The sequence below is a fragment of the Pseudarthrobacter sp. CCNWLW217 genome, assembly GCF_037203985.1.
In the GTDB taxonomy this organism is placed as follows: domain Bacteria; phylum Actinomycetota; class Actinomycetes; order Actinomycetales; family Micrococcaceae; genus Arthrobacter.
In genome coordinates, this window is record NZ_JBBCBT010000004.1 from 1 (window position 1) to 115,084 (window position 115,084).

A 115,084-nucleotide genomic window follows, 5' to 3' on the forward strand; every position below is an offset into this window, starting at 1 on the left:
GAACCCGGAAGCTAAGACCCACAGCGCCGATGGTACTGCACCCGGGAGGGTGTGGGAGAGTAGGTCACCGCCGGACACACATTAGGCTCAGGCCCCGACAAACACGTCGGGGCCTGACCCATTTAACACACACACCCACCCCAGCCGGAACCTGCACCGTTCGGGCCAGCCTCACCAGAAGATTCCCCACGGCGGCGGTCCTGGGGGTGATTGATGGGGCGCGGGTAAAGTTGCTGTCCATGGATAACCTCTTCAGCCATGCCGGCCCTGCCCCGGATCCTGCCGACGCTCCGGACGCTCTGGATCCCCTCATCCTTACTGTGACTGTCCCCTGCCACGTTGCCCAGGCCTTTGCCGGCTTTACCGACCACACGCACCTTTGGTGGCCTCTGGAATCCCATGGCGTCTATGGGGCTGGGTCGTACGTGGAATTCGAAGAGAACCTGATCCTGGAAACGGCTGACGACGGCAGGACATCTATATGGGGGACGATCGACGACTGGCAGCCACCGCTGTCTTTCCATGCAACCTGGCACCCCGGGACCACGGCATTGTGGTCCACGGAGCTGCGTGTTGCCTTCAGGGCCGTTCCTGAGGGCACCGAGGTACGCCTCGTCCACGACGGCTGGGAAGGCGCTGAGGATCCGGCACGTGCGCGCGCTGAGTACGCCGCAGGTTGGCCCGTAGTGCTTGAGCGCTATGTGCGCTTTATGGGCGGCACTCCGGATGAAGGTGCAGGCGAACTAGGATAGCGCCGAGGGCGGTACGGCCGTACTCGTGCGGATGATCAGCTCCGTGGGGTACTCACGGTCGGTTGCAGTGGGAGGAGCGGCCGAGCGGGCTTCGCGGCCATCACCGGGGATCCCGGCGTCGAGCGTCTCGAGCAGCAGCCGGGCTGCGAGGGCACCTTGGCCGCGGGCGTCCTGGTCGATGGTGGTTAGGCCAAAGACGTCCCCCAGTTCGTGGCCGTCCATGCCTATGACGGACAGGTCCTCTGGAACCCGCAGGCCGAAGTCCCGGGCAGCGAGGATAGTGCCTATGGCCATCTCGTCCGAGGCCGCGAAGACCGCCGTCGGCCGTTCCGTCCCCAGTCCCAGCAGCTTTCGTGCACTCGCGTAGGCGCCCTGGATGGTGAAGTCCGCTGAGATCTGCCATTCCGGCCGGACGGGCAAGCCAGCATCCTTCATGGCAGCCACAAATCCGGCCTGGCGGATTCCAGGCAGCTTGAACTCCTGATTCAAGGCGGGATCACCGGTCAGGTGGGCGATGCGTGTGTGGCCCAGCTGGATCAGATGGTTGGTCGCCAGGCGGGAGAGGCCGGAATCATTGATTCGAAGTGTAGAGGCTCCTGCCAGCGCTCCGCCGATGCCCACAATGGGGCGATGGACGGCCAGGAGCTGCTGGATCTCGTCGTCGGTGAGTACCAACGCTACGGCGATCACTGCGTCGAGCCGTTTCCGGAGCAAGAAGTCCTTCAGGACGCTCTGGCGCCGCGCCGGCTGGTCGCCCACGTTGTACAGCGTGAGGTCATAGCCGGCGTCCAGCAGAGTCTCGGAGACTCCCTCCAGCACGGATGAGAAGTACCAGCGGTGCACGGACGGCAGAACGAGGCCAACATTGTGGTTGCGTCCCGATGCCAGGCTCGACGCATGGTATGACGGGACAAAGCCAAGTTCCTCGGCAGCTGCCTTTGCTAGTTTGCGGCTCTTAGCCGAGACGTTCGCCTTCCCGCTCAGTGCCCGGGACACTGTGGCAATGGACAGGCCGGCGCGGTCGGCAACGTCTTTGATGCCTGCCATAGGTACTACTCCGTGTCGCCGTGCACCAACTGCAGCCAGACGGTTTCACCGGAGGCCAGGAAGTGGCCGGAGTCCGGATCGGCACTGCGGAGAAGGACGTTGCCTGCAGGCATTTCCAGCGGCTCGTGGTTAAGGTTCATAAGCACCAGCGTAGTGCCGTTGACATAAGCGAGGGACGAACCGGTGCACCACTCCTCAGCCCACGCCAGGGAACCACGGCCCAGGCCCAGTTCCCGCCGCAGCGCCAGGGTGCGGCGGTACAGGTTCAGGTGCGACGACGGCGATGCGGCCTGGACGTCCCGCGCTAGCTCGTTAAACGCGGCCGGCAGCGGGAGCCACGGCTGCTCCCCGGAGCCAAAGCCCAAGTGGAGTTCGGCAGCCTTCCAAGGAAGGGGAACCCTGCACCCATCGCGCCCCAGCCGTTCCCCGCCGGTCCTCGCGAACGTGGGGTCCTGCCGCATGCCTTCAGGGATGTCGATCCCGTCCGGCAATCCGAGCTCTTCACCCTGGTAGAGGTAAGCCGCGCCGGGAAGGCCAAGCATAAAGAGCGAAGCCGCGGCAGCACGCCTTCGGCCCAGGGCGGTGTCGGGCTGCGGGTCCGCGGGACCGATGCCGTCACCGTCGCGGGGGCCGAAGCCGTTGTAACCAAAGCGGCTGGCGTGCCGCACTACGTCGTGGTTGGAAAGCACCCAGGTGCTGGGGGCACCCACGGAGTCCAGGACTGTCAGCGAGTCCGTGATGACGCCCCGCAGCCGGTACACGTCCAAGCCAGCGTGCAGGTACGGGAAGTTGAAGGCCTGGTGCATTTCATCGGGCCGGACCCAATCCGCGAGGCGGTGGAGGTCAACGCTTGCTTCGGCGCAAAGAATCCTGTCCGGACCGTATTCGTCCAGGATCCGGCGCCACGCGCGGTAGATGTCATGGATGGCCGGCTGACCAAACATGGGAGCCTCGTGGCCGGGGAAGCCATCCGAGCTGCCGCCGTCGGCCCGCCCGCCCCATGCCGGAAGGCCTGGAGCTTTGACCAGCGCGTGCGCCACGTCCACGCGGAAGCCGGACACACCGCGGTCCAGCCAGAAGCGGAGAACCCGTTCAAACTCCTTATGGACGGCAGGGTTGTCCCAGTTGAAGTCAGGCTGTGATGAATCGAAGAGGTGCAGGTACCACTGCTCCGGGCGGCCATCGGGTCCGATGACGCGCGTCCACGCCGGTCCGCCGAAGTGGGACTGCCAGTTATTGGGAGGCTCTTGCCCTTCATGGCCGCTGCCGTCGCGGAAAATGAACATGTCGCGCTCGGGGCTTCCGGCCGGTGCGGCCAATGCGGCCTGGAAAGCCGCGTGCTGGTCCGAGCAGTGATTGGGGACCAGGTCAACGATGACCCGCAGGCCCAGGCGGTTGGCCTCGGACATCATGATGTCAAAATCGCCCAACGTGCCGAAGATCGGGTCCACGTCGCAGTAGTCGCTGACGTCATACCCGGCGTCCCGCTGGGGAGACCGGTAGAACGGGGACAGCCAGACAGCGTCCACATCAAGCTCAGCAAGTTGCGGCAGCTCCGCCGTGATACCGGCGATGTCGCCGATGCCGTCCCCGTTGAGGTCGCGGAAGGACCGGGGGTACACCTGGTAAATGACCGCTGAGCGCCACCAGCCCGGGGCTTTGTCGGCGTCGTGGATGAGGGTCAGCGGACCGGCCAGTGGTGCGGTGGCGGTGATCACGGAATCAACAGACATGCGGAAAAGCATATCCGGGCAACGCAACAAATGGAAACGCTTCCATCTATATGAACACAAGCCTGCTTACGGGTTTAGGGCTTGCACTCGACCTTGTCTGGAAGCGTTTGCAGATGGCTTGTTAGCATCATTGCTGGTCAGGTCGCCAGCAGGCCAGCCCTAGACTGGAGGAAAACAGCGACGACGAAACTGGAGGCTGCGTGGGCAGCATCGTAACGGAACTCGAAAGTGTCCTTGGGCCGGGTCAGGTCGATGCCGACGACGTCACACTCGCCCGGTACGCGGTGGATCAGGCTCCGGTGGTGGACTTCCACTTGCCACTGGCGGTGGTGTTCGCCGAGTCAGTCGAGGATGTCCAGGCGGCCGTGCGGTGTTGCGCCAGCAGGGGGATCGCGCTGGTGGCCCGCGGCGCGGGGACCGGGGTTTCCGGAGGCGCCCACGCCAGCAGGAATTCGGTCGTTTTGTCCCTGGAACGGATGGACCGCATCCTGGACCTTAACCCTGACGACGAGACCGCCGTCGTCGAACCCGGCGTCATTAACGCAGTCTTGAACGAAGCGGCTGCCGTCCACGGCCTGATGTACGCGCCTGATCCGGCGAGCTTCCGCACGTCCACGATCGGTGGCAACGTTGCCACCAACGCCGGTGGCCTGCGGTGCGCGAAGTATGGGGTCACGCGGGACTCTGTCCTGGCACTGGACGTGGTACTCGCAGACGGATCCCTGATCCACACCGGGCACCAAACGTTCAAAGGTGTTGCCGGGTACGACCTCACCGGACTCTTCGTGGGCTCCGAGGGGACGCTGGGCATCGTGGTTGGCATTACCGTCCGGCTGAAGTACCTGCCGCGGGATGTGCACACCATCGCGGCGTTCTATCCGGACTTCAGGATGGCCGCCGCCGGTGTCCTGGCCGTGGGCAGGGCCCGTGTCCAGCCGGCCATCATGGAACTGCTCGACGGCGGTACGCTGGCCCAGCTGGACAGCATCCACGGCTCGGACCTCAGCGCGCGCGGACGCTCCTTGCTGCTCATCCAGACCGATGGTTTCGGTGCTGCGGCGGAGGCAGAAGTTGTCCGCAGGGTGCTGGCGGACGGCGGAGCCTTGGTCACCACCGAATCCACTGCCGAGGCCGAGCAGTTGGTGGAGTTGCGCCGCAACAGCCGCGGTGTGGAGGTCGACGACGAATACCGGGTGGGGGAGGACGTTGCCGTTCCCCGCTCACGCCTGGTGGATTACGTGGCGGCGCTGGAGGGCATCGCTGCTGCCCACGAGGTCAGCCTCAAGGTGGTGGCACACGCCGGTGACGGCAACCTGCACCCGACGTTCTGGGTGGACCGCCTGGACAATGCGGTGGATGAGGGCGCCATGGAACGCCTGAACCTTGCCTTGGATGATTCCATCGACGCAGCACTGGAGATGGGTGGCACTATCACCGGCGAACACGGCATCGGACAATACAAGTTGCGCTGGCTGGGACTGGAGCAACCGGAACCGGTCCGGGAGCTGCAGCGCCGGATCAAAGAACTCTTTGACCCGGCAGGCATCCTGAATCCGGGCAAAGCCATCTAAGCCCGCTGCCCCCGGGTGGGGTATTAACACACCCGTGCTGCCACGCGAGGGAAGATGGTCAGTCGTCGACGTCCGGGTATTCGTCGATGCTTTCGTCGGCGCCGTACCTGGACTCCTCAGTTTCGACTTCGAGGATCTTCAGCATCTCGGTGTCCGGGTTCAGCATGATGGCTGCCTCATCCCGGCGGTGCCGAAGGATGGAGTCGATGTAGGACTGCACCGCTTCCGCCAGGGGAATGTGCCGTTCCTGCTTCTCTGACATATACCAGCGGTGCTCCAGCACTTCGTGGACCGCTTCGGCGGGCTCGAGCTTGCGGGAAAGGTCCCGCGGGATGGACCGGACGATTGGCTCGAAGACCTGGCTGACCCAGAGGTGGGCGCTGTATTCCTCGTCCATCTCCGGGTTGTTGTCCGCCCGGAACGAGTCCATGTCGTTGAGCAGTCGCCGTGCCTGGTTCTCCTGGGCATCCAATCCCGTCAGGCGCAGCAGCCGGCGCATATGGTGCCCGGCGTCCACCACCTTGGGCTGCAACTGGATCGTGGAACCGTTCTGGGTGGTTTTGATGGCATATTCTTCGACGTCGAAACCCAGCTCGTTGAGTCGGCGGATGCGGGCGCCCACCCGCCAGCGTTCGCCGAGTTCGAAGGATTCCTTTTCTGTCAGCTCGGTCCAGAGGCGCCGGTAGCTGTCCATAATGAGTTCGCTGGTGGCAACGGGATCCACCTTCTCCTCGATCAGGCCGCCGTCCAGGAGGTCCATCAGCTCACCTGCGATGTTGACCCGGGCGATTTCGAGGTCGTATTCTCGCTGCCCGGTGGACAGGTCCGGATACAGCTCGCCGGTCTCCGCGTCCACGAGGTAGGCCGCGAAGGCGCCGGCGTCACGGCGGAACAGGGTGTTGGAGAGCGAGACGTCGCCCCAGTAGAAGCCGATGAGGTGAAGACGGACCATCAGGAGGGCCTGGGCGTCAATGAGGCGGGTGAGGGTGTCCTTGCGCAGCATCTGGGAGAACAGCGCGCGGTACGGCATCGAGAACTTCAGGTGGCGGGTGACGAGCACCGGATTCAGGGGCCGGCCGTCCAGCGTGGTCCGGCCCGTGATCACGGCTACGGGTTCAACGCAGGGCACGTCCAGCCGTGCGAGTTTCCGCAGCATGTGGTACTCGTGGCGGGCCACATGTTCGGATGTTTCCTTGATGGCGATGACAGAGCCGCCCAGATGGGCGAAGCGCACGATGTGCCGGGAGATGCCGCGGGGGAGGGCGGCAAGGTTTTCGGCAGGCCAGTCCTCAAGGGCGATGTGCCACGGGAGGTCCAGGAGCTCCGGATCTGCGGCGGCCGCCGTGATGTTCAACGAGCTGGAGACCGCGGAGAGTTTGTCGTCATTGGCGCTAGCGGCCTCAAACCGCGGCAGTTTACCGATCTGCGCGTAGTCGGTGGGTTCGTCGTGCCACTGGGCGCTGTTTTCCTCGGTCATGGGGTCAATTCTTCCGTACATAGGGCGGCGGGCCTAAACATTGGACTTAACGCCGACGGCGGCCCGTCCAGAAAGGAGGGCCGCCGTCGGTTGGTTAGCGAGCTGGTGGATGGGCCCACCCCGGCGAGGTGCCGGTGGGGATTAATCGCCCAGGCGCAGGCCGGTCTTGGTGTCGAACAGGTGCACGTGGCCGGACTGCGGACGAACGTAGATGGCCTCGCCCTTCATCGGAGGACGGCGACCGTCGACGCGTGCCACGATGTCGTGGTCCTTGCCGTCGAGCGTGGTGTGGCCATAGACGTAAGCGTCGGCGCCGAGCTCTTCAACAACGTCAACCTCGACCTTGAGGCCTTCACCCTGCGGTGCGGTCTCGAGGTCTTCCGGGCGGGAGCCCAGCGTGACGGTGCTGCCGTGGGCTTCTTCGAGGACATCGCGCGGCACGGGGTAAACCGTTCCGCCGAACTGGACGCCGCCGTCGACGACGGGCAGTTCCAGCAGGTTCATGGCGGGGGAGCCGATGAAGCCGGCAACGAAGACGTTCTTGGGCTTGTCGTAAAGGTTGCGCGGGGTGTCAACCTGCATGAGCAGGCCGTCCTTCAGCACAGCTACGCGGTCACCCATGGTCATGGCCTCGACCTGGTCGTGGGTCACGTAGACGGTGGTGACGCCCAGGCGGCGGGTCAGGGACGCGATCTGCGTACGGGTCTGGACACGGAGCTTGGCGTCCAGGTTGGAAAGCGGCTCATCCATGAGGAAGACCTGCGGGTTACGCACAATGGCACGGCCCATGGCAACACGCTGGCGCTGACCGCCGGAGAGTGCCTTCGGCTTGCGGTCCAGGTACGGCTCGAGGTCAAGAAGCTTTGCTGCTTCGCGGACACGTTCGGCGCGCTCTTCCTTGCTGACGCCGGCAATCTTCAGCGCGAAGCCCATGTTGTCTGCAACCGTCATGTGCGGGTACAGCGCGTAGTTCTGGAAAACCATGGCGATGTCGCGGTCCTTCGGCGGAACGTCGGTGACATCGCGGTCGCCAATGAGGATACGGCCGGCGTTGACGTCCTCAAGGCCTGCGAGCATGCGCAGGGAGGTGGACTTACCGCAACCGGAGGGTCCAACGAGGACCAGGAATTCGCCATCGGCGATGTCGATGTTGAGCTTATCGACGGCGGGCTTTTCTGTGCCCGGGTACAGACGCGTAGCGTTATCAAAAGTAACTGTAGCCACAGTTATCAATCCCTTCACCGGCAGGTACGTGCCGGACGATCCGTTGTGAATGGTTCATGTTTGTTCAGTTGTTCACGGTTTTCAGCCGCGTACTCCCCGGCCGAGGCCGAGGAGTATCGAGTGACGCCGCACGGTTCTTGTGCGCCACATCACAAGCAAGAGTATGTCAGATCAAACCCGAATTGGACTAAATGTTACGGACGTCACACGTGAGGTTCGCTACTGGCCACGTCCACTGAAGTTCTCGGGTTCCTCTTCAGCCACCGCCAGGCTGCGCTCCTGCAACAGGGTTTCCAGCAGTTCCGCGACGTGCACGGGGGCTTCCACCCTGAACTGTGCCTGCGTGAAGTCCAGCCCGACTTTCACGCCAACGTCGCCTGATTCCAGCCGGGCCAAGGCGTCCTCGTCCGTGGTGTCATCTCCCGCGAACAGGACGGCAGTAGCCCCGGTGATCTGCCGCAGGAAGGTCACGCCCTCACCCTTGGAGGCATTAACGACGGAGGTTTCCAGCACCTGCTTCCCGGTCTTGAGGAACACGCCGTGGCGGTCCTGCAGTACGGCACGCGCGGCCGACACGGCGTCCTCCGCAACATCCGGGGTGGCCAGCCGGGTGTGGAGGACAACGCCGGCAGGTTTGTCCTCAAGGAGCGTGCCGGGAGCCTGTTCCACGATCTCCTCCAGGATGCCACGCACTTCCGCGAGCAGCGCGCGCTGGTCCTCGTCCAGGGTCAGCTCCGTGGAACCGGGGCCAAGCCAGGCTTCGGCGCCGTGGCTGCCGATCAGGAGGGTGTCCACCGGGGGAGAAGCCACCGCGCGCAGGCTGGCGAGGGCGCGCCCGGAGATGAGTGCCGTCGTCGTACGCGGCAGGGCGGCGAGCCCGGCAAACGCCGCGGCGGAGCGCGGAAGCGGGCGGGCGTCGCCGGCGTGGTCCACAATCGGCGAGATGGTGCCGTCAAAGTCCATGGCCACCAGCAAGTGTTCGGTCTGCGCGATGCGCCGGAGGGCGTCACGAAGTTCCGGGGAGAGCGTCAGTGGGCCCTTGGCGGGGCGGGCATCACGAGTCATCTCGGACCACCTTTTCGTTGAGCGCCTGGAGGAAGTCCGCTGACCAGTGGTCCACATCGTGTTCCAGGATCTGCTTGCGCATGGACCGCATCCGGCGGGCGGAGTCCTTGGGTGACATGTTAACGGCCCGCATGATGGTGTCCTTCAGGCCGTCGATGTCGTGCGGATTCATCAGGAGCGCCTGCTTCAGCTGGTCCGCCGCGCCGGCGAACTCGCTGAGGACCAGGGCGCCGTCGTTCTGCGTGCGGGCAGTCACGTATTCCTTGGCCACGAGGTTCATGCCGTCCCGCAGGGCAGTGACCAGCATGACGTCGGCTGCAAGGTAGAGCGCCACCATTTCCTCCACCGGGTAGCTGTGGTGCAGGTAGCGCACGGCTGTGTTCTGGATGGTGTCGTAGGTTCCGTTGATGTGGCCCACGGTGCCCTCGATCTCCTCGCGCAGGAGCCTGTACTGCTCCACCCGCTCCCGGCTGGGACTGGCAACCTGGATGAGGGTGGCGTCTCCGACGGTCAGCTTTCCTTCGTTCAGGAGCTCTTCGAAAGCCTTGAGCCGGTGGCGGATGCCCTTGGTGTAGTCCAGCCGGTCCACGCCCAGGAGGATGGTTTTGGGGTTGCCCAGGTCCTGGCGAATCTGGCGCGCGCGCTCGATGATCTCCGGTTTGTTGGCCAGTTCGGTGATCTGCGCAACGTCGATGGAGATGGGGAAGGCCTGGGCCCGGGCGATGTGCGTGATTTCGCCGTCGTGGCCCTTCACGTGCACCTGCTGCTGCTTGACGCTGGCGCCCAGGAACCGCCTCGCGGAGCGCATGAAGTTGCCGGCATCACTGGGGCGCTGGAATCCGACCAGGTCCGCACCCATGAGGCCGTCAATGATGGCCTGCCGCCACGGCAGCTGGGCGAAGATCTCCGGGGGCGGGAACGGGATGTGGTTGAAGAACCCGATCCGAAGGTCGGGCCGCGCTTCGCGCAGCATCCGGGGAACCAGCTGCAGCTGGTAGTCCTGGATCCACACGGTGGCGCCGTGGTCGGCATGGCGTACGACGGCGTCCGCGAACCTTCTGTTGACCCTGCGGTATGCGTCCCACCAGGTCCGGTGGAACTCCGGGGGTGCGATCACGTCGTGGTACAGGGGCCACAGGGTGGCGTTGGAGAAGCCTTCGTAATACAGCTCGACGTCGTCGGTGCTGAGCTGGACCGGGACGAGATCCATCCCGCCGTGGCTGAACGGTTTGACCGTTTCATCCGGGGCGCCATGCCAACCCACCCACGCGCCGTCGGTCTTTGTCATCATCGGGGCCAGTGCAGTTACGAGACCGCCGGGCGAGCGCCTCCAGCCGGAGCCGTCGTCGCCGCTCTCGCCGGCATTGCAACGGTCTACTGGCAGCCTGTTGGACACCACCATGAAATCGTATTTTGTGCTCTCGCCATGGACGTCTCCGGCGGGGCCGGAGTCAGTCGCGGCGATAGGTTGTTCCTGGACAGGTGTTTGCATTGCGGCCCCCTGGGGTTGCTTGTGCCTCTAAACCCACCCTAACGGGGCGGAATCTTCCGTGCTATTCGTCCGTTGGTCAAGGGGAGGAATAGTTGAAAGCGCAAGCTCTCAGGTTTCTCCCCTAAAATGATGGAGTTGCCACTGAGTGGTCCCCCCACGTCGATCGACCCAAGGAACACATGAGCCCCGCAAATGAAGTACGTAAGTCCAAGGCTGAGCGAACCGCGGAGGCGCGCGAGAAGGCGCGCCTGATCCGCGAGGCGCAGCTTAAGAAGGACAAGCGAAACAAGCTGCTGATCGGCTGGGGCATTGTGGTGGCAGTGGTCGCCATCCTGGCGGTAGTGGCACTCGTCGTAACCACCACCATGCGGCAAAACGCCCCGGTCGCCGACCAAGGACCGACGCCGGCCAATGGCAACGTACACGGCGGCATCACCTTGCTGGCCAACACCGAAGTGGCCAAGCTGGATGCGTCCACTGTGGATGCTGCATCTGTAGGGAATCCTCCGGAAACGGCTCCGGCGGAAGTGATCGCCCCCGGTGCCGAGGCTGAGGCCGGCAAGCCGGTGAAGGTTGTCCTCTATGTCGACTTCATCTGCCCCGTCTGCAAGAACTTCGAAGCCCAGTACAACGAGCAGCTCACTGCCCTGCGCAACGAAGGCAAAATTACGGTGGAATACCGCGCGCTCGGCTTCCTGGACAACCGGTCCACCACGAACTACTCCTCGCGGGCAGCCAACGCCGCTGCGTGCGTAGTCAACCAGTCTCCCGAGAAGTACGCGGAGTTTGTGGACGCCCTGTTCGCTAACCAGCCTGCCGAAGGCGGCGCTGGACTCTCCGATGACAAGCTCAAGTCCATGGCCTCTGATATGGGCGTCAACATCGACAGCTGCGTCAATGACAAGACCTACCGGCCGTACGTTAAGTTCACCACCAAGGAAGCTGCGGCCATCGGCGTTACCGGTACGCCCACGGTATTCGTAGACGGCAAGCAGTGGGGCAAGGGCGACAGCGCCCAGACCCAGTTCCCCGACTTCCTGCAGGCTGCCATCAACGCGAAGGCATAACCCACCCAGGGCTGTATGACGGAGGCCCGGCCCCGGATTGCTTCCGGGGCCGGGCTTTTCCATTGAGCCCTGTCCGGCTCCAGCGTTTTTACCAGCGGGCGGACTTGGGCTAACCTTATCTAGCGCCGTTCAGGCGCAGCCCGTGAGGGCATGCCTCCTTAGCTCAGTTGGCCAGAGCACCGCTCTTGTAAAGCGGGGGTCGTCGGTTCGAATCCGACAGGAGGCTCCACGAACCCCTCCGTTCCGGCGATTTTGCCCGGGATGGAGGGGTTTTTTGTGCGCGAAATTGGGCACCACACACTGGAGAGGGACTGGCGAGTCCCGACCAGGAACGAGTACGAGCCCCGTCCTTCCGGACGGGGCTCGTACTTTATTCACTCGGCTGGCACGCGAGCGCCCGACTTCCGCTAATTTAGCGGTGCGGGCGGTCGTTCGTCATTGAGCACGGCGAGCACGTTCTCTGCTGCGAGCATCGCCATGGCGGTGCGCGTCTCGACAGTGGCGGAGCCGAGGTGCGGCACGAGTACCACGTTCTCGAGTTCGAGCAATCCGGGGTGCACGCTGGGCTCCTTCTCAAAAACGTCGAGCCCCGCGCCCGCAATCTGCCCCTCGCGAAGCGCCGATGCGAGCGCCGCTTCGTCAACGATCGGTCCGCGCGCGGTGTTGACGAGGTACGCCGAGGCCTTCATCGCGGCGAGTTGTTCCGCGCCGATCAGATGGTGCGTGGCAGGCCCGTAGGGGCAGTGCAGCGAGACGACGTCGGAGATGGCCAGCAGCTCGTCGAGCTCGACTCGCCGGGCGTCCAGCTCGTTTGCAACCGCGGGGTCGATCTCACTGCGTGACTGGTAGACGATATCCATGCCGAAGGCCCTTGCCCGGCGTGCGGTCGCCTGGCCGATGCCGCCCATGCCGACGATGCCAAGGGTCTTGCCCTGCAGGCTGCTGCCGAGAAGGAAGAACATGCCCCACTTCCACTCCTGGCCGGAGCGGATGAGCCGTTCCCCCTCGCCGAGCCGGCGAGTCGCAGAGAGGATGAGGCCAAGTGCGATGTCGGCCGTGGCCTCCGTGAGCACGCCGGGTGTGTTGGTGGCGACGATGCCCCGTTCGGTGCAGGCCGGCACATCGATGTTGTCATAGCCGACGGCGACGTTCGCGACTACTTTGAGCTGCGGGCCGGCGGCGTCGAGCAGTTCGGCGTCGATGCGTTCGGTGAGCAGGCTTACCACGGCTTCGGCCCCGGCTACCCGGCGCAGCAGCTCCTCGCGGCCAATCGACTCCGGACCCGGCCAGGCATCGATTTCATGCTCGGCGCGGAGCTTCTCGAGTGCGGTTTCGGGTACCCGTCCCGTGACGACGACCCGGCTCATGCCGTCTCGATCCACTTGCGCAGGCGGCCGAGGCCATCGCGGATATCAGCGACGTCGATGCCCGAGTAGGCGAGCCGGATGTACTGCCGGTCCTCGCCTGGTTGGCGGCGGCCGAAGTGCTCGCGGGTGCAGAATGAGACGCCGGTTTCCTGCAGCGCTGCCGAGGCGAAATCGCCGACTGCCGTGTAACCCATGCGTTCCATGGCATCAGTGACGTCGGGGAAAAGGTAGAACGTCGACTGCGGCACGGCGACGTGCACGCCGGAGATGTCGTTCACGAGTTCGCATGCGGCATCCCGGCGCTCGCGCAGGATGTCGAGCATCTGCTGAACGGGTTCCTGGGTGCCACGGAGCGCTTCGATGCCTGCCCATTGCACGTAGTGCGTGGTGCACGACTCATCGTTGGTATTGAGTGTGCTGAGAATCCTGGCGATCTCGATCGGGGCGACGGCGCACCCCAGGCGGGACCCGGTCATGGCGAACTTCTTGCTGAACGTGTAGAGGATCACGGTGCGCTCCGCCATGCCGGGAAGCGATGCGATCGAGCTTGAGACACCCTCATAGCGCGTCTCGAAGTACGCCTCATCGGAGAGCACCCAGAGGTCGTGCTCCTGCGCGAGCTGTGCGATTGCCTCACGCTCAGCCGCCGTCGACTCGGCGGAGATGGGGTTCTGAAGGTCGTTGTAGATGATTGCGACAGTATTCGGGGTGATAGATGCCCGCACCTGGTCGAGGTCGATCGCGAAGCCCTGGCTCGTGGGCAAGTAGCGGTACGGTACGGCCGTGCCACCAAGGTACTCGATCTGGGACTCGTAGATCGGGAAGCCCGGGTTGGGATAGAGCACTTCCTGGCCGGGGTTCATCACAGCCTGCAGGAACTTGGTGATGACGGGCTTGCCGCCGGTCATCACGACGACGTTGTCGGGGGAGAATGTGATGCCTCGCCGGGCCCCGATATCGTCGGCGAGGGCCTCGCGCAGCTGCGGGATGCCGGGGCCGGGACAATAGCCCGTATAGCCGTCGGCGATAGCCCGATTCATCGCTTCGACGATGTGCGGGGCTGTCGGAATGTTGATATCGCCGAGATGGAAGGGGTACACGAGGTTCCCCTTCGCCTTCCAGGTTGCCGCGGCTTGGGCAACGCTGAAGGCGGTTTCGGTGCCCAGGCGTTCGAGCCGGTGCGCAAGTTGCTGCATACTGTTCCACTCCTCATCGAGTTGACGATCGATCCTCTGCGGATTCAAGTCATGACTAATATATCAGACCACGAGATGTGATATCCGGGATATATCCAAGGAACAGTCGAACAGCCCAAGGACGCCCCCGGGCTGAAACGGTTACTCCGAATCGATCAGCTCCAGAAGCTTCTTTGCGGCGTCCTTGATGTCGTCATGCCCGTATTGGGCGGCCCGGCTCTCCAGCGAGATCACGGCGCAGCGGTGCACCTTCTTGAAATCGCCGAACGGAAAGCTCAAACTGCCTTTGGTTTCGTCCGACTTTTCGTCGTCGCGTCCCAGGTGCCATTGGGCGAAGTCGTCAAAGCCATGCTTGTCGATAAAGGCGTTTTCGTCGTCGGCCGACGGCGCGTGCTCACTCCAGTCATCGCGGACATCGCGTTCCACCTTCCCGTCCCTGACGAGTTCACGGGCATGCGTCAGGGCTTTGCGGTTGAGTTTGACTGCCATGGTGGTGCCTCCTCGGTTCGCAAGGGAGAATGCTTGCATTTTCAGCGTAGGACTGACTAGCGCGGGCCGCCACAACCCAGACCGCTACACAAAGGCGTCAGGGCTTAACAGCCGCGAGACGGCTACGAAATGAGCCCACAACATTCAGCCCGTACGTTCGGTTCATGACTCCTCCGTTGCTTGCTTCCGCCAGTTCATGGCTCGCCGATGTGTTCCTCTGCGATTCGGTTGATCAAGCGGCAGATGCGATGGCTGACGCCACTCGCTGGGGCTGGCTCCCGGCACTTAGCGGCATCGCCGTTGCAAGCGACCACGCCAGGGCCGCGCACGCTGCTGAGGCTTCGAGATCCAACAAACGGTAGCAATATGTCTGGTTCGGCACACTATTCTCCAAGTCACGGCATAATGACCTAAACTGCTTCACTGAGGTGCCTGAAATGGCGCTGCGCAGCAACGAAAGTGAACCCGCTATGGCTACCGATTACGACGCTCCACGTAAGCAAGAAGAAGAGTCTCCCGCCGAGTCGCTGGAAGCCCTCCAGGCCTCCCGTTCAGGTGCCGCCCAGACCGCGGTTATCGACGTCGACGAGAACGACACCGCCGAAGGCATCGACCTTCCGGGAGCCGATCTCTCCAACGAAGAGCTGACCGTCATTGTTGTTCCCGAACAGTCTGATGAATTCACCTGCTCGTCCTGCTTCCTGGTCCGCCACCGATCCCAGGTCGCCCGCGAAAAGAACGGTATGAAGTACTGCCGGGACTGCGAAGGCTAGCTGCCCCACGCCCATGTGAAAGGCGCCGTCCACGCTTGTGGACGGCGCCTTTCTGCCCTCCGGCTCGGAACCTCGCAAAGCCGCGTGCCGGCGTCGTTATGATGCATAACGCTAGTGTCCAGAAACGGTGTTAATAGGGTTTCTTTTGCCCCCGCAGAGCCCCCATGATTACGCCCGCGTGACCGGAATCCGGCGCTTTTAACGGTTCCGTGCCGAAGCGGATACAACCCTTCTTAAGGGCTTTTGAGGCTCCTACGCTTGAGCTATCCAATCACTCGAAAGGTGGCCCACAATGAAAAAGATTCATACGTGGCTCGCAGTCATTTTGATGGCTGTCGGATTGGGTTTCCTGGCTCCGGGGCCCGCCTCGGCAACCACGTCCTATTGCGGACTTGTTTGGGGATCGCTGGAAAAGAGCAACCCAGCGATGAGTGCCGCATCAGTAACCAACGTGCGGACGGGGCAGCATTACTGCTTCGACCGGATGGTGGTTGATCTCAACGGCCCTGTGGCCGGCTACAACGTCCGCTACGTAGACTACGTGGCACAGGACGGCTCCGGACACCTGGTTCCCCTGCGGGGGCAGGCGTTCCTCAGCGTCACCGTGACCGCGCCGTCCTACGACGTCGAAACCGGCACCGCTACGTACAGCCCGGCCAACCAGGCCGAACTGACCAACGTGGCGGGCTACCAGACCTTCCGTCAGGTAGCTTGGGCAGGCAGCTTTGAAGGCTACACAACCATGGGCCTTGGCGTCCGCGCACGGCTCCCATTCCGGGTATTTACCCTGGACGGACCGGGCTCCGGATCACGGCTTGTGGTGGACGTAGCGCACTTCTGGTGACCATCGGTTCAATGGCGAACCGGCGTTGAGATAAGCACAGTAAACCCAAGAACGGCACCCTGTTCCGGAAATCCGGGCCAGGGTGCCGTTCTGTGCGCTCGCGGTCGGGCAACCGCGGAGGCCAGCCAGTGCGTGGCGCCTACTCGGGCACCACCAGTGCGGGGGTGTCGCGTCGGATGGTCTCACCGCGGAAGAACCCGGGGCGAAGGCGGGCCATGATCACCATGAACACTGCACCGAGCGCCAGGATCCCGATACCCAGGACAAACACCAGCCCCACGCCGAAGACCTCTGACCCGCTGCCGAATTCCGGAGCCCAACTGTCCACGGCCGTTTGCAGGAAGACCACAAACAAGCCGACGCCGCCCAGTACCGGGCACAGGAGCCGCAGTACGATGTTGCGGACGCTGCTGAAAACGCTGTTCCGGAAGTACCAGGCGCAAGCGATCGCGGTGAGGCCGTAGTAGAAGCAGATCATCAGGCCGAGCGCCAGGATGGTGTCGTTCAGGACGTTCTCGCTGATCACATGCATCACCGCGTAGAAGCCGGCAGACAGGACGCCGGCGGCAATGATGGCGGTGCGCGGCGTCGAGAAGCGTTTGCTCAGGCGACTGAGCGGCTTGGGAAGCGCGCCGTAGTGGGCCATGGCGAGCAGGCTGCGTGAAGGTGACATGAACGTGGACTGCAGCGACGCCGCGGAACTGGAGAGCACGGCGAGGGACATCAGGATGGCGAATGGCCCCATGATGGGGGAAGCCAGGGCGATAAAGATATTCTCCTGGTTATCGGGGTTGCTGAGCCCGTTGCCGGTATCGCCGATGCCGGCGAACATCATGGTGGAGATGCTGATCATCAGGTAGATGCCCAGGACGATGACGGCGGTGAGGGTCCCTGCCAGCCCTGCCGTCTTCTTGCCGTTGGTGGTTTCCTCGTTCACGGTCAGGCATACATCCCAGCCCCAGTACACAAAGATGGACAGCGAGATGCCGGCCGCGATTTGGCCGAACGTCTCGATCCTGGTGACGTCAAACCATTCCCAGCTAAACGGGATGGCTGTTTCAGAGGTGGACCAGTTAGCGAAGGCCATGGCCACGAACAACCCCAGGACCAGCAGTTGGAACCCCACCAGGCCGTACTGCACCAGCTTGGTGGTGTGCATGCCGCGGTAGCTGATCCACACCGCCAAGGCCACGAAGACGAAGCAGGTCAGCACGTTCAGCGGCTTGTTGGCGGCGAGGTCCGCCAGCTCGGCTGAGCCCGTCAGCTGTGACAGGAAGAGGTAGAAGAAGTCCACTGCCACGGCGGCCAGGTTGGACAGCACGATGATGTTTGCCGCCAGCAGTCCCCAGCCGCCCATCCAGCCAACCCACGGACCGAAGGCTTTAGTGACCCAAGTGAACGTGGTGCCGCTGTCCGGGGAGTCGGCGTTGAGCTCCCGGTAGGCCAGTGACACCAGGATCATGGGGATAAACCCGATGAGGAAGATCAAGGGCAGCTGGAGCCCGGCCTCGTTGATCGTCGGGCCCAGGGCACTGGTCAGCGTGTACGCCGGGGCGATGGTGGAGATGCCCAGGACCACAACGGCCAGCAGGCCCAGCTGGCCGCCCTTGAGGCCCTTGGCCGTAATGCCGTGTGCAGTGCCCGGCGCGTCAGCCCCAACGGGTTGGCCGGTAGGGGTGCTCTTGCGGATAGTTTGCGTCATTGTCCAGCGCTTTCTACGAGGCAGCAGGCTGCTGTTGGGTGATGCAATGAATGCCGCCGCCACGGGCGAAGAGCTCCCGGGCGTCGATGCCGACCACACGCCGGCCGGGGTAGGCCTCGGCCAGGATCTGCAGCGCCTTGTCATCGTTCGGGTCCGCGAACGTACACGCGATGACACCGCCGTTGACCACGACGTGGTTGATGTAGCTGTAATCCACAAAGCCCTCGTCATCCCACAGAGTTTCCGGGGCGGGGACTTCGATGATGTTCCATTCCCGTCCGGCCGCATCCCGGGTGGTGCGGAGGTGCTCGATGATGTCCCGGCTTACCTGGAAGTCCGGGTGGCGGGGGTCCCGCTGGGAATGTACCAGGAGCGTGCCGGGGGTGGGGATGGCTGCCACGATGTCCACATGGCCGCGGGTGCCGAACCTCTCCGAGTCCCGAGCCAGTCCGCGGGGAAGCCAGATGGCGTGGGTTGCACCGATGGTCCGGGCGAGCTCCGCCTCGACGTCCGCACGGCTGAGTCCCGGATTGCGGCCCGGATCGAGCTGCACTGTTTCGGTAACCAGCACGGTTCCCTCGCCGTCCACCTGGATGCCGCCGCCCTCATTGACCAGGGCGGAGAGAATGTGGCGGGCGCCTGTGCGGCCGGAGATTTCGCCGGCGACTAGTGCGTCCTTGTCCCAACGGGCCCAGTCCTGGGCGCCCCAACCATTAAAGACCCAGTCGACGGCGCCAAGGTGCCCGTCCTGGTCCAGCACAAAGGTGGGGCCGATGTCCCGCATCCACGCATCGTTGAGCGGGGCCGCGAGTACCTCGACGGCAGGGTGGAGATAGCGGGCGGCGATGCCGACGTCGTCGGGGTCCACCACCATGGTGACCGGTTCAAACTCGACGGCGGCATTGGCCACCGCCGCCCACGTCGACCGGGCAGTGTGGGCATCTTCCTCCGTGTCGCCCAGCGTGTACCCTCCGGTGGGGAAGGCCATCCAAAGCCGCTCCTGGGGAGCGGTCTCGGCGGGCATGCGCCAGTAACTCATGCGCTCACCCCTTCGACTACGGCTGCTTCGCCGCCGAGCGGCAGGTCACGCCGCACGGGGTCTGTGAGGCGGCCGTAGGTGTCGGGGCGGCGGGTGGCCAGGAAGGGGAAAAGGGTGAGCCAGTCGCGCCTCTGGTCCAGGTCGAGGTCTGCCACCAGAACGGCGGAGGCGTCCCGCGGGGCCTGGGCCAGAATCCGGCCATAGGGATCGGAGATGAACGAGGAGCCGTAGAAGTTCAGGGTCCCCTCGCTGCCCCAGCGGTTGGGGGCGATCATAAAGAGCCCGTTGGCGATGCCGTTGCCCACGATGACCTGCTGCCACAGCGGCTGGGTGTCGAAGTCGGGGTGGTCCGGTTCCGAGCCGATCGCGGTGGGATAGACCACGATTTCGGCGCCGCCGAGGGAGTACAGCCGGGCTACCTCGGGGAACCATTCGTCCCAGCAGGTGGGCATGCCCAACCGGGCGCCGCCCAGTTCTGCCGGCGCGTGGACCTCGTAGGCATCGGCCGCTGCGGGCCCTTGGCGGAAGAACTTGTCTTCGTAGTAGCCGGCGGTGACCGGGATGTGCAGCTTGTGCGTGCGGGCCAGCAGTTCACCTTCCGGGGAAACCAGGATGGCGGTGTTCAGGCCCAGCCCGTCATCGCTGCCGTCCGGGTTGTCTGCCTTCTGGTACAACGAGGCGTGGACGGAGACCCCGTGGCGGCGGGCTGAGTCCGCGGCGAAGCGGAAGGTGGGTCCGGTGAGCAGGTCTTCCGCGGTGTCGGAGGGCCGGGGCCGGTCCGCCGGTGGCTGTACGGCTCCGGGCCGGGGAACGTCGTTCTCCGGGCGGGTGTCCGCGGGGTAGCGGGAAAGGGTGAGTTCGGGCAGGAATACTACAGTGGCACCGAGCCTGGCGGCACGGCCGATGCCCTCGTCGAGTTCGGCCTGCAGGACGGCAGTGTCCGCATGCCAGCGGTGCTGCACGACGCCGACCCGGAGGGCAGGGCGTTCGGACGGCGCTGTCCGGGCCAAGGAGTCGGGCGAGTCGAGGCAGGAAATTTCAATCATGTGCTTACTTCCAGTGAGACGACCGTCACTAAATGAATGACGTTCATTTAGTATGGACGGCGTCCGGCTTTCGCGCAAGGGCTTATATGAATCCCGTTCTTTTATGTCGCCTCGTTCGGAATAGTAAGCTCACTGAGAAATTTTGCTCCGTAGGCTCATCACGGCTGATACGGTCAGGATCACTGGACCAATCGAGGAGGATTCATGAAAGCTTCACCGACCCTGACCAACAACCTCCAGGCCGTTCTCGCGGACCTGATCGAACTGCACATCCAGGGCAAGCAGGCCCACTGGAACATCGTTGGCACCAACTTCCGGGACCTCCACCTGCAGCTGGACGAAATCGTCGATGCCGCGCGCCAGTTCGCCGATGACATGGCCGAAAGGATGCGGGCCCTGCATGCCCTCCCGGACGGCCGCAGCGCCACAGTGGCCAAGAGCACCAGCCTGGCCACTTTCCCGGCGGGCCTCATCAACACCAAGGATGCCATTGAGCGGATCGTCGCCGCCCTTGAGGCCGCCGTTGGGACCATGCGCAAGGTCCACGACGAAGTGGATGAGGAAGACCCCACCACCGCAGACCTGCTGCATGAATTCATCGCCAAGCTGGAACAGTATGCGTGGATGGTGAATGCCGAGACCATGAAGGCCTCCGCCAGCGTCACCGCACCGGACGCAAAATAGCGAATAACGCGCAGTAAAGCGCCCGGCTCCGGAGCCATCTCCGGAGCCGGGCGCTTTCTTGTTGCGAATGACGCTGTGCCCTGCCGGCTTCCTGGAATGCGCTCGCCTAGTGCGCCTTGGGAACCCGGTGAAGCACGACGGCGGCAAGCACCGCAGCTCCTGCCAATAGGACCAGCGCGATCCCCGCGGTGATATGCACCCCGGAATCGAAAGCCGCACGCGCTGAGGCGCGGAGTGCTTCCGCGAGCGGTGCGGGCAACGTGCCCGCGAGCTCCATGGCACCGGCCAGGGTCTCGCCCGCCTGGTGAGCGCCGGATCCGGATGTGGCCGCTGCGAGACCGGCGGGTACCAGCAGGTTGTGCTGGTACGAAGCAGTCAGGATTGAGCCCAGGACGGCCGTTCCCAGCAGCGATCCCACTTCGTAGCCCGTCTCGGAAATGGCGGCTGCGGCGCCTGACTTCTCGGCGGGAACAGCGCCCAGGATGAGGTCGTTCGAGATGGTCTCGGCCGTTCCCACCCCCAGTGCCAGGATGAGGAGTGCTCCCAGCAGGAGGGCCGGGCCGGCGCTGTGGTTGCCGAAGGCCACGAGCCCGTGGCCGGTTGCGCTCAGGGCCAGCCCACCGGCCACGACAAAGCCCGGACGGACCTTCCGCACCAGGGGTACTGCCACCAGTCCGGCCACCACCGTTGCCACGAGGGCCGGGATCATGGCCACGCCGGAGGCGGACGGCGTCATGCCCTCCAGTAACTGCAGATGCTGGGCGAGGAACAGGATAAAGCCGTTGAAAGAAAACAGCGCCAGGACGTTTGCCGTGATGGCCGTACTGAAAACCCTGTTGCGGAACAGGGACATGTCCAGGAGGGGGCTCGCCAGCCGCAGTTGCCGGCGGACAAAGACGAATCCCATGGCAAGGCCAAACCCTATGACGAGCAGCGGAAGCGTCCCTATGCCTTCAGTGGCAAGTTCTTTGATGCCATAAACAACGGGCACCATCACCAACAGGGAAAGCAGGATGCTCGGCACGTCAACCCGCCCGGGGTGTGGGTCCTTGGACTCCGGGATGAAGGCGGGACCGAAGGCCAGGAGGGGCAGCATGATGGGTACGGCGACCAAAAGGATGGCGCCCCACCAGAACTGCTCCACCAGCCAGCCACCGAAGATCGGCCCCAGCGCGGCGCCGCCGGAAAAGCCGGCCGCCCAGATGGCCACGGCCAGCCGGCGCCGGTTGGGGTCCGGGAAGATATTGCGGATGAGGGACAGGGTGGACGGCATCAGCATGGCCCCGAAGAATCCCAACGCCGCCCTGCCGGCTATGAGCCACTCGGGGCTCGGGGCGAATGCTGTGGCCGCCGAGACTGCCGCGAAACCGACACTGCCGACCAGCAGCAGCCGCCGGCGTCCAATCCGGTCACCCAGGCTGCCCATGGCAACCAGCAGCCCGGCAAGCACGAGGGGATAGGCGTCCACAATCCACAGCAGCTGGACGCCTGAGGTCTCCAGGCTCCTCGCGATGGCAGGCAGCGCAAACGTCAGCGCCGTGTTGTCCACGGCGACCAGGAGTACCGGAAACATGAGCAGCCCCAGAGCGAGCCAGTCCCGCCACTGCCCGGAAGTGCCGGCGGGTATTGATGCGGTGGTGGGTGGCGTGCTGCGGGTGTTCTGGCGGGAGGTTGCGGACGTGGTCATGCAGATAACTGTACCGTCTGGACGGTATAGTTAAGAAATGAGGGACCCTTAGGATGCATGATTGGACCCATGGCCAGAAAACCCGTCGCGCGAGATGCCGTCCTCGACGCCTTTGAAGAACTCCTCATCGACGTCGGGGAGCGTGCTGCCACCCTCGATGCAGTTGCCAAAAAGGCCGGGGTGTCCAAGGGCGGCCTGCTGTATCACTTTCCGAACAAGGAAACGCTGATCACCGCAACCCTTGAGCGCCTGGACCGCCTGGCCGGTGAGGACCTTACGGCCATGGCGGCAGCGCCTGAGGGTGCCGCGGCGTACTTCATCCGGTCCTCACTCTGGTCGGACACCCCCATGGACCGTTCGTTTGTTGCCGCCACCCGCCTGGCCGAGGTAGCCCACGAGGAGGCCCGCCGTCGTTTCGCCGCCATCCAGCAGCAGTGGCTGGAGTTGATCGGGGCGGACGTTGGCAAGGCGATGGCCAAGGCCGTGCTGTACATGGGGGACGGGTTGTACTTCAACGCCATGTGGGAGAGCGGGCCGTCCGGCAATGCAGACGGCAGGCAGGGTGACGTTGCCGAACTCCTCGCAGCGGTAGAGCGGCTGAGGGGCTGAGTGGCGCCAGGCCGGTCCAAGGCGGTGATGCGGTCACCATTTGCCCGAAAGCCTGCGGCATAGGACAATTGGTGATGGCTGTCACCGGCCAAATCTCAATCCCAAATGAATAAGCCTTTGATCTGCGGCGGGAGAGTTCTGCTAGTAGGTACAAGCAGGCGCCGTAGGAGCAAATCCTCCCCAGGAATCTCTCAGGCCCATGTACCGCCGCGGCGAGGCAACTCTGGAAAGTAGCAGGCTGTCCGCCTGAGGTGTCCCGGTTCGTTCCGGAACACCCGGACCGGTCTGCTCACCGACGGTGCAAGTGTTGTTCCGCAGCAGCGGAACCGCACGGAAACTCTCAGGTCCAATACAGAGCGGGGAGGAACCCGAATCGATGTGGCGTACCCTCGCCGCCTGAATTATGGAGTTCCTTGTGACCGTCTATCCGGCCTCCGCCGCCCCAGCTACCGCTACTTCAGCCTCTGCGCCCTTTGTTGACAGGCACATCGGTGCCCGCCGTGAGGCTGACGTCGACGCCATGCTTAAGGCCGTCGGCTACGACACCGTCGATGCGCTGGTAGACACCGCGGTTCCGAAGGACATCCGCCAGGACTCCGCGCTGGAGCTCTCAGCAGCGTTGAGCGAGGTTGAGACGCTCGCCGAGCTGCGCAGGATCGCCGCCAAGAACAAGACCGCCGTGCAGATGATCGGCCAGGGCTACTACGACACCGTGACGCCTCCGGTGATCCGCCGCAATATCCTCGAGGGCCCGGCCTGGTACACCGCGTACACGCCCTACCAGCCGGAGATCTCCCAGGGCCGTCTTGAGGCGCTGCTGAACTTCCAGACCATGGTCCAGGACCTCGTGGGCCTTCCCATCGCCAACGCGTCCCTGCTGGATGAAGCCACCGCCGTGGCTGAAGCCGTGCTGATGATGCGCCGGGCCAACAAGAACAAGGACGCCCGCGATGGCAAGACCGTCCTGGACGCCGACTGCCTGCCGCAGACCATCGCCATCGTAAAGGGGCGTGCTGAGGCACTGGGCTTCGAGGTGGAGGTCGCTGACCTTTCCAAGGGCCTGCCCGACGGCGTCGTCAACGGTGTGGTGCTGCAGCAGCCAGGTGTTTCCGGCCGTGTCTTCGACCACTCCGCCGTGATCGCCGACGCCAAGTCCCGCGGTGCCCTGGTGACCGTGGCCGCGGACCTGCTGGCACTGACCCTCATCACGCCTCCCGGCGAGCAGGGTGCCGACATCGCCGTCGGCTCTGCCCAGCGCTTCGGCGTCCCGCTGTTCTACGGCGGCCCGCACGCCGCCTACATGGCAGTGCAGAAGGGCCTCGAGCGCTCCATGCCGGGCCGCCTCGTTGGGGTCTCCAAGGACAACGCCGGCGTGCCGGCCTACCGCCTGGCGCTGCAGACCCGTGAGCAGCACATCCGCCGCGAAAAGGCCACGTCCAACATCTGCACCGCGCAGGCACTGCTGGCCATCGTGGCCTCCATGTACGCCGTGTACCACGGTCCGGACGGCCTGAAGGCGATCGCGCAGGCCGCCCACCACCACGCGAAGACCCTCGCAGCGTCCCTGAAAGCCGCCGGCCTGGACGTGCTCCACACCAGCTTCTTCGACACTGTCACCGTTTCGGTACCGGGCAAGGCCGCCGCGATCGTCGCCGCCGCCGAAGCCAAGGGCATCAACCTGCGCAGCATCGATGCCAACACTGTTGGCTTCTCCACCGATGAAACCACGACGCCGGCAATCGTCGATGACGTACTGGCCGCCTTTGGTGCCGAGGCTGTTGACGCGGCCGCTGGCACCGACCCTGCGTTCGAGCTGGATGCCGCCGTCGAGCGTTCCTCCGACTACCTCCAGCACCCCGTGTTCAGCACCCACCGTTCCGAGACCCAGCTGCTGCGCTACATCCGCAAGCTTTCGGACCGGGACCTCGCGCTGGACCGCACCATGATCCCGCTGGGCTCCTGCACCATGAAGCTGAACGCCACCGCCGAGATGGAAGCGATCTCGTGGCCGGAATTCGCCTCCATCCACCCGTTCGCGCCCGACTCCCAGACCGAAGGCTGGCGGGAACTGATCGCGGACCTCGAGTCCCAGCTGACCGAGATCACCGGCTACGACCAAGTATCCATCCAGCCCAACGCCGGTTCCCAGGGCGAGCTCGCCGGCCTGCTGGCTATCCGCGGCTACCACCGCTCCCGCGGGGACGAACAGCGCAACATCTGCCTGATCCCAGCTTCGGCGCACGGCACCAACGCGGCCTCGGCCGTCCTGGCCGGCATGAAGGTGGTTGTGGTGGCCACCGCCGCCGACGGCACCATCGACCACACCGACCTCTACGCCAAGATCGAGGCCCACAAGGACGCACTGTCCTGCATCATGATCACCTACCCGTCGACGCACGGTGTCTACGACGCCGACGTCCGCGAAGTCTGCGACGCCATCCACGCCGCAGGCGGCCAGGTGTACATCGACGGTGCCAACCTGAACGCCCTGGTGGGCCTGGCCCAGCCCGGCAAATTCGGCGGCGACGTCTCGCACCTGAACCTCCACAAAACCTTCTGCATCCCGCACGGCGGCGGCGGACCCGGTGTGGGCCCGGTCGCCGCAAAAGCACACCTGGCACCGTTCATGCCGGGCAACGCTGCCACCTGGACCGAAGGCGACGACGTCCCGATCTCAGCCTCCCGCTTCGGCTCCGCAGGTGTCCTGCCGATTTCCTGGGCCTACGTGAAGCTCATGGGCGGTGCTGGCCTGACCGAGGCCACCAAGTCGGCACTGCTCGCGGCCAACTACATCGCGGCCCGCCTGAACGACTTCTTCCCGGTGCTGTACACGGGCGAAGGCGGACTGGTGGCGCATGAGTGCATCCTTGACCTGCGTGAGCTGACCGCCAAGACCGGCGTCACGGCCGAGGACGTGGCCAAGCGCCTGATCGACTACGGGTTCCACGCCCCCACCCTGGCATTCCCCGTGGCCGGGACACTCATGGTGGAGCCCACCGAGTCCGAGGACCTGCACGAGATCGACCGCTTCATCACGGCGATGATCGCCATCCGGGCCGAAATCGACCAGGTGGCCCACGGCGACTTCACCGTCAACGACAGCCCGCTGCGCAACTCCCCGCACACGGCTGCCGCCGTCATCAGCACCGACTGGGACCGTGCCTACCCGCGCGAACAGGCCGTGTTCCCGGTGGCCTCGCTCAAGCAGGACAAGTACTTCCCGCCCGTGGGCCGCATCGACGGAGCCGCCGGCGACCGGAACCTGATCTGCTCCTGCCCGCCGCTTTCCGAGTTTGAAAACTAAGGACTCCACGATGACTGAGAACTACACCGCGCTCTACGAAGAGCACAAGAAACTCGGCGCCTCCTTCACCGACTTCGGTGGCTGGCAGATGCCGCTCAAGTACAGCTCCGAACTGGCCGAGCACCACGCCGTCCGCAAGGTGGCAGGCATCTTCGACCTCTCCCACATGGGCGAAGTCTGGGTCACTGGCCCCGATGCCGCAGCGTTCCTGGACTACGCGCTGGTGGGCAAGATCTCCGCCATGGCCGTGGGTAAGGCCAAGTACTCGCTGATCTGCAACGAGGACGGCGGAATCATCGATGACCTCATCACGTACCGCCGTCCTGCCGCAGAAGACGGCACAGACCGCTTCCTGGTGGTCCCCAACGCCGGCAACGCCAAGACTGTGGCAGCTGCGCTGGCCGAGCGCGCTGCCGGCTTCGACGTTGTGGTGGACGATGTCTCCGACGAGACGTCCCTGATCGCCGTCCAGGGACCTAAAGCGGAGGAACTCCTGCTGCGTCTGGTCCCTGCCGCCCAGCACAGCCTGGTCACGGACCTCAAGTACTACGCCGCCGTCGAGGTCCCGATCCTGGTGGCAGGCGCCGGCCAGGAGCTGCTGCTGGCCCGCACCGGCTACACCGGCGAGGACGGCTTCGAGATCTTCGTGGCCAACGAGGACGCCGCCGCGCTCTGGCAGGCCATCGTCGCCATCGCGGACGAAGGGGAACTCGTGCCTGCAGGCCTCGCCTCCCGCGACTCGCTCCGCCTCGAAGCTGGCATGCCGCTCTATGGCAACGAACTCTCCCTGGAGGGCGACCCGTTCGCCGCCGGCCTGGGACCCGTGGTCGCGCTGTCCAAGGAAGGCGACTTCGTGGGTAAGGCGGCGCTCGCCGCCAAGAAAGAAGCCGGTGCCGGAGTTACCACCGGCCGGAGGCTGGTTGGCCTTAAGGGACTCGGGCGCCGGGCCGGCCGCGGACATTACCCAGTCCTCAAGGACGGCGCCGTGGTTGGCGAAGTCACCTCCGGCCAGCCCTCGCCCAGCCTGGGCTACCCGGTGGCCCTGGCCTACGTCGACGTCGCTTTCATGGAGCCCGGCACTGCCCTGGACATCGACCTCCGAGGCAAGACCGAGCCCTTCGAAGTCGTGGCACTGCCGTTCTACAAGCGCCAAAAGTAATCCCGCGCCACCCGACGCTCTCTCAGTTTTCAAATACCAAACTAAGGAAATAACACATGGCTAAAGTTGCCGCAGAACTGCAGTACTCCGACGAGCACGAGTGGGTTGCCCGCGAGAACGGGAACCTCGTGTCCATCGGCATCTCCGCCGTGGCCACGGACGCCCTTGGTGACATTGTGTACGTGGACCTGCCCGAGGTCGGCTCGACCGTGACCGCGGGAGAGACCTGCGGCGAGGTGGAATCCACCAAGTCCGTCTCCGACCTCTACTCCCCGGTGACGGGCGAGGTCACGGAAACCAACCCGGCCGTCGTCGAAGATCCCGCACTGATCAACAGCGACCCGTACGGCGCCGGCTGGCTGTTCAAGGTGGCCGCCGAGTCTGACGGCCCGCTGCTCTCCGCACAGGACTACGCGTCCAAGAACGGCGGCGAGCTGTGAGCCCGGCAACGTCAGAAACCGCGGAGTTTACGCAGGTCGTTTCCCCGTCACTGGACGCGGACCTGTCCGTCCTGGACCCGGAGATCGCGGCCAAGATCGACGACGAACTGGGCCGCCAGCGCGACGGCCTGGAAATGATCGCCTCGGAGAACCACACTGCCGTGGCAGTGATGCAGGCACAGGGCTCGGTCCTGACCAACAAGTACGCCGAAGGCTACCCCGGCAAGCGCTACTACGGCGGCTGCGAGCACGTCGATGTGATCGAGCAGTTGGCTATCGACAGGGTTAAGGCCCTCTTTGGCGCGGAGTTCGCCAACGTGCAGCCGCACTCCGGCGCACAGGCGAATGCCTCGGTGATGCACGCGCTGATCAAGCCGGGCGACACCATCATGGGCCTGAACCTTGCTCACGGTGGCCACCTGACCCACGGCATGAAGATCAACTTCTCCGGCCGCCTGTACAACGTGATCCCATACCAGGTCCGCGAGGAGGACCACCGGATCGACATGGCCGAGGTGGAGCGCCTGGCGCAGGAGCACAAGCCGCAGCTGATCGTCGCCGGCTGGTCCGCATACGCCCGGCAGCTGGACTTCGCAGAGTTCCGCCGGATCGCCGATTCCGTGGGCGCCTACCTGATGGTGGACATGGCGCACTTCGCAGGGCTCGTGGCCGCCGGGCTGCACCCCTCACCGGTGCCGCACGCCCACGTCACCACCTCCACCACGCACAAGACCCTCGCCGGTCCGCGCGGCGGCATCATCCTGACCAACGACGCCGCGATCGCCAAGAAGATCAACTCGGCTGTTTTCCCGGGCCAGCAGGGCGGGCCGCTGGAGCACGTCATCGCAGGAAAAGCCGTGGCCTTCAAGATCGCCGCGTCCGCCGAATTCAAGGAACGGCAGGAACGCGTCCTGGCCGGTGCCCGGATCCTGGCCGACCGCCTGGTCCAGCCAGACGTCACCGCCAAGGGCATCAACGTGATCTCCGGCGGCACCGACGTGCACCTGGTCCTGGTGGACCTGCGCAACTGCGAACTTGACGGCCACCAGGCCGAGGACCGGCTCGCGGAGATCGACATCACGGTCAACCGCAACGCCGTGCCGTTCGACCCCCGCCCGCCGATGGTCACCTCCGGGCTGCGCATCGGCACCCCGGCGCTGGCCACCCGCGGCTTTGGCGAAGCCGCCTTCCGTGAGGTCGCGGACATCATCGCCGAGGCTCTGAAGGCCGACGCCGGCTCGGACCTTACGGGCCTGCGTCACCGCGTAGAGGCCCTCGCGGCAGCCCACCCGCTCTACCCCGCGGTCGCCAACCTCGCCTGAGTGCCTCGTTGCGGCTGGGTCCGCGCCGGCGGACCGGACTTTTCACGCGTGCTGCTCCTTCGTCGCTTTGACGCACGCTTTCGAAAAGCCAGGCTCTTCCGACGCTCGCGGTCCCGTCGCCCTGGCGACATGCTCACCCAACCCCACCACTTACCTAGTTAGGAACTGACCATGGCTGTTGGTGTCTTTGATCTTTTTTCGATCGGGATTGGACCTTCCAGTTCACACACTGTGGGCCCCATGCGGGCTGCTGCTGTGTTCGCAGAGGAGCTTCAGGCCTCAGGGAAGCTGGGGGACGTCGCGAGCCTGCGGGTTGACCTGTACGGCTCCCTCGCCGCGACGGGCCACGGGCACGGGACGATGACGGCGATCCTTCTCGGCTTGGAAGGCTTCCATCCCGAGAAGATCCTGCCTGACGAGGTGGAGGAGCGGCTGGCTGCGATCGCTGAGACGGGGACGCTTCAGTTGGCCGGCGCTGGCGCTGGGAACGGTGTTCCCCTGCCCTACGGCGTGAAGGACATGGTCCTGCGCCCGCTGACCATCCTGCCGCGGCACACGAACGGCATGACCTTCACCGTTTCGGACTCTGACGGCGAAATCCTCCACAGCGCCACTTTTTTCTCAGTGGGCGGCGGCTTTATCGTCCGCGAGGGCGAGGAGGACGCCGCGCTGAAGGAACTGGACGAGTCCAGGAAGGAACTTCCGCTTCCGTTCCGGACAGCGGCCGAACTGCTGGGCCGCTGCCAGTCCAAGGGCCTGTCCATCGGTGAGGTCATGTTCGTCAACGAACGCGCCTCCCGGTCCGAGCAGGAGATCCGCGCAGGGCTCCTGCACATCTATTCGGTGATGGAAGGTTGCGTGGAAACCAGCCTCAAGCGCGAAGGGCTGCTGCCCGGCGGACTGAAGGTCCGCCGTCGGGCCCCCGACTGGCACGAACGTCTCCTGAAGGAAAGCCGGGACCACGATCCCGACTACCGGGACCCCAAGTACTGGCAGGAATGGGTAAACCTGATCGCCCTTGCCGTCAACGAGGAGAACGCCTCCGGCGGGCGGGTGGTCACCGCCCCGACCAATGGTGCCGCCGGCATCATCCCGGCTGTCCTGTACTACGCGCTGCACTTCGCCCCAGGGATGGAGAACGCCACGCAGGAAGACCGCGACGACGTCGTGGTGAAGTTCCTGCTCACGGCCGGCGCCATAGGGGTGCTGTACAAGGAACAGGCGTCCATTTCCGGCGCCGAGGTGGGGTGCCAGGGCGAGGTGGGGTCGGCGTCGTCCATGGCCGCCGCAGGCCTGGCCGAAGTGATGGGCGGGACACCGCAGCAGGTGGAGAACGCCGCGGAGATCGCCATGGAACACAACCTGGGCCTGACCTGCGACCCCATCGGAGGGCTCGTCCAGGTGCCGTGCATCGAACGCAACGCCATCGCTGCTGCCAAGGCCATCAACGCGGCGAAGATGGCGCTCTGGGGTGACGGCTCGCACCGCGTGTCCCTCGACGAAGTCATCGTGACCATGCGCGAAACCGGCAAGGACATGAGCTCCAAGTACAAGGAGACCGCGATGGGCGGCCTGGCCGTCAACGTTGTTGAATGCTAGTTATGCAGCGCCGCCCAGAGATTCAGGGATGACGCAAACACGATCCAGGTGATGTAAGGCAGCAGGAGTAGTCCTGCTGCCGTGCTGATGGGTCCGAACCGGAGCACCGTGAAAGCCACAGCAACGATCAAGGCAAGGATGATCGCGAACGCCAGCCACAGGGCAGTGGTGCCCAGCACAGGGTAGAGGCCAAAGAATACCGGGGTCCACAGCAGGTTGAGGATCAGTTGGATACCGTAGGTGACCAGCGCCGGCCTCGACTCCGGCAAACGGCGGCGCCACACCAGCCAGGCGGCCACGGCCATGGCCGTGTACAGCAACGTCCAGACCGGACCGAAAACCCCATTGGCCGGCGTCCACGGAGCTTTGTCGGCGGTGACGTACCAGCCGTTGACGTTGTTTACGGTGGCAAAGGCCCCCAGCCATGCCACCAGTGCCGAGGCTCCCAGGAAGATGGCGAGTGCCACAATCTGTGTGCCCGGTCCGTAGTTTCCTGCGGGGTTGCCGGAGCGGGGCGTGGACTCTTCAGGGTGCGGCTCCATGCGTCAACCCTTACGAAGCGTGGAGCCCGAGTCAAGGCGGCCACGGGCCCGCGGAAAAGCCCGTACCGGTTCAGGCTTTAGACTTGTGGCTACATGTCTGCCCGCAGCCACACGTACAGAACCGCGCACAAGACCAACAGACAGGACACGCCCCCTTGCGAGAATTCACCGCCCGCTTTGCCACAGGCGAGGAAATTGAGAACTGGGACAAGCACGTCACTGCGAACCCGAACGGCGGCAATATGCTGCAGTCTGCGGCCTACGCTTCGGTGAAGAACGGCAACGGTTGGGCTGTCCGCTTCCTGGTCCTGGAGAACAGCGGAACCGCCAGCTACAACCTGGTCCTGGAGAAGAAATTCCCGGTGCTGGGCCGTCTCTGGTACCTCATCAAAGGGCCCGACGTCCGGGCCGCGGAGGACCTCAAACCGGCCTTGGCCGCCTGTGCCGAATTTGTGAAAGCACGGAAGCTGAACGTTTTCGCCATCAAAGTGGAGCCGGACATCGTCGCCTCACCGGAAGCCCGGGCTGAGCTGGCTTCCGCCGGCCTGGTGAAGGCCCCCAACATCCAGTCGAACGACTCCACAGCCCTGCTGGACATCTCCGCGCCGGAAAACGAGGTGTTCCGGTCCATTTCCTCACGTGCCCGCAACGCCATCCGCCGGGCAGAGCGCGAGGGCTGTGAAGTGGTCCAGCGGGAGCAGGGCCCGGAGACCTACCGCGCCCTCTATGACCTGATGGCCAACACCGTCAAAGCCAAAGGGTCCATGCCCCTTCGCAGTTATGAGTACTACGCCCGGTTCTGGGACGAGTTCTGTGACCGTGGCCAAGGCAGCTTCTTCTTCGCCTACGAGGACGGGAAACCGAGCGTGGGCGCCTTTGTGATCAACTATGGGGCAAAGGCGACGTACAAAGACGGCGGGTCCACCCAGAACCGGAAGCAGTACGGTGATTCGCACCTGGTCCAGTGGGCCGCGATCCGCAGGATGAAGGAGCTCGGCTGCGCCGAGTACGACTTCTGCGGCACCCCGCCCGCGGACAGGATCAAGGACAAGTCCCACAACCTTTACGGCATGGGCATGTTCAAAACCAGCTTCAGCAAAACAGTCACGGATTTTGTGGGCTGCTACGACTTCGTCCTCGCACCCGTCCGGCACCGGCTCTGGGTCAAGGGTGCCGAGCGTGTTTTCCGGCGCCTCGAAACCATGTGTACCGGCAACCAGTTCTACTGAGCCGCCGCCACACTCCACCGTCCACAACATCTCAGCGCTGCCACCATTCGGCAGCACATCCACAGGTGAGGAACTTTCCCGTGAATTCAACCAAGGCCGCGACCGAGCTCGAGTTCGCTATCCTCAGCGACGCCGACTTCGAGGCCTTTTCAGTCAGCCACCCGCAGAACAACTTCATCCAGTCCGCCGACTTCGCCCGGTTCCAGCGCGCCCGCGGGCAGGCAGTGGAGCTGTTCGGAGTCCGTCGTGATGGCGAACTGGTGGCCGCCGGCAAACTGAACTACACCACCAACCGCTTCGGGTACACAGTGTGCGAGTGCGCCAAGGGGCCGCTGATGGACTACACGGACTCCGCCCTGGTGCGTGACGTCGTCGAACTCCTGAAAACCAGGGCAGCGGAACGCAAAGCCGCTGAGCTGCGGATCTCCCCGAACCTTCCCTTTATCGCACGCGATGAGGACGGGGCCGAACACCCAGAGATCACGGACAACCGCCCGCTGGTAGCAGAGCTTGCGCGGCTCGGATTTGCCCACCAGGGCTCGGACATGAACTTCGCCAACGTGAACTGGATGTTCATTAAGACCCTCGACGGCGTCACGGACGCCGAAGAGCTCATCATGGGCACCAGCTACCGCACGCGCAAAGCCATCCGGAAGGCCGAAAAGAACGGCGTCTTCCTGGAACAGGCCACCCTGGAAACCCTGGACGAGTTCTACGACGCCCTGAGCACGGCCGGCGACGAAAAGGGCTTCATCTACCGCGAACGCGAATACTACGAGCAGCTGCTGCGGACCACTTCGTCCGAGTTCACCAAGCTCATGATGGCCAAGATCGACATCCCCGCGTACCGCAAATCCATCACCGAACGCCTTGAAGCCGAGACCGCTGCGGCGGCCGAACTCCGCCGGGAGGTCGAAGAGACCGGCAGCAAGAAGAAGGCCAACCGCCTCAAGGTGGTGCAGGACCTCGTCGACAGCTATGAGCGCAGCCTCAAGGACATTGAGCGGTTCCCGGATTCCGTTGGCGTGGCAACGGTGGCGGCCATCCACTTCGTCTGCTTCGGCGACGAGCTGGTGTGCGTCATCGGCGGCACCAAACAGGACTATATCTACTTCAACGGGGCCACCTCCCTTTACTGGGGCATGATGCTCCATGCGCTGGAAAAAGGCTACAGCCGCTACAACTTCTACGGCACCTTCGGCATCCAGGGACAGGACGAGGAAGGCCACGGCGGCTACGCCTTCAAGAAGGGTTTCGGCGGTGAGGTGGTCCAGCTGCTGGGCGATTTCGTGATGCCGGTGCGGCCCGTGGTTTTCCAAGCCAACAGGATCGCCCGGGCCGCGGTGGCAGCTGCCCGCACGCTGTTGAGCAGGCTCCCGCTGAAACGCCAGGCTTCCGGCGAAGAACCAGCCCCCGCCGAAAACACCGCATAAAGACCACGATAAGCACCCCCGGAAGAGGACCAGCGTGACAGATCGACCCGGGGATCCCCGGAACAGGCCTCACACTGACGGCCTGCCGAAGACTGAGCCACTTTCCCCCTCCCAGGTCCGGCAGAACGCCGCGGCAAAGCGGATGCTGCGGCGCCTGGTCCAAGGGGAGAACCCACCGACGGCGCCGCTGAGTATCGTGGACAGGCTCGCAGGCAGCCCGTACGCCAACCCCATGATCCAAGTGGGAGGCGTGGACACTTCCGCCCGCAAGACCCTGGACTTTGCCCTGCACCTGGCCGAAACCATGTTCCGTTATGGCGCCGGCGCATTGGAAGTCGAGACGAGCATCATCGCCGTGACGGCAGCCCTGGGGCTGAAGAACATCGAAGTGGACATCACCAACCAGTCGGTCGGGATCAACTACGCGCCCAAGGACCAGACGCCCATAGCCCTGTTGCGCGTTGTGCGGTCCTGGACCAACAACTACGCCGGGCTGGCCAAGGTCCATCAGCTCGTTACGGACATCGTGGCCGGGGGAGTGGGCCGGGACGAGGCAATCCGCCGGCTCGATGAGGCCATCACCAGCCCCAAGCCCTTCCCACGTTGGATGGTGACCGTGGCCTTCGGCGTCTTCGCGGCAGCATTCGTTGGCGTACTGGGTGGCGGTCCCGTGTCCTCAGCCATCGCCTTTGTGGTCAACATCGGCGTGAGCCTGCTGTCGCGCCAGCTGGGCCGTTGGCGAGTACCTGACTTCTTCACTACCGCGACGTGTTCGTTTGTGGTGACTTTCATGGCACTGCTGCTGTGGCAGTTCAACCTCACCACCGCGCCGGCCATCGTGGTGGTGGGCGGTATCCTGCTCCTGCTGCCCACGGGCCGCCTGGTGTCCTCGGTGCAGGACGCGATTAACGGCTTCCCGGTGACGGCCGCCGGAAGGTTCCTGTCCACAGTCCTGATCTTCGGCGCCCTCGTGGCAGGCATTGCCGTCGCGTTGGTGGTCGGTTCCATGACGGGGATGCAGGAAATCGACGTCACGGAAACATTCAGCCCCGCCTACGACCTGTGGGTGCTGGTGGTCCTCACGGCCTTGGCTGTCATGGCCATCGGGGTCACCGAACAGACGGCGTGGAAGCTGCTCCTGCCCACCGCTGCCGTGGGCGTCGCCGGGTACCTGGTGCTTCTCGGCGCCAGCTCGCTGGGGATCAGCGACCGGTTCTCGCCGGCGTTGTCCGCCGTGGTGATCGGTCTGCTGGCCCGGGTGGTGGCATTGAAGATGGGTGCGCCCCAGCTGGTGGTCGCCGTGCCGGCGGCGCTGATCCTGCTGCCGGGCCTGACGATCTTCCGGTCCATGTATGTCCTGTCCATCGAGGAATCCGAGATCCTCCTGGGCGCAGGGGGGATGCTGAACGCCGGCGCCATCGTGCTCGGCGCTGCGGGCGGGATCGTCCTGGGCGACACCCTGGCCAGGCCGTTGACGCGGAGCCTGGCCAGCAACGAGCGCAGGCGCGCCCGCCGCCGCTAACGGGGCTAAATCTGCCCGATGGGCAGTTTCTTCTCGGCCTGGAAGTCATCTTCGACCCGGCCCGCGGCCCAGTAACCGGACAGCGAAACCTGCTTGCGGTCCAGGCCCTGCTGGACAAAGAACACCTCGCGCAGGCCCTTCATGTAGCCGCGCTCGCCATGGGCAAAGACGTCGACCTTGCCGACGGCGGGCCAGTCGGCGTTCGCGACTGCCGACACCAGCAGGTCGCCGGTGCCGGCCGGTGCGCCGTTGCGCCGGAGCCACGTGATCTTGACACCGGCAGGGGCTGTGACGGGCTGGATATCGGCGTCGGAGTCAACCTCGAGGAAAGCCACGCCCTGTGCCTCCGTTGGCAGGGCTTCCAAGGAGGCAGCGATGGCGGGCAGGGCGGCTTCATCGCCGGCGAAAAGGTACCAGTCGGCGTCGGGCGCCGGGTTGTAGGCGCCGCCGGGACCGGTAAAGGTCAGCGGGTCGCCGGGCCGGGCGGAGGCCGCCCACGGGCCGGCCAGTCCTTCGTCGCCGTGGATCACAAAGTCGATGGCCAACTCCTGTGCCACGGAGTCCACCCACCTGACGGTGTAGGTCCGGGTGAAGGGCCACTGCTCACGGGGCATGGTCTCGCGGATGGTCCACAGGTCCAGCGGCTGGGCGTAGTCAACGCCTGCCTGGGGGAACACGATCTTCACGTAGCGGTCTACAAAATCGTTGTTGACGTAGTCGGCGAAGCCGTCGCCGCCGGCAACGATCCTGACCATGTGCGGCGAAAGCTGCTCGCGGCGGACCACGGTGAGGTTGATTTGGGGACGCGACTTTTTGGTGGCGCTGGTGGCAGCGGGAACGGTGCTCATAAGGCAAGCCTAAGCTAAGGGAGTGGTGGGAGTTCCCAGGTTACGCCAGGGCTTCCTTGCTCGTTCAGCAGCGCATTGGCTTGGCTGAACGGCCGGGAACCGAAGAAACCGCGCGACGCCGACAATGGGCTCGGGTGCGCGCTGGACACTACCGCGGCGCCGGACAAAAGGGGCCGGACTGCCTCCGCGTCCTTGCCCCACAGCACAGCCACCAGCGGAAATGCGCTGCCGTCAGCCTTCCGTCGCCCGGCCACCGCGGTGACTGCCGCCGTCGTGATTTTCTCCCAGCCCTTTCCGCGGTGGGAACCCGCGGCTCCGGCACGCACGCTCATGACCCGGTTCAGGAGCAGCACGCCCTGGTCCGCCCAAGCGCTGAGGTCGCCGTGCACGCGCGCCGGTACTCCCACATCGGCCTCGAGCTCCTTGTAGATGTTTGCCAGGCTGCGCGGAATGGGTCGGGTCTGCGGGGCCACAGCGAAGGACAGGCCGACGGCGTGCCCCGGGGTTGGGTACGGGTCCTGCCCAAGGATCAGTACCTTGACGTCCGCCAGCGGCTGCCGGAACGCGCGGAGGACATTCGACGGCGACGGCAGCACCTGGTGCCCGGCCGCGACGTCGTCAGCGAGGAACCTCAGTACGGCACGCAGGTCATCTTCCACCCCGGCCAGGGCGGCGGCCCAGTCGGCGGCCATCAGTTCGTCCAGTGGCAATACAGCCATCTCGGCATAACCGACGGGCTCCGCCGCTTCCGGCTCCAGCTCGAACAGGGGTTCCGAATCAAACACGCCCCCATTCTCTCAGTACTCCCGTTCATCCACTGCCAGCCCGTTGCGGCGTAAATGACAACGCTGTTATTCGTCCGTAACATGGGGGTGAGACTTTTAACCTTATCCAGCGAAGGAGTATGCCGTGGCGGAACCAGCCCGGGAACACCTGGCAGAGCCTGGCGAGCGTGGCTCCCTGCTGGCTGACTTTTCGCTCCGGGACTCGCCGCTCGGCGAGCGGGAGCAACAGATGCTCGCCCTTGAGCGGCAGTGGTGGAAGTACGCCGGTGCCAAGGAACAGGCCATCAGGGAACTCTTCGACCTGTCAGCTACGCACTACTACCAACTGCTCAACGCGCTGATCGACTCCGAGGATGCGCTCGCGCACGATCCCATGCTCGTCAAGCGATTGCGTAGACTACGTACGTCGCGACAACGGGCACGCACCGCACGTCGCCTGGGTTCGGACGCGTAACTTCGCTCGTGCTGAGCCATCAGCAACAATCAACAAGGATGTCTCTCCACTATGACCAGATACGCTCGGGATGAATTCGACAAAGTTCCGGAGGCTGCCTCCCGCCAGGGTGTCCACCGTTCAGCTTCGGCACCGTCCAGGCCGCGGCTATGGCCCATGCTCGCCGTGGGCGTTGTGGCACTTGCGGTCGGCCTGGTCTCCTTCCTGATCCTGCCTCAGCTGGGATTCACCCAAGCCGGCAGCCAGGCGTCCACCAGCGTGGAGTCATCTGCCCCCTCTGAGGCTGCCTCTTCCTCTGCCAGCGCTGAACCTTCCGCAACTGCAGAGCCCACTGCCAGTGCCGAGCCCTCACCGAGTGGCGAACCTGAGCCGAGCCCCACACCCTCCGCCGCGGCCTCCCAGGCCGCCGTGAACAAGACCCAGGGCCTGGCGGTCTACAACGCCGCCGGAACAGCCGGCCTGGCTGGCAGGGTCAGCGCCACCGTCCAGGCGGACGGTTGGACCCTCGGCCAGGTAGGAAACTGGGGTGGCGCACCCCAGCAGACGTCGGTAATTTTTTATGCTGGTCCGGCACAAAGGGCCAACGCGGAGGCCCTCTCCGAACTCCTGAACATTCCAACGATGGTCGACAGCGCCGACTTCCAGGTTCCGCTGGTGGTTGTGCTGGGGCCGGGCTTCCAGTAAACGGGTTACACCTGAATAACTATTGAACACCGACGCGGCCCTGTGCCTCGGCTCGTCCGGGGACCATTGGCTAGAGTGATTTCAGGCTTCGGTCCGTAACGAGCGGCACACAGTGGCGTGGGCCTTACGGACGCTACTGAAAGAGTGGGCATCATGGCACTGGGAACCGTGAAGTGGTTCAACGCTGAAAAGGGCTACGGCTTTATTACGGTGGACGGCTCGGGTGACGACGTCTTTGTCCACTGGTCCGCCATTCAAGGCGAGGGATACCGCGCACTCGATGAGGGGCAGCGGGTGGAGCTTGAAGTCGGCGAAGGCGAGAAGGGCCCGCAGGCAGAAAGTGTCCGGCCGGCAGAGTGAAGTCCGTAAGTTTCCGATCTTCCTTGGTCCGTGTTTCCGCATCGGCGGCCCTCCTTCTTGGGCTGGCCGGGTGTGGGGCTGCTGCTGGAAATGCCCGGCTTGACTCCGTTGAAGCCTCCGGCGATGGAACGCTGCGCGTTGGCGTGATCCTGGACAGCACCGGAACGCGTGACTTCCTCAGTGGCTCGCAGCTTGCCGCGGCAAAACTGGCCGTGCAGGAAATCAACGCCACCGGCGGGCACAAGGGCAAGCCCATTGAACTGTTGCCCCGGGCCGCCGGCGACTCCGGCGCGCAAGCCAAGGAGCTGGCCGCGGCCAAGGCCGACGTCGTGATTGGACCCACTGATTCCAGCAACGCGGCTGCTGCCATTGACGTTCTCTCCGCCGCGAAGATTCCGCTCATTTCACCGGCCAATTCGGCGGCAGGGCTGAGTAAGTACAAAAGCGGCGGCTACTACTTCCGGACTGCACCGGCCGACGTCGCCCAGGCTTCGGTGCTTGTGAAGCTCGCCAAAGACGGGGGCGCGAAGAGCCTGGCGATCGTCCACCAGGACAGCAGCTACGGCAAGGATGTTTCCGCAGCGGTGGCCAGTGCGGCCAAGGACGCAGGCGTGGAAACCTCCAGCACGTCAGCATTCGAGCCCGGCGATGCCCAACGGGCCGCAGCTGCTGCCCGGAAAGCGGCCCCGGATGCAGTGGTGCTCATTGCGCGGGATGGCGCCCAGGGGGCCATCGCTGAGCTGAACAACGCTGGACTGTCCGGCAGTAAAGTCATCCTCAGCGACGGCGCTTTCGCCCAGTATAGTTCCGGGTTGGGGTCAAAAGCGCTCGACGGCGCGCGGGCAGTGGTGCCCGGCGTATTCCCCTCCGCGGACTTCCAAGCTCGCCTGCTGGCGGTCGATCCTGGGTTGAAGGACACCTCTTTCGCCGCTGAGACGTACGACGCCGTGACGCTGGCTGTCCTGGCGGCCGCGGCAGCCGATGACGACGCCGGCCGATCAATAGCCGCACACCTCATAGCTGTCTCCGGAGGCGCGGCCCCCGGCGCGGAGCCGGCGAAGGCCGCACCCTGCCAGTCCTATAAGGACTGCGTGTCAGCGCTGAAGACCGCAGGTGCCGCGAACTACGACGGCCAATCCGGTCCGATCGGCTTCGACGCCAACGGCGACATCACCTCTGCGAACTTCATGGTGTTCACGTACGGAGCTGACAACAGGGCAAAGCTCAGCGGTCGTGAATCCGCGGGTCGGGCCGCAGGCTGATCGCCGGGAGCGAAACGAGGCCCCGCAGGCACTGGTTTTCGGGACTATTCGCTTGCACTCTCACCTATGGAGTGCTAATTATTGACTTAGCACTCTTACGTACCGACTGCTAAAGCGACGCCCGGCTCAGGCCGGTTACGAAGCCCAGGCGCCGGTCGAGGAGCGAAAGAAATACTTACTGGAGTGAGATCGGGAACCTGAGGCGTACAGAGGCCGAGGGCGAAGGATCGTCCGTCGCGGGCACTTCGGTGGGTTCATTCTTAACGTCTGTCCCGAAAGGACTACTGCCGTTATGGCCAAGATCATTGCATTTGATGAAGAGGCACGCCGCGGCCTTGAGCGGGGCCTGAACATCCTCGCCGACGCCGTTAAGGTCACCCTCGGCCCGCGTGGACGCAACGTCGTCCTCGAAAAGAAGTGGGGCGCCCCCACGATCACCAACGATGGTGTTTCCATCGCCAAGGAGATCGAGCTGGACGATCCTTATGAGAAGATCGGCGCCGAGCTGGTCAAGGAAGTTGCCAAGAAGACTGATGACGTCGCTGGCGACGGCACCACCACGGCCACCGTGCTCGCCCAGGCACTGGTTAAGGAAGGCCTGCGCAACGTCGCGGCCGGCGCCGATCCGCTGTCCCTCAAGCGCGGCATCGAGAAGGCTGTAGAAGCCGTCACGGTGGAGCTGCTCGCTTCGGCCAAGGAAATCGAAACCAAGGAAGAGATCGCCGCCACGGCTTCCATCTCTGCCGGTGACGACGAAATTGGTGCCCTCATTGCCGAGGCCCTGGATAAGGTCGGCAAGGAAGGTGTTATCACCGTCGAGGAGTCCAACACCTTCGGCCTGGAGCTTGAACTCACCGAAGGCATGCGCTTCGACAAGGGTTACATCTCCGCGTACTTCGTCACCGACACCGATCGCCAGGAAACGGTCCTCGAGGACCCGTACATCCTGATCGTCAACTCCAAGATCTCCAACGTCAAGGAACTGGTTGCTGTCCTGGAAAAGGTCATGCAGTCCAACAAGCCGTTGCTGATCATTGCCGAGGACATCGAGGGCGAGGCCCTGGCCACCCTGATCGTCAACAAGATCCGTGGCACCTTCAAGTCCGTCGCCGTCAAGGCTCCGGGCTTCGGCGACCGCCGCAAGGCTCAGCTGGCCGACATCGCCGTTCTGACCGGCGGCCAGGTCATTGCCGAGGAAGTTGGCCTCAAGCTCGAGACCGCTGGCCTGGAACTCCTGGGACGCGCCCGCAAGGTTGTTGTCACCAAGGACGAAACCACCATCGTTGAAGGTGCCGGCGACGCCGACCAGATCGCTGGCCGCGTTTCCCAGATCCGCGCCGAGATCGAAAACTCCGATTCCGACTACGACCGCGAGAAGCTGCAGGAACGCCTGGCCAAGCTGGCCGGCGGCGTTGCAGTCATCAAGGCCGGTGCCGCAACCGAGGTTGAGCTCAAGGAACGCAAGCACCGCATTGAGGACGCTGTCCGCAATGCAAAGGCTGCCGTTGAAGAAGGCATCGTCGCCGGTGGTGGCGTTGCACTGATCCAGGCTGGCGCCAAGGCGTTCGCGAACCTGAACCTGACCGGTGACGAAGCAACGGGCGCCAACATCGTCCGCGTTGCCATCGACGCCCCGCTGAAGCAGATTGCCTTCAACGCCGGCCTTGAGCCGGGCGTTGTTGTGGACAAGGTCCGCGGCCTGCCCGCAGGCCATGGCCTGAACGCTGCAACCGGCGAATACGTCGACCTGCTTGCTGCCGGCATCAATGACCCCGTCAAGGTGACCCGCTCTGCCCTGCAGAACGCGGCCTCCATCGCCGGCCTGTTCCTCACCACTGAGGCTGTCGTGGCCGACAAGCCGGAGAAGAACGCTCCGGCCATGGGTGGCGGCGACGACATGGGCGGCATGGGCGGCTTCTAGTCTCCAAGCGCCCGGAATACGTTCCGCGCAAACAATGCGGCCCCCTCCGTTTGGAGGGGGCCGCATTTGTGCATCTTGGCAGGCTCTGCAGCCGCCGGGCTCCGCTACTTCCGTGCCGTTGCCAGCATTCCTTCGACTTCTTTCTTGAAGGCTTCGGCTGCTGCCTGCGGAGTCAGGCGGTCGTACAGGACCTCGTCGGTGTACCGCTTGATGACGTTCTGGACGCTGCCCGCGCCCACCGGCGGGACGGGTGGAGCGTCGGCGATGTCCGGCGCGATGTCCTTCAGGAAGGCCACAACGGTTGTGTCTGCGGGCTTGAGGGTGGACGTGATGCTCTCGACGATCTCAGAGTTGCTGGGGACGCCGCGGTCAGTCATGAGGATGGCACCGGCAGCCGGGCTGTTCGCCAGGTAATTAATGAAGGTTGCGGCCGCCTCAGGATGCTTGGAGCGAGAAGACGCAGACCAGAACATCGTGGGCTTGTAGTACATGCCGTTGTCTGCGGACTTACCGTCCAGGCTGGGGGCGCGGAGCATTTTGATGCTGCTGCCTGTAGTGGTTTCCAGCGAGCCGAGCTGGTTGGTCCACCACCACGCCATGCCGACCCGGTTGGTGCCGAACAGGCTCTCCTCCAAGCCTGCGCCGGAGTCCTCGGTGGCCACGGTGGCGGGCGGGCTTGCCTGCGAGTCACGCTGTTCCTTAAGCCGCTCCCAGAAGGAAGCAGCGGTGGCTGTGTCGAAATCCAGCTTTCCGTCCTGTGAGTAGAGGTTCTCGCCGTGCTGCCGAAGCCAGATGATGAGGTCTGCTTCGTTGCTGCCATAGGCCGCACCGTAGCTCTTCCCGTTACCCGCCGCGCTGAGCTTCGCGGCAGTGTCCATGAAGTCACTCCACGTCCACGTGGTGTCGTCGGGTAAAGGGACATTGGCTGCCTCGAAGACCTTGGTGTTGGCCATGATGACGTAAGCATTCTTGCCGGTGCTCAGGCCATACTGTGCGTCGTCGTATTGGCCGGAAGCTAGTGATTCCTTGTCCAGCTTGGAGGTGTCGACCCCGCTTTGCTTGGACAGGTCAAGCAGTGCTCCGCGGCCGCCGTACTCGGCGATGTACTTCTGGTCCATCTGGATGACATCCGGTGCATCGTTGGCGGCGGTCTTAGTGGCCAGTTTGTCCCAATAGCTGGCCCATTCGCCGGGCTCGGATTCGATCTGGATGTTGGGATGCTCAGCCTCGAACGCGTCGATGACCTTTTCGGTCTGGGCGTTGAGGTACTCGTTGCCCCACCAGGCGAAACGCAGGGTGACCTGGTCGTTGCTGCTGGATCCTGCGGGCGCGCCGCAGCCGGTGGCGAGCAGCGACACCGCGACGGCGACTGCGCCGAGCTGGAATCTCCTACGGCTGATGGCCTGAATCTTCATTGATGTGCCTTCCTCGAAGGGTGGGGTCCACCCCGCCTGTGTTCCCTTGCCGCGTCCATGACGGTGGGAGAGTCTCGAGTGAGAAAGCGTTTTCTCACTCAGGTTTCCGATTCTGCCCCGCATCGACTTCAGCGTCAAGAGTTTTCGGTAAGCGGTTTCCCGGCAGTCGCCGAATTCCATGTCGGCGTCGTCTGGCAGGATGGTTCCGTGACGATTACTGCAGCGGCCGACGGTTCGGCTCTAGGAAATCCAGGTCCGGCTGGCTGGGCATGGTACGTGAACGACGACTGCTGGCGTGCCGGAGGGTGGCCTCACGGCACCAATAACCAGGGCGAGCTGATGGCCGTGCTGGACCTGTTCCGTGCCACAGCCCACGTTCCCCACGAAGACCTGAGAGTTTTATGCGACAGCCAGTACGTGATCAACTCCATTACCAAATGGATGCCTGGATGGAAGCGCAAGGGGTGGCGGAAAGCGGACGGAAAGCCAGTCCTGAACGTTGAACTGTTCAAGGAATTGGACCGGGAACTTGCCGGGCGGAAGTACACGTTTGAATGGGTCAAGGGGCATGCGGGCCACGACCTCAATGAGGCCGCTGACGAACGGGCCAGGGCCGCGGCCACCGCATACCAGCAGGGCGTTGCTGCCCGCTCCGGTCCGGGATTCGCCGGCGCGCCGGGCCACGTGGGCGCCAAGACTCCTGCCGCGGCCGGTGCGGCGGCGGGTATAGGCGGATCTGTTGGTTCCAATAATGCTGCCTTGTCCAATCACCAGGAGCTGCTGAGCGAGCCAGATCTGTTCAGCGAGCTGGAGGAAGATCCGCTGGCCACCCCTGGCGCCCCCGGGAAGTCGCCGGAGGAAATCGTTGAGGCCCTCGAACGGGAGCTGCTGGGCCCCGACGTTCGGGGCGACATCGGCCGCACGGGTGTCCTGCTGCATCCCGACTTCATGGAGATTGGAAGCTCGGGGAGGGCGTGGACCCGCGAGGCGATGATGCTCGCGCTGGAGGAAGATCCCGGTGAGCGGACGGAGCTGGAAATACTGGGCGCGGACCGCATCGGAACCGGCGCGGTCCTGCTGACCTACCGCAGCTACGCGCGTTCAGGGACAACGCTCCGCAGCTCCTTGTGGGTCCTCGACAACGGCCGCTGGCGGCTCCGCTTCCATCAGGGAACGCCCGAAGCCTGAAAGCAGGCATCGCCGTGGCGGCGAGGCCTCTACGGGCACCGCGCGTTGCCTCCACGTCCGGCCGCCGTTCTCAGCTAAAACGCTGGGTGTTGCCCTGCTCGGCTTGGGCATAGGTGGCCGCGGCCGAGGCCAGTGCAAGGTTGATTGACGCAAGCGAGGCCTCCACCTTGCCCTGGGTCAGGGTCCACTCCGATATCAGCGCCTGGAAGTTGGTGGCGGCCGAGCCCCGCCAGGTGGACTGTAGCTCGTCCAGGCCGCGCTTCATGGCCTGGACGTCGGCGCTGATCCGGTCCACTGTCGCTTTGACGTTGGCGGACTTGAGCTGGAGGAGTTCGGTGTCAACGGAAATGATGCTCATGGCTGCTGCCTTTCAGATGGTGGACAGTCAGGCTGTCCGGTCCGGCGGCTCCGGACCACTGCCATGAGCCTATGGAGCCGGACGCAGCCAGGGCCACGGGCAGTTGCTATATGTGGATAACGCGGCCGTCGTTGGCGCTTCCGCCGTCGCCATGATCCTGCCCACCGGTGTCCTGGACTTCGCGAATCCGTCCCTGGCCGGGTTCGCCTTGTGGGTCCTGTCCTTCGTCCTCGTCCCGTGTGGGCAGGCTGACCACCAGGGTGGCGCCGCCGCCGTCCGTGGCCTGGACCCTGACGCTGCCGCCATGTGAGCCGACGATTGCCGCGACGATGGCCAACCCCAGACCGCTGCCGCCCGTGTCTCTGGTCCGCGACGTATCCGCGCGGTAGAAGCGCTCGAAGACCCTGGAGGCGTCGTCGTCGGAAATCCCGGGGCCGTGGTCCCTGACCTCGATCACGGAGGCCGGCTGGCCGCCGTCGGACATCCTGACGCCCACCGCCAGCTCGATCGGGCTGCCGTCCGGCGTGTAGCGCAGGGCGTTACCGACCAGGTTGCCTACCACCTGGCGCAGTTTTGCTTCGTCCCCGAGGACGGGGGCGGGCGCCGCATTGTCGCCGTCGAGCCCAACCAGTGAAATGGTGCGCGTACGGTCACTGGCCTGGGTGTCCACCACGGCGTCATGGGCGATCAGCTGGAGGTCAACCGGCTTCTGCTGGAGGGGCCGCTGTTCGTCCAGGCGGGCCAGGAGCAGGAGGTCTTCCACCATGGAACCCATCCGCTTGGCTTCACTTTCGATGCGGCCCATCGCGGTGGCGACGTCGGCATCCGTAGCGAGGGCGCCATGGCGGTACAGCTCCGAGAAGCCCCGGATGGTCACCAGCGGTGTGCGGAGTTCGTGCGAGGCATCGGCTGCAAAGCGGCGCATCCGGCCCTCGGAGGCTGTCCTGGCGGCAAACGCCGTTTCGATGTGCGCCAACATGGCGTTCAGCGAACTGGCCAGCCTGCCCACCTCCGTGCCGGGATTCTCGACTTCCACGCGCCGGGACAGGTCGCCGGCGGCGATGGCGGCAGCGGTCTTCTCAACCCGGGCCAGTGGACGGAAGGACCGCGACACGGTCCAGCTGGCAATCAGTGAGGCGAGCAGGAGCGTCAGCAGTCCCACGCCTGTCACCACCAGCGTGGCGTGCTTGAGGACGTCGTCCACGCTCTGCAGCGGCAGGCCGATGACAACCACGGCGCTGCGTCCGTTGTTCAGGACGGGCACGGCCACCACCCGCCAGTTCTGGCCGTCGGTGCCGCGGACCTGGTAGGGGCGGGTTCCCAGATCCTGCGCTTGATCCGCGGTGATGTTGCTGATGTCCGGGCGGTTCACGGCATCACCGCCGAACGGGTAGGGATCCTCGCCCGGGGTGTAGAGAATCAGGGAGTAGTCGGTGGGTACCGGATTGGGTGCCTGCAATTGTGTGAAGGACCGCTGTCTGTGGGCCAGTTCGACGGCGGCATTGAGTTTGTCATCCACCTGGCCTTGGAGGTAGCTATGGAGCAGCGTCAGGGTGCCCGCGCCGGTCACCGTCAGCGCAACGATCAGCAACGCCATGATGATGGCGACGAGCTGGGACCTCAGGGAGGCCGATTTCCACCGCTCCAGCAAGGTCAGCGCTTCTCTGCCGTCCGGAGCACGTAGCCCACCCCGCGCTTGGTCTGGATCAGGGCCGGCGCCTCCGGGTCAATGTCCACCTTGCGGCGGAGATAGGAGATATAGGACTCCACGATGGAGGCGTCCCCGTTGAAGTCGTACTCCCAGACATGGTCCAGGATCTGGGACTTTGAGAGCACCCGGTTGGGGTTCAACATGAGGTAGCGGAGGAGCTTGAACTCTGTGGGGGAGAGCTCGATGACGGTGCCGCCACGCCGGACTTCGTGGGCGTCGTCGTCGAGCTCCAGGTCATCAACGCGAATGACGGCGTCGTCGTCGAGCAGCGGCTGGGTACGGCGGAGGACGGCGCGGATCCGCGCCACCACCTCGTCCAGGCTGAAGGGTTTGGTGACGTAGTCGTCGCCGCCCACAGTGAGGCCGGTGACCTTGTCCTCGGTGTCATCCTTGGCAGTCAGGAACAGTACGGGAAAGTGCTTCCCGGAGGCACGGAGCCGGCGCGTGACCGTGAAGCCATCCATGTCCGGAAGCATCACGTCCAGGACGGCCAGGTCGGGGGAGTGGAGTTCAGCGGCGGCCAGGGCATCGCGCCCGTTGCCCGCGGAGACGACCTCGAAACCTGCGAACCGGAGGGAGGTGGACAGCAGTTCGCGGATGTTGGGTTCGTCATCAACAACAAGGAGCTTCGCCTCTGGGCCGTTCTTCTTCATACTCCCATGATGCTCCCAGAGTCTGGGAGTTTTCTGGATGGATGGTGGGTGTTCTTCGTGAAAGGCAAAACAGGGCCCCTGCCACCGCATGCAGGGACCCTGGTTTTGGTGCCGACAGGCACCCCGTAAGACCTATCCGGCCTGCTCTACATCCTTGGCATCCATGATCCGGTAGGCGTAGCCCTGCTCGGCCAAAAACCGCTGGCGCTTGGCCGCGAAATCCTGGTCCAGGGTGTCCCTTGCAACCAGCGAGTAGAAGCGGGCTGCCCGCCCGTCTTTCTTGGGACGCAACAGGCGGCCCAGCCGCTGCGCTTCCTCCTGGCGGGATCCGAAGGAGCCGGAAACCTGGATGGCTACGGAAGCCTCGGGCAGGTCGATGGAAAAGTTGGCCACTTTGGACACCACCAGTGTCTGCACGTCACCGGCTCGGAACGCGTCGAAGAGCTTCTGCCGTTCCTTGACGGACGTATCGCCCTTGATGACCGGAGCGTTGAGGCGCTCGCCGATTTCGTCCAGCTGGTCGATGTACTGCCCGATCACCAGCAGCGGCTCGCCCACATGCTTGGCTACGAGCTGTTCCACGATCTGCGTCTTGGTCTCGGATGTGGAGCACAGCCGATACTTGTCGGCGTCCTCTGCCATCGCGTAGGCGACGCGCTCGTCGCGGGGAAGGTCCACCCGGACTTCGACACAGTCGGCCGGGGCGATGTACCCCTGCGATTCGATGTCCTTCCAGGGCGCGTCGTACCGCTTGGGCCCGATCAGGCTGAAGACTTCGCCTTCGCGCCCGTCCTCCCTGACGAGGGTGGCGGTGAGGCCCAGCCGGCGTCGTGCCTGCAGGTCTGCCGTCATGCGGAAGATCGGGGCGGGAAGCAGGTGCACTTCGTCGTAGATGATCAGGCCCCAGTCGTTGCCGTCCACGAGCTCCAAATGCGGATACAGTCCGCCGCGTTTGGTGGTGAGGACCTGGTACGTGGCGATGGTGACAGGCCGGACTTCCTTGACCGCCCCGGAGTACTCACCTATTTCGTCCTCGGTCAGCGAAGTGCGTTTGAGCAACTCGTCCTTCCACTGCCGGGCAGCCACCGTGTTGGTCACCAGGATGAGGGTGGTTGTGGAACTGACGGCCATGGCCGCTGCCCCCACCAGAGTCTTACCCGCACCGCACGGAAGGACCACCACCCCGCTGCCCCCGGCCCAAAAGTTTTCCGTGGCCAGCCGTTGGTAGGGGCGCAGCTTCCAGCCGTCCTCATTTAAAGCGATCAGGTGCGGCGTGCCGTCCACATAGCCGGCGAGGTCCTCCGCCGGCCAGCCGATTTTCAGCAGCAGCTGCTTGAGCTGGCCCCGCTGCGAGGAATGGACCACGATGGTTTCGCCGTCGATCCGTGGCCCCAACAAGGGCTGGATTTTCTTGGCCCGGATGACCTCTTCCAGCACGGGGTAGTCGTCAGTGCGCATGACCAGGCCGTGCTGCGGATCCTTTTCCAGCCTCAGCCGCCCGTACCGGGACATGGTCTCTTCGACGTCGATCAGCAGCGAATGCGGCACCGGGAAGCGTGAGTACTTCAGCAGCGTGTCCAGGACCTTTTCCGCGTCCAGCCCCGCGGCCCGCGCGTTCCACAGGCCCAGCGGCGTCAGCCGGTAACTGTGCATGTGTTCCGGGGCGCGCTCGAGCTCGGCGAACGGGGCAATGGCGTGGCGGGCTTCGGTGGCCAGTTCATGGTCCACCTCAAGCAGTATGGTCTTATCGCTCTGGACAATCAGCGGTCCGTCGTTCACGCGGTGGCGTCCTTTACTGGCGCAGTTCCCCTGCGGCCTCGATATCAATGATCCGGTGGATGGAAACCACCCGTTCGGTCTCCCGCGCCGGATCGAAGACCCTGACCCGTCCACCACTTACCGATAAGGGAACAACCGTCTCCAGGCTCGCATTCCCCCCACCGTCCACGACATTCATGCTCACAGTCTGCTTGAGCCGGATGGCCCGCTGCAGGGTCTCCAGCCCAAGCTGGGTTGCGGTTTCCCCGGACCCGGACTGGGGTGGGGACACGGACGACGGCGGGACGCCGGCCCCCGGTCCTCCCACCGCTTCCTGGCCATCGTGGATGCCGGAGGGTGAGGTTTTGTGATGGCGCAGGACAGACAGCTGGGCATCCATCTCCGCTTCGGCCGGCGCGGTCCGCGGGGCGGTGTATACCGGACGGGTGCTCCCCGGTGCCTGCGTGGTGCGGCGCAGCCGGACCACCGACGGTTCGGATTCCTCCACTGACGGCGAGAGCCCCATGCTGCGCAGGACCTGTGCCGTTTCGCGTGGGGGCGCCTTGGATATGAGCACTGTGGGCGCGATTCTCACGAGGCCAAGGCCGGAGGCCTTTGATTCGGAGGCCAGCTCCAGCACGGCGGTCTCGTCGTCGCTCTGGACAAAGCTCGCGGCCATCCCCACTCGCAGCCGTCCGTGGCGCGAGGCCGTGTCCTCTACCAGGTATTCCAGGGGTTGCGGCACAGCGGTGGCGGAGTGCTCCCTCAGGAAGCCCAGCAGGCTCGCCGCATCCTGCCCTGCCTCCAAGGCGCGGCGCACGGACGCAGCAGAAAACCGGTAGATCGTTGCCGGACCCTGCCCTTCGGCGTCGGCCATCAACAGCAGTTTTTCGCTGAGCTCGGGACTGAGGTACCCCGGGGCAACGGCCGTGAGATCGGCCTGGAGCAGCACGTGGTTCAGGGCAGCGGGAAGGTGCTCACCGAGGATCCCCAGCGCTTCATCGGGCTTGTCCTCGGCGATCGCGCTTCCCAGCTGGCTGAGCGCCCCTGAACCGGTCAGGCCAAGCATGTCGGCCTCCGCCAGCACGCCGCGGATCAGCGAACTGAAGCGCCGCGCCATCCGGGGCTGTTCCCATTCAGCCCGCTGCAGCACAGCCGCCGCGTCCAGGACGGGGGCGTGGGCGTCGGGAGCTGTGGCCTCATTGGTGAGTTGGTTCAGGATTTCCAGGATCCTTTTCCGGACAACGGGAGCATCAGGCCGTTGCGCTTCGGCCGAGAGCGCGTTGATGGTGGCGCCGGCTGCGCCGCGATGGGCAACTGCCGGTGCGTTCGGCTGCCCACTGACGGGCTGGCCCACCAGAGACGGGACGCGTTCACTTGCCAGCCACGCATTAACCAGCCACAGCCATTGCTCCTGCCGCGGCAGGAGCAGCCATTCCAGTTCCGGAGGCTGCACCCAGGCAGAGGAATCCACATCAAGGCGGATCAGGCCGGATAGGGCACAGAGCTCCACCAGCAAGCCCGCACGATGCTGCTCAATCCGCAGCGTTTCCGCGACCCGCCTCATCTCCCGTACCCCCACGCCGCCGGTGCGCAATGTTGCCAGTGGCTGTTCCCTGACTGCGTAAAGAAGCTCGCCCACCAGCCGAAGCGTTTCCGCAATGGCACCCAGCGCGGCGTTCCGGCGGAGTGCAGCTGTCGTGTGGCCAAGTTCAGGAACGGGCGGCGAAAGGGTGAAGTCGTTGATAATCGCACCGCCCCGGAGGGACACGCCCACGCTGTGCGGGAGTTCCACGTGGGCTGCGTCCAAGGGGACCAGCAGGCCGCGGGCCAGCAGCCAGTCAACGGGCCCGACGTCGGCGGTTTCGTTGGTCACGGATGCTTTCCGTTGCGCTTGGGGGACAGCACCCATGGCCCAGTTTCCGAATCGGGCCAGTAACGCCGTGGTACGTTCCGGTGCATCCGCCAGGATCTGCTGCAGCGACTCCGGCGACGACGTCCAGTGCTGCAGGGCAAGCGCTGCTTCCATAGGCGTGGTGGCTTCCTGGACGGGCACGCCGCTGCGGTGCAACTCGGCAACCAGCTGTACCACGCGCTGGGCGAACGCCGGCTGCAGGCGGACCAGTTCCGTGTAGCTGCGGCCCAGCCCGGCCGGGTAGATGCCCACGACATCCCGAAGGGACCCCACCGGGAGGTAGAAGCGCTGGCGGTGTCCGGTAGGGGTTGTTCCGTGCGGGGGATCCGCCCGGTGCACGAGCGCGAGGTCCTGAAGGGAGGCCAGGATCCGGTCAACGGCGGCCACCGAAGCACCGGGAATGAACTTCCGCAGCCCGGCGGCGCACGCGCTGTGGGCCGTGTCCGTATTTGTGCAGAGATGGAGGGTCTCCAGGACCTGCATCTGTGGTTTGTTCAGGCGTTCCAGTGCCCGCTGGACACTTACCCTGGCGCTGGCACGCGCCGCGAGGGCGGAAAAGTCCGGAACGGCAGGCGAGATAAGGTCCGGCCGCGCGGCGAACAGTGCCCGCAACGACTCGTCGCTGCGTGCCTCCAGCTCTTTGCTCAACGCGCGGATAAGGGACATCAGTCCAACGTTACCGTCCGCCGGACTTTCCTGCCCGGCGCCGTCCCGCCACACTGTCCAGGATCAGGAAGAGCATCAGCAGGAAGGCCAGCGGCAGGCCGTAGAGGGCCGTTGAGGTGACCCACACGGGGGCTGCCGAGCCGGCAAAGGCCAGCGCCATCACCGCGCCCACTGCCATCAGTGAGAGCAAGGCGACCGCTGCCGCACAGATCATCAGGGGACGCCGGTAACGCGAGGGTGTCATGGACGTAACGCTAACAGTCCTTCGGCAGGCGATGGTGTGAAGGAGGGAAAGCAGGATTCGGGCGTGCGGCAGGATAACCTTGAAGTAACAGACCAACTCGGCCCGGGCAGTCATACCCTGAACCCGCATATCAATGCGGATGCGGTGACTGCCGGTCGTGTCTCAAGACGTCAGAACGAAGAAGGTTGATTACGTGCCTACCGGCAAGGTCAAGTGGTATGACAAGGAAAAGGGTTTCGGATTCCTCGCGGGCGAGGACGGCCAGGAAGTGTTCCTGCCCAAATCATCGCTGCCTGAGGGCATTACTGAGCTGAAGGCTGGAACCCGGGTGGAGTTCGGCGTTGCCGACGGCCGCAAGGGTGCCCAGGCCCTGGGCCTGCGCGTCCTGGATAAGACGCCGTCCATCGCCAAAGCCAAGCGGCCCAGCGCCAAGGACCTGGCACCATTGGTGCAGGATCTCGTCAGCGTGCTGGACAACCTCTCCGGCACCCTGTCCGCCGGCAAGTACCCGGAAGGCAACAAGGGTAAGGCCATCGCCGCAGCCCTGCGTAAGGTTGCCGACGAGCTGGACGTTTAGGCCTGCTGATGAACCCGGAAGCTGAACAGCCGGACCCCGCGGCAGCGGATCAGGCAGGCGCCGCCATCGAACCGTCAGCGGGAGCCGCGGCGAAGGCCGCCCCGGCCGCCACCGAAACCAAGCGCCGTGCGGGTGTCCCCGTCTGGCGTATCGGAAAACCGGACGCCTTCCTCGCCGCCGCAGTTGACGTAGCCCGGACCGCCGTTGAAGGCATCACTGCGGCCTCGACAATAGGCGCCCACCTCGGTGCCAAGAGTGAGGGCGACCGCCTGGTGACGCACCTCTTTGAGTCGCGCCTGCCCGGATACCAGGGGTGGCAGTGGTTTGCCGTCCTGACGCGTAACTCGCGGTCCAAGGTGGTCACGGTCAGTGAACTTGGACTGTTGCCCTCAGAGGACTCCATCCTTGCCCCCGAGTGGGTGCCTTGGGCAGAACGCGTGCGCCCCGAGGACGCCCAGGACGCCGAAGCCCTGGAGGTGGTTGGGGCACCGGACATCGAGGAAGGTCCGGACACCAACGTGCCTGGCCCGGAAGCGCTGGATGGCGAAGGGACTGTCGCGGAGGAAGCTGATGCTGAAGACGCCGAAGAGCCTGACGTCGATGAGCGTGACGCCGAAGAGCCCGACGCTGACGAGCGTGACGCCGAATAATCGGCGAGCAGACACGCGACTCACACTAAACGCAGACGGCGCCGTCCGGGACCAAAGTCCGGACGGCGCCGTCGAGCGTTAAGAGCCCAATATTGCCCCAGGCATCCTGACGCCTCATACCCATCGATTGCTCCGTAGGCGCCCTTTAGGGGCCCCAAAAGGGCGTTGCTGGAGCAATCGATGAGTGGGTGGCGGACTACTTGCGCAGTTCGCCCACCACAAAGTCGATGCAGGCCAGCAGCGCAGAGACATCTGCCGGTTCGATTGCCACGAATGTGGCGATCCTGAGCTGGTTGCGGCCCAGCTTGCGGTAGGGCTCCGTGTCTACAATGCCGTTGGCACGCAGCACCTTGGCAACGGCAGTGGCGTCAATGGAGTCGTCAAAGTCGATCGTCGCGATAACGTTTGAGCGCTCCTCTGCCTTGGCCACGAAAGGCGTGGCAAACTCGGAAGCCTCAGCCCAGCTGTAAATCCGGCCGGCAGAGTCCGCTGTACGGGCCGACGCGAAGTCCAGGCCGCCGTTGCTGTTCAGCCACTGCACCTGGGCATCCAGGGTCACCAGGGTGGAGAGCGACGGCGTGTTGTAGGTCTGGTTCAGGCGGGAGTTCTCGATCGCCGTCTGGAGGTCCAGGAAGTCGGGGATCCAGCGGTCGCTGGCCTTGATCCTGGCGGCACGCTCCAGCGCTGCCGGGGAAAAGAGGCCCAGCCACAGGCCGCCGTCGGACGCGAAGTTCTTCTGCGGTGCGAAGTAGTACACGTCTGCCTCGGCAACATCAACGTCCAGGCCACCTGCGGCGGACGTGGCGTCCACCAGGACGAGCGCGCCCTCATCCACACCGGAGACGCGCTTCACGGGCGCCGAAACACCGGTGGAGGTCTCGTTCTGCGGCCAGGCGTAGACGTCAACGCCGGCCTCGGCCTGGGCAACCGGCCGCGTACCGGGCTCGGACTTGATGATCGAGGAGGCGTCCAGGAACGGTGCCTTGTTGGTGGCTGAGGCAAACTTGGAGCCGAATTCGCCGAAGGACAGGTGCTGGGCCTTCTTCTCAACGAGGCCAAAGCTGGCAATATCCCAGAATGCTGTGGAACCGCCCACGCCCAGTACTACCTCGTACCCGTCAGGGGCACGGAAGAACTGGCTCAGGCCTTCGCGGACCGAACCGACAAGGTTCTTGACCGGAGCCTGGCGGTGGGACGTGCCCAGAATGGTCGTGGACGCCGCCGAGAGTGCTTCAATCTGTTCCGGCCTGACTTTGGAAGGTCCTGCGCCGAACCGTCCGTCCTTTGGCAGGAGGTCGGCAGGAATAGTGATGCTGTTTTCGCTCACAAGGGCTCCAATTCGGCGTGGACGTGACACATGTCCGGGACGGTGGGGTGGCCGGCAGTCGTCAGTGACCGCAACGAGGACCTCCTATATTCTGCCTGAACCGCTGATTCGGCGGGAACCGGCTGCGTCATAGTCCAGCCTTTGAGACAGGCTGGAGGGGCCGTAGGAATTATCCGGACAAATTCAAAATAGGCTAAGCTTTTCAACGGACTACGTCGCTGTCGGTACGCGATACGGTGGGACAACGCAAGGTAATGCGCTCGAGGAGCTGAGCTGGATGACGGATCTGATCGATACTACGGAGATGTATCTTCGGACCATTTTGGAGCTTGAGGAAGAGAACATCGTTGCTCTTCGCGCCCGCATTGCCGAACGGCTGCGGCACTCCGGACCCACGGTGTCCCAAACGATTGGCCGGATGGAACGCGACGGCCTGGTGGTGGTCTCCGGAGACCGTCATCTGGAACTGACGGAAACCGGGCGTAAACGGGCCACCGAGGTCATGCGCAAGCACCGGCTCGCGGAGCGCCTCCTGGCGGATGTTATCGGCCTGGACTGGGCGTACGTCCATGACGAAGCGTGCCGCTGGGAGCACGTGATGAGTGAGCGCGTCGAGCGGCGCATCTACGAAATGCTGAACCACCCCACTGAATCGCCCTATGGCAATCCCATCCCTGGCCTGGCGGCATTGGGAGGCCAGGCGTCGTCGCCCTTCACGGACGGTGTGATTAATCTCCTGGAAGCCATGAAGGGCTATGGCCCCGGATCCACCGTGGTTGTCAGCAGGCTGGCAGAACCCATCCAGGTGGACCCTGAGCTGCTGACCCAGCTGGACGAGGGCGGGATCCGGCCGGGCGCCCCGATTTCGCTGGAGCGCGTGGGAGACTACATTTCGGTCCGGGTCCCCGGGATCGAAGGGGCACTGGAGCTTCCCCCCGAAGTGGCGGCGCACGTATTCGTATCCGTCCGCTGACCTCTGACGGAGCGCCCGGGTTACCCCAATGAATAGGCTTTAAGCAAAGATAACGGAATTGTTACTGTCCGGCTTAATCGCCTATAGTTAACGCCAAGCGTCGATACAAAAGCGTTACCTGATCTGGAGCCGAGCTCTGCCAGCAGATCAGTAGTACGAGTCACCAACTGGCAGAGGCGGGGGAACCACAACCGGCAGTCGCAAGGCTGCCTTGGGGTGAAGTCCGTCAGCAGCAAGCCTCTTCCAGCGAAGGATCCTCACGGGATATCTCTGCGCCGAAGCTTGCTTACGGCGGACCGGGTCTATGAACTCTCTGACCCGAATCCGACAGCTAACTTCGCAGGCTTTCCAGAGAGGAACCGTTCTTGACCATGCAGAATTCCAGGGGCCGCCGCCGCGCAGCGGGCCCCGTAGCAGCGCCCCGCGTTGCTGCAGCTGTGGCCGCGGACAGGCCCCGGGATCCACAGCGCGATGCGCGCCGCCGCCGGGGACCCTTCCGGCAAATCACTGACTTCGCAGCGGCCAGTGGGGTGGGCCAAAAGGCCGGCATCGCCCTCGCGGCCACCGGCCTGGTGCTCACAGTCACCGTCCCTGCCACCAGTCCCGTCCTGGCCACGCCGGACGCCGGTCAGCAGACATCGGCTGTTTCCGCAGCTCCGCAGCCTGAAATCTCCGCCGAAGCAGCCGCAAAAATCGACTTCAGCCGCTCATCCGTAGTCACCATGGGTGATCCGGACGGCAAGCTCAAGCAACTCTTGAGCGCCCAGTCAGCGGGGTCCATCACCCGGGCCGCCTCCGCCGGCAGCCTCGGTGCTCCGCTGGCGAGCCTGGTTACGGCCTCCCCATTCGGCTATCGCGTGAGTCCTATCACTGGCGGCTCCGGTGACTTCCACCGCGGCCAGGACTACGTGGCACAGTGCGGCACGTCTGTCCTGGCGGCCGCCAGCGGCACTGTGACCTTTGCGGGATGGCACCAGTTTGGCGGAGGTAACCGCGTGGTCGTGGACCACGGCAACGGCCTTGAAACGACGTACAACCACCTGTCTTCCTTCAACGTCAAGGTTGGCCAAACGGTCAGCCGAGGCGAGGTAGTGGCGCTCAGCGGCACCACCGGCGCCTCCACAGGCTGCCACCTCCATTTCGAGGTCCAGGTCAATGGCGAAGTCGTTGACCCCACCGGCTGGCTCTAGCCCAACTGATGGAAAACTCTCACATTTGCGTGACATGCCGTGACCTGAATGTGACATTCGCTCTGAACTGCTGTACCGTCTAACTTGCGTCAACTTTTCCGAAGTTGACGTTCTTGAGTGGATTGCCTAGCTCTGCCACCGCTCAAGGTCCGTTCGCATGACATCGTCTGGCAGGGGCGGGGGAACCAATTTTGGCCTTTGAAGTTCGAAGGCCTTGGGGTTAAGTCGCAAAGCTTCCTGTGGAAGCGGCGTGGCCGGGTGAACTCCCATCCGAATCCGACAGCTCACCTCGTAGGCATTGGGAGAGGCTACCTTCGTGTCTTCACGCCATAATTCTGCGCGTCACCGCGCACAAACGGTTCGCACCAACCCGTTGGGCCCCGTGTCCAAGGCTGTCAGTGCAAATGCCGGGACCGTCGGTCGCCAAGCTGCTGTCATCGCAGCTGCATCAGGTCTGATCCTGAGCATGGGGCTTCCGGCCAACGCAGCGGACACCACCGCTGGCGTTTCCGCCTCCACCGAGTCCGGCTCGCAGACGGCGCTTGCCGTCACCGCTGCCCCCACCGCCACCGTCTCCTTCGAACGCCCCGTGGTCAAGACCACGCCGGCCCCGAAGGTCGAAACGGTCCGTGCACAGTCCACTGACACGGAACGGGCAGCAGGCGCAAAGGCCCCCGCAGCCAGCAAGCTGACGGACGCGGTATCTTCCGCGGCCGCCTCCGGCCTGGCCGCAATCGCCTACACCGGAATCGGCCACCCCTACGTCTGGGGCGGCACTTCGCCCAACGGCTGGGACTGCTCCGGCTTCACCCAGTGGGTGTACGCCCAGGCAGGCATCAGCATTCCCCGTGTAAACGCGTGGACGGCAATGACCCCCACGTCAACACCGTCTCCCGGTGACCTTGTTATGCAGAATGGCGGCGCACACGTAGGCATCTACGTTGGCAACGGCATGATGATCAGCGCCCTGAACCCGTCACAGGGAACGCTGCTGCACTCCGTGGCCTCCACGGGCGGCGGATCCTTCTACACCCTGAAGTAGAAGAACCGCGCCCGCTAGAACACTTTTCGCTAAATCCCCGTTCGGGGTGTGCCGGCGTACCCCCAAGATGCCGGCGCACCCAAAGCCCTTGGCCTGCCTGTGCGGTCCTGAGGAAAACGAAAGAGAGAAATAATGACTACACGTGCAATTGCTGCACGGCACCGCGCGGAGGTCACCACGACCAACTCGCTGGCTGTCATTGCCAAGGCCCTCGGCGACAACGCCGGTGGCATGGGTCGCCAGGCCGCGGTTATCGCTGCTGCCTCCGGCCTGGTCCTGACCAGTGGTATCGCCGCCAACGCTGCAGACACCAACGTTCAGCGCGAATCGGCTTCCGCTTCCAACGTTGAGGTTGAGGTTGCCGCTCCGGCGGTCATTTCGGCCGCTTCCACCATTGCCATCTCCTACGAGAAGCCCGCGGTGACCACCACGCCGGCTCCCGTGGTTGAAGCGCCGGAACCTGAGCCTGAGGTTGAGGCTCCCGCACCCGCCGCTCAGGCTGTTTCCACCGTCAAGGTAGCGGCTGCAGCTCCGAAGGCACCTGTGGCCGCCAGCAGCAAGGGCCAGGCCATCCTGTCCGCAGCCTACGCCCAGCTGGGCGTCAACCAGGACTGCACCATGCTGGTCACCAACTCCCTGGCCGCTGTGGGCATCAACTTCCACGACTGGCCTGCAGGTTACCTGTCCCTGGGCCAGACCGTAAGTGCCGCCGAGGCCCAGCCCGGCGACCTGATCTACTACGCCGATGGCGGTGCGGGCGTTGCCCACGTGGCTGTCTACGCCGGCAACGGCCAGGCCGTACACGGTGGCTACAACGGCAACCAGACCGTTGTTTTCAGCGCCAACGTTGGCTCCGGCCCGGTTTTCATCCGCGTCAGCTAATTTCCGTAGCAACGCTTGGCAAGGACCCCCGCCCTACGGCGGGGGTCCTTGCGCTTTAACGGCGCAGCCGGGCCCAGACCCGGTAAGAGGCGATCGACACGGGCGCACCCCGAAACCATGGATTAGTTGATCCCGGGTTTCTTTGTTTACTCTTGTGGTGTCGATCCATAGCCCGGACATGCCGAGGGCAGCCGGCCCTCGCGCCCCTGACGGGTGCGGCCGTGAAGAGGTACGTGCATGCGCACTCTCGTTCTGAATGCTGGATATGAACCGCTGGCGGTAATCACCTTCCGCCGGGCGCTGGTCCTTGTGCTCACGGGGAAGGCAAGCGTTGTAGCCGAAGGCGAGGACCCTGTAGTGGGGCCACAGGAGATTCTGGGCCGCCCGTCCGTGATCCTCCTGAACCGCTACATCCGCCCCCGGTACAACCAGACCACCGCCGTGAGCCGCCGTGGCGTGCTGCGCCGGGACGGACACCGGTGCGCCTACTGCGGAAAAGCAGCCCACACCATTGACCACGTCCAGCCCAAGTCCCGCGGCGGTGCAGATTCCTGGGAAAACCTCGTGGCCGCCTGCCTACGCTGCAACAACGTCAAAGGCGACCACACGCCGGGGGAGATGGGGTGGAAGCTCCGGTTCACCCCGGAACCACCGCATGGGACCATCTGGCAAATCAAGGAGCTGGAGAAACCCACACCGGCGTGGGATCCCTTCCTGTTGCCTGAACGGGCTGCCTGACCCGGCTGAAAGCACGGACAACACCCGCCCCGCTAGGCTGGAGTGGTGGCTCCTGATACATACGAATTTGACGCGGTAATCCTTGCGGGCGGCCGTTCGTCCCGTCTGGGTGGCGTCCCCAAGCAGTCATTGATTTACGACGGCGACACCCTCCTGCAGCGGTCCCTCGCAGCAGCCGGGGGTGCCCGGAGGGCCGTGGTGGTCGGCCCGGACCCGGGACGCCTGCCCGAGGGGGTCCTCAGGTGTCGGGAAGAACCGCCGTTTGCCGGTCCGGCGTCGGCCATTGCAGCAGGCTTGGCCGCGCTCGATGGAACCGCCGGGCCGCGTCCTCCCTTCACGCTCTTGCTGGCCTGCGACATGCCCAGGGTGGGCCAGGCCATTGATGCCCTTCGGCGGTCGCTTGGTCCTGGCGACGGCGCCATGGCCATTTCGCCGGATGGCCACCGCCAACCCCTGGTGGGCTTTTACAGCACTCCCGCACTCCACCGTTCAGTACAGGACCTTGACTCCCGCGGGGCCTTAATGAACGGTTCAGTATCCGCTCTCCTTGCTAGGCTGGACGTGCAGCTTGTCACCGTCCCGGCGGGCTCTACGGATGACGTAGACACCTGGGATGATGCCGCCGCGCTTGGAGTGGCCGGCCGGGAACCACGATGAGGTACCGGACCTGCATGGCCGCAGTTGAATGGGAGGCATACAGTGAAGAGCCAGGATGAGACGCTGGAAGAATGGTGCAGGGCGCTCCTTCAGGCCTACGAACTCGAAGACGTCCAGATAGACGTCAATGCCATCCTCTCGCTCGCCGGAGTGGCTGCACATTCGGTAGTGCGGCCCGCAGCGCCCCTGACCACCTTTATCGCAGGCTTCGCCGCCGGCCTGGCCTCAGGCTCGGGGAAGGCGCCGGACACCGCGTCAATGTCCGCTGCCATGGACGTGGCACGGTCCCTGGCCGTGGACTACGATTCTGAATCCGCCGGGACTCCGCGCGAATGACGGCTGCCCCCGGCGACAACGACGACGCACCCAGGCAGGACACTCACGACGAAAAAACCAGGCATCTGGCCCACACCTGGGAAGAGGCCCGACAGGCTGCGTTCGATTGCGCCGTGCCGATACCCCCGGGACGCGTTCCGTTGCAGCAGGCCCTTGGCCGGACGCTTGCCGAGGACATCACAGCCCTCCAGGAGATGCCGCACTACGCCTCGTCCGCCATGGATGGCTGGGCGGTCAACGGCAGCGGCCCCTGGATCCTGGCCGAGGCCGGGCAGCGGCTGGCGCCGCACCAGGCCAGCCCCATCGTCACAGGTGGCCTGATCCCGGCCGGTGCCAAAGCCGTGCTCCGCAGTGAAAGCGCAGTGCTGGGCACTGACGACGACGGTCTCCCGGTCCTGATGGTTGGCGGCGGCGCCCGCCCCGGCGAACCGAAAAACGGCCAGCACATCAGGAAAGCCGGGGAGGAAGCGGCTGTGGGTGACGTGCTTGTCAAGGCAGGAGTTACCCTCAATCCCGCCCACCTTGCCGTGGCGGCCCTTTCCGGCCATGACGACCTCCTGGTGCAAGGCAAGCCGGTGGTCAAACTCCTGCTGACCGGCTCCGAAGTGGTGACCCATGGACTGCCGGCGCCCGGGCAGGTCCGTGACACATTTGGTCCCCAGCTGGCTGCAGTCGTGGAAATGCTGAGGGGCATTCCCGCCGGGCAGGAAAAGATCGGCGACTCCTACGAAGACTGGCTCACTGCCTTGGAAGACGTCGCCGAGCCCGGCGGTGAGGTTCCCGCCGTCGTGCCTGCCGACGTCGTCATCACCACCGGCGGTACCGGCAGATCGGGAACTGACCACCTGCGCCAGGCCGTCGCCGAACTGGGTGGACGGCTGGTCATCGACGGGATCGCCATGCGGCCCGGCCATCCCGCTGTCCTCGCGGAGCTGCCCGACGGACGGTTTGTCCTCGGGCTGCCCGGAAACCCCCTGGCCGCCATGATGGCATTGTCCACCGTAGGCGCGCCGTTGCTCGCGGCACTTGGCCACGGGTCCATGCCGGAAATACAGGAAGTCCCCTCCGGAACCACCATCGAGCCTGATCCCGGCCGTACCCGGCTGATCCCGTTCCGGCTGCTGTACGGCATGGCGTCGCCGGCCCAGCACACCGGCCCCGGCATGATGCGGGGGTTGGCGTCCGCCCACGGTGTGATGGTGGTGCCGCCCCACGGGGTGCAGCTCGGTGAAGCAGTCCCGGCATTCGCGCTGCCGTGGGGGCCGCCGCTCGCCACCGGAGAAAAACCCGGAACCAGGGCCAAGACCCCTGCACGGGCTGCCCGGAAGGCCGGCTCCAAGCCCGCGGCGCCGGCAGGCCCGGTGGACTGGAGCGCGCTGCTGGGCTGACCGTGGCGCCGCTGGCTTAGTGCCCTTGCCCTTGCAATGATGGAGTCATGAACAGGCACCCTGGCCATCGACGGCAGCAACGGGACATACTGCATGGCTTCCGCCGGCAGGACGGGGCACAGCTATGGGCCGTGTGACGCAGCGCCGCAAGGTCCACCGGTACGTGCTGGACGGGTCCCCCCAGGCCCTCGAGTTCCCCATACGGCACAGGGAAGACACCCTGGCCGTGGAGGAACCCTTGGAGATCCGGTTGGGCTCCCTGTCCTTCTCGGTCACGATGCGCACTCCAGGCGACGACTTTGACCTCGTTGCCGGGTTCCTGGTGTCCGAGGGGATCATCTGGACTCCTGAGCAGCTGGTGTCGTTGCGGTTCTGTGCCGGGGAGGACGAAAACGGCGTGCAGACGTTCAATGTCGTGGAGGCACAGCTGCGTCCGGACGTGGACGTCCCGACGATCGGCCGTAACGTCTATACGTCCAGTTCGTGCGGCATCTGCGGCACCGATTCGATCGAAGCCGTGCGGAAGTCATCGCACTACAGCCCTGCCGAGGACCCGCTGTCGGTGCCCGCGGAAGTCCTCGCGTCGCTGCCGGACCGTCTCCGCGAGGCGCAGGCGGTGTTCGACGTCACCGGGGGAGTGCACGCCGCCGGGCTGTTCAGGGTAGAGGACGACGGCGGGGTGCAGCTTTTGTGCCTCCGCGAGGATGTTGGCCGGCACAACGCCGTGGATAAGGTGGTGGGCTGGGCGTTGCGGGAACGGATGCTTCCGCTGTCCGGACTGGTGCTCCAGGTCTCCGGGCGGGCGTCCTTCGAGCTCGTCCAGAAGGCGGCCCTGGCTGGCATCCCGGTGCTGGCCGCCGTGAGCGCGCCCTCCAGCCTGGCGGTAGAACTCGCCGAGGCGTCCGGAATGACCTTGGCGGGGTTCAGCCGGGGGACAAGCCTGAACGTCTACGCCGGGCAGCACAGGATCACCGTCCCTGTTCCGGCCGAGGATCCGGCGGAACTTCGAGGATAAGCAACTGGCACGCAGCCGGACCCGCGGAGGCTTGGTTATTAAGCTACGACGCAGTAGATTTTATCCATCGAATGGACACTTTGATCCAGTTTCAAGCGTTAAAGAGGGCTTACATTGCATGACGACCGCCGGATCACGGAAGTCCGCCTGGACCGTTTCGTGCGCGAACGGATCATCCCCGCTGTCTACACACGCACCGTCCCACTGAACCTCAGCACCTGGGACGTGCCGGACGAGCCTGTGACTGTGATGGAGGCGCTGCGGCACGACTTCGTGCCCCAGGAGCCGGGTGCCGCGTGGGGCAAACCTTGGGGGACGAAGTGGCTGAGGCTGCAGGGCGACGTCCCGCAATCCTGGGGAACCGATCCTGACACCACAGTTGAAATCGTGGTGGACCTTGGTTTCACCACCGAGGCGCCAGGCTTCCAGTGCGAGGGGATCGCATGGCGCCCGGATGGCACCATCATCAAGGCCATCTCGCCGCGGAACCAGTACATCCCGCTCAAACTTCTTGGCAGCGGCATGGCCGTGGACTTCTACGTTGAGGCTGCGGCCAACCCTGACGTCGCGCAGGGCTGGACCTTCGCGGCCACTCCTTACGGAGACAAGGCGACAGCAGGCACTGCGCCGCAGTACCGCCTTGGCCACATCGCCATCGCGGAACTCAACCAGACGGTGTGGGAGCTCCAGCAGGACATCTGGACCCTTTCAGGGCTGATGCATGAGCTGCCCATGGAGCAGCCGAGGCGCCACGAAATCCTCCGTGCGCTCGAGCGGATGATGGATGCCATGGACCCGGACAACATTGCCGGAACGGCCGCAGCCGGGCGCCAGGTGCTCGTAGAGGTGCTTTCCAGGCCGGCCTATGCCTCGGCGCACCAGCTGGTGGCCACCGGACACGCCCACATCGACTCCGCCTGGCTCTGGCCCGTGCGGGAAACCATCCGCAAATGTGCCCGGACATTCTCCAACGTCGTGGCGCTGATGGACGAGGACCCGGACTTTGTGTTCTCCTGCTCATCGGCCCAGCAGCTTGCCTGGATGAAAGAGTTCTACCCGGAGCTGTTTGGCCGCATCCGGGAGAAGGTCAAGGCCGGCCAGTTCGTGCCGGTGGGCGGAATGTGGGTGGAATCGGATACCAATATGCCCGGCGGCGAAGCCATGGCCCGGCAGTTCATCGAAGGCAAGAGCTTCTTCCTCAACGAGTTCGGGATTGAATGCCGTGAAGCCTGGCTGCCGGATTCCTTCGGCTACTCAGCGGCCCTGCCGCAGATCGTCAAATCGGCAGGCAGCCTCTGGTTCCTCACGCAAAAGATCTCCTGGAACCAGATCAACCGCATGCCGCACCACACGTTCAACTGGGAAGGGATCGACGGGACGCGGCTCTTTACGCACTTCCCGCCAGTGGACACCTACAACTCCGAGCTCAGCGCACGGGATTTGGCGCATGCCGAACGCAACTACCGCGACCACGGGCGCGGCACCACCTCCCTGGTTCCGTTCGGCTATGGCGACGGCGGCGGCGGACCTACGCGCGAAATGCTGGCCGCCGCCCACCGCACCGCTGACCTTGAAGGATCGCCCAAGGTCCGGGTGGGCTCCGCCGAAAGCTTCTTTGCCAAGGCCGAGGAGGAGTACAGCGCCCTTCCCGTGTGGGTGGGCGAAATGTACCTTGAACTCCACCGCGGCACGTACACCAGTCAGGCCCAGACCAAGCGCGGCAACCGCCGCAGCGAGCACCTGCTCCGCGAGGCCGAACTCTGGTGCGCTACCGCAACCGTCCGCACGGGCGGGTCATTCACCTACCCGGCAGCGGAACTCAAGCGGCTCTGGCGCCTCGTGCTGCTCCAGCAGTTCCACGACATCCTGCCCGGCAGCTCCATCGCCTGGGTCCACCAGGATGCCGAAAGGAACTATGCTGCCATCAGCGCCGGCCTCGAAGCCCTGATCGCGGAGGCAGCGGCCGCCTTGCTGGGCGAAGGCCCCCATGATTTCCTGCTCAACGCCGCCCCCCACGCCCGTGACGGCGTCCCCGCGCTGGGTGCCGCCGAACGGCTGGCAGCCGGACAACCAGCGACGGTATCGGAGCAGGACGGCGGGTACGTGCTGGACAACGGCGTCATCCGCGCAGTCCTGGATGCTGACGGCCTGATCGCGTCCCTCTCGGATTACGCCAGCGGACGGGAAGCCATAGCTCCCGGCCAGCGCGGCAACTTGCTGGAACTGCACCGGGACACCCCCAACGAGTGGGACGCGTGGGACATCGACGCGTTCTACCGGCGTAACGTCACGCGGCTGGACCAGGCCCAGGCTGTTCGGGTGGAGACCCACGGCCAGTCCGCCGTCGTCGTGGTGGAGCGTGTCGCCGGGTCCTCGCCGGTCACCCAGCGGATTGTTCTGGCACCAGGCAGCGATTCACTGGAAATCACTACGGCCGTCGATTGGCAGGAGAGCGAGAAGCTCCTCAAGCTCGGATTCGCACTGGATGTCCGGGCGGACCGATCGGCCTCCGAAACGCAGTTCGGCCACGTCTTCCGGCCCACGCATGTGAATACCTCGTGGGAAGCTGCCAAGTTCGAGATCTGCGCCCACCGATGGATCCATGTGGCCGAGCCGGGCTACGGCGTGGCGGTGTCCAACTCGTCCACCTATGGGCATGACGTCACCAGGAACATCAGGGAGGACGACGGCGGGACCACCACTACCGTTCGGCTATCACTCCTGCGGGCCCCCAAGTTTCCCGATCCCGCTGCTGACCGCGGACATCACGAACTGACGGTAACCATCCGCCCGGGTGCCGGTATCGCCGAGGCCGTGGAGGAAGGGTATCGAACTAACCTGGCACCGCGGATGGTGCGTGGCGCCAAACCGGCGGAACCGCTGTTCACCGTGGGCAACGCCGCGCTGGTTATCGAGGCCGTGAAGCTGGCCGAGGACGGCTCGGGGGATGTCATCGTCCGGCTTTACGAGTCCCTGGGCCAGCGTTCGGCCGGGCTGCTGACGGCGAATTTCCCGGCCGCCAAGGCGTACGCCACTGACCTGCTGGAACGGCCCGTCGAAGCGCCAGGCGTGGCACCGGCCGGGGATGGCGGCGTCACGCTGGCACTGCGCCCCTTCCAACTGGTCACGTTGAGGTTCGTCCGTTGACGCCACCAGCCGGCTTTACGCCCGCTCCTGGCTGAGGATCCGTCCCCCTGATTCCGCCTGCGGGAATATGCAAATGCATCTATTGCTTGGATAAGGCATGGAACTAGGAATCTTCACCTTCGGCGATATCCACCGCGATCCCGTCCGCGGCACTGTGGTCTCTCCTGAACGGAACACCCAGGATCTCCTGGAGAGGGCCCGCCTCGCCGACGAGGTAGGACTTCACTACTTTGGGGTCGGGGAGCACCACCGCGCCGACTACTCCGTCACGTCGCCGTCCACGGTGCTGGCGGCCGTTGCGGCGCAGACCCGGCAAATCAAAGTGGGAAGCGCAGTCACGGTCCTCAGTACCGAGGACCCGGTGCGGGTTTTTCAGCAGTTCGCCACGATCGACCTGATCAGCCAGGGCCGTGCGGAACTTACGGCGGGCCGCGGCAGCTTCATCGAGTCGTATCCACTGTTCGGGGCGCGCCTGGAGGACTATGACGCCCTCTACGAGGAGAAGTTGGAGTTGCTGCTCCGGCTCAATGCGCAGGAGCGGATTACCTGGAGCGGCAAGTTCCGCTCCGGCCTGCATGAGGCGCAGATCCTGCCGCGCCCCTTCCCGGCGGAGGACGGCCGCCGTGAGCTGGACATCTGGATCGCCACTGGTGGAACACCTCAGTCGACAGTGCGTGCCGCAGCACTGGGCAAGAACGTGATGTACGCCTTGTTGGGTGGATCGGTACGGAACTTCGAGCGCCATGCGGCGCTCTACCGGCAGACCGCCGTCGAGCACGGACATGGAGCCGCCGGACTCAAGGTGGGCGTCAGTGCCCCCGGGCTGGTGCTGCGGGACACACCAGCTGCAACAGGCAGGGCCAAGGAGGCCTTCCGGCCGTACTGGATGGACACCATGCGCCGGATCTCGGCAGAACGGGGATTTCCCACCCCCAGCGGAGTCACCTACAACATGGAGGCGGCGCCCGGCGGCGCATTGTTCGTAGGTAACCCGGAGCAGGTGGCCGAAAAAATCGTCAGGATGTACGGCCATCTGCAGCACGACCGGCAGATCTTCCAACTGGACCTGTCCTCAGTCCCGCAGGCAACCGTGCTCGAAGCGATCGAATTGCTGGGCACCGAGGTACTTCCACTGGTGCAGCGTGAGCTGGGGCGGGCTGCCGGGACCGGAGGGCAGGCCGTGAGCCACGCCACGCCTTAAATAGGCTGAGTGGGGGCGGTCCCCAACGGCCGCCACCACTCATCCCCCCAATGCGCGTGAAGACATCCGAGGCGCAACGTCTAAGAATTTATCCCCGTTCGTAAACGCCCTGCGCCTCGCCTTCACACATTCATGATTGTTTCACATTCTAATGATTTTGTGAATTTGTCGAGGTTACTTTTCAGTAAAAGTCCTCTGTTTTGCCGCGTTGCGACCATAACCGACCTTGGCCGCCCAGATGATCGCCAGTCCCACAACGAAGCACAGCACTGCCGTGTAGTTGATCATGAATTTGGCCGGCCCCCAGCTGGACGGCATAAGAGGGAAGAACAGCGTTAAGGCGATGGCCACTGCTCCGACGGCCAGCAGGAAGGCCGCGGTGCGGATGGGTAGCGGCAGCGAACCGCGGACTGCCCGCACCATGGCAGGCAACAGCACCAGGGACACGTACGTGGGGTACGCCCTGCCAGCCGCACCGTAGTATTCCACCAGCACGGCATCCGGACCGCCCTTGCGCGAGATTCCGGCCAACCCCGCGGACGAACCCTGTGAGTCGATCATGATGAACATACCAATAACGGCCAGCGACACCAGGGCCAGCGCCATCATTCCGACAGGGCCGGTCAACAGCCGGTAGCCATCGGTGGCGCCGAAACCCCGGGTGACACGGATGCCCACGCAGAGGATGGCGGCGAAGATGACAAAGCGCAGGATGAGGTTTGCCACATTGAATCCGCCCAGCGCCTGGTCTATGGCCACGTAGGGCGCCTCGATGCTGAGGATGATGGCCAGGGTCATGAGCGCAAAGATCCAGAACAGCGTCCGGTTTTCACCTCTCAGCATGCTTGGAACTCTGGCGATGGCAACCAGGGCGCAGATGGCCAGGGTGGACCACTGAAGGATCTCGATCATCCGAGGTTCTCCCAGATCTTGTCGGTTTGTTGTTGGTCGTGTTCCTGGCGCTTCAAGGTTTTGCCCAAGGCCTGCAGCCGGTCGCCGGCCAACGTGGTCAGTTCGCCGTCGGGCAGGCTGTCCAAGGCGGCCTGGCGGGCGTCCGCCGACCAGCCAGCTTCTGCCTCGGTGATCAGTCCCGTGGCCACCAGCCCGCCTGCCGCGCCCACGCTTGCGGCGACGGAAGTTGCGATGGCCAGCTCGGGGGAGAGCCGGTTCGCGCTCAGTTGGGCCGAGTAGTTTTGGGGTGCGACGCCGGTGGCGGCCGAGACGCGGTGCCTCAGCTCGCCGTCGTCGATTGCCTCAACCCAGTTCTTGACGGAGGTGGCATGCGGTGCCGGGCTCAGCGGGGGCGGCTCGGCCGAGGTCTGGCCGGCTGGATCCACCGCCGAGCGGGCCAGCACTGCGCGCAGGAGGTCAGGCGTGGAGATCTGGCTGACCAGTTCACACCTCGTGGGTGGGACTGTCGCAGCCAGGTCGCGGTAGGCATCGAAGCCGGCGAGGGCCGAGACCGGATTGACGCCATAGGCGCGGCTGATGCTCACCACGGTGGCCTCGGCGACCTTCCCGCGGACCAACTGCTGGGCCAAAGTGGTCCGTTTGATCCCGGAGATCCGGCAGACATCGGCCGTGCTGGCGTTGGGCGCAATGCCTTGCAGCCAGCGCTGGAACGCCTTGGCGGGGAGGGGCATGAAGTGCTCTCTTCAGAACGGACGGATGCCTCAATTTTAGCCTGCGGAACCCTTGGCGATTTTACGCGGAGTGTCGATTCGACTATGCTCGATGGTCGAGCCCGTTGGTCCGTACACCCCCCAAGTCCGGACCAGCGGGTTCTTTTATGCCCCCCTCACGAGCAGGGCGGTAGCACCCGGATTTCCTGCGGTTTCCCGCGGTTTTCTGGCGGAGTCCCGGGCGTCATTCCGCGCCAGCGCCCCAGCGGGGTCCCCGCCGTCCGGCAGCATCGAGAGGATCGACCCCATGACTGCAACCCTGGTTGCCAAAGACCTTTCCGGCGGCCACGACCACCGGACGCTCTTCTCCAAGCTTTCCCTGACCGTATCCCCGGGTGACGTTGTGGGGGTAGTGGGGGCCAACGGCGCCGGTAAGTCCACCCTGCTGCGGCTGCTGGCTGGAGTTGACCAGCCGCAGGGCGGTTCCGTCAGCCTGGCCCCTGCCGATGCCTTCGTGGGATGGCTGCCGCAGGAGCACGAACGCCTGGCGGGCGAAACGGTTGCAGCCTACATCGCACGCCGGACCGGGTGCGCCCAGGCGACGGCGGAGATGGAATCCACCGCTGAGGCCCTGGGTTCCGGTGCCCCCGGGGCCGACGACGCCTACTCCCTGGCCTTTGACCGCTGGATGGCCTCCGGGGCAGCCGATCTGGACGAGCGCATCCCTCCAGTGCTTGCAGACCTGGGGCTGGAGACCGGCACTGACGCTCCCATGACAGGCCTCTCCGGCGGCCAGGCCGCCCGTGTTGCCCTTGCCGCCCTGCTGCTCAGCCGCTTCGACATTGTGCTGTTGGACGAGCCCACCAACGACCTTGACCTCGCGGGCCTGGCCAAACTCGAGGCGTTTGTGCAAGGACTGCGGGGCGGTGTGGTGCTGGTGTCCCACGACCGCGAATTCCTGGCCCGCTGCGTCACCACCATTGTGGAACTGGACCTGGCCCAGAACTCGGTGGCGGTCTACGACGGCGGTTACGAGGCCTTCCTGGAGGAACGGGCCGTGGCCCGCCGCCACGCACGGGAACGCTTCGAGGAATTCGCCTCCACGAAGGCGGATCTCGTCTCGCGCGCCCGGACACAGCGTGAGTGGAGTTCCCAGGGCGTGCGGAACGCCATGAAGAAAAGCCCCGACAACGACAAGATCCGCCGGGCCGCGAGCACCGAGTCCTCCGAGAAGCAGGCCCAGAAGGTCCGGCAGATGGAGTCCCGCATCGCCCGGCTGGACGTGGTGGAGGAACCGCGGAAGGAATGGCAGTTGCAGTTCACCATCGGCCAGGCGCCCCGCTCCAGCGCTGTGGTGGCAACGCTGCGGGACGCAGTGGTCAAGCAGGGCGAATTCACGCTGGGCCCGCTCAACCTCCAGCTCAACGCAGGGGAGCGGATCGGCATCACCGGACCCAATGGAGCGGGCAAGTCGACGTTGCTGCGGCTGCTCCTGGGCGTCCAGGCACCCGACTCCGGCAACGCAGCCATGGGTGCCTCGGTGGCCATCGGAGAAATTGACCAGGCCCGCGGACTTTTGGCTGGCCACCTCACCCTGGCAGACGCCGTCGAGGCCGTCCTCACGAACCTGACGGCGGCGGAGGTCCGCACACTGCTGGCCAAATTCGGGCTGAAGGCGGACCATACGGCCCGCCCCGTGAATTCCCTCTCACCCGGGGAACGGACGAGGGCCGCACTGGCCCTGCTGCAGGCCCGCGGCGTCAACCTGCTGGTACTGGACGAGCCCACCAACCACCTTGACCTCCCGGCCATCGAACAGTTGGAGGAGGCCCTGGGAAGTTATGAGGGCGCTTTGTTGTTGGTAACCCATGACCGGAGGCTGCTCGAAAACGTTCAGCTCGACGTCCGGTGGAATGTGGAAGATGGAATGGTAACTGAATTGATGACCGGCGCGACGGGGCAGCAGCTATGAGCATGGATGGCGCCGCCTGGCACACCTTGTACAGCATCACCCGCGCAAAGAGCGGCTCCAAGCCCTTCTCCAAGGAAACCCTGAAACGGGTTCTGGGCTTTGCCCGCCCGCACCGCGGAAAGCTGATCGCCTTCGTGACGCTGTCGGTTGTGATGGCCTTCCTAGCAGTAGCCACGCCTGTCCTGGCTGGCCAGGTGGTTGACGCCATCGTGGCCCAGGCAGGCACGGACCAAGTCATCCGGCTGGCCGTGCTGATCGCAGTCGTGGCCGTGGCCGAAGCCGGCCTGGGGCTGGTCAGCCGCTGGCTGTCCTCCACCATCGGCGAAGGCGTGATCGTGGACCTGCGCACCAAGGTCTTTGACCACGTGCAGAAGATGCCAATTGCGTTCTTCACCCGCACCCGGACCGGCGCCCTGGTCAGCCGCCTCAATAACGACGTCATCGGCGCGCAGTCCGCCTTCGCCGGGACCCTGTCCGGGGTGGTCAGCAACGTCGTGGCGCTGGTCCTGACGCTGATCGTTATGCTCGGCACGTCCTGGCAGGTCACCGTGCTGGCCATGGTCCTGCTGCCGATCTTCCTGATCCCCGCACGCCGCATGGGTTCCCGCCTTGCTGACCTCCGCCGCGAAGCCGCCGAACATAACGCCGCCATGGGCACCCAGATGACAGAGCGCTTCTCCGCCCCTGGCGCCACGCTGGTTAAGCTGTTCGGCCGGCCGGACGAAGAATCACATGAGTTCGCGGTCCGGGCCGGCCGGGTCCGTGACATCGGCGTCCGCACGGCCATGCTGCAGTTCACCTTCGTCACGGCGCTGACCCTGGTTTCGGCCCTCGCCCTTGCCCTGGTCTACGGACTGGGTGGTGTGCTGGCCATATCCGGCCAGCTTGCTCCCGGCGACGTGGTGGTGCTCGCGCTGCTGCTGACGCGCCTGTACGCACCGCTGACTGCGCTGTCCAATGCCCGGGTGGAAATCATGAGTGCCCTGGTCAGCTTCGAGCGGGTCTTCGAAATCCTGGACCTGAAGCCACTGATCCAGCAGAAGCCCGATGCCGTCGAGGTACCGAAGGGACCCGTTTCCGTGGAATTCCACGACGTCCGTTTCGCCTACCCTTCGGCGGACAAGGTGTCACTGGCCTCCCTTGAAGAAGTGTCCACCCTTGACACGCGCGGCGGCGAAGAAGTGCTGCACGGCGTCAGCTTCCGGGTGGAACCAGGGCAGACCGTGGCCCTGGTGGGCTCCTCCGGTGCTGGAAAGTCCACCATTGCCCAGCTGCTTTCAAGGCTTTACGACGTCGACTCCGGCGCCGTGCGGCTCGGTGGCACCATTCCGGGGACAGGGCTGGACGTCCGCGACGTCACCTTCGATTCCCTGCGTGACACCCTGGGCATGGTGACCCAGGACGGGCACCTCTTCCACGAGAGCATCGCCTCCAACCTCCGGCTGGCCAAGCCGGACGCCACCGACGACGACATGTGGGAAGCCATCCGGCAGGCGCGCCTCGAGACGATGATCCGGTCCCTTCCCGACGGCCTGGACACCGTGGTGGGGGAGCGGGGATACCGTCTTTCCGGCGGTGAACGCCAGCGGCTCACCATCGCCCGGCTGCTCATTTCCCAGCCCAGGGTGGTCATCCTCGATGAGGCGACTGCCGCACTCGATTCCACCAACGAAGCTGCCGTACAGGCGGCCTTGAGTGCGGCGCTCGAGGGGCGCACCGCCGTCGTGATTGCCCACAGGCTCTCCACCATCCGCGCTGCCGACGTGATCCTGGTAGTCGAGGACGGCCAGATCGTGGAGCGCGGAACGCACACGGAGCTGCTGGCGGCCGAGGGCCGCTATGCGGAGCTGTACCGGACGCAGTTCGCGGAGGCCACTGCGGTGGCCGCGGAAGCCGTTCCGGAGTTCTAGCGGCGTTGCCCAACTAGGTAGCAGCAAGTGTCGTTTTGAGCCGTCAAAATGACACTTACTGCTACCTACTTGGGCCGGGGCGCAGTGTGGCCAGTTCAGGCAGGATGTGGTCCGTCAGGAGCGGCGCGAGGTCCGTGGGCAGCCGGGCACCCTGATCCAAGGCAGCAAGGTCTAGCCAGCGGATCTCGTCGATCTCGGCCGAGGGGTGCGCCGTCCACGTCCCCGGAGCGGTGAACACGGTTGCCTCAATGTCGGTGGAGGCCTCGTTGGCGGCGTCCGCGATCCACACGCCCATCAGCTGTAGCTGGTCCGGATCCACGATGATCCCCACTTCCTCCTGGAGCTCCCGGGATGCAGCGTGGGCGGCGGTTTCGCCCGGTTCGGGCTTGCCGCCGGGGTGCATGAACATGCTGGTGCCGCGTTTGCGGACGGTCAGGAGCCGCCCGGCGGCGTCGAAGACACAGACGGCGGACACAACGATGCGGGCTTTCACGGTTTCGAGCCTAGCCGGTTCAACGTGGACGATAGCAGCAGGTCCTTGCTGGGTCCGCGGACGTCCCAGGTGTAGCTGAACCGGTCCGGGCCCTCCAGCGCATACGCCACCCGGTAGGTGTCGGGATCGCACCAGTGGTTGTCCAGGTTCGCTTCCGGCGTGAAGCTCATCCGGTGGAAGGGCCGCCCGTCGGCGAAAAACACGTCCATCGCATCACGCTGTTCAGCGGGCTTGAGGAGGTACTCGCGGGAGGCCGGGCCCGTGAAGGTAGGCCAGCGCATGGTGCCGTCTTCGCGAAGGTGCAGGCCGCCGTCGTCCGTGGAGGAAAAAAGTACGACGCCGGAAAAGGTTCCGCGGGTGCCTGCCGTCCGGTCCAGCAGCTGCCGTTCAACGGCCCAGCGTTCAGCCTGCGACGGACCGAGCAGGTAGGCGCGGAGGTCAAAATCCGCCCCCCTCTGCCCGGGAGCCTGGGGTTCAGGAAGGTTCAAGTGCCCTCGATTGGAATCGAACCAACGACACCGGCTTTAGGAGAGCCGTGCTCTATCCACTGAGCTACGAGGGCGCGCATCCGCTGTACCGGCAGGGCCGGTCCGTCCGGACACGGATATAAGCATACAAGGTGGGAGGCCGTACTACGCTCTTGGCATGAGATCAGGCCCGACGTCCGCTCCAGCCGCCGTTTACATCCCGGACACGGCCTCCACCCGCCAGTACGTCGGTGCCTGGTCCGTCCTGAGCGTTCTGCAGTATTTTGCCGCGGAAACAGCGGTGATCGGGGCGTGGGCCGGACCGCAGCCCTATGACCGACGGACTGGCTACATCAGTGACCTGGGCGCGGTTCATTGCGGGATCTACGACGGCCGGGACGTGTGCTCGCCGCTGCATTGGCTCATGAACGCCTCGTTCGTCGTCCAGGGGCTGGGCATGCTCCTCGGGGCGCTGCTGCTGAGTTCCGGGCTGTTGTGCATCGCCGCCCGGGCGGGTGTGCGCGTCCATCCGGGGCGCAGGAAACCCTGGTTGGCGGCCCTCTGGATGCGGGCACTGACCGGGATCGCGGGAGCAGGCACAGTCATCGTGGGGCTGGTTCCCGAGGACGTGGGCTCAGCCTGGCATTTTGCCGGTGCAGTGATGTATTTCATCGCCGGGGCCGCGGCACTGCTTGTGCTGGGCATACTGTGGCTGAACCAGACACCGTTGGGATGGTTCATCCTGGCGTGCGGCGTGGTGTCCGCCGCCGCGCTGGTTACTGGTGGACTGACAAGGATGGACGTTCCCGAACCCGGCACGCTGGAGCGGCTGATGGGCTATCCCGTCACCGTGGGAATGGCGGCCGCCGGGCTGGTGGTCGCGCAACGGGTGCACAGGCACCGGCAGGAGCGCCGCCTTCACCCATCCGTTGCTCCGTAAACGCCGTTTAGGGAGCTCAAAAGGGCTGTTACGGAGCAGTCGATGGGGAGTTGGCTTTCTGCCGCGGCCGCTTGCCCAGGAACACTGCCGCCGCCCCGGCCAGCAGGCTGAGGACGAACAGCACCCACCCCGCGACGGTGAGGCTGGACGCCAAGGCGACCTGGCCGGCGTCGGGCGTTCCTGCGGCCAGCGCCGTGTCGATGGCGACGTTGCCCCACAACCGGACTACCACGAACAGCAGCGGGACTGCCCAGAGGGCCCACCGGAGGGCCCTCCTGGCCACGTTCGTGCCGATCAACAAGAGCCAGGTGAAACCAAAAATGAGCGGGAACAGGGTGCCCGCGGTCTTGTGCACGTAGTTGAGCTGGCCGCGGGCGTCGTCGTTCATGGCAGTATGCAGCTCGCCGACGTAAGCGGTGTCGAAGCCACCTACCAGTGAATCCGGCATAGCCAGCCCGCTGGCGAGCTGCCGCAGCTGGTCCAGGGTCAGCAGGTGGACGTACCAGAACAGGAACAGGCTGGCCACGACCCCGGCAATGACGATCAGGTTGCTGTTGTTCCGGGCTGTCTGCGGGGACCGGTCAGTGGTGGGATTGATCACCGGCGGGAGGTGGCGCTGCGGAACAGCCGCCTTGGAGCCGTGCTTCTTGATCCGCTGCGCAGGTGTCTTGGCCATGCCACCATTATCCCGCCCCATAAACTGGGTGCATGACCATAGGCCGGCATAGCGCTGTTGAACTTGACCCCTCACTGGACGACTACCAGCTGGCATCCGCGCTGGTCCGGGAGGCGGGGCAGTTGGCGCTGCTGATGCGTATGGCCGGCCTCCAGTCCCAGCAGAAAACCTCGGTTTCTGACGTGGTGACGGCCGCGGACCATGCGGCTGAGGCGTACGTCCTCGAACAGCTCCGCCGCTGCCGCCCCGAGGACGGCATCCTGGGTGAGGAAGGCGCCTCGGTGCGGGGAACCAGCGGGCGGACCTGGGTCATCGACCCCGTGGACGGCACGTACAACTTCCTGCACGGCTCCACCTACTGGTGCTCGGCCATCGCGCTTAAGGACTCATCGGACGTGCTGCTCGGAGCTATTTTCCAGCCGGAAGAGGACAAGCTCTGGCTGGGCGGCAGCACGCGGCAGGCGACCCTGAACGGCGAGAGCCTGGGGATCTTCCGCGACAATAACGGATCCCGCAACGGCACCCCGGTGGCGGAGCTCGGCGCGGCAACGTACATCCACCCCACGTGGCTGATGGATCCGCTGTGCGCTATGCCCTGGCACGCTGCCGCAACCTCCGCCGCGGCTCTGCGGATGCTCGGCTCCGGGTCCTGCGACCTGGGGCGGGTGGCCGACGGTCAGCTGGGGTGCTGGTTCCAGCACAGCTGCCCCGAGTGGGACTGGCTCCCCGGCAAGGCGATCGTCCGCGCCGCCGGCGGTGCCACGGACACGGTCCGGATCAACGGCCTGGAATGGTTCATGGCTGGAGGCACGACGGCGGTACGCGAGTTGCGTGCGGCCCTTGAGTCCGGCTCGGTGGCCTGAGCCCCGCTGCCCTGGGAGATGTTGGTGTCGCGCGGGCTTGCTCGCAGTAATCCACAGGCCGGAAGTGAGTGTCGGCCCCACCGCCTAGACTTGTAGGCACCATGGATATGTTGTTTGACCCGTACTCTGACGGACCGTTCAAGGCCGCCCCGGCGGCCGCTGCCCGCACCAAGTCGCGCCCTGAGGGCTTGGCGACGGCCGCCGAAATGGGAGGCGGCGGGGGAGGCCGGAGCGCGGAAACCCACCAAGCCGCGCACCACCGGCCGGACGCCGCGGAGCTCCTGCAGGGACTCAACCCCCAGCAGGAAGAAGCCGTCAAACACGCCGGCAGCGCCCTGCTGATTGTGGCGGGCGCAGGTTCGGGCAAAACCCGTGTCCTCAGTAACAGGATCGCCTACCTGATCGCCACCCGCCGGGCACACCATGGCGAGATCCTGGCCATCACGTTCACCAACAAGGCGGCCGCGGAAATGCGGGAGCGCATCGAGGCGTTGGTGGGCGGCCGGGCGAAGATTATGTGGATCTCCACTTTCCACTCCTCCTGCGTACGCATCCTGCGGCAAGAAGCGGCCAATATCGGCCTGAAGTCCAACTTCTCCATTTACGACTCAGCGGACTCGCTCCGGCTGGTCACGCAGGTGTCCAAGAGCCTTGACCTTGATCCCAAGAAGTTCGCGCCCAAGGTCATCCAGCACAAGATCTCGGCGCTCAAGAATGAGCTCATCGATGCCGATTCCTACGCTTTGTCCGCCAACCACAACGACCCCTTCGAGTCCGCCGTGGCGGACGTCTTCAAGGGCTACACCCAGCGGCTGCGCCAGGCCAACGCCATGGACTTTGACGACCTCATCGCGGAGACCGTCTACATGTTCCGGGCATTTCCCGCGCTCGCGGATTCCTACCGGCGGCGGTTCCGGCACGTCCTGGTGGACGAGTACCAGGACACCAACCACGCCCAGTACGCGCTGGTGCGCGAAATCGTAGGCGAAGGGCCCGGCGCGTCCGAGCTCACTGTGGTGGGCGACTCCGACCAATCGATCTACGCCTTCCGCGGCGCCGACATCCGCAACATCGTGGAGTTCGAAAACGACTACCCCGAGGCGCGCACCATCAAGCTGGAGCAAAACTACCGCTCCACCCAGAACATCCTCAGCGCCGCCAACTCCGTCATCTCGCGGAACCCCAACCGCCCCGAGAAGCGGCTGTGGACGGCCGAGGGCGAGGGCCACAAGATCATCGGCTATGTGGGCGAAAACGAGCACGACGAAGCCCAGTTCATTGCCAAGGAAATCGACCGGCTCCAGGACGAGGACAACCTGCGCCCCGGCGACGTCGCCATTTTCTACCGCACTAACGCCCAGTCCCGCTCCATCGAGGATGTCCTGGTGCGCGTCGGCTTGCCGTACAAGGTGGTGGGCGGCACGCGATTCTACGAGCGCAAGGAAATCAAGGACGCCCTCGCGTACCTCCGCGTCCTGGTTAACCCGGACGACGACGTCAACCTGCGGCGCGTTCTGAACGAACCCAAGCGCGGAATCGGCGACCGCGCCGAGGGCGCCGTGGCCGCGCTGGCACAGCGGGAGCGGATGTCCTTCATGGCTGCGGCCCGCCGTGCCGAGGAAGCCCCGGGCATGGCCACCCGTTCCGTCAACGCGGTGCTGGGCTTCGTGAAACTTCTCGACGACCTCGCCGAGGTAGCGGCAGGCTCAGGCGCCGCCGCGGCCCTCGAGGCGGTATTGGAGCAGACCGGTTACCTCGCAGGCCTGCGTTCGAGCACCGACCCGCAGGACGAGTCCCGCGTGGAAAACCTGGCGGAACTGGTCGCCGTCGTCCGCGAGTACGAGCAGGAGAATCCGGAGGGGACGCTGGGCGCCTTCCTGGAACAGGTCTCGCTGGTGGCTGATGCTGACCAGATCCCGGACGCGCCGGGTGCTGATATCGATGCCGCGGTGGCGGAAGCGAAGCGGCTGGGAGTGGTCACCCTGATGACCCTCCACACAGCCAAAGGACTCGAATTCCCGGTGGTGTTCCTGACCGGGATGGAGCACGGGCTGTTCCCTCACCAGCGGTCCGCCACGGATCCGAAGGAACTTGCCGAGGAGCGGCGGCTGGCCTATGTGGGCCTGACCCGCGCCCGCAAACGGCTATATGTCACCCGCTCCGAGGTCCGCAGCATGTGGGGCCAGAGCCAGTACAACCCCGCCAGCCAGTTCCTGGAGGAAATCCCGGCCGAGCTGATGGAGTGGAAGCGGGAAGGCACCAGCCGGCAGTCCAGCGGCGGCTGGGGCGGTGGATCCATCGGGTCCAACCGGTACAGCGGATCCTTCTGGGGTGCCGGCACGGCACGAGGGGCGGCGGCCGACTCTTCGGCCGGTTTCAACGCGGACGTTCCCGCGGCCATCGCGAAGAACCGCGTGCAGCCGCAGAAGGAAATTGTGGCAGTCAGCGTGGGGGACAAGGTCAACCACACGAGCTTCGGCAATGGGACGGTGCTGGCACTGGAAGGGGCCGGCGACAAGACCGTGGCAAAGGTCAAATTCGATGTGGGGGAGAAGCGGCTCCTCCTGCGGTACGCGCCGTTGACCAAGCTCGACGCCTAGGCTGCCTGCCCTTGTCCAAGGACTAGGTCTGTCATACAGTTCAGGAACGCGCGGGCAGCCACGGAACCGGGCTGGGGCGTCTCCATAACGGCAGATTCGGGGCACTACCGTGAAGATCCTGTTCGCAAGCCAGGCAATCGACGGCCACTTCAACCCGATGACAGGGGTGGCGATGCGGCTTAAGGACCGCGGCCACGAGGTTGCCTGGTACACGGGCCCCACTTTCGCTGACCGGCTCCAGAGCCTGGGAATCCGGCATTTCCCCTTCCAACGGGCCATCGAGCACCGGGCTGACAACCTGAACGAACTGTATCCGGAACGGGCTAAGCTCAAGGGCCCATTGGCGATCGGTTTCGACGGCGAAAAGATCTTTGCCAGCAACGTCAGCAATTTTTTCGAGGACATCCGGGAGTTGGAAGCGGACTTTCCCTTCGATGTTGCGGTGGTGGACAGTTCCATGTTCATTCATCGGCTGGTTTCCCACTTGATGGGCAAGCCCCTGGTGAATTTTGTAGCTATCCCGAACATGGAGAGCGACCCTTTGGTGCCGCCGCTGTTCTTTGGGTTCAAGCCGCCCCGCAATCCCGTGGAACGGGTGGTGCAGGCTGCTGCAGGCCTTCTTTCCGACAAGGTCATCCTGAGGCCTGCCAGTCAAAGCTACCGGAGGCAGCACGATGCCTACGGCCAAGTGGTACCCCGCCGCGGGCGGTTGACCGACGAGCCCTACCGGTGTTCTGAAGCCATCATCCAGACAGGCCCGGAGTCGTTCGATTTCCCGCGCAGGCACGTCAACCCGAAAGTCCATTACGTGGGAGCCCTCCTGCCCTATCGGCCCACAACTCCCGCCGGTCCGGAGGCCGGCGACGGCGAGGCATGGCCCGCCTATCCTGCCACTTTGGTGGTGACGCAAGGGACAGTGTACAACCTGGATCAGGACAAACTGATCATTCCCGCCCTCGAAGCCGTGAAGGACATGGACGCCCTGGTGATCGTTGCGACCGGCGGCCGTGGAACGGAGGCGCTCAAGGCCAAATACCCACAGCCCAACATCGTCGTCCGGGATTTTGTCGATTTCGCCCGCGTCTTCGAGTTCACCGATGTGTTCATCACTAACGGTGGCTTCGGAGGTGTGCAACTGAGCCTGTCGATGGGTGTTCCGTTGGTGGTTTCGGGCATCAACGAGGGAAAGAGCGACGTCAACGCCCGGGTGGAATATGCCGGTGTAGGCATAAACCTCCACTCGGACTCACCAAAGCCAGCCGCCATTGCCAAAGCCGTGGAGAATATCCTGGCCAATCCCAGCTGGAAAGAGCGCGCGCGGAAGATGCAGGAGCAGTTCGACCGGACGGATCCAGCTGAGGCTGCTGCCGCCGTCGTCGAGGGTGTGCGGAAGCCGACCGGCGGATAAGGTCACCGGACCGGCATAATGGAGCCCATGCGACGGACTGTCTTGGGGATCCTGGCCGCCTTCTTCCTGCTGGCCGGCACGGCGTGCACCATCACCACTGAGGACCCCGGCTACGTGGCTCCGCCGCCGCTGCCCGCACTGGAACAACTGGAACAGGCGGCCCTGGTGGATACTGCCCCGTTCAGGGCCGGCGAAGACATCCTGTCCTTCGTGACCGAGGACCGCGGCGTCGTTTGTTCGCTGACCTCGGCCCGGGGTGAACACGTCAACCTCCCCTATGAGCAGAACAACTTCAGTGACGGCGCGAACAACAAACTGCCAACCGTTCCCGTGGCGCACTGCGAGCTCGCGAAGTTTCCCACGCCGGCAGCCGATGACGTGAAGGACGATTGCGCCGGCACGGGCCTGGGGTATCTCGGCGGAACCGCGCTTCTGACCCCGGAATCTGCCACGTATGGCGGGTGCCGTTCCGGCGTCACACAGATGGAGGCAGCTTATGGGCCGAAGGGAAACAAAACCGGCCCGATCACCCAGCTGCCGGTGCTTGCCGAGGGGCAGAACCTGGAGCGGAACGGGCTGCGTTGTTCGGCCTACAACGGCGGCGTGGCGTGCGGAAACGTGTCCGCCGGCGTCGGGTTTTTTGTTACCAGGGACCGCTACGAACTTATTTCCGAGGCTTCAAAAACTGCCTCCCCGGCCCCGTCAGAGGCCGCAAAAACCCCGTAATCTAGGGCTTTTTCTACGTCCCATAGAATAGTGTCCTTACTCACATAAGCGGTAGTCTGGGACGGGCCGGTCCCCACAAAGGACTAGAGTTCCCCATGGAGCATCACGCCGCGTGGCTCGTTTCCAACAGGCCGCCGGTGCGTGCAATTCCGCAGCCCGGTCACCGTCTTCGACGGTGTCCGACTGTACAGAAACTACTTCGACGTAGAAGGACACTAAACCGTGGACCTGTTTGAATACCAGGCGCGCGATATGTTCGAGGCGCACGGTGTACCCGTGCTTGCTGGCATCGTGGCGTACACCCCAGAAGAAGCAAAGGCAGCTGCCGAGAAGATCGGCGGCGTAACTGTCGTTAAGGCCCAGGTTAAGGCCGGTGGCCGCGGTAAGGCCGGCGGCGTCAAGGTTGCCAAGACCGCCGATGAGGCACTTGAGCACTCCACAAACATCCTGGGCATGGACATCAAGGGCCACACCGTCAACAAGGTGATGATCGCCCAGGGTGCGGACATCGCCGAGGAATACTACTTCTCCGTCCTGCTCGACCGGGCAAACCGCAACTACCTGGCCATGTGCTCGGTTGAGGGCGGCATGGAGATCGAGCAGCTGGCCGTCGAACGTCCGGAAGCGCTGGCCAAGATCGCCATCGACCCCGCCATCGGCATCGACCAGGCCAAGGCTGACGAAATCGTTGCAGCTGCAGGCTTCGCTGAGGAACTGCGCGGCAAGGTCGCCGCCGTGATCCTCAAGCTCTGGGATGTCTTCAAGAAGGAAGACGCCACCCTCGTTGAGGTCAACCCGCTCGTCAAGACCGGCGCCGGCGACATCGTGGCACTGGACGGCAAGGTCTCGCTGGACGAGAACGCCGACTTCCGCCACGCCAAGCACGCCCTCCTTGAAGACAAGGACGCTGCCGATCCGCTCGAGGCCAAGGCCAAGGCGCAGGACCTGAACTACGTCAAGCTGGACGGCTCCGTAGGCATCATCGGTAACGGTGCGGGCCTGGTCATGTCCACCCTGGACGTGGTTGCCTACGCTGGCGAAAACCACGGCAACGTCAAGCCCGCCAACTTCCTGGACATCGGAGGTGGAGCTTCTGCCGAGGTCATGGCAGCCGGCCTTGACGTCATCCTCGGTGACGAGCAGGTCAAGTCCGTGTTCGTGAACGTCTTCGGTGGCATCACCGCGTGTGACGCCGTCGCCAAGGGCATCGTTGGTGCGCTGGCCGAGCTGGGCCACTCCGCGAACAAGCCGCTGGTAGTCCGCCTCGACGGCAACAACGTTGAGGAAGGCCGCCGCATCCTGGCCGAGGCCAACCACCCGCTGGTTACCCTGGCCGCCACCATGGACGAGGGCGCCGACAAGGCCGCCGAGCTCGCCAACGCAGCTAAGTAAAGGGACGCACCATGTCTATCTATCTGAACAAGGACTCCAAGGTCATCGTCCAGGGCATCACCGGCGGCGAAGGCACCAAGCACACCGCCCTGATGCTCAAGGCCGGCACCAACATTGTTGGTGGCGTTAACGCCCGTAAGGCCGGCACCACGGTCCTGCACGGCGAAACCGAAATCACCGTTTTCGGCACCGTCAAGGAAGCCATGGCCGAAACCGGCGCCGACGTCTCCATCGTCTTCGTGCCCCCGGCCTTCACCAAAAACGCCGTTGTTGAAGCCATCGAGGCAGGCATCGGCCTGGTCGTTGTCATTACCGAAGGCGTTCCGGTCCAGGATTCCGCCGAATTCTGGGCGCTGGCCCAGTCCAAGGTTGACGCAGACGGCAACCAGGTCACCCGCATCATCGGCCCGAACTGCCCCGGGATCATCACTCCGGGCGAGGCACTGGTGGGCATCACCCCGGCCAACATCACGGGCAAGGGTCCCATTGGCTTGGTTTCCAAGTCGGGCACCCTGACCTACCAGATGATGTACGAACTGCGCGACCTTGGCTTCTCCACCGCCATCGGCATCGGCGGCGACCCCGTCATCGGTACCACCCACATCGACGCCCTGGCCGCGTTCGAGGCCGACCCCGAGACCAAGGCGATCGTCATGATCGGCGAAATCGGTGGCGACGCTGAAGAGCGTGCGGCTGACTTCATCAAGGCCAACGTCACGAAGCCGGTAGTTGGCTACGTGGCCGGCTTCACTGCTCCCGAGGGCAAGACCATGGGCCACGCCGGCGCCATCGTCTCCGGTTCCGCCGGAACCGCCCAGGCCAAGAAGGAAGCCCTTGAGGCTGCAGGCGTCAAGGTTGGCAAGACGCCTTCCGAGACCGCCAAACTGCTTCGCGAAGTTTACGCGGCGCTCTAGGCTCCACAGCTCCACACAGCAGCGCGGGGTCACCCGCCGTCCCTCGGGACGGTGCGGTGACTCCGCGTTTCTTGCTTAACGCACGACGTCGGACGGTCACCTTCACGGGAAAGGTGACCGTCCGTCGTCGTACTTTGTGTTTTTGGATTTCAGACTTTAGCGCCGCTGAGCAGTTCATCCAGCCGCTCGTAGCCCTCCGTCATTCCACCCTCCATACCGGACTGCGCCATGCCGTCCCGTGCCTCCTGCGTGGGGTAGACCGAGTGGCCCTTCAGGCGGGTGCGTCCGTTGCCGAGGTCCTCGAAGGTCATGAACTCGAGGCTGACAATGTCCGGGTAGCCGCCGAATTCGAAGGTCTGGATGGCGAACTCGTTTTCACGGACAGTGTGAAAGATTCCCTTGAATTCGTAGGCGACGCCGTCCGGCCCCGTGTGTACGTAGCTGTAGCCGCCGCCGGTGCGGAAATCGTAGTGGTTGATTTCCATCTTGAGTCCCCGCGGACCGAGCCACTGGACGATCAGGTCCGGGTCCTTGTGGGCGCGGAACACGTCCGCGACCGGGAAGTCGAACTCCCGCTCGTAGTCGATAAAGGGGAGTCCCTCGGGGATGCTGAGTTTCAGTTCGTTGCTCATGATGGGTCCTTTGCCTGTGTGCCGCTCGCGGCGGCGCTGGATTGGTGCAGCACGGCATCGAGGCTGCGGAACTGCCCCTCGCGGACCAACCGGTACTGGTCAATCCATGCGGTGAGCGCCTCCAGCCGTGCGGGGTTCAGGTGGACGGGCCGGCGTTGCGCGTCGCGGGTCCTGGTGACCAGCTGTGCCTGCTCGAGTACCTGGATGTGCTTCGAGACCGCCTGCTTGGTGATCGCGAATGGTTCCGCCAATTCGTTTACCGTGGCCGGGCCCCGGCTGAGCCGGGCGATGATGAGGCGGCGCACGGGGTCGGCCAGGGCCATAAAAGCCGAGTCCAGTGAGGCGTCGTCGGTGGACTTCATCGTGCTGCGGGGCCTTCCTGAATCAAAATCAACCAAATCGTTGATCAACTAATTGGTTGATTACAAATCTATGCCTGATGTGGCCGCCGGTCAAGGAGTTTTTGTCCAGCTAATGCCGCGCGTGAGGTTTACCGGGGGTTAGCTGGATAAAAACGCGATGTGGCAGCGCGGCTAGACCGGGGCGTGGAGGCCGGGGAGGGCGTCCACCAGGGCGGCCAATTCGGGAACCTCATGGGCCTCGGCCAGGGCGCGTTCCAGGGTGGCATCATGTACCGGCCGGGCCTCCTCCAGCAGCTTGATCCCACCGGCCGTGAGCTCGGTGTAGATTCCGCGGCGGTCGTCTGCGCAGAGGATCCGGGTCAGGAGGCCCCTTTCCTCGAGCCGATTTACCAGGCGGGTGGTGGCGCTGGCGCTGAGGGCGGTGGCGCGGGCCAGTTGCTGCATTCGCATGTGCCAGCCGTCCTGCCGGCTGAGCGCGTCCAGCACGGTGTACTCCACTACTGATAGCTGTGATTCGGCCTGGAGCGAGCGTTCCAGCTCACCTTCGATCATCCCGTGAAGCGCCGCCAGGGTGCGCCAACCCTGCGCCCGGACCTCCATGGCGTCGTCCTTGATGCCCATTTCTTTATCCTCTTCCGATGCTGTCCAGCGGCCCAATGGCATGCGTGCGGACACGACCAATAATAGTTGCTTGCGCGCTGTATTTGCGTGTGCAACAATAAATAACGCGTCTGCAACTACTAGCTTACGCGTCCTATCTCATTCCGTACAGTTTTTGAAGGAGCATCCCATGCCCATTGGCCTGATAGCCCTCGCCCTTGGCGGGTTCGGCATCGGACTCACCGAGTTCGTCATCATGGGCCTGCTGCCCGAGGTTGCCGCCGATTTCCAGGTCAGCGAGGCCACGGCAGGCTGGCTGATCTCCGGCTACGCCCTCGCCGTCGTTGTTGGCGCCCTGCTGCTCACCGCGGCCGTCACCCGGTTCGAACGCAAGCCCGTCCTGGCGGTGCTGCTGGTGCTGTTCATCGCCGGCAACCTCATCTCCGCGATCGCGCCCGGCTACGGGATGATGATGATCGGACGCATCATCGCCGCCCTGGCCCACGGCGCCTTCTTCGGCATCGGTGCCGTGGTGGCCGCGGACATGGTGGCTCCCACCAAAAAGGCCGGGGCCATCGCCATCATGTTCACCGGGCTCACCGCCGCCAATGTCCTGGGCGTGCCCTTCGGCACCATGCTGGGGCAGGCGGCAGGCTGGCGCTCCACCTTCTGGGCCATCACCGTCATTGGCGTCATCGCCCTGGCGGGAATCCTCACCCTGGTTCCCAAAACCGGTCACGGAGACACCACTCCGGGAACCCTCCGCAGCGAACTGCGTGCCTTCCGGTCCGGCCAGGTGTGGCTCTCCATCCTGGTTACGATCCTCGGCTACGGCGGCATGTTCGGCGCCTTCACATATATTGCCTTCACGCTCACCGAGGTCTCCGGCTTCGCGGCGACCACTGTGCCGTGGCTGCTGATCGTCTTCGGCGTGGGGCTCTTCATCGGCAACACCCTGGGCGGCAAGGCGGCGGACCGGAACGTGGACCGCACCCTCATGGTGGTACTCGCCGTCCTGGTGGTTGTCCTCGTTGGGTTTGCCCTGGCCGCCGGCAATCAGGTCCTTACGGTCGCCTCGATAATCCTGATGGGCGGCTTCGGATTCGCCACCGTCCCAGGCCTGCAGATGCGCGTCATGAAATATGCCAGCAGCGCCCCCACCCTGGCCTCGGGCGCCAACATCGGTGCCTTCAACGTAGGCAACGCCCTCGGAGCCTGGCTCGGCGGCGTGACCATCACCGCCGGGCTCGGCTACACCTCGCCCATCTGGGCCGGCGCCGCCATCACCCTCCTCGGACTCGGCGTGATGATCATCGCCGCCGCCCGGGCCAAGCGGACTGCCGCGCAGCAGGTACCCACCGGCGGCCCTGTTGCCGCCGAGCCTGTCACCGTCCTTTCCTAGGCCGTTCTTTCTTATTCCACCCAACAGGAGAACCCCAAAACCTGGATGTCTTCGGCTTCGAGCTGACCGCCGACGAGTTATCAGTCATCGATGGCCTCGAAAAGGACGGCCGCACCGGCCCGCACCCCGCGGAGTTCAATGGCTAAGCATCTCCGGGACCCTGATTCCGGCCGCGTGTCTGCGGAACCGCACAACTGCATAAGTACGACGACGGACGGTCACCATCGCTGCGACGGTGACCGTCCGTCGTCGTACTGGTTTCCTGTCTGTCCTCGGGGAGTGGGTGGCGGCGCTGGGTCCACCGGCGTTGCCGGGACTCTTGCTTGCCGAGGATAAAGTTTGTTAGTATGTCAGGACAAACTTGAGGAGAAAAAATGCCACTCGTTCGCATCGACGTCAACCAGGGACGCAGTGCCGAAGACCTGCGCCGTCTTAGCCAGGGGATCCATGACGCGATCCTCGCGGAATACAAGATCCCGGAGCGGGACTACTTCCATATCCTGACCGAGCACCCTGCCGGGCAGATTTTTGCCCAGGACGCGGGCCTCGGATTTGAGCGCACGAGCGAAGTGGTGATGATCCAGATCTTCACGCAGGGCGGACGCTCGCAGGAGGCAAAACAGCGACTCTTTGCAGCTGTAGCGGAAAAGCTTGCTGACGCAGGCATTGCCGGCGAGGACGTCTTTATTGGATATGTGGAGAACACTGCGGGCGACTGGTCTTTCGGTTTCGGGCGGGCTCAATATGTCACGGGCGAGCTGGCTGTTCCCCGGAAGTAGCCCCTCCCTGGCATCGTCCGGCGTCGTCTGGCGAGCCTCGCTTCATGGTCATAAACCCTGTTGTAAGTATGTCAGTACAAACCTTTGACAGGACATGTTTTCTAGGGCAAAGTAGTGGTTGTGGCCCCGCTCACGGGGGTCGGAACCGGAGCTCTAGCTGCTCAGAGGTACAGAGTTCAAACGAGAAAGGTCCGCGATTACCGTGACCCACGAACTGCTCACGATCGGGCGCATCAGCGTTGATATCTACCCGAACGACATTGGTGTGGACCTCGAGGACGTGACGTCCTTCGGGAAGTACCTCGGCGGATCGCCGTCGAACGTTGCCGTAGCAGCTGCCCGGCACGGCCGCCGGACCGGTGTGATCACCCGCACCGGTGATGACGCGTTCGGGACGTACCTGCACCGGGAACTGAAGAAGTTCAATGTGGATGATTCCTTTGTTACGCCGGTGAAGGAGTGGGCCACCGCCGTGACGTTCTGTGCGATCAAACCGCCGGAGGACTTCCCGCTCTACTTCTACGGCCGGTTCCCCACCGCCCCTGATCTTCAGATCAAGGCCGAAGAGCTGGACCTGGCCGCCATCCGGAACGCCGGGATCTTCTGGTCCACTGTCACCGGCCTGTGCCAGGAACCCAGCCGCGAAGCACACATCAAGGCGCACGAGGCCCGCCCGAAGGCCGGCTTGGAACAGGGCCAGTTCACTGTCCTGGACCTGGACTACCGGCCCATGTTCTGGGCATCGGAAGAGGAAGCCCGGGCCCAGGTCGCGAAGATCCTGCCGCATGTCACGGTGGCGATCGGCAATGACAAGGAATGCGCCGTCGCGGTAGGCGAGGGGACCCCTGATGAGCAGGCGGACCGGCTGCTGGCTGCGGGTGTGGAGATCGCCGTTGTCAAGCTCGGACCTGAAGGGGTCATGGCCAAGACCCGCACCGAACGGGTCGTCTCGGCCCCGGTCCCGGTGGAGACTGTCAACGGCCTCGGTGCCGGAGACTCCTTCGGCGGAGCGTTCTGCCACGGGCTGCTGTCCGGATGGCCGCTGGCGCAGGTCCTGGACTACGCGAATGCCGCCGGTGCGATTGTTGCCTCCCGTTTGTCCTGTGCCGATGCGATGCCGACGCCGGACGAGGTCACCTCGCTGCTGGCGGAACGCGGCCGCCTTGTCCCTGGACAGTTCGCTACTGAAGGAGCAGCGCTGTGACACTCACGCCCCTTGCCTCGAACAATGCCGTGGACGATGATCCCCGCCGCTATGCGCACCTGAGCACCATCCGGCTCGAGGATCCGGACGCCATTGCCCGGGCAGCCGGGGCGCGGCGCCGGCACCCTGGCCTGAAGTACGGCCGGCAGAATTTCATCGTTGCCGCCGACCACCCCGCCCGCGGTGCACTCGCCGTCGGGAATGATCCGGTGGCCATGGCCGACCGCCGCCAGTTGCTGGACCGGCTGCAGATTGCGCTGGCCAATCCGGACGTGGACGGCGTGCTCGCCTCGCCGGACATCATGGACGACCTGCTCCTGCTGGGGGCGTTGGAAGGAAAGCTGGTCTTCGGGTCCATGAACCGCGGCGGCCTCGCCGGCCTGGTCAACGAGTTCGATGACCGCTTCACCGGCCACACGGCCGCTGCACTGGAGGCGCTGGGGGCCGACGGCGGCAAGATGCTGACCCGTATCTGCCTCGGCGACCCGGACACTGTGTCCATGCTGGAAGCGACCGCGAAGGCCATTGACTCCCTCGCTGAGCGGAAGCTGATCGCCATGGTGGAACCGTTCCTGTCCGTCCGCGAACACGGCAAGGTCCGCAACGACCTGTCCACCAACGCCGTTATCAAGTCGATCGCGATTGCCGAGGGCCTGGGTTCAACAAGTGCGTACACGTGGATGAAGCTGCCCGTCGTGGCGGAGATGGAGCGTGTCATGGCTGCGACCACCATGCCCACGGTTTTGTTGGGCGGGGATCCGGACGGTACGCAGGACGAAGTCTTCGCCAGTTGGGAAGCCGCCCTGGCGCTTCCCGGCGTGCAGGGCCTCACTGTCGGGCGGACGTTGTTGTATCCGGCCGACGGCGATGTTGCCGGCGCCGTGGCCACCGCAGCTTCCCTCCTTAACCACACCGCATCAGCAGAAGTATCGGAGTAACTTCCCATGGGGACGAGAACAGCATCAGGGACCCGTCGAATGACCGTGGCCCAGGCCGTCGTCGAGTATCTTTCCAAGCAGTACACCGTCGATTCCGTCGGCGGAGTGGACTTCCGGGAACGCCTGATTCCGGGCACGTTCGGGATCTTCGGGCACGGCAACGTCGCCGGTGTCGGACAGGCTTTGAAGCAATACCAGCAGCTTGACCCGCGGATCATGCCCTACTACCAGGGGCGGAATGAGCAGGCGCAGGCGCACCAGGCTGTCGGGTACGCCCGGCACACCCGTCGGCGCCAGACGTTCGCGATCAGCACTTCGATCGGGCCGGGTTCCTCGAACCTGCTCACCGGTGCGGCCTTGGCGACGACGAACCGGCTCCCGGTACTGCTGCTGCCGTCGGATACGTTCGCCACCCGCGCCGCGGACCCGGTCCTGCAGCAGCTCGAACAGCCGTATGCCTACGACATCACAGTCAACGACGCGTTCAGGCCGTTGTCTAAATTCTTTGACCGGGTTTCCCGGCCGGAGCAGCTGTTCTCGGCGTTCCACCATGGCCTGCGGGTCCTGACGGATCCGGCGGAGACCGGTGCTGTGACGATTTCGCTGCCGCAGGATGTCCAGGCCGAGGCTTTTGATGTGCCGGAGGAGTTCCTGGCCGAGCGGGAGTGGCGGATCCGCCGCCCCGACGCCGACGACGACGACATCGCCCGAGCCGCCGAGGCCATCCGTGCCGCGAAGCGGCCGCTGATCATCGCCGGCGGTGGCGTCCTCTACGCCTACGCCAACGACGAACTCGCCAGATTCGCGGAGCTGACCGGCATCCCGGTGGGGAACACGCAGGCCGGTGTGGGCGTCCTGCCCTGGGACCACGCCCAGTCCCTTGGCGCGATTGGTTCGACGGGTACGACGGCGGCGAACGCCATTGCTGCCGAAGCGGACCTGATCATCGGGATCGGCACCCGCTACGAGGACTTCACCACCGCGTCCCGCACGGCGTTCCAGAACCCGGACGTGCGCTTCATCAACATCAACGTCGCCGCGATTGATGCGTACAAGCACGGCAGTACGCTGCCGATTGTGGCCGACGCGCGCAAGGCCCTGGTCAAGCTCAATGCAGCCCTGGGCGGGTACCGCGTCGGTGCGGACCTCGAAGCGGCCATCGCGGCGCAGAAGCAGCGCTGGGACGCCACCGTGGACGAGGCGTTCGATACCCGGTTCACGCCGCTGCCGGCGCAGAACGAGATCATCGGCGCCACGTCCCGGGCCATGGACGCGCCCGATGTCGTCATCTGCGCCGCCGGTTCCCTTCCAGGTGATCTGCACAAGATGTGGCGCGTCCGTGACCCGTTCGGCTACCACGTCGAATACGCGTACTCCTGCATGGGCTACGAAATCCCCGGTGGCCTGGGCGTCAAGCGCGCGGCCCTGGCCGAAGCCGCCCGCGGCGGAACCCAGCGCGACGTCGTGGTGATGGTGGGGGACGGCTCCTACCTGATGATGCACACCGAACTGGTCACCGCCGTCGCTGAACGGATCAAACTTATCGTGGTCCTGATCCAGAACCACGGCTACGCCTCCATCGGCTCCCTCTCCGAAATGCTGGGTTCGCAGCGGTTCGGCACCCAATACCGGGCCCTGAACGAAGACCAGCACAGCTTCGACGAGGGCGAAACCCTCCCCGTGGACCTGGCCCTTAACGCCGAGTCCCTCGGCGTTAAGGTCATCCGGATCGAACCGGGCGAGAAAGTCATCGCCGAACTCGAACAAGCCATCCGCGACGCCAAAGCCGCACCTGAACGTGGCGGGCCCATCCTGATCCACGTCGAATCCGACCCGCTGCTGGACGCACCGTCCTCCGAGTCCTGGTGGGACGTTCCGGTCTCTCAGGTCTCCGAGCTCGAGTCCACAAAGCAGGCCTTCCAGACCTACAACGACCACAAGTCCCGCCAGCGCAAACTGCTCGGCTAGAACCCCTGAACTTCATCCCCTTTCGACTACTCAAGGAAGAGTCCCATGACTGTCACCACTGAGACCACCACCATCAACCACTTCATCAACGGTTCCGAGACTGCCGGCGAGGGCGACCGCACGCAGCCGGTTTTTAACCCGGCCACGGGCGCTGTGTCCGCGGAGCTGCGGCTGGCCAGCCGGGCGGACCTGGACGCCACCGTCGCCGCAGCCCGGAAGGCCGCGGACTCCTGGGGTGATATTTCGTTGGCGAAGCGGACCGCGGTGCTGTTCAAGTTCCGTGAACTGGTCGCGGCGCACGTGGATGAGTTGGCTGAGCTGATTACGGCAGAGCACGGGAAGGTCCTTTCGGATGCGAAGGGTGAGATCGGCCGCGGCCTGGAAGTCATTGAATACGCTTGCGGGATCCCGACCCTGGTTAAGGGCGATTACTCGGACCAGGTTTCCACGGGCATCGATGTGTTCTCTTTCCGTGAGCCGCTCGGTGTGGTCGCGGGGATCACGCCGTTCAACTTCCCGGTGATGGTGCCGTTGTGGATGGCGCCGATGGCGATCGCTACGGGTAACGCGTTCATCCTCAAGCCCTCCGAGCGTGACCCGTCTGCCTCGATGCTGCTGGCCAGGTTGTGGAAGGACGCCGGGCTGCCTGACGGGGTGTTCCAGGTCCTGCACGGCGGCAAGGAGACCGTGGACGGGCTCCTGACGCACCCGGACGTGGACGGGATCTCCTTCGTCGGATCCACCCCGATCGCCCAATACGTCCATGAGACCGCCACCAGGCATGGCAAGCGCGTCCAGGCCCTGGGCGGGGCGAAGAACCACGCGATCGTACTGCCCGACGCCGACCTGGACAACGCCGCGGACCACCTCGCGGCCGCCGCGTTCGGCTCCGCGGGGGAGCGGTGCATGGCGATTTCCGTGGCCGTCGCGGTCGGGGACGCAGCGGACCTGCTCGTCAAGAAGGTCGAAGAGCGCGCCTTGGCCGTGAAGGTGGATAACGGCACCGCGCCGGGCGCGGAAATGGGCCCGGTCATCACCCCGGCCTCCAAGGAGAGGATTGTCCGGATCGTCACCGAGGCAGAAGCCGCGGGAGCTGCGATGGTGGTGGATGGCCGCGACCTCGTGGTCCCCGGACATGAGGACGGCTTCTGGGTCGGCCCCACGGTCATCGACCACGTCAAGACCGGGATGAGCGCGTACACCGAGGAAATCTTCGGACCCGTCCTCGTGGTGGTCCGCGTGGACACCCTGGAGGAGGGGATCAGGCTGATCAACGCCAACCCGTACGGGAACGGCACCGCGATCTTCACCTCCTCCGGCGCGGCCGCCCGCAAGTTCCAGCGCTCCGTGACCGTGGGCATGATCGGTATTAACGTGCCCCTGCCCGTGCCGGTGGCCTATCACTCCTTCGGCGGCTGGAAAGCCTCCCTGTTCGGCGACAAGCACATCTACGGCCCTGAAGGCGTCTCCTTCTACACCCGCGGCAAAGTCATCACCTCCCGCTGGCCCGAACCCACCCACGCCTCCGGCGCCTCCTACAACTTCCCCTCCAACTGACCACGATCGATTGCTCCCTAACCGCCGTTTTGAACGTCCAAAAGGGCACCCACGGAGCAACCGATGAGAAGGATTGAGAAATGACTGAGAACAAGCTGATCATCGGCACAGCGCCGGACTCCTGGGGCGTCTGGTTCGCGGATGACCCCAAGCAGACCCCCTGGGAGCGGTTCCTCGACGAAGTGGCCGAATCCGGCTATAAGTGGATCGAACTCGGCCCCTACGGCTACCTCCCGAACGACCCCGCCCGGCTCGCCGAAGAGCTCAAGCAGCGTGACCTGAAAGTCACCGCGGGAACTGTTTTCACGGCGTTCCACCGCGGACTGGACCAGTGGGAGACCGCCTGGGAGCCGGCCCGAAAGGTCGCAGAACTCACCGCAGCCATGGGCGGCGAACACATGGTGGTCATCCCCGCGATGTGGCGCGATGACGTCACCGGCGAGGCCGTGGAAAGCGGCCAACTCACCGAAAAGGCCTGGAGTGACCTGTTCGCCGGCCACAACCGCCTGGGCAAGACCCTGCTCGAAGACTTTGGCCTGAAGCAGCAGTTCCACTCGCACGCAGACTCACACGTGGGCGCCCAGGAAGACATCGAACACCTCCTCGCTGCCACGGATCCGAAGTACCTGAATCTGTGCCTGGACACCGGCCACGCCGAATACTGCGGAGCTTCCAGCCTTGAGCTCATCAAGAACTACCCGGACCGGATCGGCTACCTACACCTGAAGCAGATCAACCCGGACGTCTTGAAAAAGGTCAACGAGGAAAACATGACCTGGGCCGCGGCCAACCTGGCCGGCGTCATGACCGAGCCACCGAACGGGCTGCCGGACCTGCGTGCAGTCGTCGAAGCCGTCGAGGCACTGAACCGCCCCATCTTCGGAATTGTGGAGCAGGACATGTACCCGGTAGCGTTCGACGTCCCCATGCCGATCGCTAAGCGCACCCGCAACTACCTGCTGTCCTGCGGTTCCCGTACCGCCGTCAACTGACGTCGCCCAGGCACACCAAACGTAAGGAAGAACCATGACTGAAACCCTTCGCGTCGCCGTCATCGGCGCCGGCCGCATGGGCGCGGACCACATCCAGCGCCTCAACAGCCGCATTCACGGCGCTGAAGTAGCCGCCGTCGTCGACGTTGACCTGTCCCGTGCCCAGGCAGCCATCGAAGGCATTCCCGGCGCCGTCGCCTTGGCCGATGCCAACGAGGCGCTGAACAACGGCGACGTTAACGCCGTCCTCATTGCCACGCCGGGTTTCCTGCACGAGGACATCCTGCTCAAGGCGATCGCCAAAGACATCCCCATCCTCTGCGAAAAGCCGCTGACTCCGGGCGCCGAGTCCTCCTGGAAGATTGTCCAGGCCGAAGTGAAGCTGGGCCGCAAGCGCATTCAGGTGGGCTTCATGCGCAGGTTCGACGCCGAATACGCCGCCTTGGGCGGCATCATCCGCAGTGGTGAACTTGGCGAGCTGCTGATGCTCCACCACCAGCACCGCAACCCCACCACCCCGCCCGGTTTCACCAACGAGATGCTGATCAACGACTCCGTGGTGCACGAATTCGACGCCATCCGCTTCTTTACCGGCGAGGAAATCACTTCCGTGCAGGTCCGCCTGGGCAAGGCAACAAAGAATGCGCCCGCCGGCCAGCACGACCCCCAACACGTCCTGATTGAAACCGAATCAGGCGTCCTCGCCGACGTCGAAATCTACGTCGACGCCAAGTTTGGCTACGAAGTGGCCACACAGGCCTCCTTCGAGGACGGCATCGTCAACATCGGCGGCGACGGCGGCCCGTACATCCGCACCTCGGGCCGTTGGGGCGGCAAGATCACCCCCGGATTCGAGGACCGCTTTGGTGCCGCGTACGACGTCGAAGTCCAGGCCTGGGCAGACGCCGCCCGCCGGGGCGAGATCGGTGGCCCCACCGCCTGGGACGGCTACGCCACCGCGGCGTGCTGCGAGGCCGGCGTCGAGGCCCAGAAATCCGGCGAAAAGGTAGAGGTCCGGCTCAACACCAAGCCTGACCTCTACAGCTAGCCCCCTCCCGACTGAACCACAACGGAGTGTCCCACGTGAAAATTGCCCTCGACCCCACCCCGTACCATCACAGCCACAGCCTGCTGGAATTTCCGCGTGTGGCAGCTGATCTCGGTTACAAGTACCTGCAACTGACGCCGCATGCAGACATGATCCCTTTCTACAACCACCCCAAGGCCGACGACGAGCTCGTGGCTCAGATGAACAAGGCCTGCAAGGACGCCGGCGTCGAAATCGCCTCAGTGCTTCCCGTGCTGCGTTGGTCCGGCCCCGATGAGGATGCCCGCGAAGCAGCCGTTCGCTACTGGAAACGCGCTATCCGCATCGCCGTGGACCTCGGCGTCAGCACTATGAACACCGAATTCAGCGGCCGCCCGGAAAAAGCCGAGGAATCCGAACGCGCCTTCTACCGGTCCATGGAGGAACTGCTGCCGATCATCGAACGCGAGGGACTGGATGTGCTGATCGACCCGCACCCGGACGACTTCGTCGAAGACGGCTTGGCCGCCATCCGCGTCATCCGCGGTGTCAATTCGCCCAACATCGGCATGGTCTACGTGGCCTCACACACATTCCACATGGGCAACAAACCCCTTGACATCATGCGCGCAGCGGGGGACAAGCTGCGCTTGGTCCACGTCTCGGACACGATGGACCACCACGCCTCCCACGGCCTGCGGTACATCACCAACCCACCCGGAAACGCCGTGCGCGTGCACCAGCACCTGAAGATCGGCGACGGCGACGTCAACTGGGACGAGTTCTTCGGCGGGCTCAAGGAAATCGGCTTCCTGGCCAAGGACAACACCGTGATGGTGTCCAGCGTCTTCGCCGAGGATGAAAACGCCGACGACGTGTCCCGCTACCAACTGGAGACCATGCGCAACTACGTCGCGAAGGCCAACTAATGGCGGGGACGGAACTAGACAAAGGAACCATGACAAAATCCGCGACAGTCCAGGCCGCTGCCACCGACGCCGCCCGGGCCGTCGGTGCGACCAACCCGAACCCGAAGAAGTTCATGCGGAAGGTAGCGTTGTTCTCCACCTTCGGCGGGTTGCTGTTCGGCTACGACACCGGCGTCATCAACGGCGCCCTTCCGTTTATGCAGAGGGACCTGGGGCTGACCCCGCTTACGGAAGGGCTTGTCACCTCCACCCTCCTGTTCGGTGCGGCCTTCGGCGCCATCAGCGCGGGACGGCTCTCGGACCGCTTCGGCCGTCGAAAGACCATCATGGGGCTGGCCTTGATCTTCGTGGTGGCCACCATCGCCTGCACCCTCTCACCCAGCACTGAACTGCTCATTGCGGCGCGGACCCTGCTGGGCCTGGCCGTGGGCGGTGCCTCCGTGATTGTCCCGGTGTACCTCGCCGAGATGTCGCCGGCAGCCCAACGCGGCCGCATCGTCACGCAAAACGAACTGATGATCGTTACCGGCCAGTTCCTGGCCTTCACGTTCAACGCCGTCCTCGGCAACGCCTTCCCCGAAGAAACGCATGTGTGGCGCTGGATGCTGGTTATCGCCACGCTCCCGGCCGTGGTCCTGTGGTTTGGGATGCTGGTCCTGCCGGAGAGCCCTCGCTGGCTGGCGTCCGCCGGCCGTTTTGGGGCCGTCCTTGACGTGCTGCGGTCCACCCGGGCCGCCGGCGACGTTTCGGCGGAGTTCGACGAGGTCCGGCAAGCGGCCAGGGAGGACTACAAGGCCAACCTCGGGACCTTCAGGGACCTCACCGTGCCCTGGATCCGCAGGATCTTCGTGGTGGGCCTGGGAATGGCCATCATCAACCAGATCAGCGGCGTCAACGCCATTATGTACTACGGGACGTCCATCCTGTCCTCGTCCGGATTCGGCGATCAGGGCGCCTTGATCGCCAACGTCCTGAACGGCGTGACGTCCGTTGTGGCCGTGATCATCGGCATGTACCTGATGACGCGCGTACCCCGCAAACCCATGCTGATCGTGGGGCTGTGCGGCACCGCTTCTTCCCTGACGGCCATTGCGCTCGTCTCCATGCTGCTGCCGGAGAGCACGTTACGCGGCTATCTTGTGCTGCTGTTTATGGTGACGTTCCTGGCTTCCATGCAGGGCTGCATCGGTACCGTCACATGGTTGACCATGTCCGAGATCTTCCCCATGCACGTGCGCGGCATCGCGATGGGCATGTGCGTCTTTGTGCTGTGGATGATCAACTTCCTGATCGGGTTCTCGTTTCCGCAGATGGTCTCGTGGATCGGTGTTTCAGCGACGTTCTTCATCTTCGTGGCACTGCAGCTGTCCGCCATTGTCTGGGTCAAGCGCGTCGTTCCGGAGACAAAGGATAAATCGCTGGAGGAGCTGGAGCACCTGTTCAAGCAACGCTCGGGCGTGCCCGCCTAGGGCGCCGAAAATGAGGCAGCAACAAACGCCCGACGCCGGCCGGCGTCGGGCGTTTGTTCCTGCACCTCGCGGTGCGGGCCGGCGGGTGCGTTGTGGGTGCTAGAGCGCGATCACCACTTTCTCCTGCGCGCTGCGGCGGGCCGCGTCCAGGACCTCCAATGTCTGAATCCCCTCCGATGCGGGAACGGGTTCCGGCCCGTCGCCGCGGACCGCGCGGGCGAACTCGGCATAGAAGCCGGCGTAATTTCCCTGCGCAGAGGCAATGACCCTGCGGGCCTCCCTTGTGGCCAGGGTTCCCCAATTTTTGGCCGCATCGATGCCCCAAGTTGCGGGCTCGTTCGCAGGCCTGCGCCCGGCAAACACGGCGTCCGCCTGGACGTCGGCACCTGAGGCCACGTAACTGCCCTTGCTGCCATATGCCCGCAACTCCCGGGTGGCGGAATGGTTCAGTTTGCTGGCGGACACTGTGGAGACGACACCGGATGCATGCGTCAAGGTGACAACAAAGCCGCAGTCAGTCCGCTCCCCGAAGCGGTCCGTCCAGTCCAGTGTTGCGTGCACGTGGGTCGCCGGTCCCAGGAGCCACAGCATCTGGTCAACCAAATGGCTGCCGAGATCCCGAAGGAGGCCGCCGCTGGCCCCAAGTTCAAGGCTGTCCGCGTTGTCCTGGTCCATGGTCGAATGGACCCGCCACAACTCACCAAGTTCCCCGGCTGCCAAGACGTTCGCCAGCGTGAGGATGTCCGCGTCGCGGCGCCGGTTGTGGTAGACGTTCAGGACAACACCTGCATGGTCCGCGGCCACGGCCAGTTCCCGCGCAGCGTCCGCATTGGCGGCGAAGGGCTTGTCTGCCACAACGTGCACACCCGCTTTGATGGCTTCCAGGACAAGCTCCTGGCGGGTGTGTGGTGGCGTGGTGATGGTCACCGCATCCACGCCGGCGTCCAGCAGCTCGGCGAGGCTCGCGTAGACCGGCAGTCCGGGGAAGTCTGCTTCGACCTGGGCTCTTTTCGTGCCTGAACGCGCTACGACGCCAACGAGTTCCACTCCAGCGGCGGCTTCAATGAACGGTGCATGGAAGTATCTGCCGCCTGCTCCGTAGCCGACTATGCCAATGCGCATCTGCAGTGGTCCTATTCTCCGAAGGCTGTTCGGGGGTACTAGGGGTGTTCCGGGCGTGCCCCGATGCCGAGTTCGCCGGAAGCGCGCCAGCTCGCCGGAAATCTCCGGCGAGCTGGCGGTGTTCCGGCGACCTCGTGGGTGCCAGGAGGCTAGGCCGTCAGGTTCAGCGATGCGGAGAGCGCCGCGTCAGCGTCCCGCAGGACCTTGGCCGCGACCTCGAGGCCCTCGATCCGGCCCAAGGACACATCCTCATGCTCGATGTTGACCAGCATGTCCGGGTCCACCTCGTGCAACGCCCGCAGGAATTCGGTCCAGAAGGCGGTGTCGTGCCCGCGGCCCAGAGCCACGAAGTCCCAGGCCGAGTTCTTGGGCCACTCGTTTGCCCACTCGTCGCCGCCGAGGTTGGTGCGGTTTTCGTCCGGGGCAAGCCTGCGGAAGCTGTTGTCCAGGACGCCGTATAGCGCGGCGTTTTCAGTGTTGACCCTGACATCCTTCGCGGCTGCCTGGAAGATCAGGGGGCCGAGTTCGCGGACAACGGCCACAGGGTCCATCTGCTGCCAGAAGAGGTGGGAAGCATCGAGTTCGACGCCGACATGCGTGGCGCCGGTGAGCTCGATGAGTTTACGGACATCGGCGGTGTTGAAGACGATGTTCTGCGGGTGCAGCTCGAGGGCGACTTTGACGCCATGGTCGGCGGCGAGGCGATCGGTTTCCTTCCAGAACCGGGCAGCTACGTCCCACTGGTAGTCCAGCACGTCCAGTGCCGCTGAATTCCAGGCGTTGACCACCCAGTTGACCGTGGTGGCGCCGGGTTCTCCGCCGGGCAGGCCGGACATGGTCACTACCCGGTTCTGGCCGAGGCGGTGCGCCAGCCTGATGGAGCGGCGGATGTCCTCGGCATGCTTCTCGCCGATCTCACGTTTCGGGTGCAACGGATTGCCGTTGCAGTTCAGTCCGGCGATGGAGACACCGGTGCCTTCGAAAATCGCGAGGTAGTCGTCCCGGGCGGCGTCGCTTTCGAGGATCTGGTCCATGGTGGGTACATGGACGGCGGGCAGGAAACCGCCGGTGTTGATCTCGATGCCGGTAAGGCCAAGGTCTGCGATGACCTTCAGAGCCTCGGGAAGCGGCCGGTCGTGCAGGATCGCGTTGTACACGCCGAGCTTCATAGCGTGATCTTCTTTCCGTTGTTGAGGGCGGATTCGGTTACTGCGCCGAGCAGTTCCATGTTGCGCACACCTTCGTCGAAGCTGGCGCAGCGGGGCAGGGATTCCTCCTCATTGATGCCGGCAACTTCCTCGAGGAATGCCCGGGCCTGGTAGCCGAAGGCGTCGTTCTGGCCGAAACCGACCTCGGGAGCATCCATGGCGAGGCCGCCGGCGATGTAGGGGTGGCCCGGGCCGAGGATGACTTGGCGGTAGCCGTTCTGAGTGCCTGAGCCGTCGTTGAGGAACAGCTGGATCTCAGCGGGGCGGCGCTGGTCGAACTTTGCGGCACCGTTTTCGCAGAACACCTCGAACTGCAGGCTGTTCGCGTGCCCGGCTGCGACGCGGGAGACTTCAAAGCTGCCGGCGCCGTTGTCAAACTCCGCGTTGAACGCTGCGTAGTCGTCATTCTCGACGGCTTCGAAGGTATCGCTGACGGCAACATGGTCGTGGCCCATCACGGCAGCGAGCGGCAGCGGGCGCTTCCCTATGACGGTGCTCAATTGCCCGCCCGTGACGGACTTGATGTCGCCGCACAGGAATTCCGAGATGTACGTCAGGTGGCTTCCTACGTCGGCGAGGGCACCGGAGCCGGGGCCGCCCTTGTAGCGCCAGCTCATGGGGGCGGCTGGGCTGAAGCCGTAGTCGGTCCAGTAGCGGCCGCTGAAGTGCAGGACGTTGCCGAGGACACCGTTGCGGATGAGGTCCCGAATGTAGGCGATGCCGGGGGTGCGGCGGAACGTGAAACCGATCCGGGCAATGCTGCCGGCGTTCCGGGCCGCATCTGCCATGGCGCGGGCATCTGCCAAGGAGTCGCTCAGCGGCTTCTCGCACAGGACATGCTTGCCCGCGGCCAGCAGGCCTTCGACAACCTCGCGGTGGAGGGAGTTGGCGATGACGACGCTGACAACGTCGATGTCGTCGGCTTCGGCGATTGCCTGCCAGGACGTGTCGTTGCGCTCGTAGCCGAAGCGGCGGGCGGCCAAAGAACCGAACTCGTCGTTGACGTCGCCGATTGAGACCAGCCGCACCGGCGGCAGCACCGGGCTGTATAGGGCAGAGGCTGTGCGGTACGCGGCAGCGTGGGCCTTGCCGGCCATGCCTGCACCGATGACGGCGACGCCTAGGCTTTCAGCCATTGATTTCTCCTTCGAAATTCAGCCGCGGCGGGACACTCTACGGCATTTTGTAGCGCTACAATTTGTAAGCTGGATTCGAGCGTAACTATGTTCATATGTCCTGTCAATCCTTCGGTGGATATCCTCGAAGCCAGAGAAGAGAGGCACTTCCGATGACATTGAATCGCCCCAAGACGCGACGCCCCACGATCTACGACGTAGCAAGGCAGGCCGGCGTCTCGCCGTCTTTGGTTTCGCTGGTGCTGCAGAATCCCGTGCGCGTGAGCGAGAAGCGGCGCGAAGCCGTCCAGGCGGCCATATCGGACCTTGGGTACCGCCCCAGCCGGGCCGCGACGACACTTGCCAGCAGCCGGACCAAAAGCATTGGACTGGTCATTGACGATTACCGGAACCTCTGGTTCGTCGACCTGCTCCGGGGTATGGAATCCGCGCTCACCGAGCATGGCTATCAGGTCATGCTGGCCGACTCCCGGCCGGGGGAGAATCGCATCAAGGAAGCCGTTGACGGGCTGCTTGCCATGCACGTTGACGGGCTGGTGATCGCTGCGGAGCCCAGCCCGTCCATGCTGGGCGGGGTGGGGGTGCCCACGGTGGTGGCCGGCTGGCGCGACGGCGTGCCGGCCGGCGCCGATCTCATAACCAATGACGACGACGGCGGCGGCGCGATGGCGGCGGATCACCTTCTGGGGCTCGGTCATAGGCGGATCGGCCACCTCACCGGGTCGGGCGGCGCCGCTGCCCATCGGCGGGAAGGCTTCCGCGCGCGGCTGCAGGAGTCCGGCGCTGAACAATGGATCGTGGGGGATTCGGGTGGCACGTCCGAGGAGGACGGCTACGCCTCGGCGTGTTGGCTGCTGGACAACCATCCGGACACCACCGCCATCTTTGCCGCCAACGACACGATGGCACTGGGGGCCTTCGGCGCGATCAAGGCGCGCGGCCTGGCTGTCCCGGCCGACATCTCCGTGATCGGCTACGACAACTCAACCTTGGCAAAGTCGCGATATCTGGATCTGACGTCGGTGGACAACCGTAGCGACCTCGTGGGAGTGGATGTGGCGAACGCGCTGCTGGCGCGCATTCGGGAGCCCGCCATTGGCCCGCAACGCAGGCTGATCGAGCCCGCCCTGGTGGTTCGGGGCACTACGGCGCGGCGTGTGCACCAGGCGTAGGAGGACGTCTCACGTTAAAACATCCTAATGTCAGGACAAACTATTGACATTGGTGAGCCGGGTCACCATGATCGAGGTAGACAGTGCTCCGAGGGCTGCAGAGTGGCGGCCCGGAGCCTGAGAGATCAAAGGAGATTTAGGTGGCTAATTTTTCTTGGCGCAAGGCTGCACTGGTGGCGGCAGTAGTACCGATGATGGCGTTGAGCGCATGTTCGAGCACTGGCGGGCGGACCCCAGAAGCTGCGAACGGCGGTGGTGGCGGCCAGGTTGCCACGACGGAGCGGATGAAGATCGCTTTGATCGCCCATGCTCCCGCGGGCGACACATTCTGGGACACGGTCCGCAAGGGTGCCGAGGAGGCAGCCGCGAAGGACAACGTTGAACTGCTTTACACCTCCGATCCGGAGGCCGGACGGCAGGCACAGCTGATCGAGCAGGCCATTGACCAGAAGGTGGACGGCATTGCGGTTACCCTGGCCACGCCCGACGCCTTAAAGGAGGCGCTGAAGAAAGCCACTGATGCAGGCATTCCGATTGTCAGCTTCAACGCCGGCGAATCGGCCTCCGCGCAGTTGGGAGCGTTCACCCACTTCGGCTCCAACGAGCAGCTTGCCGGCCAGGCAGTGGGCACAAGGCTTGCAGAGGGTGGCTACAAGCACCCGGTATGTGTCATTCAGGCGCAGGGCCACGTGGGCCTCGAAGCCCGGTGCGCCGGCGTGAAGGCCAAAGTGCCCGGCACGGAAATCCTTTACGTCAACGGAGCGGACATGACGTCCGTTGAATCGACGGCAACCGCGAAGCTGCAGGCATCCAAGGATGCTGATGTCATCATCGGCCTGGGTGCTCCCATTACCCTGACGCTCCTGAAGTCTGTGGCTACGGCCGGAAGCTCGGCCAAGGTTGCCAGCTTCGACCTGAACAAGGAACTGGCCCAAAAAGTTTCCGACGGCAGCGTGCTGTTCACGGTGGACCAGCAGCCATGGCTGCAGGGCTACGGTGCAGTAGACGCGCTGTGGCAGAACAAGCGGGGCGGGTTCAAGCTCGGCGGCGGACAGTCGGTCCTGACCGGCCCGGCCATCGTCGACCAGTCCAACGCCGCTGATGTCCTGAAGTTCGCCGAACAGGGTATCCGCTAACAGCCCGCTGGCCGGGCCGGTGAACGCCGGCCCGGCAGCAAGGAGAGTTCTCATGACCATTACCCAGACAAAAACAACCACAAAGTCGGCAGTGTCCGACGAACGTGTGGCCACGCGCAGTGCGTTCCAGAAGCTGTTGGGCCGGCCTGAAGTCGGTGCCCTCGTGGGCGCGATCGTCCTCTTTATCTTTTTCGCGTTGGTGTCCTCTACCTTTACGCAGCCCAATGCGCTGGCGACCATTCTTTATGGCAGTTCCACGATCGGGATCATGGCGGTGGGGGTGTCGCTGCTGATGATCGGCGGGGAGTTTGACCTTTCCACCGGCGTGGCGGTGATCTCCTCGGCGCTGACGGCGTCGATGTTCAGCTGGTACTTCAGCACCAACGTGTGGGTCGGTGTTGGCTTGGCCCTGGTGGTCTCGGTGGGCATCGGTTACATCAACGGCTGGATCCTGATGAAGACCAAACTGCCCAGCTTCATCGTGACCCTTGCGACGTTCCTGATGCTGACGGGCCTGAACCTGGGCCTCACCCGTTTGATCGGCGGGTCCGTGTCCTCACCCTCGATCTCCACGATGGATGGTTTCGCCTCTGCCCGGGCCGTGTTCGCGTCCTCCGTGACCATCGCCGGGGTTGATGTGAAGATCACGGTGTTCATCTGGATCGCGTTGGTCGCGGTCGCTACGTGGGTGCTGATGCGGACCCGCGTGGGGAACTGGATCTTCGCCGTTGGCGGGGATGAGAACGCGGCCCGCGCCGTGGGTGTCCCGGTCAAGGCGACCAAGATCGGTTTGTTCATGGGCGTGGGGTTCTGCGGCTGGGTGCTGGGAATGCACAACCTATTCGCGTTCGATACCGTGCAGTCCGGTGAGGGCGTGGGCAACGAATTCCTCTACATCATCGCCGCGGTGATCGGCGGGTGCCTGCTGACTGGCGGCTACGGCTCGGCTGTGGGCGGGGCGATCGGCGCGTTCATCTTTGGCATGGCCAACAAGGGCATCGTTTATGCCCAGTGGAATCCGGACTGGTTCAAGTTCTTCCTTGGCCTGATGCTGCTGCTGGCCACCATCGTCAACCTCATCGTCAAACGCCGCGCGGAACTCAAGTAAAGGGGCCGGGAATGAATGCCAACCAGATTGACCAGCAAACCCTGCTCCAGAATGAACGGGACCCGCTCACGCACACCCCGGTGCACCTGCTCTCCCTGGACGGGGTGGGCAAGCACTACGGCAACATCATCGCCTTGTCCGATGTGACGATGGCCGTGGACAACGGCCGCGTCACCTGTGTCCTGGGTGACAACGGCGCGGGCAAGTCCACCCTGATCAAGATCATCGCCGGCCTGCACCAGCACGACGCCGGGGTCCTGAACATCATGGGCGAGGAACGCAAATTCAGTTCCCCCAGGGACGCCTTGGACGCCGGCATCGCCACCGTCTACCAGGACCTCGCGGTGGTGCCGCTGATGCCGATCTGGCGGAACTTCTTCCTCGGCTCGGAACTGACCTCGGGCTGGGGGCCGTTCAAGAGCATGGACGTCGAGAAGATGAAAGCGATCACGCTCAAGGAACTCGCCGAAATGGGCATCGACCTGCGCGACGTCGAGCAGCCCATCGGCCAGCTCTCCGGCGGTGAACGCCAGTGCGTCGCGATTGCCCGCGCCGTGTACTTCGGTGCCAAGGTCCTGATCCTGGACGAACCGACGGCGGCCCTGGGCGTGAAGCAGTCCGGCGTGGTCCTGCGCTACATCCTGCAGGCCCGCGACCGCGGACTCGGGGTCATCTTCATCACCCACAACCCGCACCACGCCTTCCCCGTCGGGGACCGGTTCCTGCTGCTCAAGCGTGGCAAATCGATCGGCTACTACGACAAAAAAGACATCACCCTCGACGAACTCACTGCCCAGATGGCCGGAGGCGCCGAACTCGCCGAACTCGCCCACGAACTCGAACAACTCGGCGGGCACGGAGACGTCGTCAAGGAGGTACAGGCAGAAGTCGCCGAAGTCACGGACACAGCCAAGGCCGGCGCCCCAAAGCACGCCTAGCGGCAGCACCCGGCGGGGTGCTCCGGATATCCCTCCGGAGGACCCCGCCATGCCTGTGCGCACCGGCCCGGGACCACGCACACACGAACACACACGAAGGGAACACCATGCCGATCCGGGTAGGCGTCATCGGCGCCGGAATCATGGGCGCGGACCACATCAGGAACCTCTCTACCACCATCGGGGGTGCCGAAGTCACCTTTGTGGCAGATCTCGACGCCGACCGAGCCGCCGCGGCAGCGCCGCCGTCCGCACGCATCACCACTGACCCTGCCGAGCTGATCAACTCCAGCGACGTGGACGCCGTCGTGGTTGCCTCGCACGATGCCACGCACGCCGGATTGGTCCTGCAGTGCTTCGAAGCGATGACGCCGGTCCTGTGCGAAAAGCCGCTGGCCCCTACTGTCCTGGAAAGCCTGGAGGTGGTGGCCGCCGATGCCGACATGGTTGCTGCAACGGGAGCGTCCCTGCTCTCGCTGGGCTTCATGCGGCGCTTCGACCCGGGCTACGTCGCACTGCGGCAGGCCGTGCAGGACCGGGTGCAGGGCGAGCCCCTGATGGTCCATTGCATCAGCCGTAATGCCTCTGCGGCTCCCGGTGCAACCTCAGAATCGGCCATCACCAATTCAGCCATCCACGAGCTGGACATCATCCCCTGGCTGCTGGACTCTCCCATCACGGAAGTGTCGTGGCAGGCCGGAAAAAGTACTCGAAACGCCGGGGCCGGACTGCGGGATCCCGCGTTCATGACGCTCCGCACCGCTGATGGGACCCTCACCACCCTGGAGCTGTACCTGAATGCGCAGTACGGCTACGCCACCCGCTGCGAGGTCGTTTCCGAGCGTGGCACCACTGCCCTGCAGAATTCGGCGCTGCTGGGCTTTGAGCAGCAGGGAACCAGGCAGGCGCAGATCCCAGCGGACTGGCGCCCCAGGTTCGCCGACGCGTACCGGCTGCAGCTGCAGGCCTGGATTTCCGCGCTCGCCGCAGGAGAGAAGCCCACCCTCGCCGGCGCGCAGGACGGACTCAACGCCTCTGTTGTTGCCCAAGCCATGATCCAGTCGCTGCAAAGCGACGGCGCATCTACGAAAGTGAGCTATGCATGAGCGCTGCAACCCTCCCGCAGTCCCGGGTGCCCGGATCCCGGGATGCCCCCGTACTGCGGTGGGGCATCATGGGCCCGGGCTGGATTGCCGAACGCTTCACCGAATCCATCCAGACGAACACCGGGCAGGTGATCGCGGCCGTCGGATCCCGTTCGCTGAGCCGCGCCAAGGCCTTCGCGGAAACGTACGACGTGGCTGCGGCATACGGCAGCTATGAGGAACTGGCCGCCGCCCCGGACATCGACATCGTTTACGTCTGCACACCGCACACGGGCCACCACGCGGCCGCTGCGCTGGCTATCGACGCCGGCAAGCACGTCCTGATCGAAAAGCCGATCGGGCTCAACGCAGACCAGGCGCGGGACATCGCCGCCCGGGCAGAGGCGGCCGGAGTATTCGCCGCCGAGGCGATGTGGACCTTCTTCCTGCCGAAGTTCGATGTGATCAGGCAGATTCTCGACGCCGGGACGCTGGGTACCATCACCACGGTCGTCGCGGAGTACGGCGAGCACTTCGACCGCACGCACCGCATCTTCAGTCCGGAACTGGCCGGCGGCCCGCTGCTTGACCTGGGCACCTACCCGCTGGCGCTTGTCACGGAGGTGCTTGGCAGCCCACAGCGGCTGCTCGCCGTCGGGCAACCCCACGAATCAGGGGTTATTGCCCAGCTGTCTGCCGTCATGGAGTTCGACGGCGGCGCCCAAGCCGTGGTGAACACACACGTGCACAATTTCACGCCCACGGCCGCCATTGTGGTCGGCTCCGAGGCCACCCTGACCATCGAGGGGCAGTTCAACATGCCCGGCGGCTTCGAGGTCCGTTTCCCTGACGGAACACGCTTGCGCCACGACGAACCCTCCGGCGGCCACTTCGAAGGCCTGCACTATGAGGCGGCGGCGGTGGCGCGCTCCATTGCCGCAGGCAGCACGCAATCCGGCCAGCGGACCCTCGCAGCCTCTATCCGCACCCTGGAAGTGGCCGACGAGATCCGCCGGCAGCTTGGCGTGGTGTTCCCCGGCGAAGCTGGCATTGCGGCGTCGCCGTGATCCCCGGCGAGACCACTCACTCCGGAAACACCCTCCGGCACTGATCCACCCCCACGTTATGACCAGCGAAAGGACCAGCCCATGGCTTATCTCACCCACAACCCCGCTCCAGTCCAGGCACCCGTACGGATCGGACTCATCGGTTCCGGCTGGATGGGGGCATTCCATGCCGAAAGCATCGCCCGCCGCGTCCCCGGCGCGGTCCTGGCGGCCATTGCGGACCCTAATCTGGAATCCGCGCAGACCCTCGCCCGCGCGCTGGGCACCACACAGGTGACGGCCAACGCTGCAGACATCCTGGCGGACCCGGAGATCCATGCTGTGGTGATCGCCAGTCCCGCACGCTTCCACTCGTCACTGATCGCCCAGGCCGCTGCCGCCGGAAAGCACGTCTTCTGCGAGAAACCGGCCGGTCAGGGGCTCGATGAGCTCGACGCCGCCCTCGCAGCCGTGGAAGAAGCCGGCGTGCACTTCCAGGTGGGCTTCAACCGGCGGTACGCGGATGACTTTCGGGCCGCCAAGAAGGATCTGGTCGCCGGCATCGCCGGAACACCGCAGCTCCTGCGCTCACTTACCCGCGATCCAGGGAACGGAAGCATCCCCAACGCTGCCAGGGTCCCGGCCTGGACCATCTTCCTGGAAACACTCATCCACGACTTCGACACCCTCAACTGGTTCAACGAAGGTGCCGAGCCCGTGGAGGTCTACGCCGTGGCGGACGCGCTCGTAGAGCCTGACCTGCGCGACGCGGGTTTCCTGGACACAGCAGTGGTGACCATCCGCTACAGCAACGGTGCGGTGGCCGTCGCCGAGGCAAACTTCAGCGCGCTGTATGGGTACGACATCCGCGGCGAGGTCTTCGGCTCCAAGGGCATGGTCCAGGCCGGCCGCGTCACGGAAACAGCGGCCCGGCGCTACACGGCGGAGGGACTCTCCGCGGACACCCCGAGGCTCAATGTTGAGCTTTTCCGCCAGGCCTACACGGACGAACTCGCCGACTTCGCCGATGCGGTGCGTGCCCGGCTCGACGGCATGCCGCCCTCGTCGTCCGGCTCTACGGTCACCCCGGGTGGCGCAGATGCCCGCCGTGCGCTGGCCATGGCACTGGCGTGCATCGAATCGGTCAAGAGCGGCGCCCCGGTCTCGGTCGACCAGACGGCGGCCGTCTGATGCGCCTTGCAGTCTGCGCTGAGATGGTCTTTACGGACCTTCCGTTTGTGGAACGCGTCCGCCGGATCCACGAGTCCGGCTTCGATGTGGAGCTGTGGGATTCGCGGACCAAGGACATCAGCGCGCTCAAGGCCACCGGTGCCGTGTTTTCCTCCATGACGGGGTACACCTCCGGCAGCGTGGTGGACCCCGACACTGCCGATGATGTGGTGCGGACGGCGGAATCGCTGATCCCCACCGCCCTGGAACTCGGCGTCAGCCGCATGGTGGTGCACCCGGCAGAACTCATCGACGGCCACGCGGCCCGCCCTGCATACCGTTCCACCGGCCGGATGTGGAGCACCGGTGCCCGGACCCTGGAACGCCTCGGCAAGCTGGGCGAAAAACACGGCGTGACGTTCTGCCTCGAGAACCTCAACACCATCCTTGACCACCCCGGCATCCCGCTGGCACGCGCCAAGGACACGCTGGCACTCGTTGAGGCCGCCGGGCACCCCCACGCCAAGCTGATGCTGGACCTTTACCACGCGCAACTCGGGGAGGGGAACCTCATTGAGCTGGTGCGGACGGCCCTGCCCTTCATCGGCGAGATCCAGGTGGCCGACGTCCCGGGGCGCTGCGAACCCGGGACAGGGGAAATCAACTACGCGGCCGTCGCCAGGGCGCTCGCCGAGGTCGGTTATGACGGCACGGTGGGCATGGAAGCCTGGGCGCAGAGCGACAGCGACGCGGCCCTGGACGCGTTCCGGGCTGCCTTCAACGTTTATTCGGAGGAAAAACTATGAAAGACGTCGTTCTGGGCCTTGTGGGAGTGGGCCGGATCGGTGTGATGCACGCGAACAACATCGCCGCACTGAACGGGGTGCTCAATCCGGAGGGCATCAACGTCCGGCTGCGGCTGACCGACGTCGCCGCAGAGCACGCCAGGAACGTCGCGGGCGGTCTGGGCGCGGAGTTCTTCCCGTCAGTGGAAGCGCTGCTTGCCTCCGGGCTGGACGGCCTGGTGGTGGCCACTGGGACGGGTACCCACCCCGAGCTGATCAAGGCGGGGGTAGACGCCGGAATCCCGGTCTTCTGCGAAAAGCCGGTGGCCATGAACGTGGCGGATGCGCTCCCGGTACTGGACTACATCAGGGACCGGCACGGCGTGGTCCAGATCGGCCACCAGCGCCGCTTCGATGCCGGCTATCTTGAGGCCCGGCGCGCCTACCAGGCCGGCGAGCTGGGCTGGATCCACTCGCTGCGGGCAGTCACGTGCGACATGGCGCCGCCACCGGTGGAATTCCTGGCCAGCTCCGGCGGCCTGTTCCGGGACTGCTCGGTCCACGATTTTGATATCCTCCGGTGGCTGACGGGCCGCGAAATCGTTGAGGTATATGCGAAGGGCTCCAACAACGGGGACCCGGCCATCGGCGCCGTGGGGGATGTGGACACCGCGCTCGCGCTGTTGACGTTCGACGACGGGACTGTGGGTACAGTCTCCGCCACCCGCTACAACGGGGCGGGCCATGATGTCCGCCTGGAAATCCAAGGGTCCCTGCGGTCGCTGATGGTGGGGCTGGATGACAAAACCGCGTTGGCCTCGGCGGAACCCGGCATTGGATTTCCTGCAGGTGAGCCGCACCGGACCTTTGCCGAGAGGTTCGATGCGGCCTACCGCGACGAAATGGCGGCCTTTGTGGAACTCACCCTGGGCCGGCGGGACAACCCCTGCACACCGGAGGACGCGGTGGCGGCGTCCCGGGTGGCGGACGCTGCCCAGGAGTCCCTCGCCACTGGCGTTGCGGTGAAGGTGGCTATCAGCGTAGCCAGGTGAGCGTGCAGCTGCGATGCAAAATGCCCCTCCGGAATCCGTTCCGGAGGGGCATTTTGTTGATCCCTAAGCTGTGAAAGGCAGCCGTGGATCGATGTCCACGCCGTCCCAGCTCTGGCGCACCCAGCCATGATGCGGGTCGTCACTGATGAGCCATTCACGGACGGGGCCGGGGCCGGCCATCACGTTCAGGTAGTACAGGTCGTAGCCGGGGGCCGCCATCGCGGGGCCGTGCCAGCCGTAGGGCACCAGCACAACGTCGCCCGTGCGGACCTCCGCCGAGACATCGATGGGCCGCTCGTCCGAGGCATAAACCCGCTGATAACCGATGGCATCAGCGTCGGCAGGTGCCGCGGAACCGGCGGCCACCTGCGTTTCGAAGTAGTAGATCTCCTCGAGGTTCGTCTCGCCGTCCTTTTCCTCATCGTGTTTGTGGGGCGGGTAGGAAGACCAGTTTCCGGCCGGGGTGAGCACCTCGCACACTATAAACCGGTCGGCCTCAAGGGCTGCCGGCGTGCCGAAGTTGTGAACCTGGCGGGAGCAGTTGCCCGCTCCGCGCAGCTCGACGGGTGTCTCCGCCCCGGTGACCAGGCGGGTGGGATAGGAGGCTTTGGCCGGGGCCGTTGCAACGGCGAACCTGCCGCCGTTGTCGGAGCTGACGGTGACGGCGCGGCCAGTTCCCGAATACAGGACATCGCTGGGGCCATGGAACACGGAAGCGCGCCCCTGCAGCACATAGTCTTCACCGTCGACGGTGACCGTGAAGGAACCGTTGAGCGGAACCACTATCCGCTCCTCTCCCGCAGCCGGGAGTTTGAGGGCGGCGCCGGCCGCGAGGGTCGCGACTTTCAGCCCTGTGTGGGCCCAGCCCTCCACTGCCAGGGGTGAATCAGAAGTTCCGAGCGAGACGTCCCAACCGCCGTCTGCGGCGCTGCCAAGAGGGTAGACCCAGTTAGTCATAGATAAGTATTCCTTGCGCTATCGCTGTACGAGTGTCATTTCAAAGCTGTACGAATCCGCCCGGTACACGTGGTGTCCGGTCTCCACATTGCGGCCTGTATCGTCCACGGCGGTCCGCTCCATGGTGACCAGGGCCGAGCCTGGAGCCGCGTCGAGCTGCGTGGCCTGGTACTCGTTGGCCACCACGGCGCCGATCCGCTGCGTGGCGAGCCGGAAATTCACTCCGCCGTTCCGCAGGACGGAGTACAGGCCCTGGCTGGCCAGGAGTTCCTCGGTCAGGGGGGTGATGTCGTCGCGGACCCAGTTTTCCATCAGGGCCAGCGGTTTCCCGGCCACTTTCCGCAACCGGGTGAAGTGGTACACCGTGGCGCCTGGGGGGAGATGGAGCGCCTCGCGCGTAGCGTCGTCGGCCTCGTCATGGCTGAAGGTCAGTACGTCGGTGGTGGGTTTGGCGCCGTTGTTGCTTAGATCGTCAAAGAGGCTGGAGAGTTCCAGTGGCCTCCGTACCTGGCTGGAAACCACTTGGGTACCTACGCCGCGCTTACGCACCAGCAGGCCGGAGCGCACCAGCTCATCCATGGCTTTGCGCATGGTTGGCCGGGAGAGGTTGAGCTGCGCTGCAAGGTCGATCTCGTTGTCCAGCCGGCTGCCGGGCGGAAGCAGGCCCGTATGAATGGCGGCCTCGATGCCCTGCACCACTTGGTGGTAGAGGGGCACCGGCGAAGAGCGGTCGATGCTGAGGTTTAGTTGATTCGCCATTGAGATGCATCCTTCGCGCCGCTAGGGTTGCTGCGAAGCAACTCCCCTTTGTCCTGCCTATGTCCGCTTGATAGGACATACTGCCTTTATTGTTGATAATAACAGGGCGTTGGCAGGCGGCAAAGAAGCCGTCCCGGCCCGCCGTGGAGGCCTGACTAGGCTGGGGAGATGAACAACCGATACCGGGCACAGCCGGGGTCTCGAACCAGGCCGCCGGCATGAACCCCTCCGGCAGCGTGCACCCCAGCCCGCGGACCCTCGAAGTCGAGAGTCTTGCCAGCTTCGACCAGCTGGTGGCGGCCGGAGCTGTGGCCATGCACGGCTGGCACGCCCAGTCTTTGGACCTGCGCGGCCGGAGGGCAGCGCTGGAGACCCTTGATGTGGAAGGCGCTATCTTCCTTGGGTGCACGTTTGACGAGGGTGTTGAGGACGGCCTGCGGCGCCGTGGCGCGCTGATTTTCCCCAAGCTTGTTGGTGTGCCCTTCGACCCCTACCGGGCGAGGCTCTACACCCCCCAGGAGCTTTATGCCGGGCTGGACCACGCCCCCTATGAAGGACTGCCCGACGCCCTCGTCTACCAGTGGAGCATCCGGCCCGGGCAGCGGCACCGCCTGGACGCCACCCTGGCTTCGGCCCTGCACGACCACGCCATCGGTGACGCCCTGGACGAGATGATTCGCTCCGATGCCGTAGCCGGGCTGACCGTGGTGGGCGTGATGGGAGGCCATAATGTCCAGCGAGGTACTCCGGAGTTCGCGCAGGCTGCCTCGTTGGGCCGGCTGTTGGCTGGAAGCGGGAAGCTGGTAGCCACCGGAGGCGGTCCAGGGGCCATGGAGGCCGCCAACCTGGGCGCCTACCTCAGCGGGATCCCCGTAGATGAGTTCGAGGCGGCCCTGGTGTCATTGGGGGCCGTCCCTGGCTTCCGTCCCTCGGTGTCAGCGTGGGTGCGCGCGGCGGCCGCCGTCGTCGCACGTTTTCCGGCGGGAACGCCGTCGCTGGGTATCCCCACCTGGTTCTACGGGCATGAGCCGCCGAACTACTTTGCCACGCACATTGCCAAATACTTCGCCAACGCCGTACGTGAGGCGATCCTGCTCGAAGTCTGCAACGGCGGCATTATCTTCCTGCCGGGAGCAGCCGGAACTGTCCAGGAAATGTTCCAGGACGCGTGCGAGAACTATTACAGCGCCCGTGAGGCCGTGACGCCGATGGTCCTGGTGGGCAGCCGTTACTGGCAGCACGAATACCCTGCCTGGCCGATGCTCCAGAGGCTGGCAGCCGGGCGGGCCATGGCGGACCAGATCTTCCTGGTCGACACCGTTGACGAGGCGCTCGCCGTGATCGGCGGGTAGCTTCGGCGCCAGGTCCGGGGACGGCGGAGATTGCCGGGTCTAGAGATCCTTACGGCACAGGGCGCCGGCCAGTTTGTACAGGCCGTTGAGATCGCCCGCGGCAAGGCCTTCCGGGGTGCCGATTTCCGGAAACATCAGCTGCCGGTGGTCATCCACGTGTTCGAGTCCCATCACATGGCTGAGCTCGTGCAGGATGACGGCCGTGGCGTATAGCGCCCCGTCGGCCTGTTCCAGCTCTTCGGCAATCTGCGGGGCGTCCAGCTCCAGGCTGCCAGTGACGAAGGTCTTGGGACCGTTCTCGTAGCTGAAGTGGGTGCTTCCCCCGGTGCCGATCACTTTACCCTTGAGCTGGGGAGCCACCCCGGGAGTGGTCCAGGAGACCAGCAGCGGCGCCCAGCGGTCACCGTACGAATCCGGCTGGTACGGAGCGCGCTTGGCAGAAGGCTCTTCGGTGGTGGCGCCGTCGTAAATGAACCGGATCCCGGTGGCCCGCGACATGGTGTCGATTGCTTCAGGGATAAGGGCCTGCGCGCCGGCCGGAACCAGGTCCGCGTTCACCACGTAGTGCAGCGGCCGGCACGGCGAATATCCCACCGGTGTGCCGTCGTCGTTGGTGGCCAGGAATTGGTAGGAACTGCTCGCGTACGGGGGCGGCTCGGGCCTTCCCAGCGGCGCGTCCTCCTCCTCAAGCCCGGGCGGGGGAGCCTCGGGCCGACCCTCGGCAGCGGGCCGGACGCCACCCGATTCGCCCGGCTGAACGGCTCCGGGCCCGAGCCGAACATCCAGTAGTTCACCAACGCGTGGACCGCCGTAAAAGACTCCGCCGACCACCAGTGCCGTGGTGCCGGCGGTAATACCCAGCAGGGCGTTCCGCATGGAACGCCCCGCAGAACGCCTCCCGCTGCTGTGCGGGCGGTCCGGTGGAACGCTGTCCATCAACCCACCACGGTGCCGAAGGCCAAGCCAAGCACATACGTGACGGCCGCGGCGCCCAGGCCGATGGCCAGCTGCCGCAGCCCGCGAGTCAGCGGCGACGTGCCTGAGAGCAGGCCAACGACGCCGCCAGTCATCAGCAGTGCCACACCCACCAGGACTCCGGCCACCACCAGCGCGGCCACGCCTGTCATGCCGAACAGGAAGGGAAGGATGGGCACGATGGCACCGGAGGCAAAGAAGCAGAAGCTGGATAGCGATGCGCCCCAGGCGGTGCCTACGGCTTCGTGCTGGTCTTCGGTTTCGGGGAGTTCGGGCTGGAGGGACAGGCTGGGATCGCAGTCGCAGGAGAGCAGCCCCATGCGTTCGGCCACGCGGTGTTCGGCTGCTTCGTGGGACATGCCGCGTGCCAGGTACACGAGCAGCAGCTCGTTATGTTCGATGTCCAGCTTGGGGGCCGCCGCCAGGGTGACCTGGGTGGGCCGTGTGGCCGCGAGGAGTTCACGCTGCGAGCGGACGGAGACGAATTCGCCGGCGCCCATCGACAGTGCGCCGGCCAAGAGCCCGGCAATACCACTCAGGAGTACTACGCTGCTTGCCACACCGGACGCTGCCATGCCCATAACCAGGGATAGATTGCTGACCAGGCCGTCGTTGGCTCCGAACACTGCGGCGCGGAATGTTCCGGCGAGCCGGTTGCGGCCCCGTGTTGCCAGCCCGCGCACTACTTCCTCATGGATCTGTTCGTCGGCGGCCATGGCGGGCGTGGCGGACGGGTCCTTGGCGTACGGGGAGCGACCTTCGGCGCGCTGGGCCAGCGCGAGGACAAAGACCGAGCCGAAGTGGCGGGCCAGGAAGCCCAGCAGCTGGCTGCGCAGCGACGCCTGGCGGGACTTCCCGGCGTGATCGCCCAGGAGCCGGAGCCAGTGGGCCTCGTGCCGTCCTTCGGCTTCAGCAAGGGCGAGAAGGATGTCTCGCTCCTCGCCCAGCCGGTTCTGCGCGAGGTCCCGGTAGACAGCGGCCTCGGCGCGTTCATCGGCCAGGTATTGGCGCCAGCGCCGGATGTCCGCAGGAGTGGGCTCGGCATTTGTCGGCTGGCCTGCCGGGTGGCGATCAGGCAGAGCAGAATCCGAGGGAACAGAATCGGAGGGCGCGGGAATGGCTTGGGCAGAATCCGACGGAACAGAATCGGAGGGCGCGGGAACGGGCTGGGCAGAATCCCGGGCGGCGCGGTGTTGGCCGGGACTGGCGTGCTGAGACACAGAAGCTCCTGAGCTTGATGGGGCATGGTTCGGCCCCATTGCAAGGCCCAGCTTACCGCGGAATTTCGCGGATTTTCGGCTGGCAAACCTCACTCCGGAGTTTCGGGTACCCTCAAAATCCCTGGCTCCGGATGGCTTTTGCACTTCTGTCTGCGGACCCTTGACCGGGGCCACCGGCGGTGCTGTGATGAAAGTGTGGCGCCCGCCAGCGCCCAGCCGAAAGAGCACGTCAGTGGCGAACAAACGGAGGTTGCACAATGAA

The 115,084-nt window shown here is 64.8% G+C and carries 104 protein-coding genes, 2 tRNA genes, 1 rRNA gene and 3 riboswitches (1 of these 110 cut by a window edge); of the genes, 67 read left to right on the forward strand and 40 right to left on the reverse strand.

All coding sequences use genetic code 11. From position 1 onward, the window contains the following. Positions 1-76 (forward strand): 5S ribosomal RNA (rrf, locus tag V9L18_RS22030); the annotation flags it as partial. Positions 77-239: 163 nt separating this feature from the next. After that, entirely contained in the window at positions 240-752 is a 513-nt protein-coding gene (locus tag V9L18_RS06110) for an SRPBCC domain-containing protein (RefSeq protein WP_337346294.1), read from the forward strand. Here the strand turns inward: V9L18_RS06110 and V9L18_RS06115 are convergent. Both V9L18_RS06115 and V9L18_RS06120 read right to left on the reverse strand, forming a co-directional pair. Continuing rightward, positions 744-1,799 (reverse strand): LacI family DNA-binding transcriptional regulator, encoded by a 1,056-nt coding sequence (locus tag V9L18_RS06115; RefSeq protein ID WP_337346295.1) that lies wholly within the window; start codon positions 1,797-1,799, stop codon positions 744-746. The genes V9L18_RS06110 and V9L18_RS06115 overlap by 9 nt on opposite strands. Positions 1,800-1,804: 5 nt before the next feature. Beyond that, positions 1,805-3,532 (reverse strand): glycoside hydrolase family 13 protein, encoded by a 1,728-nt coding sequence (locus V9L18_RS06120; RefSeq protein ID WP_337346296.1) that lies wholly within the window; start codon positions 3,530-3,532, stop codon positions 1,805-1,807. 200 nt (positions 3,533-3,732) lie between these two features. Between V9L18_RS06120 and V9L18_RS06125 the strand changes: the two genes are divergently transcribed. Next, positions 3,733-5,103: an FAD-binding oxidoreductase gene (locus V9L18_RS06125; RefSeq protein ID WP_337346297.1), complete on the forward strand. Its 1,371-nt coding sequence runs from the start codon at positions 3,733-3,735 to the stop codon at positions 5,101-5,103. 58 nt (positions 5,104-5,161) lie between these two features. Here V9L18_RS06125 and V9L18_RS06130 read toward each other — a convergent pair whose 3' ends face one another. The 4 genes from V9L18_RS06130 to otsA form a co-directional block, all read right to left on the reverse strand. Further along, a complete protein-coding gene (locus V9L18_RS06130) occupies positions 5,162-6,580 on the reverse strand; it encodes a DUF4032 domain-containing protein (protein WP_337346298.1) in 1,419 nt (472 codons plus the stop codon). Positions 6,581-6,721: 141 nt separating this feature from the next. Continuing rightward, on the reverse strand, positions 6,722-7,804 hold the full coding sequence (locus V9L18_RS06135; RefSeq protein WP_337346299.1) for an ABC transporter ATP-binding protein: 1,083 nt from the start codon (positions 7,802-7,804) through the stop codon (positions 6,722-6,724). A gap of 219 nt (positions 7,805-8,023) precedes the next feature. Continuing rightward, entirely contained in the window at positions 8,024-8,869 is an 846-nt protein-coding gene (gene otsB, locus V9L18_RS06140; RefSeq protein ID WP_337346300.1) for a trehalose-phosphatase, read from the reverse strand. Beyond that, positions 8,859-10,361, reverse strand: a complete 1,503-nt coding sequence (gene otsA / locus V9L18_RS06145; RefSeq protein WP_337346301.1) for an alpha,alpha-trehalose-phosphate synthase (UDP-forming) — start codon at positions 10,359-10,361, stop codon at positions 8,859-8,861. The genes otsB and otsA overlap by 11 nt, the downstream gene beginning before the upstream one ends. 179 nt (positions 10,362-10,540) lie before the next feature. On the opposite strand from otsA, the gene V9L18_RS06150 reads away from it, so the two are divergent. Next, on the forward strand, positions 10,541-11,428 hold the full coding sequence (locus V9L18_RS06150; protein ID WP_337346302.1) for a DsbA family protein: 888 nt from the start codon (positions 10,541-10,543) through the stop codon (positions 11,426-11,428). A gap of 152 nt (positions 11,429-11,580) precedes the next feature. Continuing rightward, positions 11,581-11,657: transfer RNA gene (locus V9L18_RS06155), tRNA-Thr, on the forward strand. A gap of 178 nt (positions 11,658-11,835) precedes the next feature. On the opposite strand, the gene V9L18_RS06160 is transcribed toward V9L18_RS06155, so the two are convergent. From V9L18_RS06160 to V9L18_RS06170, 3 genes are all read right to left on the reverse strand, one after another. Continuing rightward, complete coding sequence (locus tag V9L18_RS06160) at positions 11,836-12,795, reverse strand: 2-hydroxyacid dehydrogenase (RefSeq protein WP_337346303.1); 960 nt, start codon at positions 12,793-12,795, stop codon at positions 11,836-11,838. Next, positions 12,792-13,991, reverse strand: a complete 1,200-nt coding sequence (locus V9L18_RS06165; protein WP_337346304.1) for a pyridoxal phosphate-dependent aminotransferase — start codon at positions 13,989-13,991, stop codon at positions 12,792-12,794. The genes V9L18_RS06160 and V9L18_RS06165 overlap by 4 nt, the downstream gene beginning before the upstream one ends. Positions 13,992-14,132: 141 nt before the next feature. Beyond that, positions 14,133-14,480 (reverse strand): hypothetical protein, encoded by a 348-nt coding sequence (locus V9L18_RS06170; RefSeq protein ID WP_337346305.1) that lies wholly within the window; start codon positions 14,478-14,480, stop codon positions 14,133-14,135. Between the two features lie 164 nt (positions 14,481-14,644). On the opposite strand from V9L18_RS06170, the gene V9L18_RS06175 reads away from it, so the two are divergent. The 3 genes from V9L18_RS06175 (at position 14,645) to V9L18_RS06185 (ending at position 16,097) form a co-directional block, all read left to right on the forward strand. Then, positions 14,645-14,842, forward strand: coding sequence for a hypothetical protein (locus tag V9L18_RS06175; protein ID WP_337346306.1), 198 nt, complete (start codon positions 14,645-14,647; stop codon positions 14,840-14,842). A 108-nt stretch (positions 14,843-14,950) separates the two neighbouring features. Continuing rightward, the gene (locus tag V9L18_RS06180; RefSeq protein ID WP_337346533.1) at positions 14,951-15,253 is read left to right on the forward strand and encodes a DUF4193 domain-containing protein; all 303 of its coding nucleotides are present in this window, start codon (positions 14,951-14,953) and stop codon (positions 15,251-15,253) included. 292 nt (positions 15,254-15,545) lie between these two features. Beyond that, positions 15,546-16,097, forward strand: coding sequence for an AMIN-like domain-containing (lipo)protein (locus tag V9L18_RS06185; protein ID WP_337346307.1), 552 nt, complete (start codon positions 15,546-15,548; stop codon positions 16,095-16,097). A gap of 139 nt (positions 16,098-16,236) precedes the next feature. Here the strand turns inward: V9L18_RS06185 and V9L18_RS06190 are convergent, their stop codons facing one another. The 3 genes from V9L18_RS06190 to V9L18_RS06200 are packed head-to-tail and all read right to left on the reverse strand — an operon-like array spanning position 16,237 to position 19,884. Continuing rightward, positions 16,237-17,799, reverse strand: a complete 1,563-nt coding sequence (locus V9L18_RS06190; protein WP_337346308.1) for an APC family permease — start codon at positions 17,797-17,799, stop codon at positions 16,237-16,239. A 13-nt stretch (positions 17,800-17,812) separates the two neighbouring features. Then, positions 17,813-18,838 (reverse strand): agmatine deiminase family protein, encoded by a 1,026-nt coding sequence (locus V9L18_RS06195; RefSeq protein WP_337346309.1) that lies wholly within the window; start codon positions 18,836-18,838, stop codon positions 17,813-17,815. Continuing rightward, complete coding sequence (locus V9L18_RS06200) at positions 18,835-19,884, reverse strand: nitrilase-related carbon-nitrogen hydrolase (protein WP_337346310.1); 1,050 nt, start codon at positions 19,882-19,884, stop codon at positions 18,835-18,837. Before V9L18_RS06200 ends, V9L18_RS06195 begins: the two co-directional genes overlap by 4 nt. A 204-nt stretch (positions 19,885-20,088) precedes the next feature. On the opposite strand from V9L18_RS06200, the gene V9L18_RS06205 reads away from it, so the two are divergent. Next, entirely contained in the window at positions 20,089-20,568 is a 480-nt protein-coding gene (locus tag V9L18_RS06205; RefSeq protein WP_337346311.1) for a Dps family protein, read from the forward strand. A gap of 106 nt (positions 20,569-20,674) precedes the next feature. Here the strand turns inward: V9L18_RS06205 and V9L18_RS06210 are convergent, their stop codons facing one another. Then, positions 20,675-22,255, reverse strand: a complete 1,581-nt coding sequence (locus tag V9L18_RS06210) for an MFS transporter (RefSeq protein WP_337346312.1) — start codon at positions 22,253-22,255, stop codon at positions 20,675-20,677. A gap of 69 nt (positions 22,256-22,324) precedes the next feature. Between V9L18_RS06210 and V9L18_RS06215 the strand changes: the two genes are divergently transcribed. The 6 genes from V9L18_RS06215 (at position 22,325) to V9L18_RS06240 (ending at position 30,688) form a co-directional block, all read left to right on the forward strand. Next, positions 22,325-22,864 (forward strand): TetR/AcrR family transcriptional regulator, encoded by a 540-nt coding sequence (locus V9L18_RS06215; protein WP_337346313.1) that lies wholly within the window; start codon positions 22,325-22,327, stop codon positions 22,862-22,864. Between the two features lie 118 nt (positions 22,865-22,982). Next, a riboswitch (glycine riboswitch) is annotated at positions 22,983-23,081 on the forward strand. 186 nt (positions 23,082-23,267) lie between these two features. After that, positions 23,268-26,168, forward strand: a complete 2,901-nt coding sequence (gene gcvP, locus V9L18_RS06220) for an aminomethyl-transferring glycine dehydrogenase (RefSeq protein WP_337346314.1) — start codon at positions 23,268-23,270, stop codon at positions 26,166-26,168. A 10-nt stretch (positions 26,169-26,178) separates the two neighbouring features. After that, positions 26,179-27,327, forward strand: a complete 1,149-nt coding sequence (gene gcvT / locus V9L18_RS06225; RefSeq protein WP_337346315.1) for a glycine cleavage system aminomethyltransferase GcvT — start codon at positions 26,179-26,181, stop codon at positions 27,325-27,327. Between the two features lie 56 nt (positions 27,328-27,383). Continuing rightward, a complete protein-coding gene (gene gcvH, locus V9L18_RS06230) occupies positions 27,384-27,767 on the forward strand; it encodes a glycine cleavage system protein GcvH (protein WP_337346316.1) in 384 nt (127 codons plus the stop codon). Continuing rightward, positions 27,764-29,089 carry a serine hydroxymethyltransferase gene (gene glyA, locus V9L18_RS06235; RefSeq protein WP_337346317.1) on the forward strand — a complete coding sequence of 442 codons (1,326 nt, stop codon included), beginning with the start codon at positions 27,764-27,766 and terminating at the stop codon, positions 29,087-29,089. Before gcvH ends, glyA begins: the two co-directional genes overlap by 4 nt. 171 nt (positions 29,090-29,260) lie before the next feature. Continuing rightward, positions 29,261-30,688: an L-serine ammonia-lyase gene (locus V9L18_RS06240; RefSeq protein ID WP_337346318.1), complete on the forward strand. Its 1,428-nt coding sequence runs from the start codon at positions 29,261-29,263 to the stop codon at positions 30,686-30,688. Here V9L18_RS06240 and V9L18_RS06245 read toward each other — a convergent pair. After that, the gene (locus V9L18_RS06245) at positions 30,685-31,230 is read right to left on the reverse strand and encodes a TspO/MBR family protein (RefSeq protein ID WP_337346319.1); all 546 of its coding nucleotides are present in this window, start codon (positions 31,228-31,230) and stop codon (positions 30,685-30,687) included. The genes V9L18_RS06240 and V9L18_RS06245 overlap by 4 nt on opposite strands. Positions 31,231-31,385: 155 nt before the next feature. On the opposite strand from V9L18_RS06245, the gene V9L18_RS06250 reads away from it, so the two are divergent. The 3 genes from V9L18_RS06250 (at position 31,386) to V9L18_RS06260 (ending at position 35,414) form a co-directional block, all read left to right on the forward strand. Next, positions 31,386-32,459 carry a lipid II:glycine glycyltransferase FemX gene (locus tag V9L18_RS06250; RefSeq protein ID WP_337346320.1) on the forward strand — a complete coding sequence of 358 codons (1,074 nt, stop codon included), beginning with the start codon at positions 31,386-31,388 and terminating at the stop codon, positions 32,457-32,459. A gap of 80 nt (positions 32,460-32,539) precedes the next feature. Beyond that, on the forward strand, positions 32,540-33,892 hold the full coding sequence (locus V9L18_RS06255; protein WP_337346321.1) for a peptidoglycan bridge formation glycyltransferase FemA/FemB family protein: 1,353 nt from the start codon (positions 32,540-32,542) through the stop codon (positions 33,890-33,892). Between the two features lie 34 nt (positions 33,893-33,926). Next, on the forward strand, positions 33,927-35,414 hold the full coding sequence (locus V9L18_RS06260) for a threonine/serine ThrE exporter family protein (protein WP_337346322.1): 1,488 nt from the start codon (positions 33,927-33,929) through the stop codon (positions 35,412-35,414). A 5-nt stretch (positions 35,415-35,419) separates the two neighbouring features. Here the strand turns inward: V9L18_RS06260 and V9L18_RS06265 are convergent, their stop codons facing one another. After that, a complete protein-coding gene (locus V9L18_RS06265) occupies positions 35,420-36,262 on the reverse strand; it encodes a siderophore-interacting protein (protein ID WP_337346323.1) in 843 nt (280 codons plus the stop codon). Between the two features lie 14 nt (positions 36,263-36,276). After that, entirely contained in the window at positions 36,277-37,047 is a 771-nt protein-coding gene (locus V9L18_RS06270; protein ID WP_337346324.1) for a uracil-DNA glycosylase, read from the reverse strand. Positions 37,048-37,171: 124 nt separating this feature from the next. Here V9L18_RS06270 and V9L18_RS06275 point away from each other — a divergent pair, with 124 nt between their 5' ends. From V9L18_RS06275 to groL, 5 genes are all read left to right on the forward strand, one after another. Then, positions 37,172-37,501 carry a DUF3263 domain-containing protein gene (locus tag V9L18_RS06275; protein WP_337346325.1) on the forward strand — a complete coding sequence of 110 codons (330 nt, stop codon included), beginning with the start codon at positions 37,172-37,174 and terminating at the stop codon, positions 37,499-37,501. A gap of 51 nt (positions 37,502-37,552) precedes the next feature. Next, positions 37,553-38,185, forward strand: coding sequence for a LytR C-terminal domain-containing protein (locus V9L18_RS06280; RefSeq protein WP_337346326.1), 633 nt, complete (start codon positions 37,553-37,555; stop codon positions 38,183-38,185). Positions 38,186-38,338: 153 nt separating this feature from the next. Beyond that, positions 38,339-38,545 carry a cold-shock protein gene (locus V9L18_RS06285; RefSeq protein ID WP_337346327.1) on the forward strand — a complete coding sequence of 69 codons (207 nt, stop codon included), beginning with the start codon at positions 38,339-38,341 and terminating at the stop codon, positions 38,543-38,545. Beyond that, the gene (locus V9L18_RS06290; protein ID WP_443198058.1) at positions 38,542-39,807 is read left to right on the forward strand and encodes an ABC transporter substrate-binding protein; all 1,266 of its coding nucleotides are present in this window, start codon (positions 38,542-38,544) and stop codon (positions 39,805-39,807) included. The genes V9L18_RS06285 and V9L18_RS06290 overlap by 4 nt, the downstream gene beginning before the upstream one ends. A 292-nt stretch (positions 39,808-40,099) precedes the next feature. Further along, the gene (groL, locus tag V9L18_RS06295) at positions 40,100-41,728 is read left to right on the forward strand and encodes a chaperonin GroEL (protein WP_337346328.1); all 1,629 of its coding nucleotides are present in this window, start codon (positions 40,100-40,102) and stop codon (positions 41,726-41,728) included. 104 nt (positions 41,729-41,832) lie between these two features. Here groL and V9L18_RS06300 read toward each other — a convergent pair whose 3' ends face one another. Then, on the reverse strand, positions 41,833-43,143 hold the full coding sequence (locus tag V9L18_RS06300; protein ID WP_337346329.1) for an ABC transporter substrate-binding protein: 1,311 nt from the start codon (positions 43,141-43,143) through the stop codon (positions 41,833-41,835). A gap of 207 nt (positions 43,144-43,350) precedes the next feature. Here V9L18_RS06300 and V9L18_RS06305 point away from each other — a divergent pair, with 207 nt between their 5' ends. After that, positions 43,351-44,331: a ribonuclease HI family protein gene (locus tag V9L18_RS06305; RefSeq protein ID WP_337346330.1), complete on the forward strand. Its 981-nt coding sequence runs from the start codon at positions 43,351-43,353 to the stop codon at positions 44,329-44,331. Between the two features lie 70 nt (positions 44,332-44,401). On the opposite strand, the gene V9L18_RS06310 is transcribed toward V9L18_RS06305, so the two are convergent. The 6 genes from V9L18_RS06310 to V9L18_RS06335 form a co-directional block, all read right to left on the reverse strand. Continuing rightward, a complete protein-coding gene (locus tag V9L18_RS06310) occupies positions 44,402-44,689 on the reverse strand; it encodes a WXG100 family type VII secretion target (RefSeq protein ID WP_337346331.1) in 288 nt (95 codons plus the stop codon). A gap of 106 nt (positions 44,690-44,795) precedes the next feature. Then, on the reverse strand, positions 44,796-46,340 hold the full coding sequence (locus V9L18_RS06315) for a sensor histidine kinase (RefSeq protein WP_337346332.1): 1,545 nt from the start codon (positions 46,338-46,340) through the stop codon (positions 44,796-44,798). Positions 46,341-46,342: 2 nt separating this feature from the next. Continuing rightward, positions 46,343-47,053, reverse strand: a complete 711-nt coding sequence (locus V9L18_RS06320; RefSeq protein WP_337346333.1) for a response regulator transcription factor — start codon at positions 47,051-47,053, stop codon at positions 46,343-46,345. A gap of 132 nt (positions 47,054-47,185) precedes the next feature. After that, complete coding sequence (locus tag V9L18_RS06325; protein WP_337346334.1) at positions 47,186-48,832, reverse strand: DNA repair helicase XPB; 1,647 nt, start codon at positions 48,830-48,832, stop codon at positions 47,186-47,188. Between the two features lie 13 nt (positions 48,833-48,845). Next, positions 48,846-51,392, reverse strand: a complete 2,547-nt coding sequence (locus tag V9L18_RS06330; RefSeq protein WP_337346335.1) for a helicase-associated domain-containing protein — start codon at positions 51,390-51,392, stop codon at positions 48,846-48,848. A gap of 10 nt (positions 51,393-51,402) precedes the next feature. After that, positions 51,403-51,636: a hypothetical protein gene (locus V9L18_RS06335; protein ID WP_337346336.1), complete on the reverse strand. Its 234-nt coding sequence runs from the start codon at positions 51,634-51,636 to the stop codon at positions 51,403-51,405. Between the two features lie 193 nt (positions 51,637-51,829). On the opposite strand from V9L18_RS06335, the gene V9L18_RS06340 reads away from it, so the two are divergent. Both V9L18_RS06340 and V9L18_RS06345 read left to right on the forward strand, forming a co-directional pair. Next, entirely contained in the window at positions 51,830-52,213 is a 384-nt protein-coding gene (locus V9L18_RS06340; protein ID WP_214962901.1) for a cold-shock protein, read from the forward strand. Positions 52,214-52,221: 8 nt separating this feature from the next. Further along, positions 52,222-52,863 carry a DUF3027 domain-containing protein gene (locus V9L18_RS06345; protein ID WP_337346337.1) on the forward strand — a complete coding sequence of 214 codons (642 nt, stop codon included), beginning with the start codon at positions 52,222-52,224 and terminating at the stop codon, positions 52,861-52,863. Positions 52,864-53,059: 196 nt separating this feature from the next. Here the strand turns inward: V9L18_RS06345 and serC are convergent, their stop codons facing one another. Further along, complete coding sequence (serC, locus tag V9L18_RS06350; RefSeq protein WP_337346338.1) at positions 53,060-54,190, reverse strand: phosphoserine transaminase; 1,131 nt, start codon at positions 54,188-54,190, stop codon at positions 53,060-53,062. Between the two features lie 277 nt (positions 54,191-54,467). On the opposite strand from serC, the gene V9L18_RS06355 reads away from it, so the two are divergent. From V9L18_RS06355 to V9L18_RS06405, 11 genes are all read left to right on the forward strand, one after another. Beyond that, a complete protein-coding gene (locus V9L18_RS06355) occupies positions 54,468-55,163 on the forward strand; it encodes a metal-dependent transcriptional regulator (protein ID WP_337346339.1) in 696 nt (231 codons plus the stop codon). 148 nt (positions 55,164-55,311) lie between these two features. Beyond that, a riboswitch (cyclic di-AMP (ydaO/yuaA leader) is annotated at positions 55,312-55,524 on the forward strand. A 10-nt stretch (positions 55,525-55,534) separates the two neighbouring features. Beyond that, the gene (locus tag V9L18_RS06360) at positions 55,535-56,353 is read left to right on the forward strand and encodes a M23 family metallopeptidase (protein ID WP_337346340.1); all 819 of its coding nucleotides are present in this window, start codon (positions 55,535-55,537) and stop codon (positions 56,351-56,353) included. A gap of 148 nt (positions 56,354-56,501) precedes the next feature. Continuing rightward, a riboswitch (cyclic di-AMP (ydaO/yuaA leader) is annotated at positions 56,502-56,665 on the forward strand. Between the two features lie 70 nt (positions 56,666-56,735). Then, positions 56,736-57,395, forward strand: coding sequence for a C40 family peptidase (locus V9L18_RS06365; protein WP_337346535.1), 660 nt, complete (start codon positions 56,736-56,738; stop codon positions 57,393-57,395). A gap of 132 nt (positions 57,396-57,527) precedes the next feature. Continuing rightward, a complete protein-coding gene (locus V9L18_RS06370; protein ID WP_337346341.1) occupies positions 57,528-58,277 on the forward strand; it encodes an NlpC/P60 family protein in 750 nt (249 codons plus the stop codon). A 237-nt stretch (positions 58,278-58,514) separates the two neighbouring features. Further along, positions 58,515-59,015, forward strand: a complete 501-nt coding sequence (locus V9L18_RS06375) for an HNH endonuclease (RefSeq protein ID WP_066286886.1) — start codon at positions 58,515-58,517, stop codon at positions 59,013-59,015. 45 nt (positions 59,016-59,060) lie between these two features. Beyond that, positions 59,061-59,672 carry a molybdenum cofactor guanylyltransferase gene (mobA, locus tag V9L18_RS06380; protein ID WP_337346342.1) on the forward strand — a complete coding sequence of 204 codons (612 nt, stop codon included), beginning with the start codon at positions 59,061-59,063 and terminating at the stop codon, positions 59,670-59,672. Between the two features lie 42 nt (positions 59,673-59,714). Further along, entirely contained in the window at positions 59,715-60,008 is a 294-nt protein-coding gene (locus V9L18_RS06385; RefSeq protein ID WP_337346343.1) for a DUF6457 domain-containing protein, read from the forward strand. After that, positions 60,005-61,396, forward strand: a complete 1,392-nt coding sequence (locus V9L18_RS06390) for a molybdopterin molybdotransferase MoeA (RefSeq protein ID WP_337346344.1) — start codon at positions 60,005-60,007, stop codon at positions 61,394-61,396. Before V9L18_RS06385 ends, V9L18_RS06390 begins: the two co-directional genes overlap by 4 nt. Positions 61,397-61,520: 124 nt before the next feature. Further along, positions 61,521-62,411 carry a formate dehydrogenase accessory sulfurtransferase FdhD gene (fdhD, locus tag V9L18_RS06395; RefSeq protein ID WP_337346345.1) on the forward strand — a complete coding sequence of 297 codons (891 nt, stop codon included), beginning with the start codon at positions 61,521-61,523 and terminating at the stop codon, positions 62,409-62,411. 114 nt (positions 62,412-62,525) lie between these two features. Beyond that, positions 62,526-65,558 carry an alpha-mannosidase gene (locus V9L18_RS06400; RefSeq protein ID WP_337346346.1) on the forward strand — a complete coding sequence of 1,011 codons (3,033 nt, stop codon included), beginning with the start codon at positions 62,526-62,528 and terminating at the stop codon, positions 65,556-65,558. A gap of 97 nt (positions 65,559-65,655) precedes the next feature. Further along, entirely contained in the window at positions 65,656-66,759 is a 1,104-nt protein-coding gene (locus V9L18_RS06405) for an LLM class flavin-dependent oxidoreductase (RefSeq protein ID WP_337346347.1), read from the forward strand. 174 nt (positions 66,760-66,933) lie between these two features. On the opposite strand, the gene V9L18_RS06410 is transcribed toward V9L18_RS06405, so the two are convergent. Next, positions 66,934-67,671 carry a hypothetical protein gene (locus V9L18_RS06410; RefSeq protein WP_337346348.1) on the reverse strand — a complete coding sequence of 246 codons (738 nt, stop codon included), beginning with the start codon at positions 67,669-67,671 and terminating at the stop codon, positions 66,934-66,936. Then, the gene (locus V9L18_RS06415; RefSeq protein WP_337346349.1) at positions 67,668-68,402 is read right to left on the reverse strand and encodes a hypothetical protein; all 735 of its coding nucleotides are present in this window, start codon (positions 68,400-68,402) and stop codon (positions 67,668-67,670) included. Before V9L18_RS06415 ends, V9L18_RS06410 begins: the two co-directional genes overlap by 4 nt. Before the next feature lie 286 nt (positions 68,403-68,688). Between V9L18_RS06415 and V9L18_RS06420 the strand changes: the two genes are divergently transcribed. Then, on the forward strand, positions 68,689-70,353 hold the full coding sequence (locus V9L18_RS06420) for an ABC-F family ATP-binding cassette domain-containing protein (RefSeq protein ID WP_337346350.1): 1,665 nt from the start codon (positions 68,689-68,691) through the stop codon (positions 70,351-70,353). Continuing rightward, positions 70,350-72,263: an ABC transporter ATP-binding protein gene (locus V9L18_RS06425; RefSeq protein ID WP_337346351.1), complete on the forward strand. Its 1,914-nt coding sequence runs from the start codon at positions 70,350-70,352 to the stop codon at positions 72,261-72,263. The genes V9L18_RS06420 and V9L18_RS06425 overlap by 4 nt, the downstream gene beginning before the upstream one ends. A gap of 61 nt (positions 72,264-72,324) precedes the next feature. On the opposite strand, the gene V9L18_RS06430 is transcribed toward V9L18_RS06425, so the two are convergent. From V9L18_RS06430 to V9L18_RS06440, 3 genes are all read right to left on the reverse strand, one after another. Continuing rightward, on the reverse strand, positions 72,325-72,756 hold the full coding sequence (locus V9L18_RS06430; RefSeq protein WP_337346352.1) for an NUDIX hydrolase: 432 nt from the start codon (positions 72,754-72,756) through the stop codon (positions 72,325-72,327). After that, a complete protein-coding gene (locus V9L18_RS06435; RefSeq protein ID WP_337346353.1) occupies positions 72,753-73,244 on the reverse strand; it encodes a DUF6314 family protein in 492 nt (163 codons plus the stop codon). The genes V9L18_RS06430 and V9L18_RS06435 overlap by 4 nt, the downstream gene beginning before the upstream one ends. Before the next feature lies 1 nt (position 73,245). Continuing rightward, positions 73,246-73,318 (reverse strand) — tRNA-Arg (locus tag V9L18_RS06440). A gap of 83 nt (positions 73,319-73,401) precedes the next feature. On the opposite strand from V9L18_RS06440, the gene V9L18_RS06445 reads away from it, so the two are divergent. Beyond that, positions 73,402-74,163, forward strand: coding sequence for a DUF998 domain-containing protein (locus tag V9L18_RS06445; protein WP_337346354.1), 762 nt, complete (start codon positions 73,402-73,404; stop codon positions 74,161-74,163). Between the two features lie 28 nt (positions 74,164-74,191). Here the strand turns inward: V9L18_RS06445 and V9L18_RS06450 are convergent, their stop codons facing one another. Beyond that, positions 74,192-74,839 (reverse strand): hypothetical protein, encoded by a 648-nt coding sequence (locus V9L18_RS06450; protein WP_337346355.1) that lies wholly within the window; start codon positions 74,837-74,839, stop codon positions 74,192-74,194. 32 nt (positions 74,840-74,871) lie between these two features. Between V9L18_RS06450 and V9L18_RS06455 the strand changes: the two genes are divergently transcribed. The 6 genes from V9L18_RS06455 to sucD all read left to right on the forward strand — a co-directional run bounded on the left by V9L18_RS06455 (position 74,872) and on the right by sucD (position 82,742). Next, positions 74,872-75,702: an inositol monophosphatase family protein gene (locus V9L18_RS06455; RefSeq protein WP_337346356.1), complete on the forward strand. Its 831-nt coding sequence runs from the start codon at positions 74,872-74,874 to the stop codon at positions 75,700-75,702. 107 nt (positions 75,703-75,809) lie between these two features. After that, on the forward strand, positions 75,810-78,302 hold the full coding sequence (gene pcrA, locus V9L18_RS06460; RefSeq protein WP_443197959.1) for a DNA helicase PcrA: 2,493 nt from the start codon (positions 75,810-75,812) through the stop codon (positions 78,300-78,302). A 109-nt stretch (positions 78,303-78,411) separates the two neighbouring features. After that, on the forward strand, positions 78,412-79,710 hold the full coding sequence (locus V9L18_RS06465) for a glycosyltransferase (protein WP_337346358.1): 1,299 nt from the start codon (positions 78,412-78,414) through the stop codon (positions 79,708-79,710). A gap of 18 nt (positions 79,711-79,728) precedes the next feature. Beyond that, entirely contained in the window at positions 79,729-80,436 is a 708-nt protein-coding gene (locus V9L18_RS06470) for a hypothetical protein (RefSeq protein WP_337346359.1), read from the forward strand. 222 nt (positions 80,437-80,658) lie between these two features. Continuing rightward, entirely contained in the window at positions 80,659-81,828 is a 1,170-nt protein-coding gene (sucC, locus tag V9L18_RS06475; protein WP_337346360.1) for an ADP-forming succinate--CoA ligase subunit beta, read from the forward strand. An 11-nt stretch (positions 81,829-81,839) separates the two neighbouring features. Then, positions 81,840-82,742, forward strand: coding sequence for a succinate--CoA ligase subunit alpha (gene sucD / locus V9L18_RS06480; protein WP_337346361.1), 903 nt, complete (start codon positions 81,840-81,842; stop codon positions 82,740-82,742). A gap of 149 nt (positions 82,743-82,891) precedes the next feature. Here the strand turns inward: sucD and V9L18_RS06485 are convergent, their stop codons facing one another. From V9L18_RS06485 to V9L18_RS06495, 3 genes are all read right to left on the reverse strand, one after another. Further along, positions 82,892-83,374 carry an SRPBCC family protein gene (locus V9L18_RS06485; protein ID WP_337346362.1) on the reverse strand — a complete coding sequence of 161 codons (483 nt, stop codon included), beginning with the start codon at positions 83,372-83,374 and terminating at the stop codon, positions 82,892-82,894. Beyond that, positions 83,371-83,736 carry an ArsR/SmtB family transcription factor gene (locus V9L18_RS06490; RefSeq protein ID WP_337346363.1) on the reverse strand — a complete coding sequence of 122 codons (366 nt, stop codon included), beginning with the start codon at positions 83,734-83,736 and terminating at the stop codon, positions 83,371-83,373. Before V9L18_RS06490 ends, V9L18_RS06485 begins: the two co-directional genes overlap by 4 nt. Positions 83,737-83,907: 171 nt before the next feature. After that, a complete protein-coding gene (locus V9L18_RS06495; protein WP_337346364.1) occupies positions 83,908-84,357 on the reverse strand; it encodes a MarR family winged helix-turn-helix transcriptional regulator in 450 nt (149 codons plus the stop codon). 169 nt (positions 84,358-84,526) lie between these two features. Here V9L18_RS06495 and V9L18_RS06500 point away from each other — a divergent pair, with 169 nt between their 5' ends. The 10 genes from V9L18_RS06500 to V9L18_RS06545 all read left to right on the forward strand — a co-directional run bounded on the left by V9L18_RS06500 (position 84,527) and on the right by V9L18_RS06545 (position 96,601). Beyond that, positions 84,527-85,738 carry an MFS transporter gene (locus V9L18_RS06500; RefSeq protein WP_337346365.1) on the forward strand — a complete coding sequence of 404 codons (1,212 nt, stop codon included), beginning with the start codon at positions 84,527-84,529 and terminating at the stop codon, positions 85,736-85,738. A gap of 374 nt (positions 85,739-86,112) precedes the next feature. Then, positions 86,113-86,517, forward strand: coding sequence for a tautomerase family protein (locus tag V9L18_RS06505; RefSeq protein ID WP_337346366.1), 405 nt, complete (start codon positions 86,113-86,115; stop codon positions 86,515-86,517). Between the two features lie 202 nt (positions 86,518-86,719). After that, complete coding sequence (gene iolC / locus V9L18_RS06510; RefSeq protein ID WP_337346367.1) at positions 86,720-87,721, forward strand: 5-dehydro-2-deoxygluconokinase; 1,002 nt, start codon at positions 86,720-86,722, stop codon at positions 87,719-87,721. Further along, positions 87,718-88,659 (forward strand): Cgl0159 family (beta/alpha)8-fold protein, encoded by a 942-nt coding sequence (locus V9L18_RS06515; RefSeq protein WP_337346368.1) that lies wholly within the window; start codon positions 87,718-87,720, stop codon positions 88,657-88,659. Before iolC ends, V9L18_RS06515 begins: the two co-directional genes overlap by 4 nt. 39 nt (positions 88,660-88,698) lie before the next feature. Continuing rightward, the gene (gene iolD / locus V9L18_RS06520; RefSeq protein WP_337346369.1) at positions 88,699-90,627 is read left to right on the forward strand and encodes a 3D-(3,5/4)-trihydroxycyclohexane-1,2-dione acylhydrolase (decyclizing); all 1,929 of its coding nucleotides are present in this window, start codon (positions 88,699-88,701) and stop codon (positions 90,625-90,627) included. Between the two features lie 45 nt (positions 90,628-90,672). Next, positions 90,673-92,184, forward strand: coding sequence for a CoA-acylating methylmalonate-semialdehyde dehydrogenase (locus V9L18_RS06525; protein ID WP_337346370.1), 1,512 nt, complete (start codon positions 90,673-90,675; stop codon positions 92,182-92,184). Between the two features lie 80 nt (positions 92,185-92,264). Further along, a complete protein-coding gene (locus V9L18_RS06530) occupies positions 92,265-93,176 on the forward strand; it encodes a sugar phosphate isomerase/epimerase family protein (protein WP_337346371.1) in 912 nt (303 codons plus the stop codon). Between the two features lie 34 nt (positions 93,177-93,210). Next, the gene (locus V9L18_RS06535) at positions 93,211-94,224 is read left to right on the forward strand and encodes a Gfo/Idh/MocA family protein (protein WP_337346372.1); all 1,014 of its coding nucleotides are present in this window, start codon (positions 93,211-93,213) and stop codon (positions 94,222-94,224) included. A gap of 35 nt (positions 94,225-94,259) precedes the next feature. Next, the gene (locus V9L18_RS06540; protein WP_337346373.1) at positions 94,260-95,132 is read left to right on the forward strand and encodes a sugar phosphate isomerase/epimerase family protein; all 873 of its coding nucleotides are present in this window, start codon (positions 94,260-94,262) and stop codon (positions 95,130-95,132) included. A 29-nt stretch (positions 95,133-95,161) separates the two neighbouring features. Then, on the forward strand, positions 95,162-96,601 hold the full coding sequence (locus tag V9L18_RS06545; RefSeq protein WP_337346374.1) for a sugar porter family MFS transporter: 1,440 nt from the start codon (positions 95,162-95,164) through the stop codon (positions 96,599-96,601). A 99-nt stretch (positions 96,602-96,700) separates the two neighbouring features. On the opposite strand, the gene V9L18_RS06550 is transcribed toward V9L18_RS06545, so the two are convergent. From V9L18_RS06550 to V9L18_RS06560, 3 genes are all read right to left on the reverse strand, one after another. Further along, on the reverse strand, positions 96,701-97,723 hold the full coding sequence (locus V9L18_RS06550) for a Gfo/Idh/MocA family oxidoreductase (RefSeq protein WP_337346375.1): 1,023 nt from the start codon (positions 97,721-97,723) through the stop codon (positions 96,701-96,703). 149 nt (positions 97,724-97,872) lie between these two features. Further along, positions 97,873-98,892 carry a sugar phosphate isomerase/epimerase family protein gene (locus tag V9L18_RS06555; protein ID WP_337346376.1) on the reverse strand — a complete coding sequence of 340 codons (1,020 nt, stop codon included), beginning with the start codon at positions 98,890-98,892 and terminating at the stop codon, positions 97,873-97,875. Then, the gene (locus tag V9L18_RS06560; protein WP_337346377.1) at positions 98,889-100,067 is read right to left on the reverse strand and encodes a Gfo/Idh/MocA family protein; all 1,179 of its coding nucleotides are present in this window, start codon (positions 100,065-100,067) and stop codon (positions 98,889-98,891) included. Before V9L18_RS06560 ends, V9L18_RS06555 begins: the two co-directional genes overlap by 4 nt. A gap of 152 nt (positions 100,068-100,219) precedes the next feature. Here V9L18_RS06560 and V9L18_RS06565 point away from each other — a divergent pair, with 152 nt between their 5' ends. From V9L18_RS06565 to V9L18_RS06605, 9 genes are all read left to right on the forward strand, one after another. Next, on the forward strand, positions 100,220-101,239 hold the full coding sequence (locus V9L18_RS06565) for a LacI family DNA-binding transcriptional regulator (protein ID WP_337346378.1): 1,020 nt from the start codon (positions 100,220-100,222) through the stop codon (positions 101,237-101,239). 140 nt (positions 101,240-101,379) lie between these two features. Continuing rightward, positions 101,380-102,375, forward strand: coding sequence for a substrate-binding domain-containing protein (locus V9L18_RS06570; RefSeq protein WP_337346379.1), 996 nt, complete (start codon positions 101,380-101,382; stop codon positions 102,373-102,375). Between the two features lie 52 nt (positions 102,376-102,427). Beyond that, entirely contained in the window at positions 102,428-103,483 is a 1,056-nt protein-coding gene (locus V9L18_RS06575; protein ID WP_337346380.1) for an ABC transporter permease, read from the forward strand. A gap of 11 nt (positions 103,484-103,494) precedes the next feature. Next, entirely contained in the window at positions 103,495-104,421 is a 927-nt protein-coding gene (locus V9L18_RS06580; protein ID WP_337346381.1) for an ATP-binding cassette domain-containing protein, read from the forward strand. A gap of 107 nt (positions 104,422-104,528) precedes the next feature. Further along, positions 104,529-105,527, forward strand: a complete 999-nt coding sequence (locus tag V9L18_RS06585) for a Gfo/Idh/MocA family oxidoreductase (RefSeq protein WP_337346382.1) — start codon at positions 104,529-104,531, stop codon at positions 105,525-105,527. Then, positions 105,524-106,573, forward strand: coding sequence for a Gfo/Idh/MocA family protein (locus tag V9L18_RS06590; RefSeq protein ID WP_337346383.1), 1,050 nt, complete (start codon positions 105,524-105,526; stop codon positions 106,571-106,573). The genes V9L18_RS06585 and V9L18_RS06590 overlap by 4 nt, the downstream gene beginning before the upstream one ends. Before the next feature lie 81 nt (positions 106,574-106,654). Then, on the forward strand, positions 106,655-107,743 hold the full coding sequence (locus V9L18_RS06595) for a Gfo/Idh/MocA family oxidoreductase (protein WP_337346384.1): 1,089 nt from the start codon (positions 106,655-106,657) through the stop codon (positions 107,741-107,743). Beyond that, positions 107,743-108,528, forward strand: coding sequence for a TIM barrel protein (locus V9L18_RS06600; RefSeq protein WP_337346385.1), 786 nt, complete (start codon positions 107,743-107,745; stop codon positions 108,526-108,528). The genes V9L18_RS06595 and V9L18_RS06600 overlap by 1 nt, the downstream gene beginning before the upstream one ends. After that, positions 108,525-109,559 (forward strand): Gfo/Idh/MocA family protein, encoded by a 1,035-nt coding sequence (locus V9L18_RS06605; RefSeq protein WP_337346386.1) that lies wholly within the window; start codon positions 108,525-108,527, stop codon positions 109,557-109,559. Before V9L18_RS06600 ends, V9L18_RS06605 begins: the two co-directional genes overlap by 4 nt. Positions 109,560-109,622: 63 nt before the next feature. On the opposite strand, the gene iolB is transcribed toward V9L18_RS06605, so the two are convergent. Both iolB and V9L18_RS06615 read right to left on the reverse strand, forming a co-directional pair. Next, positions 109,623-110,516, reverse strand: coding sequence for a 5-deoxy-glucuronate isomerase (gene iolB, locus V9L18_RS06610; protein ID WP_337346387.1), 894 nt, complete (start codon positions 110,514-110,516; stop codon positions 109,623-109,625). An 18-nt stretch (positions 110,517-110,534) separates the two neighbouring features. Continuing rightward, positions 110,535-111,275 (reverse strand): GntR family transcriptional regulator, encoded by a 741-nt coding sequence (locus V9L18_RS06615; RefSeq protein ID WP_337346388.1) that lies wholly within the window; start codon positions 111,273-111,275, stop codon positions 110,535-110,537. Between the two features lie 218 nt (positions 111,276-111,493). On the opposite strand from V9L18_RS06615, the gene V9L18_RS06620 reads away from it, so the two are divergent. Beyond that, positions 111,494-112,627: an LOG family protein gene (locus tag V9L18_RS06620; protein ID WP_337346389.1), complete on the forward strand. Its 1,134-nt coding sequence runs from the start codon at positions 111,494-111,496 to the stop codon at positions 112,625-112,627. A gap of 39 nt (positions 112,628-112,666) precedes the next feature. Here V9L18_RS06620 and V9L18_RS06625 read toward each other — a convergent pair whose 3' ends face one another. Beyond that, complete coding sequence (locus V9L18_RS06625; RefSeq protein ID WP_337346390.1) at positions 112,667-113,503, reverse strand: matrixin family metalloprotease; 837 nt, start codon at positions 113,501-113,503, stop codon at positions 112,667-112,669. 59 nt (positions 113,504-113,562) lie between these two features. Then, positions 113,563-114,822, reverse strand: coding sequence for a VIT1/CCC1 transporter family protein (locus V9L18_RS06630; protein ID WP_443197958.1), 1,260 nt, complete (start codon positions 114,820-114,822; stop codon positions 113,563-113,565). Between the two features lie 257 nt (positions 114,823-115,079). Here V9L18_RS06630 and V9L18_RS06635 point away from each other — a divergent pair, with 257 nt between their 5' ends. Then, positions 115,080-115,084, forward strand: partial view of a hypothetical protein gene (locus tag V9L18_RS06635; RefSeq protein WP_337346391.1) — the 5' portion only. 226 nt of this gene lie beyond the right edge of the window; only the first 5 of its 231 coding nucleotides appear in the window; it begins with the start codon at positions 115,080-115,082; the stop codon falls past the right edge of the window.

Coding starts and splice junctions, on each gene's coding strand:
- V9L18_RS06110 (WP_337346294.1), top strand. CDS start 240: ATGGATAACCTCTTCAGCCATGCCGGCCCTGCCCCGGATCCTGCCGAC.
- V9L18_RS06115 (WP_337346295.1), bottom strand. CDS start 1,799: ATGGCAGGCATCAAAGACGTTGCCGACCGCGCCGGCCTGTCCATTGCC.
- V9L18_RS06120 (WP_337346296.1), bottom strand. CDS start 3,532: ATGTCTGTTGATTCCGTGATCACCGCCACCGCACCACTGGCCGGTCCG.
- V9L18_RS06130 (WP_337346298.1), bottom strand. CDS start 6,580: ATGACCGAGGAAAACAGCGCCCAGTGGCACGACGAACCCACCGACTAC.
- otsB (WP_337346300.1), bottom strand. CDS start 8,869: ATGACTCGTGATGCCCGCCCCGCCAAGGGCCCACTGACGCTCTCCCCG.
- otsA (WP_337346301.1), bottom strand. CDS start 10,361: ATGCAAACACCTGTCCAGGAACAACCTATCGCCGCGACTGACTCCGGC.
- V9L18_RS06150 (WP_337346302.1), top strand. CDS start 10,541: ATGAGCCCCGCAAATGAAGTACGTAAGTCCAAGGCTGAGCGAACCGCG.
- V9L18_RS06160 (WP_337346303.1), bottom strand. CDS start 12,795: ATGAGCCGGGTCGTCGTCACGGGACGGGTACCCGAAACCGCACTCGAG.
- V9L18_RS06165 (WP_337346304.1), bottom strand. CDS start 13,991: ATGCAGCAACTTGCGCACCGGCTCGAACGCCTGGGCACCGAAACCGCC.
- V9L18_RS06170 (WP_337346305.1), bottom strand. CDS start 14,480: ATGGCAGTCAAACTCAACCGCAAAGCCCTGACGCATGCCCGTGAACTC.
- V9L18_RS06175 (WP_337346306.1), top strand. CDS start 14,645: ATGACTCCTCCGTTGCTTGCTTCCGCCAGTTCATGGCTCGCCGATGTG.
- V9L18_RS06180 (WP_337346533.1), top strand. CDS start 14,951: ATGGCTACCGATTACGACGCTCCACGTAAGCAAGAAGAAGAGTCTCCC.
- V9L18_RS06185 (WP_337346307.1), top strand. CDS start 15,546: ATGAAAAAGATTCATACGTGGCTCGCAGTCATTTTGATGGCTGTCGGA.
- V9L18_RS06190 (WP_337346308.1), bottom strand. CDS start 17,799: ATGACGCAAACTATCCGCAAGAGCACCCCTACCGGCCAACCCGTTGGG.
- V9L18_RS06195 (WP_337346309.1), bottom strand. CDS start 18,838: ATGAGTTACTGGCGCATGCCCGCCGAGACCGCTCCCCAGGAGCGGCTT.
- V9L18_RS06200 (WP_337346310.1), bottom strand. CDS start 19,884: ATGATTGAAATTTCCTGCCTCGACTCGCCCGACTCCTTGGCCCGGACA.
- V9L18_RS06205 (WP_337346311.1), top strand. CDS start 20,089: ATGAAAGCTTCACCGACCCTGACCAACAACCTCCAGGCCGTTCTCGCG.
- V9L18_RS06210 (WP_337346312.1), bottom strand. CDS start 22,255: ATGACCACGTCCGCAACCTCCCGCCAGAACACCCGCAGCACGCCACCC.
- V9L18_RS06215 (WP_337346313.1), top strand. CDS start 22,325: ATGGCCAGAAAACCCGTCGCGCGAGATGCCGTCCTCGACGCCTTTGAA.
- gcvP (WP_337346314.1), top strand. CDS start 23,268: ATGGAGTTCCTTGTGACCGTCTATCCGGCCTCCGCCGCCCCAGCTACC.
- gcvT (WP_337346315.1), top strand. CDS start 26,179: ATGACTGAGAACTACACCGCGCTCTACGAAGAGCACAAGAAACTCGGC.
- gcvH (WP_337346316.1), top strand. CDS start 27,384: ATGGCTAAAGTTGCCGCAGAACTGCAGTACTCCGACGAGCACGAGTGG.
- V9L18_RS06240 (WP_337346318.1), top strand. CDS start 29,261: ATGGCTGTTGGTGTCTTTGATCTTTTTTCGATCGGGATTGGACCTTCC.
- V9L18_RS06245 (WP_337346319.1), bottom strand. CDS start 31,230: ATGGAGCCGCACCCTGAAGAGTCCACGCCCCGCTCCGGCAACCCCGCA.
- V9L18_RS06265 (WP_337346323.1), bottom strand. CDS start 36,262: ATGAGCACCGTTCCCGCTGCCACCAGCGCCACCAAAAAGTCGCGTCCC.
- V9L18_RS06280 (WP_337346326.1), top strand. CDS start 37,553: ATGACCAGATACGCTCGGGATGAATTCGACAAAGTTCCGGAGGCTGCC.
- V9L18_RS06285 (WP_337346327.1), top strand. CDS start 38,339: ATGGCACTGGGAACCGTGAAGTGGTTCAACGCTGAAAAGGGCTACGGC.
- groL (WP_337346328.1), top strand. CDS start 40,100: ATGGCCAAGATCATTGCATTTGATGAAGAGGCACGCCGCGGCCTTGAG.
- V9L18_RS06300 (WP_337346329.1), bottom strand. CDS start 43,143: ATGAAGATTCAGGCCATCAGCCGTAGGAGATTCCAGCTCGGCGCAGTC.
- V9L18_RS06310 (WP_337346331.1), bottom strand. CDS start 44,689: ATGAGCATCATTTCCGTTGACACCGAACTCCTCCAGCTCAAGTCCGCC.
- V9L18_RS06320 (WP_337346333.1), bottom strand. CDS start 47,053: ATGAAGAAGAACGGCCCAGAGGCGAAGCTCCTTGTTGTTGATGACGAA.
- V9L18_RS06330 (WP_337346335.1), bottom strand. CDS start 51,392: ATGTCCCTTATCCGCGCGTTGAGCAAAGAGCTGGAGGCACGCAGCGAC.
- V9L18_RS06335 (WP_337346336.1), bottom strand. CDS start 51,636: ATGACACCCTCGCGTTACCGGCGTCCCCTGATGATCTGTGCGGCAGCG.
- V9L18_RS06345 (WP_337346337.1), top strand. CDS start 52,222: ATGAACCCGGAAGCTGAACAGCCGGACCCCGCGGCAGCGGATCAGGCA.
- V9L18_RS06355 (WP_337346339.1), top strand. CDS start 54,468: ATGACGGATCTGATCGATACTACGGAGATGTATCTTCGGACCATTTTG.
- V9L18_RS06360 (WP_337346340.1), top strand. CDS start 55,535: ATGCAGAATTCCAGGGGCCGCCGCCGCGCAGCGGGCCCCGTAGCAGCG.
- V9L18_RS06370 (WP_337346341.1), top strand. CDS start 57,528: ATGACTACACGTGCAATTGCTGCACGGCACCGCGCGGAGGTCACCACG.
- V9L18_RS06375 (WP_066286886.1), top strand. CDS start 58,515: ATGCGCACTCTCGTTCTGAATGCTGGATATGAACCGCTGGCGGTAATC.
- V9L18_RS06390 (WP_337346344.1), top strand. CDS start 60,005: ATGACGGCTGCCCCCGGCGACAACGACGACGCACCCAGGCAGGACACT.
- fdhD (WP_337346345.1), top strand. CDS start 61,521: ATGGGCCGTGTGACGCAGCGCCGCAAGGTCCACCGGTACGTGCTGGAC.
- V9L18_RS06405 (WP_337346347.1), top strand. CDS start 65,656: ATGGAACTAGGAATCTTCACCTTCGGCGATATCCACCGCGATCCCGTC.
- V9L18_RS06410 (WP_337346348.1), bottom strand. CDS start 67,671: ATGATCGAGATCCTTCAGTGGTCCACCCTGGCCATCTGCGCCCTGGTT.
- V9L18_RS06415 (WP_337346349.1), bottom strand. CDS start 68,402: ATGCCCCTCCCCGCCAAGGCGTTCCAGCGCTGGCTGCAAGGCATTGCG.
- V9L18_RS06420 (WP_337346350.1), top strand. CDS start 68,689: ATGACTGCAACCCTGGTTGCCAAAGACCTTTCCGGCGGCCACGACCAC.
- V9L18_RS06425 (WP_337346351.1), top strand. CDS start 70,350: ATGAGCATGGATGGCGCCGCCTGGCACACCTTGTACAGCATCACCCGC.
- V9L18_RS06445 (WP_337346354.1), top strand. CDS start 73,402: ATGAGATCAGGCCCGACGTCCGCTCCAGCCGCCGTTTACATCCCGGAC.
- V9L18_RS06450 (WP_337346355.1), bottom strand. CDS start 74,839: ATGGCCAAGACACCTGCGCAGCGGATCAAGAAGCACGGCTCCAAGGCG.
- V9L18_RS06455 (WP_337346356.1), top strand. CDS start 74,872: ATGACCATAGGCCGGCATAGCGCTGTTGAACTTGACCCCTCACTGGAC.
- pcrA (WP_443197959.1), top strand. CDS start 75,810: ATGTTGTTTGACCCGTACTCTGACGGACCGTTCAAGGCCGCCCCGGCG.
- V9L18_RS06470 (WP_337346359.1), top strand. CDS start 79,729: ATGGAGCCCATGCGACGGACTGTCTTGGGGATCCTGGCCGCCTTCTTC.
- sucD (WP_337346361.1), top strand. CDS start 81,840: ATGTCTATCTATCTGAACAAGGACTCCAAGGTCATCGTCCAGGGCATC.
- V9L18_RS06485 (WP_337346362.1), bottom strand. CDS start 83,374: ATGAGCAACGAACTGAAACTCAGCATCCCCGAGGGACTCCCCTTTATC.
- V9L18_RS06490 (WP_337346363.1), bottom strand. CDS start 83,736: ATGAAGTCCACCGACGACGCCTCACTGGACTCGGCTTTTATGGCCCTG.
- V9L18_RS06495 (WP_337346364.1), bottom strand. CDS start 84,357: ATGGGCATCAAGGACGACGCCATGGAGGTCCGGGCGCAGGGTTGGCGC.
- V9L18_RS06500 (WP_337346365.1), top strand. CDS start 84,527: ATGCCCATTGGCCTGATAGCCCTCGCCCTTGGCGGGTTCGGCATCGGA.
- V9L18_RS06505 (WP_337346366.1), top strand. CDS start 86,113: ATGCCACTCGTTCGCATCGACGTCAACCAGGGACGCAGTGCCGAAGAC.
- iolD (WP_337346369.1), top strand. CDS start 88,699: ATGACCGTGGCCCAGGCCGTCGTCGAGTATCTTTCCAAGCAGTACACC.
- V9L18_RS06525 (WP_337346370.1), top strand. CDS start 90,673: ATGACTGTCACCACTGAGACCACCACCATCAACCACTTCATCAACGGT.
- V9L18_RS06530 (WP_337346371.1), top strand. CDS start 92,265: ATGACTGAGAACAAGCTGATCATCGGCACAGCGCCGGACTCCTGGGGC.
- V9L18_RS06535 (WP_337346372.1), top strand. CDS start 93,211: ATGACTGAAACCCTTCGCGTCGCCGTCATCGGCGCCGGCCGCATGGGC.
- V9L18_RS06545 (WP_337346374.1), top strand. CDS start 95,162: ATGACAAAATCCGCGACAGTCCAGGCCGCTGCCACCGACGCCGCCCGG.
- V9L18_RS06550 (WP_337346375.1), bottom strand. CDS start 97,723: ATGCGCATTGGCATAGTCGGCTACGGAGCAGGCGGCAGATACTTCCAT.
- V9L18_RS06555 (WP_337346376.1), bottom strand. CDS start 98,892: ATGAAGCTCGGCGTGTACAACGCGATCCTGCACGACCGGCCGCTTCCC.
- V9L18_RS06560 (WP_337346377.1), bottom strand. CDS start 100,067: ATGGCTGAAAGCCTAGGCGTCGCCGTCATCGGTGCAGGCATGGCCGGC.
- V9L18_RS06565 (WP_337346378.1), top strand. CDS start 100,220: ATGACATTGAATCGCCCCAAGACGCGACGCCCCACGATCTACGACGTA.
- V9L18_RS06575 (WP_337346380.1), top strand. CDS start 102,428: ATGACCATTACCCAGACAAAAACAACCACAAAGTCGGCAGTGTCCGAC.
- V9L18_RS06580 (WP_337346381.1), top strand. CDS start 103,495: ATGAATGCCAACCAGATTGACCAGCAAACCCTGCTCCAGAATGAACGG.
- V9L18_RS06585 (WP_337346382.1), top strand. CDS start 104,529: ATGCCGATCCGGGTAGGCGTCATCGGCGCCGGAATCATGGGCGCGGAC.
- V9L18_RS06590 (WP_337346383.1), top strand. CDS start 105,524: ATGAGCGCTGCAACCCTCCCGCAGTCCCGGGTGCCCGGATCCCGGGAT.
- V9L18_RS06595 (WP_337346384.1), top strand. CDS start 106,655: ATGGCTTATCTCACCCACAACCCCGCTCCAGTCCAGGCACCCGTACGG.
- V9L18_RS06600 (WP_337346385.1), top strand. CDS start 107,743: ATGCGCCTTGCAGTCTGCGCTGAGATGGTCTTTACGGACCTTCCGTTT.
- V9L18_RS06605 (WP_337346386.1), top strand. CDS start 108,525: ATGAAAGACGTCGTTCTGGGCCTTGTGGGAGTGGGCCGGATCGGTGTG.
- iolB (WP_337346387.1), bottom strand. CDS start 110,516: ATGACTAACTGGGTCTACCCTCTTGGCAGCGCCGCAGACGGCGGTTGG.
- V9L18_RS06615 (WP_337346388.1), bottom strand. CDS start 111,275: ATGGCGAATCAACTAAACCTCAGCATCGACCGCTCTTCGCCGGTGCCC.
- V9L18_RS06620 (WP_337346389.1), top strand. CDS start 111,494: ATGAACCCCTCCGGCAGCGTGCACCCCAGCCCGCGGACCCTCGAAGTC.
- V9L18_RS06625 (WP_337346390.1), bottom strand. CDS start 113,503: ATGCGGAACGCCCTGCTGGGTATTACCGCCGGCACCACGGCACTGGTG.